This window comes from Streptomyces sp. NBC_01525 (genome assembly GCF_045040405.1).
In the GTDB taxonomy this organism is placed as follows: domain Bacteria; phylum Actinomycetota; class Actinomycetes; order Streptomycetales; family Streptomycetaceae; genus Streptomyces; species Streptomyces benahoarensis.
The window spans coordinates 452,655-567,997 of sequence record NZ_CP109397.1 but is presented as its reverse complement, the minus strand read 5'-3'; the positions used below and the strand labels follow the sequence as shown (position 1 = coordinate 567,997).

At 68.5% G+C, this 115,343-nt stretch carries 79 protein-coding genes and 12 pseudogenes (2 of these 91 cut by a window edge); 56 read left to right on the top strand and 35 right to left on the bottom strand.

Annotated features, from left to right (window positions below; genetic code table 11):
• Positions 1 to 9, top strand: partial view of a hypothetical protein gene (locus OG422_RS02540; protein WP_405747607.1) — the 3' end only. The gene continues 516 nt to the left of window position 1, outside the view; the window shows 9 of its 525 coding nt (coding positions 517-525); its start codon lies off the left edge, out of view; the stop codon is at positions 7 to 9.
• Positions 10 to 406: 397 nt separating this feature from the next.
• On the opposite strand, the gene OG422_RS02535 is transcribed toward OG422_RS02540, so the two are convergent.
• Positions 407 to 1,522: an ISAs1 family transposase gene (locus OG422_RS02535; RefSeq protein WP_405739163.1), complete on the bottom strand. Its 1,116-nt coding sequence runs from the start codon at positions 1,520 to 1,522 to the stop codon at positions 407 to 409.
• Positions 1,523 to 1,813: 291 nt separating this feature from the next.
• On the opposite strand from OG422_RS02535, the gene OG422_RS02530 reads away from it, so the two are divergent.
• On the top strand, positions 1,814 to 2,974 hold the full coding sequence (locus OG422_RS02530) for an IS701 family transposase (RefSeq protein ID WP_405739160.1): 1,161 nt from the start codon (positions 1,814 to 1,816) through the stop codon (positions 2,972 to 2,974).
• 247 nt (positions 2,975 to 3,221) lie between these two features.
• Positions 3,222 to 3,797, top strand: a pseudogene (locus OG422_RS02525) (isochorismatase family protein); the annotation flags it as partial.
• Between the two features lie 75 nt (positions 3,798 to 3,872).
• Here OG422_RS02525 and OG422_RS02520 read toward each other — a convergent pair.
• From OG422_RS02520 to OG422_RS02510, 3 genes and pseudogenes are all read right to left on the bottom strand, one after another.
• Positions 3,873 to 4,202 (bottom strand): annotated as a pseudogene (locus OG422_RS02520) (DUF2236 domain-containing protein); the annotation flags it as partial.
• Positions 4,203 to 4,500: 298 nt separating this feature from the next.
• Positions 4,501 to 4,851: a VOC family protein gene (locus tag OG422_RS02515; RefSeq protein ID WP_143940567.1), complete on the bottom strand. Its 351-nt coding sequence runs from the start codon at positions 4,849 to 4,851 to the stop codon at positions 4,501 to 4,503.
• A gap of 105 nt (positions 4,852 to 4,956) precedes the next feature.
• A complete protein-coding gene (locus OG422_RS02510) occupies positions 4,957 to 5,313 on the bottom strand; it encodes a transposase (RefSeq protein WP_405739157.1) in 357 nt (118 codons plus the stop codon).
• A gap of 274 nt (positions 5,314 to 5,587) precedes the next feature.
• Between OG422_RS02510 and OG422_RS02505 the strand changes: the two genes are divergently transcribed.
• Positions 5,588 to 5,773 (top strand): hypothetical protein, encoded by a 186-nt coding sequence (locus tag OG422_RS02505; protein WP_185994014.1) that lies wholly within the window; start codon positions 5,588 to 5,590, stop codon positions 5,771 to 5,773.
• A gap of 750 nt (positions 5,774 to 6,523) precedes the next feature.
• Positions 6,524 to 8,722 (top strand): SdrD B-like domain-containing protein, encoded by a 2,199-nt coding sequence (locus OG422_RS02500; protein WP_186000419.1) that lies wholly within the window; start codon positions 6,524 to 6,526, stop codon positions 8,720 to 8,722.
• Between the two features lie 59 nt (positions 8,723 to 8,781).
• Here the strand turns inward: OG422_RS02500 and OG422_RS02495 are convergent, their stop codons facing one another.
• Positions 8,782 to 9,942: a Dyp-type peroxidase gene (locus OG422_RS02495; protein ID WP_143940563.1), complete on the bottom strand. Its 1,161-nt coding sequence runs from the start codon at positions 9,940 to 9,942 to the stop codon at positions 8,782 to 8,784.
• Positions 9,943 to 10,022: 80 nt separating this feature from the next.
• Between OG422_RS02495 and OG422_RS02490 the strand changes: the two genes are divergently transcribed.
• The 8 genes and pseudogenes from OG422_RS02490 to OG422_RS02455 form a co-directional block, all read left to right on the top strand.
• Positions 10,023 to 11,366, top strand: a complete 1,344-nt coding sequence (locus tag OG422_RS02490) for a nitrous oxide reductase family maturation protein NosD (RefSeq protein WP_405739152.1) — start codon at positions 10,023 to 10,025, stop codon at positions 11,364 to 11,366.
• A complete protein-coding gene (locus OG422_RS02485; protein ID WP_143940562.1) occupies positions 11,366 to 12,106 on the top strand; it encodes a hypothetical protein in 741 nt (246 codons plus the stop codon). The genes OG422_RS02490 and OG422_RS02485 overlap by 1 nt, the downstream gene beginning before the upstream one ends.
• A gap of 395 nt (positions 12,107 to 12,501) precedes the next feature.
• Positions 12,502 to 13,347, top strand: a pseudogene (locus tag OG422_RS02480) (integrase core domain-containing protein).
• Positions 13,348 to 13,843: 496 nt separating this feature from the next.
• Positions 13,844 to 15,499, top strand: coding sequence for an Eco57I restriction-modification methylase domain-containing protein (locus OG422_RS02475; protein ID WP_405739148.1), 1,656 nt, complete (start codon positions 13,844 to 13,846; stop codon positions 15,497 to 15,499).
• A gap of 18 nt (positions 15,500 to 15,517) precedes the next feature.
• Positions 15,518 to 16,225 (top strand): PaeR7I family type II restriction endonuclease, encoded by a 708-nt coding sequence (locus tag OG422_RS02470; protein ID WP_143940560.1) that lies wholly within the window; start codon positions 15,518 to 15,520, stop codon positions 16,223 to 16,225.
• Positions 16,226 to 16,386: 161 nt separating this feature from the next.
• The gene (locus OG422_RS02465; RefSeq protein WP_405739144.1) at positions 16,387 to 17,097 is read left to right on the top strand and encodes a PaeR7I family type II restriction endonuclease; all 711 of its coding nucleotides are present in this window, start codon (positions 16,387 to 16,389) and stop codon (positions 17,095 to 17,097) included.
• A 658-nt stretch (positions 17,098 to 17,755) separates the two neighbouring features.
• Positions 17,756 to 19,021 (top strand): group II intron reverse transcriptase/maturase, encoded by a 1,266-nt coding sequence (ltrA, locus tag OG422_RS02460; protein ID WP_405739141.1) that lies wholly within the window; start codon positions 17,756 to 17,758, stop codon positions 19,019 to 19,021.
• An 89-nt stretch (positions 19,022 to 19,110) separates the two neighbouring features.
• Positions 19,111 to 20,019, top strand: a pseudogene (locus tag OG422_RS02455) (IS3 family transposase); the annotation flags it as partial.
• 29 nt (positions 20,020 to 20,048) lie between these two features.
• On the opposite strand, the pseudogene OG422_RS02450 reads toward OG422_RS02455, so the two are convergent.
• Positions 20,049 to 20,366 (bottom strand): annotated as a pseudogene (locus OG422_RS02450) (ATP-binding protein); the annotation flags it as partial.
• A gap of 845 nt (positions 20,367 to 21,211) precedes the next feature.
• Here OG422_RS02450 and OG422_RS02445 point away from each other — a divergent pair.
• The 3 genes and pseudogenes from OG422_RS02445 to OG422_RS02435 all read left to right on the top strand — a co-directional run.
• Positions 21,212 to 21,544: a MerR family transcriptional regulator gene (locus OG422_RS02445; protein ID WP_405739139.1), complete on the top strand. Its 333-nt coding sequence runs from the start codon at positions 21,212 to 21,214 to the stop codon at positions 21,542 to 21,544.
• Between the two features lie 61 nt (positions 21,545 to 21,605).
• Entirely contained in the window at positions 21,606 to 22,409 is an 804-nt protein-coding gene (locus OG422_RS02440; RefSeq protein ID WP_405739136.1) for a hemolysin III family protein, read from the top strand.
• Positions 22,410 to 22,567: 158 nt separating this feature from the next.
• A pseudogene (locus OG422_RS02435) lies at positions 22,568 to 23,501 on the top strand (IS1380 family transposase); the annotation flags it as partial.
• Between the two features lie 428 nt (positions 23,502 to 23,929).
• Here the strand turns inward: OG422_RS02435 and OG422_RS02430 are convergent.
• From OG422_RS02430 to OG422_RS02420, 3 genes are all read right to left on the bottom strand, one after another.
• Positions 23,930 to 24,133, bottom strand: a complete 204-nt coding sequence (locus OG422_RS02430; protein ID WP_019072426.1) for a cold-shock protein — start codon at positions 24,131 to 24,133, stop codon at positions 23,930 to 23,932.
• A 240-nt stretch (positions 24,134 to 24,373) separates the two neighbouring features.
• A complete protein-coding gene (locus tag OG422_RS02425; RefSeq protein ID WP_405739132.1) occupies positions 24,374 to 24,712 on the bottom strand; it encodes a MerR family transcriptional regulator in 339 nt (112 codons plus the stop codon).
• Positions 24,713 to 25,912: 1,200 nt separating this feature from the next.
• Positions 25,913 to 26,721, bottom strand: a protein-coding gene (locus tag OG422_RS02420; RefSeq protein ID WP_405739129.1) for an IS5 family transposase whose coding sequence is annotated in 2 segments (ribosomal slippage) — positions 25,913 to 26,401 and positions 26,404 to 26,721 — 807 coding nt in all. Because the reading frame shifts where the segments join, the coding sequence is not laid out codon by codon here.
• A 144-nt stretch (positions 26,722 to 26,865) separates the two neighbouring features.
• Between OG422_RS02420 and OG422_RS02415 the strand changes: the two genes are divergently transcribed.
• Positions 26,866 to 27,222: a hypothetical protein gene (locus tag OG422_RS02415; protein WP_405739126.1), complete on the top strand. Its 357-nt coding sequence runs from the start codon at positions 26,866 to 26,868 to the stop codon at positions 27,220 to 27,222.
• Positions 27,223 to 27,281: 59 nt separating this feature from the next.
• Here OG422_RS02415 and OG422_RS02410 read toward each other — a convergent pair whose 3' ends face one another.
• The 12 genes and pseudogenes from OG422_RS02410 to OG422_RS02355 form a co-directional block, all read right to left on the bottom strand.
• The gene (locus tag OG422_RS02410; RefSeq protein WP_405739123.1) at positions 27,282 to 27,590 is read right to left on the bottom strand and encodes an SCO5918 family protein; all 309 of its coding nucleotides are present in this window, start codon (positions 27,588 to 27,590) and stop codon (positions 27,282 to 27,284) included.
• A gap of 49 nt (positions 27,591 to 27,639) precedes the next feature.
• The gene (locus OG422_RS02405; protein ID WP_405739120.1) at positions 27,640 to 28,044 is read right to left on the bottom strand and encodes a CBS domain-containing protein; all 405 of its coding nucleotides are present in this window, start codon (positions 28,042 to 28,044) and stop codon (positions 27,640 to 27,642) included.
• A 46-nt stretch (positions 28,045 to 28,090) separates the two neighbouring features.
• Positions 28,091 to 29,584, bottom strand: a complete 1,494-nt coding sequence (locus OG422_RS02400; RefSeq protein ID WP_405739117.1) for a DEAD/DEAH box helicase — start codon at positions 29,582 to 29,584, stop codon at positions 28,091 to 28,093.
• Positions 29,585 to 29,929: 345 nt separating this feature from the next.
• Positions 29,930 to 30,133 (bottom strand): cold-shock protein, encoded by a 204-nt coding sequence (locus tag OG422_RS02395; RefSeq protein WP_003973099.1) that lies wholly within the window; start codon positions 30,131 to 30,133, stop codon positions 29,930 to 29,932.
• A 769-nt stretch (positions 30,134 to 30,902) separates the two neighbouring features.
• Positions 30,903 to 31,895 carry a diacylglycerol/lipid kinase family protein gene (locus OG422_RS02390; RefSeq protein ID WP_405739114.1) on the bottom strand — a complete coding sequence of 331 codons (993 nt, stop codon included), beginning with the start codon at positions 31,893 to 31,895 and terminating at the stop codon, positions 30,903 to 30,905.
• A gap of 202 nt (positions 31,896 to 32,097) precedes the next feature.
• A complete protein-coding gene (locus OG422_RS02385; RefSeq protein ID WP_405739111.1) occupies positions 32,098 to 33,144 on the bottom strand; it encodes an NAD(P)-dependent alcohol dehydrogenase in 1,047 nt (348 codons plus the stop codon).
• Positions 33,145 to 33,167: 23 nt separating this feature from the next.
• A complete protein-coding gene (locus OG422_RS02380) occupies positions 33,168 to 34,433 on the bottom strand; it encodes a cytochrome P450 (RefSeq protein ID WP_405739109.1) in 1,266 nt (421 codons plus the stop codon).
• A gap of 60 nt (positions 34,434 to 34,493) precedes the next feature.
• The gene (locus OG422_RS02375) at positions 34,494 to 35,897 is read right to left on the bottom strand and encodes an NAD(P)/FAD-dependent oxidoreductase (protein WP_405739107.1); all 1,404 of its coding nucleotides are present in this window, start codon (positions 35,895 to 35,897) and stop codon (positions 34,494 to 34,496) included.
• A complete protein-coding gene (locus OG422_RS02370; protein WP_266735821.1) occupies positions 35,894 to 36,112 on the bottom strand; it encodes a ferredoxin in 219 nt (72 codons plus the stop codon). Before OG422_RS02370 ends, OG422_RS02375 begins: the two co-directional genes overlap by 4 nt.
• 446 nt (positions 36,113 to 36,558) lie before the next feature.
• Positions 36,559 to 36,769 (bottom strand): annotated as a pseudogene (locus OG422_RS02365) (site-specific integrase); the annotation flags it as partial.
• Between the two features lies 1 nt (position 36,770).
• A pseudogene (locus OG422_RS02360) lies at positions 36,771 to 37,076 on the bottom strand (glycoside hydrolase family 15 protein); the annotation flags it as partial.
• 976 nt (positions 37,077 to 38,052) lie between these two features.
• A complete protein-coding gene (locus tag OG422_RS02355) occupies positions 38,053 to 38,403 on the bottom strand; it encodes a hypothetical protein (RefSeq protein WP_405739104.1) in 351 nt (116 codons plus the stop codon).
• A gap of 3 nt (positions 38,404 to 38,406) precedes the next feature.
• Between OG422_RS02355 and OG422_RS02350 the strand changes: the two genes are divergently transcribed.
• Entirely contained in the window at positions 38,407 to 38,646 is a 240-nt protein-coding gene (locus OG422_RS02350; protein ID WP_248001352.1) for a tyrosine-type recombinase/integrase, read from the top strand.
• A gap of 417 nt (positions 38,647 to 39,063) precedes the next feature.
• Here OG422_RS02350 and OG422_RS02345 read toward each other — a convergent pair whose 3' ends face one another.
• Positions 39,064 to 40,491, bottom strand: coding sequence for a hypothetical protein (locus OG422_RS02345; RefSeq protein WP_168481750.1), 1,428 nt, complete (start codon positions 40,489 to 40,491; stop codon positions 39,064 to 39,066).
• Positions 40,492 to 40,645: 154 nt separating this feature from the next.
• On the opposite strand from OG422_RS02345, the pseudogene OG422_RS02340 reads away from it, so the two are divergent.
• The 9 genes and pseudogenes from OG422_RS02340 to OG422_RS02300 form a co-directional block, all read left to right on the top strand.
• A pseudogene (locus OG422_RS02340) lies at positions 40,646 to 41,771 on the top strand (IS3 family transposase); the annotation flags it as partial.
• Positions 41,772 to 42,390: 619 nt separating this feature from the next.
• A complete protein-coding gene (locus OG422_RS02335; protein ID WP_168481751.1) occupies positions 42,391 to 43,965 on the top strand; it encodes a TIGR02677 family protein in 1,575 nt (524 codons plus the stop codon).
• Positions 43,962 to 45,197 (top strand): TIGR02678 family protein, encoded by a 1,236-nt coding sequence (locus OG422_RS02330; protein ID WP_405739100.1) that lies wholly within the window; start codon positions 43,962 to 43,964, stop codon positions 45,195 to 45,197. The genes OG422_RS02335 and OG422_RS02330 overlap by 4 nt, the downstream gene beginning before the upstream one ends.
• Positions 45,194 to 49,348 carry a TIGR02680 family protein gene (locus OG422_RS02325; RefSeq protein ID WP_405739097.1) on the top strand — a complete coding sequence of 1,385 codons (4,155 nt, stop codon included), beginning with the start codon at positions 45,194 to 45,196 and terminating at the stop codon, positions 49,346 to 49,348. Before OG422_RS02330 ends, OG422_RS02325 begins: the two co-directional genes overlap by 4 nt.
• Positions 49,339 to 50,583, top strand: coding sequence for a TIGR02679 family protein (locus OG422_RS02320; RefSeq protein ID WP_405739094.1), 1,245 nt, complete (start codon positions 49,339 to 49,341; stop codon positions 50,581 to 50,583). The genes OG422_RS02325 and OG422_RS02320 overlap by 10 nt, the downstream gene beginning before the upstream one ends.
• A gap of 81 nt (positions 50,584 to 50,664) precedes the next feature.
• Entirely contained in the window at positions 50,665 to 53,253 is a 2,589-nt protein-coding gene (locus OG422_RS02315) for a DUF262 domain-containing protein (protein WP_168481755.1), read from the top strand.
• Between the two features lie 120 nt (positions 53,254 to 53,373).
• Complete coding sequence (locus OG422_RS02310; RefSeq protein WP_405739091.1) at positions 53,374 to 54,549, top strand: serine/threonine-protein kinase; 1,176 nt, start codon at positions 53,374 to 53,376, stop codon at positions 54,547 to 54,549.
• 133 nt (positions 54,550 to 54,682) lie between these two features.
• Positions 54,683 to 57,679 (top strand): SNF2-related protein, encoded by a 2,997-nt coding sequence (locus OG422_RS02305; protein WP_405739088.1) that lies wholly within the window; start codon positions 54,683 to 54,685, stop codon positions 57,677 to 57,679.
• A 1-nt stretch (position 57,680) separates the two neighbouring features.
• Entirely contained in the window at positions 57,681 to 63,203 is a 5,523-nt protein-coding gene (locus tag OG422_RS02300; protein ID WP_405739085.1) for a hypothetical protein, read from the top strand.
• A 58-nt stretch (positions 63,204 to 63,261) separates the two neighbouring features.
• Here the strand turns inward: OG422_RS02300 and OG422_RS02295 are convergent, their stop codons facing one another.
• Both OG422_RS02295 and OG422_RS02290 read right to left on the bottom strand, forming a co-directional pair.
• Positions 63,262 to 63,507, bottom strand: a complete 246-nt coding sequence (locus tag OG422_RS02295) for a DUF397 domain-containing protein (RefSeq protein ID WP_405739082.1) — start codon at positions 63,505 to 63,507, stop codon at positions 63,262 to 63,264.
• Positions 63,504 to 64,346 (bottom strand): helix-turn-helix domain-containing protein, encoded by an 843-nt coding sequence (locus OG422_RS02290; protein ID WP_405739080.1) that lies wholly within the window; start codon positions 64,344 to 64,346, stop codon positions 63,504 to 63,506. The genes OG422_RS02295 and OG422_RS02290 overlap by 4 nt, the downstream gene beginning before the upstream one ends.
• 198 nt (positions 64,347 to 64,544) lie before the next feature.
• Between OG422_RS02290 and OG422_RS02285 the strand changes: the two genes are divergently transcribed.
• The 9 genes from OG422_RS02285 (at position 64,545) to OG422_RS02245 (ending at position 79,964) form a co-directional block, all read left to right on the top strand.
• On the top strand, positions 64,545 to 64,991 hold the full coding sequence (locus OG422_RS02285) for an ATP-binding protein (protein WP_405739077.1): 447 nt from the start codon (positions 64,545 to 64,547) through the stop codon (positions 64,989 to 64,991).
• A gap of 83 nt (positions 64,992 to 65,074) precedes the next feature.
• On the top strand, positions 65,075 to 66,376 hold the full coding sequence (locus OG422_RS02280) for a DUF262 domain-containing protein (RefSeq protein ID WP_405739074.1): 1,302 nt from the start codon (positions 65,075 to 65,077) through the stop codon (positions 66,374 to 66,376).
• A complete protein-coding gene (locus OG422_RS02275) occupies positions 66,373 to 67,551 on the top strand; it encodes a DUF3696 domain-containing protein (RefSeq protein ID WP_405739071.1) in 1,179 nt (392 codons plus the stop codon). The genes OG422_RS02280 and OG422_RS02275 overlap by 4 nt, the downstream gene beginning before the upstream one ends.
• Before the next feature lie 54 nt (positions 67,552 to 67,605).
• Entirely contained in the window at positions 67,606 to 68,562 is a 957-nt protein-coding gene (locus OG422_RS02270; RefSeq protein ID WP_405739068.1) for a hypothetical protein, read from the top strand.
• 131 nt (positions 68,563 to 68,693) lie between these two features.
• Positions 68,694 to 75,506: a DEAD/DEAH box helicase gene (locus tag OG422_RS02265; RefSeq protein ID WP_405739065.1), complete on the top strand. Its 6,813-nt coding sequence runs from the start codon at positions 68,694 to 68,696 to the stop codon at positions 75,504 to 75,506.
• Positions 75,503 to 77,773: a UvrD-helicase domain-containing protein gene (locus OG422_RS02260; protein WP_405739062.1), complete on the top strand. Its 2,271-nt coding sequence runs from the start codon at positions 75,503 to 75,505 to the stop codon at positions 77,771 to 77,773. Before OG422_RS02265 ends, OG422_RS02260 begins: the two co-directional genes overlap by 4 nt.
• Positions 77,774 to 78,443: 670 nt before the next feature.
• Complete coding sequence (locus OG422_RS02255; protein ID WP_327688173.1) at positions 78,444 to 78,596, top strand: hypothetical protein; 153 nt, start codon at positions 78,444 to 78,446, stop codon at positions 78,594 to 78,596.
• A 101-nt stretch (positions 78,597 to 78,697) separates the two neighbouring features.
• Positions 78,698 to 78,934: a hypothetical protein gene (locus OG422_RS02250; protein WP_189908711.1), complete on the top strand. Its 237-nt coding sequence runs from the start codon at positions 78,698 to 78,700 to the stop codon at positions 78,932 to 78,934.
• A gap of 346 nt (positions 78,935 to 79,280) precedes the next feature.
• Entirely contained in the window at positions 79,281 to 79,964 is a 684-nt protein-coding gene (locus tag OG422_RS02245) for a DUF6308 family protein (protein ID WP_168481756.1), read from the top strand.
• A 537-nt stretch (positions 79,965 to 80,501) separates the two neighbouring features.
• On the opposite strand, the pseudogene OG422_RS02240 reads toward OG422_RS02245, so the two are convergent.
• Positions 80,502 to 80,843, bottom strand: a pseudogene (locus OG422_RS02240) (transposase); the annotation flags it as partial.
• A gap of 643 nt (positions 80,844 to 81,486) precedes the next feature.
• On the opposite strand from OG422_RS02240, the gene OG422_RS02235 reads away from it, so the two are divergent.
• The 3 genes and pseudogenes from OG422_RS02235 to OG422_RS02225 form a co-directional block, all read left to right on the top strand.
• Complete coding sequence (locus OG422_RS02235) at positions 81,487 to 82,224, top strand: hypothetical protein (protein WP_248001355.1); 738 nt, start codon at positions 81,487 to 81,489, stop codon at positions 82,222 to 82,224.
• Complete coding sequence (locus tag OG422_RS02230) at positions 82,221 to 83,714, top strand: hypothetical protein (RefSeq protein WP_405739056.1); 1,494 nt, start codon at positions 82,221 to 82,223, stop codon at positions 83,712 to 83,714. The genes OG422_RS02235 and OG422_RS02230 overlap by 4 nt, the downstream gene beginning before the upstream one ends.
• A gap of 168 nt (positions 83,715 to 83,882) precedes the next feature.
• Positions 83,883 to 84,005, top strand: a pseudogene (locus OG422_RS02225) (Uma2 family endonuclease); the annotation flags it as partial.
• 104 nt (positions 84,006 to 84,109) lie between these two features.
• On the opposite strand, the pseudogene OG422_RS02220 reads toward OG422_RS02225, so the two are convergent.
• A pseudogene (locus OG422_RS02220) lies at positions 84,110 to 84,954 on the bottom strand (IS5 family transposase).
• 404 nt (positions 84,955 to 85,358) lie between these two features.
• On the opposite strand from OG422_RS02220, the gene OG422_RS02215 reads away from it, so the two are divergent.
• The 3 genes from OG422_RS02215 to OG422_RS02205 all read left to right on the top strand — a co-directional run bounded on the left by OG422_RS02215 (position 85,359) and on the right by OG422_RS02205 (position 87,545).
• Positions 85,359 to 85,988: a tyrosine-type recombinase/integrase gene (locus OG422_RS02215; protein WP_168481758.1), complete on the top strand. Its 630-nt coding sequence runs from the start codon at positions 85,359 to 85,361 to the stop codon at positions 85,986 to 85,988.
• Positions 85,989 to 86,188: 200 nt separating this feature from the next.
• Positions 86,189 to 86,395 (top strand): helix-turn-helix domain-containing protein, encoded by a 207-nt coding sequence (locus OG422_RS02210; protein WP_168481759.1) that lies wholly within the window; start codon positions 86,189 to 86,191, stop codon positions 86,393 to 86,395.
• A 61-nt stretch (positions 86,396 to 86,456) separates the two neighbouring features.
• A complete protein-coding gene (locus OG422_RS02205) occupies positions 86,457 to 87,545 on the top strand; it encodes a tyrosine-type recombinase/integrase (RefSeq protein ID WP_405739052.1) in 1,089 nt (362 codons plus the stop codon).
• Positions 87,546 to 87,595: 50 nt separating this feature from the next.
• Here OG422_RS02205 and OG422_RS02200 read toward each other — a convergent pair whose 3' ends face one another.
• Complete coding sequence (locus OG422_RS02200; protein ID WP_405739049.1) at positions 87,596 to 89,041, bottom strand: hypothetical protein; 1,446 nt, start codon at positions 89,039 to 89,041, stop codon at positions 87,596 to 87,598.
• A 358-nt stretch (positions 89,042 to 89,399) separates the two neighbouring features.
• Here OG422_RS02200 and OG422_RS02195 point away from each other — a divergent pair, with 358 nt between their 5' ends.
• From OG422_RS02195 to OG422_RS02165, 7 genes are all read left to right on the top strand, one after another.
• The gene (locus tag OG422_RS02195; RefSeq protein WP_405739046.1) at positions 89,400 to 91,349 is read left to right on the top strand and encodes a hypothetical protein; all 1,950 of its coding nucleotides are present in this window, start codon (positions 89,400 to 89,402) and stop codon (positions 91,347 to 91,349) included.
• Positions 91,350 to 91,441: 92 nt separating this feature from the next.
• Entirely contained in the window at positions 91,442 to 92,035 is a 594-nt protein-coding gene (locus OG422_RS02190; protein ID WP_405739043.1) for a restriction endonuclease, read from the top strand.
• A gap of 73 nt (positions 92,036 to 92,108) precedes the next feature.
• The gene (locus OG422_RS02185; RefSeq protein WP_285503059.1) at positions 92,109 to 92,507 is read left to right on the top strand and encodes an effector-associated constant component EACC1; all 399 of its coding nucleotides are present in this window, start codon (positions 92,109 to 92,111) and stop codon (positions 92,505 to 92,507) included.
• Positions 92,504 to 96,193: an AAA domain-containing protein gene (locus OG422_RS02180; RefSeq protein WP_405739040.1), complete on the top strand. Its 3,690-nt coding sequence runs from the start codon at positions 92,504 to 92,506 to the stop codon at positions 96,191 to 96,193. The genes OG422_RS02185 and OG422_RS02180 overlap by 4 nt, the downstream gene beginning before the upstream one ends.
• A gap of 202 nt (positions 96,194 to 96,395) precedes the next feature.
• Entirely contained in the window at positions 96,396 to 97,232 is an 837-nt protein-coding gene (locus tag OG422_RS02175; RefSeq protein WP_168481764.1) for a vWA domain-containing protein, read from the top strand.
• Positions 97,229 to 98,077, top strand: coding sequence for a hypothetical protein (locus OG422_RS02170; protein WP_405739037.1), 849 nt, complete (start codon positions 97,229 to 97,231; stop codon positions 98,075 to 98,077). The genes OG422_RS02175 and OG422_RS02170 overlap by 4 nt, the downstream gene beginning before the upstream one ends.
• Before the next feature lie 2 nt (positions 98,078 to 98,079).
• Positions 98,080 to 100,254: a hypothetical protein gene (locus OG422_RS02165; RefSeq protein ID WP_327688146.1), complete on the top strand. Its 2,175-nt coding sequence runs from the start codon at positions 98,080 to 98,082 to the stop codon at positions 100,252 to 100,254.
• Positions 100,255 to 101,460: 1,206 nt separating this feature from the next.
• Here the strand turns inward: OG422_RS02165 and OG422_RS02160 are convergent.
• Complete coding sequence (locus tag OG422_RS02160; RefSeq protein ID WP_405739034.1) at positions 101,461 to 101,625, bottom strand: hypothetical protein; 165 nt, start codon at positions 101,623 to 101,625, stop codon at positions 101,461 to 101,463.
• A gap of 736 nt (positions 101,626 to 102,361) precedes the next feature.
• Here OG422_RS02160 and OG422_RS02155 point away from each other — a divergent pair.
• Complete coding sequence (locus OG422_RS02155; protein WP_405747605.1) at positions 102,362 to 102,691, top strand: tyrosine-type recombinase/integrase; 330 nt, start codon at positions 102,362 to 102,364, stop codon at positions 102,689 to 102,691.
• Here OG422_RS02155 and OG422_RS02150 read toward each other — a convergent pair.
• Together OG422_RS02150 and OG422_RS02145 are read right to left on the bottom strand one after the other, a co-directional pair.
• On the bottom strand, positions 102,586 to 103,239 hold the full coding sequence (locus OG422_RS02150) for an FMN-binding negative transcriptional regulator (RefSeq protein ID WP_405739031.1): 654 nt from the start codon (positions 103,237 to 103,239) through the stop codon (positions 102,586 to 102,588). The genes OG422_RS02155 and OG422_RS02150 overlap by 106 nt on opposite strands.
• A gap of 10 nt (positions 103,240 to 103,249) precedes the next feature.
• Complete coding sequence (locus OG422_RS02145; RefSeq protein WP_405739028.1) at positions 103,250 to 103,978, bottom strand: pyridoxamine 5'-phosphate oxidase family protein; 729 nt, start codon at positions 103,976 to 103,978, stop codon at positions 103,250 to 103,252.
• A gap of 35 nt (positions 103,979 to 104,013) precedes the next feature.
• On the opposite strand from OG422_RS02145, the gene OG422_RS02140 reads away from it, so the two are divergent.
• Positions 104,014 to 105,345 carry an aminotransferase class I/II-fold pyridoxal phosphate-dependent enzyme gene (locus tag OG422_RS02140; protein WP_405739025.1) on the top strand — a complete coding sequence of 444 codons (1,332 nt, stop codon included), beginning with the start codon at positions 104,014 to 104,016 and terminating at the stop codon, positions 105,343 to 105,345.
• 84 nt (positions 105,346 to 105,429) lie between these two features.
• On the opposite strand, the gene OG422_RS02135 is transcribed toward OG422_RS02140, so the two are convergent.
• Positions 105,430 to 106,551 carry an EamA family transporter gene (locus tag OG422_RS02135; RefSeq protein WP_405739022.1) on the bottom strand — a complete coding sequence of 374 codons (1,122 nt, stop codon included), beginning with the start codon at positions 106,549 to 106,551 and terminating at the stop codon, positions 105,430 to 105,432.
• A 74-nt stretch (positions 106,552 to 106,625) separates the two neighbouring features.
• Here OG422_RS02135 and OG422_RS02130 point away from each other — a divergent pair, with 74 nt between their 5' ends.
• Positions 106,626 to 107,576, top strand: coding sequence for a LysR family transcriptional regulator (locus OG422_RS02130; RefSeq protein ID WP_405739019.1), 951 nt, complete (start codon positions 106,626 to 106,628; stop codon positions 107,574 to 107,576).
• A 70-nt stretch (positions 107,577 to 107,646) separates the two neighbouring features.
• Here OG422_RS02130 and OG422_RS02125 read toward each other — a convergent pair whose 3' ends face one another.
• Complete coding sequence (locus OG422_RS02125) at positions 107,647 to 109,188, bottom strand: acyl-CoA synthetase (RefSeq protein WP_405739016.1); 1,542 nt, start codon at positions 109,186 to 109,188, stop codon at positions 107,647 to 107,649.
• A gap of 399 nt (positions 109,189 to 109,587) precedes the next feature.
• A complete protein-coding gene (locus OG422_RS02120; protein ID WP_405739013.1) occupies positions 109,588 to 110,082 on the bottom strand; it encodes a pyridoxamine 5'-phosphate oxidase family protein in 495 nt (164 codons plus the stop codon).
• Positions 110,083 to 110,529: 447 nt separating this feature from the next.
• On the opposite strand from OG422_RS02120, the gene OG422_RS02115 reads away from it, so the two are divergent.
• Complete coding sequence (locus OG422_RS02115) at positions 110,530 to 111,210, top strand: isochorismatase family protein (protein ID WP_405739010.1); 681 nt, start codon at positions 110,530 to 110,532, stop codon at positions 111,208 to 111,210.
• A gap of 263 nt (positions 111,211 to 111,473) precedes the next feature.
• Here OG422_RS02115 and OG422_RS02110 read toward each other — a convergent pair whose 3' ends face one another.
• Entirely contained in the window at positions 111,474 to 111,623 is a 150-nt protein-coding gene (locus tag OG422_RS02110) for a hypothetical protein (RefSeq protein ID WP_405739007.1), read from the bottom strand.
• Between the two features lie 293 nt (positions 111,624 to 111,916).
• Between OG422_RS02110 and OG422_RS02105 the strand changes: the two genes are divergently transcribed.
• A complete protein-coding gene (locus OG422_RS02105) occupies positions 111,917 to 112,486 on the top strand; it encodes a restriction endonuclease (protein ID WP_405739004.1) in 570 nt (189 codons plus the stop codon).
• A gap of 171 nt (positions 112,487 to 112,657) precedes the next feature.
• Here OG422_RS02105 and bla read toward each other — a convergent pair whose 3' ends face one another.
• Entirely contained in the window at positions 112,658 to 113,581 is a 924-nt protein-coding gene (bla, locus tag OG422_RS02100) for a class A beta-lactamase (protein WP_405739001.1), read from the bottom strand.
• A 158-nt stretch (positions 113,582 to 113,739) separates the two neighbouring features.
• Here bla and OG422_RS02095 point away from each other — a divergent pair, with 158 nt between their 5' ends.
• Entirely contained in the window at positions 113,740 to 114,633 is an 894-nt protein-coding gene (locus OG422_RS02095) for a LysR family transcriptional regulator (protein WP_143941545.1), read from the top strand.
• 188 nt (positions 114,634 to 114,821) lie between these two features.
• Positions 114,822 to 115,343, top strand: the 5' portion of a protein-coding gene (locus OG422_RS02090; RefSeq protein ID WP_405738998.1) for a serine hydrolase. It continues 381 nt past the right edge of the window; 522 of the gene's 903 nt are visible here — the first part of the coding sequence; the start codon lies at positions 114,822 to 114,824; its stop codon lies off the right edge, out of view.

Here is a 115,343-nt window from a genome sequence, read left to right as displayed (position 1 = left end):
AGGGACTGAGGAACTCATGGCACGCCGTGGACCGGGGGATGGAGAGCGAACTCTGTTCGCCGTCGCGCTGGTCGTGGTCAGTTTGCTGTGGATGACACAGGAATTGGCCGCATGGGCGACCGTGTTGTGCGTCGTCGGCGCAGTCGCCGGAGCAGCAGGAATACTCCACTTCGGTCGGCGCTACATGCGCTCACGCGAAAATCCGTGACAGCTTCTGCCTTCTGGCCGAATTGACACCCTCAAGGGCTGCCCACACCGTTCCCGGTGGGGCGGTCCTTTCCTGGTGGGGCTGGCTGTCCGCAGAGCAGGGCTTCGGCGTAGTTGAGCCTCGTCCTTTTTGATCACGTGAGGTCGAGAAGGGGAAGGGTGCGGGTCTGGTCCCGGGCTGCCCGGCAGAGGCCGGCGGCTATGTTGCGGGTGCCGGCCAGGCGGAGGGCTCCGATCGCGAGGTTCCTGCAAGGTTGCCGTCACTTGGGGTGCGTTCCCGGTCCGCGGTTGCGAGGTGTCCTCGGTGAAGGTGACGTCCCGGACGTGGTGCAGGGCCTCGACCGTCCAGTGCCCGCGAATCAAGTGCCAGGCGGGCGGGGCCGGCCTGTTCAGCGGTGAGGCTGGTGACCGCGTAGACGGTCTTGAGGCTGGTCTTTCCGGTCTTGCGGCTGACTCTGCGGCGGACGATCTGGACGGCCTGCCGGGCGCCGGGGAGGAAGCGGGTGTTAACCGCGCAAACCTTCAGGCGGCGGATCTCATGGCGTCCGTGACCGGTTGCGCGGGTCCTGTTCTGGAGCGGGATTCGGTGCCAGAGAAGGGGCTTGAGCTGCTTGGGGAGATTCTTCCTGTTGCTCTTCGCGATCACGATGTAGTGGGCCTTCCGCCTCAACAGGTAAGCGGCGTGGTCGTCCTGAGTGTGCATCGCATCGCTGGTCGCAACGGTGCCGGCCAGGCCATCGAGCGTGTTCAGCAGGGGTTGGAAACAGGTGATCTCGTTCGTCTTCTCGCCGACGTCGAGTTGCGCGAGGACCAGGCCGCCGGCGTGGTCACAGGCGGCCGGGAGGTGGATCTTCCGGTCCCTGGCGCGGGCGGCTCTCCGCAGCGACTTCCCGTCGACGGCCAGTGCCCGCAACCTGCCATTCGTGGTCTGCCGGTCGGCTAGCCAGGCTCCGACCGCCCGGTCCAGAGCGTTCGCGTCGACCCTGGCCAGCAGCCTGCGGATTGTCGACTCCGCAGGCCAGGAATGTTTCGGGAACAGCGGATCGACGCGGATGCCCAGCCGCTCGAGGAGTTCGGGTGTGCTGTCGGCCGCCCACTCGCCGACGGCCAGCAGCGACCTCGCGCCGGCAAGGACCGCGCAGGCGGTCTGGGCCAGGATCGTGACGAGTGGATGCCGCACGCCGCGGGGATCACGCGGGTCGGGGATCTGCGCGAGACGTTCCAGTAGGTCGGGGATCTCGCTGCGGGCGGCTTTCGGACGGGGGTCGAGCTGGTCAAAGGCAGGAGAGATCAGAGATGATACGTCGGCAGGCACGGGCTTCCCAGGACCACAGAGCGTAGAGAGCCCCATGATCACGGACGTCCGTGCCTGTTGTACGTAGGACCCCGCCCAACCTGGCCACCCGTCAGGAATCGGGTGTCAGTCGACTACGCCGAGGCCCTGAGCCCCGGCGGCAGCAAGGGCGCCGACCAGGGCGACGAGATCGGCCCATCCCCCTCGCCGCCATACTCATCTGGACCCGCCGACGGCTGACCAAAGAGACACACGCCCTAGTACTGCAACGACACTCCGTGACGTGGTGCGCGTGATCTCGTTGATCGCCGTGTGCGGGAAGAGATAACTGACGGTTGGTCAGGCGCGTTCGAAGACTTCGTGGCGCGGTTCGCAGGCCGATTCGGGCGGGTGGAGTCCCGGCGTCGGATGGTGTCCTACCTGCGGGGACTGCTCAGCGAGACGGAACGGAAGAACGGCTGGACCCTGGCCGAGGCCACTGGTGACGATGGCCCCCAGGGGATGCAACGTCTGCTGAACCACTACCTGTGGGACGTCGACGCGCTGCGTGACGATGTCCGCGACGCGGTCGTGGAACATATCGGAGATCCCGAGCGGGGAGTTCTCATTCTCGACGAGACGGGATTCCTGAAGAAGGGCGTCCGGTCGGCGGGCGTGGCCCGGCAGTATTCCGGGACGGCCGGCCGGATCGAGAATTCCCAGGTCGCGGTCTTCCTGGCCTACGGCTCTGACCAGGGCCGTGCCTTGATCGACCGCGAGCTGTATCTCCCGAAGGACTGGACTTCGGACCGTGAGCGCTGCCGGGCAGCTGGCGTCGGGAACGATGTCGAGTTCGCCACCAAACCGGACCTGGGCCTGCGCATGCTGAAACGCGCCCTGGACTCCGGGATCCCGTTCGGCTGGGTGACCGCCGACGAACTCTACGGCCAGACGGGGCGAATCCGGCTGTGGCTGGAAGAACACGACATCCCTCATGTCCTCGCGGTCCCGAAATCGCAGATGGTCATCACCATGGAATTCTTTGGCCAGGCGCGCGCCCACGAGCTGGTCAGCCAGCTTCCCGACGATGCGTGGAAGCCTCTGAGCTGCGGCGACGGTGCTCATGGGCCGAGGATCTACGACTGGGCCGCGGCGGCGATCCGGCCCTGGAGGCGCCAGGGCTGGGATCACTGGCTGCTGGCACGACGCAGCCTCACCGATTCCACGGACATCGCCTACTACATCTGCTTCTGCCCCGCCGGGACCTCCCTGGAGGACCTGGTGCGGATCGCGGGATCGCGGTGGATGGTCGAGGAATGTTTCCAGACCTCGAAGAACGAGACGGGACTTGACCACTACCAGGTCCGCGGCTACACCGCGTGGTACCGCCACATAACCCTCTCCACGGCCGCCCTTGCCTTCCTCGCCATCCTGCGGGCAGAGGCAAAAAAGGGGATCCGGACACCGCCATCGGCCAATCCCTCATACCCGTGACCATGAACGAAGCCCGACGGCTCTTCAACCGCGTCTCCTCTCCCATCCATTATGGGATCCAGCACGTAATCGCCTGGTCCCTATGGCGAAGAAGAAGCCAGGCCCGCGCCCGCACCAGTCACTACAGACGCAGACAACATCACGGAGTGTCGTTGCAGTACTAGGGCGAGCGGTGCCCGCATCTTGGGCCGGTTCAGGTTTCCGAAGTGGACCCTTCCGTGTTCCACAGTTCTGAAAGGTGTTCGTGATGAGCCGTGGCTTGATCGTCGTGGATGTGCAGAACGACTTCTGCGAAGGAGGCAGCGTTCCCGTCGCGGGAGGCGCGCGGATCGCCTCGGCGATCGCGGAACTGATCGAGCAGAGTGCGGGGCGTGACTACCGGTTCGTTGTGGCCACCCGGGATCATCACGTCAATCCGGGCAGCCATTTCTCCGAGACTCCGGACTTCCAGGACAGCTTCCCCGTCCACTGCGTGGCAGGGAATGAAGGCGCTGAATTCCATCCCCATTTCGCGCCTGTCGTCACGGACGGCAAGGTGCACGCCGTTTTCTTCAAGGGCGCTCACAGTGCCTCCAAGAGCGGCTTCGAAGGCGCGGACGCGGAGGGAACCTCCCTCGCGGACTGGCTGCGCATCCGTGGGGTCGAGGACGTCGATGTGGTGGGCGTCGCGACGGACCACTGTGTGCGTGCGACCGCCCTGGATGCCGTCGCGGCAGGGTTTCGCGCACGTGTACGCCTCGACTACTCGGTCGGGGTTGCCCCGCACACAACAGTGGCTGCCCTGGACGACTTCCGCCAGGCAGGTGTCGCGGTATCCGGCGAGGACCGGTCCCGGAATAGTCCTGGCACCGGTTCTAGGCGCGGCCGGCCCGCCTCCGGAGGTGACGCGCGGTGGGTCTTACCTGGTGACGCTCGGGGCGGGCGGTGTCCAGCGGTTGGTGCGGGGGGTGGCGGAGGTGACGCCGAAGTCCTTCTTGAGATGTTCGGGGATGGCGTAGTGCATGATCCGGCCGCGGGTGAGAGAGCTGAGTTCGAGCAGGGTGGTGAAGTGGCCGAGGCGGTCCAGGGCCCATGCCCCCGGGAGTGAGTGGTCCTCGGTCTTTTCGAGCATGCCGAGCAGTGCAGGTGCGTCTTTGATGGCGGTGTCCCAGGCGGTGCGGGGTACGTCGAGCCAGTCGGCGCAGGTGTCTCCGACGAGGTAGCGGATCAGCGCTCCGACGACGGGGTCGCTGACATCGCGCACGCAGTCCTCGCTGACCTGCATCAACGAGACGATGTCCCGCACTGCCTGGCCCTGAGCGGACATCATCCCCACGATTGCCCGCCACTGCCTGACCGGGACCTTCGCAGTGCGGCTGATGCGCTGCAGCCGCCGCCCTTCGTCCATGCTCACCGGCCGGACGAACACTCCCGGACGACGCCCCACGAGCACCTCCAAGCGCAGATCTTGGAGACAGCCTGCCGGGCAACAGGCGGAGGATCAGCTACCGGGGCAAGCATCCAGAAATCCCCGGTGCCGGGATGTCTCAGAGGTCGGTGGCCCGCTCATGGCGGGGCTCGTACAAGCCCACCTCGCCGCCACCCGGCAGACGGAACCTGGTCAGCCGTCCCCAGCGCACATCAGTGACTGGTTGCGTGAACTCGACGCCCTTTGCAGCCAGGTTCGTCACGGTTGCGTCCACGTCGTCGCACATCAGATAGAGTTCCTGTGTCTCCGGGCCGTTCGTGGGATGCACGGCGACCTCGGCCGGCGGAAGCTTGAAGATTAGCCAGCCGCCTCCCACGTCAACATGCGGATACTCCAGCACATCCCTGAAGAAGGCCCGGTCCGCTTCCGCATCACGGCTGTAGATGATGACGTGCCCACCATTGATCACGCGGTCAGGGTAAGTCCTCACAGGGGCAACGCGGTGCTGTCACGTCATGCAGAGTGTTGCGGATCAATTACCGGTCAACCATCTGAGTAGAGCCACTAGTTACGCTCACGCACATCTCGGGCAGGTGCAGGAGGACGAGGAGCGTCGAGGGGCGACGGGGCTCTTGGGTAAGTTCGTCCTGTGCCATGAACCATAGGTCGGCTGACGAGGTTCGGCGCTTTCGGGGTGAGTCGTCATCTCGGCCTTGGCCGGCAAGGCGTAGGCAAGACCGCGGTCGTGAAGGCTACCTCGCAAGTCCGCGTTCGCGCCGTAACCGGCATCTGCCACCACGACAGCCAGCTGCGGGCCGACGGCGGCGAGTTCGTCGAGCATCTCCAGCGCGAGCTTGTGGTGCGAGGCGGACAAATGCCTCTGTGGCCCAGGGCGCCAGAAGTCGTCAACGTCGTCGGTACCACGGCGCACTGTCCAGCCGGGGCATGGGAAGGGGAGGGCTTCCCGTCGATGGAGCCTGCAGGGTGCTGGGCACCTCGGCGAAGGTCGAGGAATCCATCATGGCCGTGAGGTCGGCATCCCGGGTTTTCCCAAGTGACCTGCACGGCTGAGGCGTCGGCCTGTTTCGTTCCCACTCGGAACCCAAGACGGCGTCGCGTGCACCGTGAGGCCCCAGGATTCCTGGGTGATTCCTGCCGGGTCCTGCGAACGCAGGCCCCGACCCCGGCAACCGCAGCAGATCGAGTTGTCAGAAAGGCGACGTGCGGAAGGGCTGGCGCTGCTGGAGCGGTTCATCCAGGCAGCGGCCGAGGCGGAACGCCTGGCGTTCACCCGGCATTCCGAGTGGGACGACACCCACGCCTGGTGCCTCACGTTGTCTGGAGAGGCAGGGGATGCGTCCTGGAACGGCTGCAAGGGCGCGTTGGTGTAGTGAGCGTGCTTGGTAGGGAATTGAGCCACTTGGAGGAAGGAGTGCCTCGGCTGGTTACGGTCGGAATTCTGATGGTAACCCGAAGTGAGTCCATGGCTGGATCGGGAGGGGCGCGCACGGGCACCTCGGGAGGCCCGTGCGGCGCGTTCCGGCGTGGTAGAGGCATCGCCGCGTGTGCCAGGGGCCGCCGTGCTGCCGGCGTCGATGGTGTCAAGGTCACACTTCAGGCCACGAAGCAGGTTTCCGGGAACGTCGTTCTGCTCGTCGAGGTGGTTCGAGTTCGCACGGCCGGGCCTTCGCCGGGGCGATCTGAAATGGCCGGATACGCAACGGCGGGCTGCGCTGCTCCGGCGCCCCCGCCAATCTGTTGCCATGCCAGGAACAGGGCGTAATCACGGGGTTACCGGCGAAGCCTATTTCGCTGCGGTCAACATACCGTAAGAGCCTCGTCCGTTGATTTATGGACGGCGCGGGGCTCGTGCGTATCACGGTCACGGCCATGCTGAGCAGGTCGATCGGCCGTTGCGCAGAATACGGCGCCCTGGCTTTTTCTGACCGGTCGGAGTCTTCCCTGCGTGCAGTTCCCGCGCGACGGGGCGCTTCCGCTCGAATTCATGAGCGGCCGCTTGTCCCGGGAAATGGGAAGACTTCGTGCTCGGGCCACTCGTCACATACCGCCATATGTACATGGCGGCGTGTGGAATTCCGCAGCGAAGTCGCCCCATCCACCATTCGCGACAGGGGATTCTTTTGAGAAGAACGACGAAAGGCGCGTTGCGGGCCGGATTCGGCCTGGGAGCCGCGCTGACCCTGCTGACCTCGATGATGCCGACGCCAGCGTTCGCCGCGCCCGGCACGCTGACGGTCAGCGTCATCCGCGACGTGGACGCCGACGGCAGGTACACGGCGGCCCGTGAACTAGGGGTGGCCGGGATCCAGGTCCGGGTCACCGATGCCGATGACAACAGCTTCATCGTCACCACCAACCCGGACGGCACCGTCGATGTGCCCACCGCGGGGACCGACGGAGAGTTCCGGCTGGAGCTGGTGACCAGCAGCCTTCCGGACTATCTGCAGCCTGCCTTCGGCGGCAGGGACCTCTCCTCCGCGGTCACCTACGTCAACGTGGCCGAGCAGTCGCACACGGTGCGGTTCGGGGTGTGGAACACGGCGGACTACTGCCAGGTCAATGCGGACCTGACGACCTCTTGCCAGCAGGACATGCTCAAGCCCGATACCTCGCGCGGCCTGGTGACCTTCAAGAACAACTGGCGGGGCAACAGCAACGCCGGTGCGCCCCAGCCCACCGCCCTCAACACTAAGGGCGACACCGGCGCGACCTACGGCCTGGCGTACGACAAGAAGCAACGGCGCATCTTCCAGGGCGCCTATGCCAAGCGCGCCACCACCTATGGGCAGGGGCCGAACGAGCAGGGTGCGATCTATGTAACGCCGCGCGGTGGCGGTGCCACCACCACCTTCGCCGCCCTGAATGCCGGCAGCACCCCGCACAACACCAGCACCGCCCGCTATGACGGCGACTTCATCAAGGCCGTCGGCAAGGAGGGGCTCGGAGACATCGATCTCTCCGAGAAGGGTGACGAGCTGTACGTCGTCAACATGTACGACCGCAAGCTCTACACCTTCGATGCGACCCAGTCGGCCCCGCCCCCGAACGCGCCGCAGTCGAGCATCGCCATCCCCAACCCGGGCTGCAACGGCCCCGCCGACTGGCGGCCGATGGGCCTCGGGGTGCGCGACGGTGTGGTGTACGTCGGCGGGGTGTGCTCCGCGCAGTCCACCCAGAACGCCGGTGACCTGCGGGCTGTGGTGTGGACGTACGACCCCGGCAGTCAGACGTTCTCCACCGCGCCGGTGCTGGACGAGCAGCTGGACAAGGCGCGTGGTGACCTGACCCCGGGCATCTCCGCCAAGTGGACGCCCTGGACGTTGGACGACCCGAACCAGTACCCGGCGTCCGTCAACGGCACCCCCGCCCGCCCGCAGCCGATGCTCAGCGACATCGCCGTCGAGGCCAACGGCGACCTGGCACTGGGCTTCCGCGACCGTCAGGGCGACCTGGGCGGCTACCAGATGATCAACCCCAACCCGGCGCACCCCACCCTGGACACCACTGCTTCGGCGGGTGACATCACCAAGGTGTGCCGCACCGCCGCGGGCACGTTCGTCTGGGAGGGCACCGGCGGCTGCCCGACCAACCAGGGCGACGGCGCCGACGAGTTCTACCACGGCGACAACTGGTCCGGCCACGGCGAACGGGCACAGGGTGCGCTGGCCCTCTCCCTCCACGACGGCAAGATCGCCAGTACGTACATGGACCCCGCGCACGCGATCAATTCCGGAGGGGTGAACTGGCACGACCGCACCAGCGGCGCCGCCGACCAACAGGGCTATGGCATCCAGTACCTCACTGCTCTGGACAGCGGCAACTTCGCCAAGGCCAACGGCTTGGGCGACCTGGAGTACCTGTGCGACGAGCCGCCGATCCAGATCGGCAACCGCGTCTGGTACGACCCGCAGCCCGGCACCCAGAACCCCGACGAATGGGCCGGGTTCCCCGGCGTCACCGTCACCCTCCTGGACGAGAACGGCAACACACTCGCCACGACCACTACCAACGCCAAGGGCGAGTACTACTTCAGCTCGCTCAACGTGCCCGCGCTGACCGAGCACGGCACGTACAAGCTGCGGTTCGACAAGAGCACCGCGGACCTGACCAATGTGCCCATCGGACGGCCCAACCCGCAGATCAGCAGGCTGCGTTGGACCAACCCGTACGAGGACGACCCCGGCGGGAACTCGACGATCGACTCCAAGGTGGAGTTCAACAGGAACTCCGACACCACCGCGGAGACCCAGGTGTTCCAGGTCGGTGACTGGGGTTCGGTCAAGCACAACCTCGACGCGGGTATGTACTACGCCCGCTGAGCAAGAGCACCCGTTCCGCAGCGGTGCGCCCTCCCTCCAGGGGGCGCACCGCCGACGTCTCACCCGGCCAACAGGCCCGCCCCCAAGGTGCGTTCGGTATCGAAACCTGGCAGGACCAGGAAGGTGCCAGAGGCCGTGGCCGTGGTGAACGCCATCAAGTCATCGCCCTCGTCGAGCCGCTGCAGGGTGGCGACGAACGTACGGAGTTCGCGTTGGAAGCTGATGAAGACCAGACCTGCGTCGTCCGGCCCGTTGCGGTAGCTGTAGCCGCGGCGCAGCATCAGTCCGCTGCCGGAGGTGAGCGGGTTGGCGCGGCGGGCGTGTGCCATGGGCGGTACCCGATAGCGGCCGTCGGGAGTCTTGGCGCCCAGGTCCACCTCGGCCTCGGGGCCGCCTCCGCTCAGCGGCGCCCCGTCGGAGCGCCGCCGGCCGATGATCTCCTCCTGACGGTGCACGGGCTGGGCCAGGAAGCGGTCGGTGGCGATGCGCAGCCGGCGCACCACGGCGATCGTGCCACCGGCCACCGGCCCCGGGCCGTCGAGCCACACCTCACGCCGCATCTGCTCCGGCCCCTTGGGCACGATGATGCCGTCGGGAAAGCCGAGGAGGTTGCGCCCGGCGTGCGGTCCCGCCGGGGGCCTAAATCCCTGCTGCGACCAGCGCACGTGCGCCCCCGCGTCGGTCAGCGCCGCGGTGCAGGCCGCCTCCGCGCAGCTGACCACCAGGGGGTCGGAGCCGCAGATCTGCAGCAGAACGTCGCCGTCGCGGGCCGCCTCGGGGATCTTCTCGCGGGCGAAGGCAGGCAGCCGGGCGGCGCCGGGCAGTTCGCGCCCCGCGCCGGAGACGAGGCGGGGCCCGATGCCGACCGTCACGGTCGTATCGCCCGGGGCCAGCCCGGCCATACGGGGATGACTGCCCCTGGCCACCCGCTGCACGGACCGGCCCAGGTCTGCGATCACCTTGGCCACTTCGTCGCCCTCTTGTGCCGGGGCGAGGTCGAGCACCACGAGACCGAGGTGTTCCTGTGGCGCGCCGGGTCTGTCAACTCCCGCTTGTGTGCGTCCTGTTGAACTCACAGACGACAGTGGGTGAGGGGCGTCGTCGGCGGACTTCCGTTCAGGGTGCGGGCCCTGGGCCCGGCAGGCCGCCAGGGAGGATGCCACGGCCAGCGCACCCCCCACGAGCAGCCCCCTACGCGGTACGCCACGTAACTGATCCATTACTCCATCTTGTCAGTGTTGAGGAGTAGTTGTCAGCAAACCTCCCTCACTGCCATCTCAGAAACCGTTGAAGGTGAACCGTGTTCCGAGGCCGTATCGCCCTGTTCATCTGCCTGATCGGCATGCTTCTCGCGGCGGTGGGCTGTGCACCGTCCGACGAGGAGGACGACGCAGCCAAGGCCCGTACGCCGCAGACCATCCGGGTGCCGCAGGACGCCCCCACGATCAGCACGGCCGTCGGACGCGCCCGGCCCGGCGACCTGGTCCTGGTCTCGCCCGGCGTCTACCACGAGACCGCACGGATCCCCGTCGACCGCGTCGTGCTGCGCGGCACCGACCGCAACCGCGTGATCATCGACGGGCAGGGCAGGCGGCACAACGGCGTCGTCGTGACCGGCTCCGGCGTGGCGGTGGAGAACCTCACCGTCCGCGACCACCTGCTCAACGGCGTGCTGGTGACCGGCATGGCGTCCCAGGACGGGCAGGGCCTGGCCCGCGGCAGCAACGGCTATGAGCACCTGGACCTGGAGAAGTTCCCGCCGCTGCAAGGCTTCCGGGTCAGCTATGTGACCTCCGCCCGCAACGGCCTCTACGGCATCTACGCCTTCAACGCTCAGAGTGGACGGCTGGACCACAACCACACCTCCGGCGGCGCCGATTCGGGCCTGTACGTCGGCCAGTGCAAGCCGTGCAACGTCGTGGTGAGCGACAACGTCGCCGAGTACAACGCCGTCGGCTACGAGGGCACCAACGCCAGCGAGAAGATGTGGGTACTGCGCAACCGCCTCACACACAACCGTGTCGGAATGACGGTCAACTCCGACTATCTGGAGGCATACGTCCCCCAGCACAGTGCCGTTGTGGCGGGCAATCTCGTCGCCGACAACGCCGAGCCGAAGTCACCCCAGCAGGCCGACGGGGGCTTCGGCATCGGCATCGGACTCGCGGGCGGCCAGCGCAACACCGTGCACAACAACCGGATCGAGGGGAACCCGCGCGCCGGACTCGTCCTCATGTCCGCCGAAGACGTCCCGCCCACCGGCAACGCGATCAGCTCGAACACCTTCAGCCGCAACGGAGTCGACGCCGTGTACGCGGCCAGCGACCGCGCCCCCGGCAAGGGCAACTGCCTCACGGACAACGCCCTGTCCACCACGGCCCCCAAGACCCTGGCCGCCCAGCCGCAGTGCTCCGCCGACACCGACGGCCCGGTGATGACGTCCGCTCCACCGCCCACGCAGCCTGCCGCACCTGCTGGGATCCCCTTCCGTACGGTGCCCGAGCCCCCGGACCAGCCGCAGATGCCCGGCGGCGCCACCGCCCCCGTACGCCCTGCCACCGGCCTGCCCGGCTCCGTCGACGCGGACCGCGTCCCGCTGCCGGGCCGCGATCTGCTCGCCGCCCACAGCCGGAGCGGCTCGTGATGCGCCGCCGTGCCCTGCTCGCCGCGGGCGCGGCCGGACTCGCTCTGGTCCTGACCGGATGCGGCGGAGACGACGGCCGGGGCAAGCGGGCGGCAGCGGGGCCTCGCCCGCTCACCACATCCGAGGCCGAGCTGATGTCCACCGTACGATTCCTCAACTACCAGCGCGTACGCGGCCAGATCCACGCCACCGTCCCCGCCGCCGGACGCACCCTGAGACTCACCGGCCGCGTCGACTGGACCACACACACCGGCTACGCCCAGGTACTTGTCCCCGGACAGCCGCAGAACATCCTCGTGCGGTGGGACCTCCGCACCGCCTCCGTCCACCCCAACAGCAACGCCCAACTGCCCGCCACGCCACCACGCTCCGGCTGGCAGCACCGCCCCCTGGATCCCCGCGCCAACCCCATCGACGCCGTGCTGCTGCTAGCCCTCTCCCTGGGCACGGACCGCCCCGAGAACGCCCAACTGCTGCGCCAGGGAGGGGCAAGCTGGCTGCGCAGCGAACGACTGAACAGCACCCCCGTCACCGTCATCGCCGGCCCCAAGCCCCCCGACTCCGGCGACACCGCCCCGCCCGCACCGGGCACCGCCACCGGATCCGCCGAACGCCGCACCCGCTACTGGATCGATGCCGACGGGCGCTTGCACCGCTTCGCCGCCCTGGTCGCCGGCGGCAAGTGGGCCACCCTCGACTTTCCGCATGGTGAGGCCGCGCCGATCCCCACCGTCCGCTGAGGCGGCCCTTCCGCACATACAACAGCCCGTCCGTGTTCGTTGCTGTCGCGGCTCCACCTGTGCTGAAGAGCCTTCGGAGAATGCGGGTGGGGCCTGGACGCCCCTGAACGCAACCAGGAAGAACCCGGCCGCTTACTCCCCTACTTATCGGCGATCACGGCGTCTGACACTTCGGTGCTGGACGCCATCCGCCTCGGAGAGCTCGTTGCTGCCGTACAAGGGGAAGGGCGGTGGCCGGGGCCGGTGCGGTGGCGTTCACGGGCCAGGCGGAGGTTCCAGCCGGTCAAGCCAGGTTCGTTGTGGTTTACGAAGGAGGGGCTGTAGGTCTCTGGGGCCGGGCGGTCGGCGTCCTCCCTGCTCTGCTGAACCGGCTGCCACGGGACGTGCTGCGGGGGATGCGCCTGGTGGTCCGTCCCGACACGGTATTGCGCTGGCACCGCAGCCTGGTCGCACGCCGCCACGCGGCTGTCTCCCGGCCCAAGCGTCGGGGAAGGCCGCGCACGGTGCGCTCTGTCCGGGACCTGGTGTTGCGTTTGGTGAGGGGGAATCCCAGTTGGGGCTACAGGAGGGTGCACGGTGAACTTCTCGTCCTGGGCGTGAAGGTCGCCGCGTCCACCGTCTGGGAGATTTTGAGAGAGGCCGGGATTGACCCGGCACCCGAGTGGGCCTGCACGCTGATGCCCTGCTGGCCTGTGACTTCCTGGAAACGGTCACCTTGTCCGGGGCCCGACTGTACGTGTTGGCGGTGATCGAGTGCTCCAGCCGACGCGTTCGGATCCTGGGGGCGACCGCGCACCCGACCGCCTCATGGTGTCGCAGGCCGCCAAGAACCTGGTCATGGACCTTGAGACGCAGGCTGCCGGGCGCGGTTCCTGATCCGGGACCGGGACGGAAAGTTCCCCGCCCTGTTCGATGCCATCCTTGCCGATGTGGGGATCGAGGTCGTACTCAGCGGTGTTCGGATGCCGAGAATGAACTCGCTCATGGAGCGGTGGGTGCAGACCTGCCGGCGTGAACTGCTGGACCGTACCTTGATCTGGAACCAGCGGCACCTGCTCCACGCGCTGCGCGAGTTCGAGCAGTTCTACAACGCTCATCGGCCGCACCAGGGCATCGCGAATGCCCGTCCGCTGAATCCATTACCCACGCCGATCGCCGCTCCGGACCAGATCGCCAGCCTCAACATACGAAGACGCGAACGCCTCGGTGGCATCCTCCACGAGTACCGACATGCCGCATGACCTGCACGGATGAGGATTCCGGCAAGGGCAAGGTCGGGGTACGCACCGCGCGGTCGGACTCCGCATGGCGGCGTTGCGCTTGACCCTGTTCAGGGACAGGTCAATTCTGCGGGGCATTCCAGCAGGATTGCCCCGGTGGCGAGGAATCCGTGGACTTGCCGTCAGCGCGTCCACATCACCGTTCGAGGCCCGAGTTATTTGCTCTCTATAGAGCCCAATGTCATATATTTCGAAGTCGGAGTTGTGGCGAAATTCAAGTTCGCTGGAGGCAGACGCGTAAGACTGGAAACATCCTCGCGAGGCATGTCACAGTTTCCTCATCGTGAAAACCGCATGCCCCCAGAAAAGGATCTCGTTTATGGCGCATGTTGCCTCTACTGCAGTTCATATTCCTCAAGCTGCGTGTTCGAAGGACGGAGTGGACTTTCCGGCAGGCGTGCTTGGTGATGCCCACCTCGCAGCGGGCTCGGCCGACGTAGGCGATAGCCTCAGGGGTGTGTCTCTCACCAGCTCACCTAGCGCCACTGTCCACGCCGAGGCCATCCCTGCCGAGGCCGTGGCCAACGGCGAGGTCTACACTCGCCGTTGGGTCGTCGACATGATCCTCGACCTGGTCGGTTACACCACCGATCGAGATCTTGATCGAATGACCATCGTCGATCCCGCCTGTGGTTCTGGCGCGTTCCTTCTTGGCATCGTTGAGCGCCTGAGCACGGTGTGTCGAAAGCTTGAACGGGACCTCCCCGTTGAGGGGGTCCGTGCTCTCGACCTTCTGAGTCGCAACGTGAAGGAAAGCCGCGAGGCGGTGGCGGACGTCCTTATTGCGGATGGCTGGGATCGCGAGACGGTTCACACCATCGTCAGTCAGTGGATTCGGCATGGGGACTACCTTCTTGACGACACGGGGAAGGCCGACTTCGTTGTCGGAAATCCTCCCTATATTCGTTTGGAAGATGTTCCAGACCAGCGGATGCGGCTTTACCGGGAGGATCATCCTTCCATGGTTGGCCGCTCCGATATCTACGTCGGATTCTTCGAAAGAGGACTCGGGTCCCTCACGTCCGGTGGGGTACTCGGATTCATCTGTGCGGATCGCTGGATGCGCAACCAGTATGGCCGTGAGCTGCGCAAGTTGGTCGCCGACCGCTTCAGCATGGATTTCGTTGCAACCATGCACGACGTCGATGCTTTCGAAGAGCAGGTGTCGGCCTACCCGGCGATCACGATCCTGCGTAATCGTCCACAGGGCGAGTCGGTTGCGGTTGATACCACGAAGTCCTTCGGAGCGGACGAAGCCCGTCGGCTGATGAGCTGGATCGGCGACGAGGATCGCACTGCTGCGAATACAAGCAGCTTCAAGGCGGCCCGACTGCCTCACTGGTTCTCGGCAGCAGACTCGTGGCCGGCTGGAAGCCCCGCACGCCTTGCCTTGCTTGAGGACCTGAACGACCGGTTCCCTGTGCTTGAAGAGACCTTGACGAAGGTCGGGATCGGCGTTGCCACAGGATCTGATGCTGTCTTCCTCACCGAGGACGAGACCCTCGTGGAGAGGGACCGACTCCTCCCCATGGCGATGGTGAAGGATGCCAAGAGCGGGCACCTGGAGTGGCACGGCACCCACATGGTCAACCCGTGGGATGAGGATGGTGAACTGGTAGACCTCGGCAAGTACCCCAGACTGAAGGCTTACTTCGAGACGCATCGGACAGCTCTCGAAGGCCGTTACGTCGCGAAGAAGCAGCCTGACCGTTGGTACAAGACGATCGACAAGATCGATGCGAGCCTGACCGGTCGGCCGAAGCTGCTGCTGCCGGACATGAAGCTGACTATTCATCCTGTACTGGATGAAGGTGGCTACTATCCCCATCACAACCTCTATTACGTTGTGTCCGACACATGGGACATCAAGGTTCTAGGGGGACTCCTCTTGTCTCGCGTGGCCCAGACCTTCGTTGAGGCGTACGCCGTGAGGATGCGGGGCGGCACACTCCGCTTCCAGGCCCAGTACCTGAGGCGCATCCGGGTTCCTCACCCCGAGGTCATTTGTCAGACCGATGCTCTAGCGTTGGCACACGCGTTTGATCACCGTGATGTGCAAGCTGCCACGGAGGCGGCCCTCCGCGTCTACGGGATCGAGCGCATCCCGGACTGACGCCTACATGGGGGACCGATGAGCGCCCAACCGAACTGGGACAACGACGCCTTGAACCGGGCCGTCCACACGATGTGGGCGGCCCGTTCGCAAGGCACTCAAAGCGGGAAGCACATGGCTGCGGTCGAAGACCTCGTGATCAAATCCGCGATCGAGGCTTGCAAGGGCACTCCCATTACCTTCTTGAGAGGCGAGGCCGCCACACTTCCTGGAGTCTACCGGCCACGCAAGAACTGGGACCTCGTTGCATTGGATGACGACCGCCTTGTTTTTGCCATTGAGATGAAATCTCAGTCTGTGGAGAAGATCAGCAATAACGCGAATAATCGAAACGAAGAGGCCATCGGGAGTGCTACCGACTTGCGCCTCGCCCACAAGAAAGGGCTGCTCGGGAGGGATAGGGGCGATGCCCATAGGCCCTGGATCGGGTATTTTTTCATCCTGGAAGAGGCGCTTCAGTCGACGCGGCCCGCTCGGCAGCAAGTGAGCGCTGCTCTCCCGACGGATCCCGCTTATGGGACTCACCCGTCCTATGAGGACCGATATCGCCTGCTTTGTGAACGCTTGTTGGAGAATAAGCTCTACGATGGAGCGTGTTTCCTCCTCTCGGGTACCGATCCTGGCGCCGTGGTCAAGCAGCCTGACCCGAGTGCTGGTATTGATTTTGGTAGCTTTATGGCATCCCTTGATGGCTATCTCGCAAAGTACTGTGCCAACAGGACCTGAACTGAGGCGGGCCTGGGGTTGTGTTACAGCCATTTCATGCGCCGAAACGGCATGGTCCACTAGCCTGATCGCTGGCTTCGGTGTTCGAGGCCCGCAGCGTCGAGAGCTGTGCCGGTTTCGTGCGGCCTACCCGCTGGCTGCACGCCGATCGTGGTGGGGCCATGGACGGAAAGTTCGAACTCGCAGTCCGGAAGTACTGGGAGACGCGAGAGCAGCAGACGGCGAGGCAGATCGCCGAGGGGAAGCAGGATGCAGGGCTCCGGGGCGCCGTCACAGGTGGTGCCCACCTCGATGCCCTGACGCAATTGATCGTGGAACACTTCGTGGACGTCCTTGGCTACCCGGCCAGCTCGATTTCTCTGGGCAAGAAGGCTGAGTTGCCGGGCTATTACCGGCCAACCAAGCAATGGGATCTCATCGTCAAGAATGGAACCCAGCTGGTTGCGGCTATCGAGTTCAAGTCGCAGTCTGGGCCATCGTTCGGGAACAACTTCAATAACCGAACTGAAGAAGCAATCGGTAGCGCTGTAGATACTCAGCGCGCCATCTCCCAGGGCCTTCTGGGTGATGCCCGGCCCTGGCTTGGATATGTCTTCCTGTTGGAGGACGCAGAAGGATCCACGCAGAGCGCGAAGCGAGACTTCAAGCCGAGCTTCAAAGTAGATGAGGCGTTTGAGAGGCGACCTTCCTACGCTGACCGCTATCAAGTGCTCTGCCGCAGGCTCGTCGAGGATGAACTCTACGATGCCGCCTGTTTTGTGTTGGCCCCCAAAGATCCCGAACGCCCCATCGGCCAGCCCGACCCGCAGCTAACTTTCGCGGGATTCATTGAGTCGCTCACGAAACATGTACGAAAGGAGCCAGGGCTCTAATCGAGAGTGCTTCGAATGTGAGTGTGAGATCGCCAGTCGTTCAGGAGGGTCCCCACTGCAAAGCAGTGGGGACCCTCTGTGCCGACCAGTTGGCCGTGCTGGAGAGACGCGTCTCACCCAACATGCATTCCAAATATTTGGCTGTGGGTTCTGGGGTGTGCGTGAGTGTACCGACCTGCCGTGCGCGATGCTGAGGAATTATTGTAGCCGAAGACTGTCGTGGTGAGCGATGAGGAAAAGGCGCCGAAAGAGGCGTCAGGTGGGGACCGGGAAGACGAACGCAAGTGAATCGCTGCTGACGTGTCGAAACGAAAACAGACGACATCAAAACCGGGGTGTTCCCTGAACTCCGGGATGAGCCTGGCGGGAGCCCGTCTATTGGCCAGGTGGTGTCCGGCATGCAGGCGACGTGAGCCCGGTCTGCGGCTTCCGCATGGAACAGGAGAAGGCAAGCCCCGATACTGCCCGCCGTGCAGCGGCGGCGAGAGGGAGCGCCTCAAGCAGCGGACACTGCGAGGGGCTGAGTACCGATGCGGGGCGTGCCGGCGGACCGGCTCGTAGTAGTGGTGAAGCCCCTGTAATGGGGGTGGAGCGAAGGGGCCGGGTCGTTCGTGACTGTGTTGATCGCATCAACCGGACGGTGTCCGGGAGGAGTTCGGTGGACCAGTTGAAATCGCAGACCAAGCCGTTTGAGATCTCAAAGTGGGAAGTCAAGGAGGCATGGGAGGAAGTCAGAGCGAATAGGGGAGCGCCGGGAGTGGACGGGCAGAGCGTCGACGACTTCGAGAAGGATCTGAGGAACAACCTCTACAAGATCTGGAACAGAATGTCGTCAGGCTCGTACTTCCCGCCTCCGGTGCGCGCGGTGGCGATTCCCAAGCCACAGGGAGGCGGTGAAAGAATGCTCGGCATTCCCGCCGTCGCCGATCGCGTGGCCCAGACCGTCGTGGCCCGGCATCTCATGCGGAGGGTGGAGCCAATTTTCCATCCAGACAGCTTCGGATACCGGCCCGGACGGTCCGCCTTGGATGCGGTGGAGAAGTGCCGGGAACGCTGTTGGAAACGGGACTGGGTGGTGGAGTTCGACATCGCCAAGTTCTTCGACAGCGTTCCCTGGGACCTGCTGGTCAAGGCAGTGGAATCGCATACCGACGCCGTTTGGGTGAACTTGTATGTGCGGAGGTGGCTCGCTGCCCCGCTCCAGATGCCCGACGGCTCTCTGCTGGAACGGGAGCGCGGAACCCCACAAGGGGCTCCCGTGTCTCCCGTCATGGCGAACCTGTTCCTGCACTACGCGTTCGACACCTGGATGGCCCGGGAGTTCCCGTCCGTCTGGTTCGAACGCTACGCGGATGATGCGGTGCTGCACTGCGTCACCGAGCGCCAGGCTCGCCATGTGCTGGCCGCGCTCACGGACAGGATGGCCGAGGTCGGGCTGCGTCTGCACCCGGCCAAGACCCGGATCGTGTACTGCCGGGATGGGAATCGCCAAGGCTCCTACGAGCACACGGCGTTCACGTTCCTGGGATACACCTTCCGCGCCAGGAGAAACCGGAGTCGGCACGGGAACCAGTTCCTGGCGTTTGACCCGGCGGTGAGCAAGGACGCTCTCAAGAAGATGGGCCGGGAAGTGCGGAGCTGGCATCTGCACACCCGCACCGATCTGACCTTCCAAGAGCTCGCCCGAAGGATCAACCCTGTCGTGGCGGGCTGGATCAACTACTACGGCCGTTTCAGGCCCTGGGAGTTGACCTCTTTCGTGACACGCATCAACTCCTACCTGGTGCGCTGGATCCGCAAGAAGTACAAACGGCTCGCGGCCAAGCGGAAGGCGCTGGCGAAAATGCAGGAGATCGCCCGGCGATACCCCCGCATGTTCGCACACTGGCGCGTCACTCCGACCGTGAGTGCCGTACTGGTCTGACGATCAGGACGACAAGAGCGGAGTGACGAGAGATCGTCACGCTCCGTTCTGTGAGGGCCGGAGGGTGAAATCCCCTCCGGCTACTCGGCGACGCGCCGGTGAACCGCTTCCAGTTCGTCGCCGACCACCAGCGCCGCTACGGCGTGAAGCGGCTGTGCACCATCCTCGGCGTCGCCCGATCCAGCTTCTACTACTGGCGTGCGACGGCCACCGACCGGGCCGCCCGGCAGGCGGCCGACGCCCGCCTCGCCGCCCGGATACGGGTCGCGCACCGCAAGTCTGACGGGACCTACGGCGTCCCCAGGATCACGGCCGAGCTCCGCGAGGCGGGCGAGCGCGTCAACCACAAGCGGATCGCGCGGGTGATGCGGGGTGCCGGCCTGGCGGGAGTGCGCCTGCGCCGCAGACATCGCACCACTGTTGCGGACCCGGCCGAGGCGAAGGCCCCGGACCTCATCGGCCGCGACTTCACGGCAAGCGAGTCGAACACGAAGTACGTCGGCGACATCACCTATCTCCCGCTGGACGGCGGGAAGTTCCTGTACCTGGCCACCGTCATCGACCTCGCCTCGCGCCGCCTGGCCGGCTGAGCGATCGCGGACCATATGCGCACCGACCTCGTCACCAACGCCCTGTCCGCCGCCGAACGGACCCGCGGCAGCCTCGCCGGGGCGGTTCTGCACACCGATCACGGAGCCCAGTACACCAGCCGGGCCTTCGCCGACGCCTGCCGCGAGGCCGGCGTCCGCCAGTCCATGAGCGCGATCGGCTCCAGCGCGGACAACGCGCTCGCGGAGTCCTTCAACGCGACGTTCAAACGCGAGACGCTTCAGGGCCGAAAACACTGGCCCAGCGAACGCGAGGCCCGACTCGACGCGTTCCGCTGGCTCAACCGCTACAACACGCGACGCCGTCATTCCCGTCTCGGACAACGCAGTCCCATCGCCTACGAGACAGCACTCGACACAACATCAACTACCCTGACCCAAGCCGCATAGCCCGTGTCCAAGATCCCGGGTCAAGGCCCGTTGACCATGGGCCAGCCGAAGCCTCCGGTGCCGTCGTTCAGGTCGGGGGTTCGCATGCGTGGCGCCTGCGAGCTGGGGTCGTCGACGGCCACCTCGATGGTGTCGGGGTGGGCGGCCAGGCAGAGGGTGTAGGTGCCGCCGCCGTGTCGTAGGGCGTTGGTGACGAGTTCGGAGACGACCAGGACAGCGGTGTCTGCTGCTTCTGAGTCGATGGCCGGCTGTCGGAGGGCTTCGAGGAAGGCTCGGGTGGTGTCGCGCGCATCGGCGACGGCGGTCGCGGAGCGGATGGTCGTGGCGTGGACGCACATCGTGTCCATCAGGTTCACCCTGGCCTCTGGCTCGTCAATGCCCGGTCCTGCCTATCCGTCCCTCGTGCCCGCCCAGGGCCCCCTTAACCCGGCTGGGCCCGATTACCTCACCGTCGAACACGCGGAAATCTATGTCGGCTGGAGTAGACATTGGTCGGTGGCGTGGTTATGGTTTCTCTCGTAGCCGAGATCAACAGGGCCCGGCAGAGACGAACTGCCGGGCAGCAGTACCGCAGTTGCAGTTCGCAGGACGGTTCGGTGGTGGAGTTCCGAAGCCAGGGTTGTTGCAGGACGGCGACGGGACTGACGACCGGACTGGGTGGCCCGCAGTGATCAGGGGCTGCCGTGAGCAGTACCGCAGTTCGGTAGGTGCAGTTCGCAGTACCCAGCAGTGAAGTCAGTGAGCAGCACCTCGGTGAAGGCGTCGGCTGCGGACGCGCGCACCGGGAAGTTCGGCAGTGGGGTTCTAAGCCAGAGCAGGTGCAGGACGGGCGACGGGGCTGGCTGCCGACGAGTGGCGCTTAATCAGGTCACCAGCAGTTCGCATCACCAGTAGTACAAGCAGTACGCAGTCCCCGTTGGTAAGTAGTTGATCAAGAGGGAAGAACGGAGGAGTTGAGCGCCATCAGGATCGCCCGGGCGGAAGGCTTGAGCCCGGGTACCGCAGGACATCGATAGGTAGGTGGTCTCCGGTCACGCATCCGCGATCCCCGCATTGCCCGCCCTCTCCCGGATGGGCCTGCGGAACAAGTAGGCCGGCGCAGGACCAGGGTCGGCAGATGGTGTAGCAGTTCCTTCGGGGCCCTGGTGCCAATGGCACCAGGGCCCCTCCACGCGTTCCACAGAGAGGTGCAATGACAGCAGACGATTCCTTCGGCCGTCTCGACGACGACGATTACCCCGCCTACACCATGGGCCGAGCTGCCGAGATGCTCGGCACCGCCCCCGCCTTCCTGCGGGCCCTCGGTGAGGCCAAGCTGATCACACCGTTGCGTTCCGAGGGCGGCCACCGCCGCTACTCCCGCTACCAGCTGCGCATCGCGGCCCGCGCCCGGGAACTCGTCGACCAAGGCACCCCCATCGAGGCCGCCTGCCGCATCGTCATCCTCGAAGACCAACTCGAAGAAGCCCAGCGCATCAACGCCGAACACCTCCGCACCGCGTCCCAGCACACAGCAGGCATCTGACCCGCAGTCCGCGGCGACGCGCCGATACCGCACTCTTCCGCTGATTTCATAATATGAGGACATGATCGCTGAAGACGCCCAGCCGTCGGCACACGAACGGGAGCCCCAGCACCGCTCCGGCACCACGCCCGACACCCTCCGCACCCCCGCGGTTGACCCGCCTGCTGGCACAACGAGCCGGCTGACTTCCGGACAGACAACCGTCAGCTTGGAAGGCGGCGTGGAGCAGGCGGCAGCTGCGCTGAAGCCGAGGATGCGCGGCTGGCTGCACGCCGGCATGTTCCCGCTCTCGCTGGCCGGCGGCATCGTCCTGATCGCCCTCTCGCGCTCGGCTGCGGCAGTGGCGGCATGTTCGGTGTTCGCGGTGTCGGCGTTGTTGCTGTTCGGGACGAGTGGGGTCTACCACCGCGGGACGTGGGGTCCGCGAGGTGAGGCAGTTCTGCGGCGGTTGGACCACGCGAACATCTTCTTGATAATCGCCGGCACGTACACGCCTTTGGCAATGCTGTTGCTGTCCGCGGGACAGCAGCTGGGGCTGCTGTCCCTGGTGTGGGCAGGGGCCGCGGCCGGCATCGCCTTCCGCGTCTGGTGGATCAGGGCACCGCGCTGGCTCTACACCTTGTGCTACATCGCACTGGGCTGGGCGGCCGTCTTCTACCTGCCCGACTTCGCGCGCACCGGCGGTACCCCGGTCGTCGTACTCATCATCACCGGCGGCCTGCTCTACACCGCGGGCGCCGTCGTCTACGGACTCAAGCGCCCCGACCCCTCACCGCGCTGGTTCGGCTTCCACGAGGTCTTCCACACTCTCACCATCGCCGCCTTCACCGCGCACTACACAGCGGTCTTCCTTGTAGTCACATGACCAGGCGGGCCACCGGTCTACCGTAGGTCAAAGCCGGTGAAGTCCTCCGGGCCATGAGCCAGCTCGGCTTCACCTGCCACGACCTTCCCCGCCGCGCCCACGCGCTTCCTCAACTCGTTCCAACAGGCCTCCGCCATGCTCGGCGCCCCTGCGGCCGTCTGACCCACGAGCAGGCGCGAGCGCTGGTCGAGACCGTCCGCAAGACCGGCCTGGGCGGGGCGATATCGGCAGGTCTCGCACCGTGGCGGCGTCCTCGGGCGGTGCATGATCCGGGGAAGATCCTGCTGGATGTGGTGCTCGCGGTCGCGCTGGGCGCTGCTGCCTGGCGGATGTGGGCATGCTGCGGGCCGAGCCGGTCCTGTTCGGTCCGGTGGCCTCTGACCCGACCGTCTCCCGGCTCATCGACACCCTCGCCAAGGCCGGGCCGAAGGCTCTGACCGTGATCTGCACCGCCCGTTCCGAAGTCCGCGAACACGTCTGGAAATTGGCCGCAGATACCGCTCCGGACACGGAGGGGCAGGTGGTCGTGGACCTGGACGGGGTGCTTGTGTTTGCGCACTCCGACCAGCAGGACGCGGCTGCGACCTGGAACAAGAGCTTCGGCCATCACCCGCTGATGGGCTTCGTCGACCATGGCCGCAGCGGGCCCGGGGAGCCGGTGGCCGGGCTGCTGCGGCCGGGCAACGCCGGGTCCAACACCGCCGCCGATCACATCGAAGCCGCGAAACTCGCCCTGGCCCAGCTGCCCAAAAGGTACGGCGTGGGCGGCAGACGCTGATCCGCACGGATTTCGGCGGAGGCACCCACGCATTCGTCGAATGGCTCGCGAAGCAGGGCCGGTGGCTGTCGTACTCGCTCGGCATGACCATCACCGAGCAGCTTCACCAGGACGTGCTGACGGTCCCGCCCTCCGCCTGGACGCCCGCCATCGAACCCGGCAGTGAGATTCGCGACGGCGCCTGGGTCGCCGAGCTCGACGAAGACTGCCTGACGGGCTGGCCGAAGGGGATGCGGCTGATCGTCCGCAAGGAACGGCCGCACCTCGGCGCCCAGTCGTGCTTCACCGAGGCCGACGGCCTGCGGCTCACCTGCTGTCGTAGTGCTCGCTCACCGAACTGTGCGGGAGGACTCGTCGTGGTGGTCTTTCAGTATTCAGTTGCCACCAGTCGCCTCCCCCGGGCGGGGAGGCGGATGAGTCCGGCGGGGGATGTGGCCGGGCGGGTTGCGCTGCCAGGTGCGCGACAGCAGGAAGCGGCAAGAGGGCCCCACCGCCGTCGTCCTGGATTCCCAGACCGTGCGGCCCCTAGACCCACGACAGCGCCCGCCTCGCCTGACTCGCCTGCATCCGAGCCGCGTGCGGGCCCGTACTCTCACCACACCCGGCAAACTCGGCCTCGTCTCTTAAGCCGCCGGAGAAAGGCCGAGGGTCGCACGGTGTGCGCTGCGCGGCCCTGGATGTGTGTTGCGTGTCTGTCTTCCGTGTCTGCTCCGTCGCGTCGCCGCAGGCACGGCTGATGAGGTCAGGCGGGGTTGATGTTCTCCGCCTGAGGGCCCTTCTGGCCCTGGGTGACGTCGAACGTCACGGCCTGGCCCTCTTGGAGCTCACGGAAGCCCGAGGAGTTGATTGCGGAGTAGTGCGCGAAGACATCCGGGCCGCCGCCGTCCTGGGCGATGAAGCCGAAGCCCTTCTCCGCGTTGAACCACTTCACGGTTCCCGTAGCCATAGTCATGCCTTCCAGTCGATGAACGCCTCCCACTCCATGTGGAAGGCAGAGGTGATCGCCCTGGTTCCTGCGGCAGAGCACAGCAAAACGCCCACACCAAGGCGTGGGCAAAGGGGAACTCCGAACCACGACAGCTACGCAGACGCTACACGCCCGCACACCACGTCACCACAGGAACGATCATGCCGCACACCGGGACTGTGCGTGCGGTGCCCGCCGATACCGGCGGGCACGCTCGTCTCATGCCGCAGTCGGGGGGTTGGGTGGTCCGACGGTGCGGAGGTGTTCGGCGTTGATGCGCTGGGCTTCTTCGAGTTGGTCTTCGAGGATGACGATGCGGCAGGCGGCCTCGATGGGGGTGCCTTGGTCGACGAGTTCCCGGGCGCGGGCCGCGATGCGCAGCTGGTAGCGGGAGTAGCGGCGGTGGCCGCCCTCGGAACGCAACGGTGTGATCAGCTTGGCCTCACCGAGGGCCCGCAGGAAGGCGGGGGCGGTGCCGAGCATCTCGGCAGCTCGGCCCATGGTGTAGGCGGGGTAATCGTCGTCGTCGAGACGGCCGAAGGAATCGTCTGCTGTCATTGCACCTCTCTGTGGAACGCGTGGAGGGGCCCTGGTGCCATTGGCACCAGGGCCCCGAAGGAACTGCTACACCATCTGCCGACCCTGGTCCTGCGCCGGCCTACTTGTTCCGCAGGCCCATCCGGGAGAGGGCGGGCAATGCGGGGATCGCGGATGCGTGACCGGAGACCACCTACCTATCGATGTCCTGCGGTACCCGGGCTCAAGCCTTCCGCCCGGGCGATCCTGATGGCGCTCAACTCCTCCGTTCTTCCCTCTGAACCAATCACTTACCAAACGGGTACTGCGTACTGCTGGTACTGCGAACTACTGGTGGCCTCGCGTAGCGCCACTCTTCGGCAGCCAGCCCCGTCGCCCGTCCTGCATCTGCTCTGGCTTGGAACCCCACTGCCGAACTTCCCGGTGCGCGCGCCCGCAGCCGACGCCTTTACCGAGGAACCACTGACTACTGCGCTGCTGGTACCGACAACCGCAACTGCTGAACTGGCACTGCCTCAGCTGCGGTACTGCTCACGGCGGCCCCTGATCACTGCGGGCCACCCGGTCCGGTCGTCAGCCCCGTCACCGTCCTGCGACAACCCTGGCTTCGGAACTCCACCACCGCACCGTCCTGCGAACTACGTGTACTGCTGTCCGGCAGTTCATCTCTGCCGGGCCTTGCTCGATCTCGGCTACGTGAGAAACCATAACCAGACCACCACTCAATGTCTACTCCAGCGGGTATAGATTTCTAGACGCTCGAAGATGAGGTAACTCGCCTCGACTGGTCCATGGATGGTCGCGGCAGCCTCGAAGCTCAGGTCCGGCGCCCGGAGTGACCCACAGCCGCGCAGCCCGTCGGGATTCCCGGGGCGCCGCCGACGGCGCCACGGCTACTGTCGGCAGGTACCGGCCACCACTGGGCATTCATGCTTCCGGCCGTATCACCCCGACGGGCCGGCCGGTGACGGGCGTGGCACCAGGGCCTGCGCCGGCCTTGACGATCCTGGCCCGATGGCGAGCAGCTCGTGAAAGCGGTGCACGCCGGCGCTGGTGCCGCGATTCGCGGACTGGCGCTCCTGCTGCCGCATCAGTGCCTCGACGAGGATCCGCTTCTTCGGCCCGCTGCCTCTCTCTGGCCCATGGTCAACCGCCTCACCCGCGCCACCGCGGTCACCCGCCGGGCCTCCGGCGGCAAGACCATAAGAGCTCGTAACACGATCATGAGCGGGCTTTCTTGAGACGTCTCCAGCAGATGAGGCTGCAGGCGAGGGAGACGAAGGCGTAGTGGAGTTCAGTGCGACGCTCCCATCGGACAGTGAGGCGTTTGAAGTGGTGGAGCAGGGCGAAGGTCTGCTCGACGACGTAGCGGAGCTCGCTCATGCCCTTGATGTTCGGTGATCCCTTGCGGGAGATGATGGGCAGGATCCGCCGGTGACGCAGTTCGTCACGATGGACGTTGGAGTCGTAGCCCTTGTCGCCGAGCAGGGCTTCGGGCCTGCGGCGGGGCCGGCCGGGGCGGCCCGCGACGGGCGGGATGCCGTCGACCAGGGCGAGGATCTGGGTGACGTCATTGACGTTGGCCGCAGTAGTGATGACTTTGAGCGGGGTGCCGCGCCCGTCGCAGATCAGGTGATGTTTGCTGCCTGTCTTGCGCCGGTCGACCGGCGACGGACCGGTGTCGGCACCCCCTTTTTCGCCCGGATGTGTGAACCATCCACACACGCCCGGGACCAGTCGAGTTCGCCGGCCGCGTTTAGCTCCGCGAGCAGGATCCGGTGCAGCCGGTCGAAGACGCCGGCCTTCTGCCACCGGTCCAGACGCCGCCAGCACGTCTGACCCGAGCCGAACCCCAGCTCCAACGGCAGGAGTTGCCAGGCTATGTCGTTGTAGAGGACGAACAGGATGCCCTGGAGGCAGAGTCGGTCCGACACCGGCCTCGGCCCCGGCGACCGCTCCGGCCAGGGCGGCAGCAGCGGCTCGATCAGCGCCCACAAGTCGTCATCCACGATCCACGGCCGAGTAGTCACACCATCACGAACGGCCGAATCCTCACACCGGTCACGGCCAACCAGGGCGATTCAGCAAGATCGTGTTACGAGCTCTAAGCGCCCGTCTTGCCCGGTAGCTCCACCGCTCAAGCAGCCGGAGGGCCGGTAAATATAATCTGCCTCATGTCGAAGCCTGACGAGCTGCTGGTTGACGTCGCCGCCCTGGTGGAGTCCCGGCAGAGCAATCAGATGTCCCTGACCGTGGTCACCGGTGGTGCTGTCCTCACCGGTCGGCTGGCTCCCGAAGCAGTGTGGCGGCAGAGGGTGTCGGAGGTACTGACGGATTCGGACCGCTTGGGCGAGTTCTCCGCCGTCTTCGACACCCCCGCGACGAACGGGCCGCCTACGCACCTGCACTTCCATGTCGCCCGGATCCTGCAGGGCACGGTCGGGATCCCGGAGACGGGCGGGATGTACCGCGTCGCGATCGAGGACGTCAGCGCCTGGACCGTGGGCGACTTCAGCTATTCCGACCGCTGAGCAACCACTGCGAGGAGAACCCGCTGTACGCGGTGTGGGCTCGTGCCTTGTTCCCTCGGTCAGACGGAGACGGGGGTGCCGAGCATCGCGGAGGCTTGCTGGAGCGGGCTGAGGATGCGTACGGGTGCGGCCTTGGGGAGGGGGCGGCAGGCGAAGCCGAGCCGAGTCATGGCCCGGAGGACTTCGGCGGCGCTGAAGTCACGGCGGTCCTGGCGGGTGATGACCTGGCCGACTTGCTTGACGGGGTAGTGGCGGCGGCCGATGGCCACCGTTTCGCCGGTGCCCGGTTCGGGCTTGACGCCCTTCATCGATTCCAGCACGCCGCTCTTGGTGAGCTCGAAGGGGAAGCGGGCGATGATGCAGCGCATGTGACCTCACAGCGAGAAGGGGAGAACAGCCCGACCAGGGGGAGACGGTTCAGCGGGAGGGGGCGAGGATGCCCAGGACGCTGCCTTGCTCGCCGACCACCGGCGGGGCACCGAGCCGACGGGAGCGCATCACGGGCTCGGCTTCGGCCGCAGTGGTCACGGGTGAGGTGAACGATCCGTGGTCGCCGAGGATGTCGCGCAGCCGGACGCGGTCCGTGTAAGCGGAGCTGCCGCGGACGGCGGTGAGGTCAGTTCGGGTGACCAGGCCGGTGCACTGGCCGTCCTGGTCGCAGACGACCAGTCGACCCGTGCGGGCGGCGGCCATGACGGCCAGCGCCACCTCGACGCTCATGTCGTCACAGACCTGCGGTCCGGCCGCGTCCATGACCTCAACCACCGTCCTGTGCACGGGGTTGGCGCTTGCCGGGCGGGGCTGCATCTGAACCAGCGACAAAAGGTGCCTCCTGCAGAGATGGGTCAGCTTCCTGATCACGAAGGTTCTAGGCCACCGCATCGAAGACGGACTGGCGTACGGGCTCGCGCCGGGTCGCCGAAGAGGGGCGGCGCCGGCCTCGGGAGGAGGCACTGCGCTTGGGACGTTCGACCACCGGAGCGGTAATGACGACCGGGATGCCGGACGGGGCCTGGGCGCCGGTGATCCGGCTCAGGGCCTCTTCGCCCGAGCGGATCTGGGTGGTCTGCGGCCGGATACCGGCGTCCGACATGAGGCGGACCATGCCTCGGCGCTGGTTCGGTGTGACGAGCGTGACGACGCTGCCGGACTCGCCGGCGCGGGCGGTACGGCCGCCGCGGTGGAGGTAGTCCTTGTGGTCGGTGGGCGGGTCGACGTTGACGACGAGGTCGAGGTTGTCGACGTGGATGCCGCGGGCGGCGACGTTGGTGGCCACCAGCACCGTCACATGACCGGACTTGAACTGCGTCAGGGTGCGGGTGCGCTGCGGCTGCGACTTGCCGCCGTGCAGCGCGGCGGCCCGGACCCCGCTGTTGAGCAGGTCCTGGGTCAGCCGGTCGACGGCGTGCTTGGTGTCCAGGAACATGATCACGCGGCCGTCGCGGGCGGCGATCTCGGTCGTGGCGGCGTGCTTGTCGGCGCCGTGGACGTGCAGGACGTGGTGCTCCATCGTCGTGACCGCACCGGCCGACGGGTCGACCGAATGCACGACGGGGTCGGTCAGATAACGCCGCACCAGCAGGTCGACGTTACGGTCCAAGGTGGCGGAGAACAGCATCCGCTGCCCCTCCGGACGCACCTGGTCGAGCAACGCAGTGACCTGCGGCATGAAACCCATGTCAGCCATCTGGTCAGCCTCGTCCAGCACCGTGATGCCCACCTGGTTCAGCCGGCAGTCGCCACGGTCGATGAGGTCCTTGAGCCGGCCCGGGGTCGCGACGGCGACCTCGGCCCCGCCTCGCAGCGCGCCGGCCTGCTTGCCGATCGACATCCCGCCCACCACCGTGGCCATCCGCAGCTTGACTGAGCGGGCGTACGGAGTGAGCGCGTCGGACACCTGCTGCGCCAGCTCACGCGTCGGTACGAGGATCAGCCCCAGCGGCTGGCGGGACTCAGCACGCTGTCCGGCGGTGCGGGCGAGCAGGGCGAGGCCGAAGGCAAGGGTCTTGCCGGAACCGGTGCGCCCGCGGCCCAGGACGTCACGGCCCGCCAGAGAGTTCGGCAGCGTCGCGCCCTGGATCGGGAACGGCGCGGTCACGCCCTGCTTGCCGAGTTCGGCCAGTAGTTGCTCAGGCATGCCGAGACCGGCAAAGCCCTCCACGGCAGGCAGCGCAGGGGTGATCGTCTTGGGGAGCGCGAACTCACCCTGCACTGCGGCGGGCCGGCGGCCGTAACCGCCGGAACGGGCCGTCCCGCCGGAACGGCGCGGTGCCGGCGAGCCGAAGCGGCTGCCGCCCTTTCCGGCGTCGGCACTGCCATTACGGGTGCGGGCGGAGCGGTCGATTGTGCGTGTGCGGTTCATGCGGAACCTTCCTCGATGCGGCGCATATCAAGGAATTCCCGCCAGCAATGAGCGGCACGGGGAATTACAAGTATGGACCGATGGTAAAAGAAAGCAGGTCCGGCCGGCGGAAATCTGCGCGGGCGCGGGTGCTGAAATGGGAGACGCGGCGGGGGCGTAAAATCCGGGCGTCGACTGCGGTGTAGCTCTTCAGGATGCGCCTGCATCCCTGAAGGAGGGTCCGCGCGTGGTGAGACTGCGGATTCCTCCGAGTCGTCCCGCAGGTGAAACCGCTGCGGGAAATGCGTGCAGCTGGGGCCCGCACCCCGAAGGATGCGGGCCCCAGCTACAAAGTGTGCGTCAGCGTCAGGCCGGAACGATGTTCTCGGCCGTCGGGCCCTTCTGGCCCTGCGCGATGTCGAAGTTCACCTTCTGGCCTTCGAGCAGCTCACGGAAGCCCTGGGCGGCGATGTTCGAGTAGTGGGCGAACACGTCAGCGCCGCCACCGTCCTGCTCGATGAAGCCGAAGCCCTTTTCCGCGTTGAACCACTTCACGGTACCAGCAGCCATGTCATATCTCCTTTGGGGCAGTACAGCGGAATCCGCACTGCGCGGACGCCGTGTCGCCGCGATGATTACCCCGCCCGGAAAATGACCGGAAATACAAAAGCGCTCTCACCGGCAGGAGCCGAATGGGGGCACTTGAAGTTTTGGGAACCACAACTGCAACTGACACCGACAGTAGCACGCTGGAACGGCCGGTGTGCGCTGCAAAATTCCATGCTGTTCGTTGCAGGAAAAACTCTGCCCGTATGGCCCGCTAAACTCTCACGTCGCCGGAATAGATATTGATTCCCCGGAGTGCAACGTTTCCGGAAGGGCGCTGGGGTGTACTCAGCGTAGGCAGGCACGGGCGGCCGCGATCGTTTTGCGAGCCCCGTGAGTGCTCCGCGAGGCAGGCGAGCACGGTCTGCCGGTGCGCCTGCCGGTCCCTGAACGCCTCGTTCGCAGAGACGCTCCGGTCCTTCGAGTTGAGGAGGGTTCGAGGATCCTGCCTGCCACGTCTCGCCCCCTGGCGATCAATGGGAGTCGATCTGTGCTCCCTTGAGCGCAGCCTGCAAGCCTTCCGGACGTTGATGGGCAGGCCGGAGCAGACCGCAGGCGATCGGAAGTACCCGGCGCCGACGCAGTGCGCCGGGATCACCCGGGGCGGTGACACGGGAGACATCTCACGCGTTCGGTGGTGTGGCTCGCAGGCCACCGAGCAGTGTGGCCAGATAGCGGTGTGCGGTTTCGATCCGGTCGGCGGAAGTCCGCGCTCTGCCCGGTTCGGCTTCCGTCAGCCGGCATGATGGCCGTGAACAGCTCGCCCGACAGCCGAGGCCAACCGGCGGATGGCGCCCCTGCCCGGCGGCCGCCCGGTGGGCGCGACGCCCGGACGATGGCGGGGAACCCGTACCCGTAGCGTCCCGGGAATGATCTGGCACCGCACGGGAGTTGGCAGGGTGACGGCTTCACCGTCCAGCCCGACGGGGATGAAGGGGATGCCGGCATCGACGACGACCTCTTCAGAGGTGGCCAGATTGGTCAGGCCGTGCGTCTGCCCATCTCGCAGCCGGGCGCCGGTCTCGGCGGGCGTCTCCGCCCTGGCGGCCAGTACCCCCAGGAGCCCGGAGTCCAATTGCGCACGCCTGCCAAGCCCGGCCGGGTCATCGGCCCGGTAGGGGTTGTTGCTCACCAGCACGGCATCAGGCCGGTCGACAGTGAGCAGCCCGGCGCGTACCACCAGCTCCGGGCCCTCGTGGCGGGCCAGGAATTCCGGGAGGATCCGCACCGTCGTGCCGATCTTGTCGTCCCGATAGGCCGGGTCCTGTACCAGGGCGGCATAGGCACCGAACGACACGTTGTTGACGAACACCCGCTCGCCTGCGAACCCGAGATCCACGCACAGTTCGACGCCGTCGGTGAGGGCCTCCAGCGCGGCCGACGGGTCGTCACGGTCCAGGCCGAGGTCCATCGCGAAGTGGTTGCGGGTGCCGGCCGGAATGACCACGAAAGGAAGACCGCTCTTCGCAGCCACGCCGGCGACAAGTGCCTGCGTGCCGTCTCCGGCGGCCACCCCCAGCAGATCCGCACCGTCATCCACCGCACGTCGGGCGACAGTTGCGAGGTCCTGGGGTTGGGAAGGATCGAGCAGGAGAACCTGAGCCCCCAACGCACGGGCCTTTTCCGCGATGTGGAACCGGCTCGCCTTCCCTCCTCCCGAGCGGGGATTCACGATCAGATACGGCCGCAGCGCGGCAGCCACCGGTCGGAACGCGTTCTCGGTCATGGCAAGCGCCGACAGGCCGCGTTCATCAGCCCCGCGCCCGTCACAGTCACAGGCGCCGGCACGGCCGCCGTTACCACGCCCGCTGCTGACTGCGCCGTCCGCCACCGGCCCGGTCCGGCGATCGCACCGGCCACAGCCTCCATGGCGTTTCCTCCGGCAGCTACGGCTTCCGGCACCAGCCCGGTCGCCTTGGTGACAGTACTCATGGGTGGGGGGTGATGACGGCGCGTCCTTGGATCTTGCCGTCGTGCAGGAGCTGGTATGCCTCGTTGGCGCGTTCCAAGGGGAAGTGCTCGAGCAGCATCTTGATCTTTTGCTGCTGGGCGAGGGTGATCGCTTCCATCAGTTCGGGAAGGGAGCCCCAGTAGGGCGAGGCGACCGAGCACTCGTGCGGCGGGCTCGCGAAGTTGACGGGCAGGGCTCCGCCGCCGAGACCGACGATGGTCAGGTGGCCAAGTGCCCTTGCCACCTGAGCAGCCATCCGCAGAGTCGGGTCTATGCCGACCATGTCCAGCACGAGCTGAGCGCCCTGCTGCCCCGTCACGTCCTTGATGCGCGTGACCGCCTCCCCGCCCGAGAGCAGCACCTCGTCCGCGCCCATGCGCTTGGCGGTTTCGAGCTTTCCGGCATCGGTGTCCACGGCGACGACGGTGGTCGCCGCGCTGAGCGCTCGCACTATCTGGATGGCCATCTGGCCCAGACCGCCCGCCCCGATCACCACAGCGGTCGAGCCCGGCCCCAGCAGGTGCACCGATCGCTTGACGGCGTGATAGCTGGTCAGCCCCGCGTCGCTGAGCGGGGCGGCCTGGCGGGGGTCGAGGGTGCCCAGCGGGATCAGGAATCGCGCCGCCGGGACCAGCAGGTACTCAGCCATTCCGCCGTCGTGACCGCCTCCCAGGCCCCCGCCCTGACCACTGGCCTTCTGGCAGTAGTTCTCCCGGCCCTCCCGGCAGTTGGCGCACGTCCCACAGCCCCAGGGGCCATAGACCATGACAGGGTCTCCGGGCGCGAACCCGGTGACACCCGGTCCCGGCCTTTCCACCCATCCCGCATTCTCATGGCCGAGTGTGAAGGGCAGTTCCGTGGCGAACCCGGGTGATGGTCCGGGTGCCTCCATGATGTGCAGATCTGAGTGGCATGCACCGGCACCCGCGACCTTCACCAGGACTTGGCCCGGCCCTGGCTCGGGCACCGGCACCTCGCGCAGCTCGGGCGGTTGCTGCCATCCGACCAGTTGAAAAGCCCGCATAGCGATCCTTTACGCATGCCGAGTCAGTCGCGGATCCCGTCGATGTCGACCAGGACGTGGCGCGGGCCGCGGAATATCTGGTTGTGGCGGTACGGCGGTGGGTCTTCTACGAGCCGGGGGTTTTCCACCCGGCGGATGAACTCGCCGACCGCGACCTGGACCTCGAGCCGCGCGAGCGGAGCGCCGAAGCAGAAGTGGATGCCCTGGCTGAACCCGAGGTGCTGGTTGTCCCGGCGTTCGAGGTCAAGCTCGTCGGGGTTGGCGAACCGCTTCGGGTCGCGGTTCGCCGAGCCGTAGGCCAGGAAGATCGGCGCGCCCTTCGGGATGGTGGTGCCTGCGATGTCGATGTCTTCCACGGCGGAGCGGGTGTGCCAGAACTGGACCGACGACTCGAAGCGCAGCAACTCCTCGACCCCGGGCACGATCAGCTCGGGCCGGCGGCGCAGCTTCTCGAGCGCGTCGGGGTGCCGCAGCAAGGTGAGCACGCTGTGGGCGATGAGATTGACCGTGGTTTCGTGCCCGGCGAAGATCAGGAGCAAGGCATTGCTCACGAGCACGCCCTTGGACATCCGTCCCTCCGGGCCGTCCTCGTTCACCATCGCCGAGAGCATGCCCGGGCCCGGCTGCTGGGCGTACCGGTCGAGCAGCTCAGCTGCGAACTCCCCGAACTCCTTCACGGCCTGGCGCCCCCCTGCCAGTCGGCTCTGTATCTCCTCGGAGGCAGCCTCGGGGCCGAAATCCAAAGCGTCCAGGGCCGTCTCGATCCAGCCGTGGAAGCGTGGCTCGTCTTCCAGTGGCACGCCCAGGACCTTGCAGATCACGGTCACCGGCAGGGGGTAGGCGAACTCGTCGACGGCATCGATCCGGGTCTTGCCCTGCATGGTGTCCAGGAGGCCGTCCACGATGCGGCGGATCTCGGGTTCCAGGTCGGAGATCAGGTGAGGGGAATGGGGTGGGCCGACGAAATGCGGCATCATCATCCGGCGATCTCGATCGTGCTCGGGTGGATCCTGGGTGATGATGTTCGGCTCCAAGATGACCGTCTCCGTGATCGGCTCGGCCTCCGCCGAGCCCTCGGCCGGGGCCGAGGCCGGGCCGGGGAGCTTCCTGACATCCGAACTGACCCGGGGGTCGTGCAGCAGCGCGACGATCTCTTGGTAGGTGCTGACGACGTAGGTGCCGTCCGGCTGCCGCGCCACCGGTGTCCTGCGGAGTTCCTCGTAGAACGGGTACGGATTGGCGCGGTTGGCATAGCGGAGGGCCTGCTGCCAGGGCGTTTCCTCGACCACGAGGCTCCCCTCCTTCTTTCTGTCGGTGCTGTCCGCTTGCACGCCCATCCGGCGGGCGCGTCAACGAGGGCGAGACCGGAACTCGGCCCCCCGCTCGCTCGGGTCGTGGCCGGTCAGGACGACGTCGGGGATCGCCGTCGGGACGCCGGGTTGCGGGAACTCGGCCGGGATCGGCTTCATGCCGGTGGGCTGGTCCCAGCCCGGCGGCGGAGGCGGGAACGGACCCGATTGCTCGATCAGCTTCCCGTAGTACTCCAGCCACTTACCGTGATCGAACGTGACGGCGGCGACGATGCGGCCCCGGCGACCGTAGGCGGCAGCGAAGTGGCGCTCCTTGACGGACCCCTGCGTGAAGACGATCTCGTCGCCGAACGGCGGCACGCCGACGGACTTGATGTTGACGCCGAACTGACCGGACCAGAAGCCGGGCAGCAACAGATGCGGGCGATAGTGGGGCTCGAGGTTCACCATGTTGTGGGCCGCGGCCTCGGCGCCAAGAACGGCATTGTCCCAGTGCTCCATCGCGAGGAACTGGTACTCGTACAGCACGTGGGGCGAGCGCGCCACGTCCCCAGCCACGTAAATGCTGTCGGTGACCACGCCGTTGATGTCGAAGGCGCGACCGCCGGCGTCGCAACCGACACCCCAGAAACCGGACGCCAGCCCGGCGCCCTCCAGCCATTCCACGTTGCGGATCGACCCCAGCGAAGCCACCACCACGTCGGCGTCGACGGTGGTTCCGTCCGAGAGATGAGCACGCCGCACATGTCCGCCGGAGTCGCCCTCCAGTGACGACACGCCCAGCCCGCAGCGCAGGTCCACGCCGTGGTCGCGCTGGATCTCCGCGGCGATCTCACCGATCACCCCGCCGAGCGCGCCGACCAGCGGCGCCGAGCCCCGTTCCACGACGGTCACCGGGAGATCGAGTTCCCGGCAGACGGAGGTCACCTCGGAGCCGATGAACCCGGCGCCGATGACCACGACCCGCGACGGCGGCGCGGCCAGCGCCTTTTGCAGCTGTGCGGCATCATCACGCGAGCGCAGCGAGTAGACCCCGTCCAGGGCGGCCTCTTCCGGGTTCGGCCACTGTCGCGCCCGGGTGCCCGTGGCGATCAGCAACCGGTCGTACGGGATCTGCTCGCCGTTGCCCAGGTGGACCTGCTTGGCGATCCGGTCCAACCCGGTGGCCGTCACCCCGAGCCGCCACTGCGCATTCACTTCTCGCAGGCGGGGCAGCTTGGTGTGGTCGGCCGGCACCCAGCCTTTGAGCACCTGCTTGGACAGCGGGGGACGGTCGTAGGGCTCGTACGGCTCGTCCCCGATAATGGTCAAAGACCCGGTGAAGCCCTCCTCACGCAGGGCCTCGGCGGCCCGCAGTCCGGCCAGGGACGCACCGACGATGACAATCCGGCCGTTGGCTCTGAACTGGCGCACCAGCTCTGCGACCGTTGCCGGCACGGTCATGACGTCGCGCTCCCCTTCGCGCCGTCCAAGCGGTCGATCACGATCGCCTGCACCGGACACGCCGCAGCGGCTCGCTCAACCTGCAGGCGCCGCTCGTCATCGGGATTCGGCTCGTAGGTGAGCGCCTCCTGGCCAGTCAATCTGAAGACCTCGTGTGCCAAATACACGCATTGTGCATATCCCTGACATCGATTTAGGTCCACGGCGATTCGCATGGGCAGACTCCTTCCGATCGCCGCCCAGCTGGACAAACCCACCCGTCGCCCCGCCGACGCCACCGGCTGAGCACCCGCATGTTCGATCTTCTTCGCCACGGCGGTGGATTCGCGGTGACGCTTACTCCCGATGAGCGTCACGGCCCGAAGGCCGCGGTACACATGCCGATGGCATCAAGCTTTGCCGGCCGTTACCCCTAAAAAAATGGTCACCCCGTCTTCCGACGACCGCAAATGCGCTGTTACGGAAACCATCTCTCAGGGCGGCTGTAGTTCTTGATCACTGACCGGTTCGTGCAGGTCCGGGGGCTTCCGGAGTGCCTGCCCACATGGAAGCGGCAACCGTGATCACGTGCGTTTGTGGAGGCAATACGGCCCCGGCAGACCGAGCCGGCTGAAGCCGCTGAGACTCGGCGCACCCGCCGACCAGGACAGTACCGCCACCCGGCTGTCCAGGTGTTGACCGCCGCGGTGCCCCAGAGCCTCGCCGATCTCGTCTTCCGCGACCGACGCCAGCGGGCGACCTTCGCCGATCCGCTCCGCGGCCTTGCCGACCCCGATCCCGTAGCTGCGGACCGCGTTCGGGGTGCCGAACGAGTCGAGGAAGGCGGGGGTTCGTTGAGCTGAACGTAATGGAAAAGATGCGGAGCGTGGCAGATCACCCCAAGGCGCGGTCGCGATTGAAGGCGGCGCTGATCAGGGCAAGGTGGGTGAAAGCCTGGGGGAAATTGCCCTGTTGCTCTCCGGTGTGGCTGATCTCTTCCGCGTACAGGCCGAGGTGGTTGGCGTAGGTGAGCATCTTCTCGAAGGCCAGGCGGGCTTCGTTCAGGCGCCCGGCACGTGTGAGGGCCTCGACGTACCAGAAGGAACAGATGGAGAAGGTGCCCTCCTCGCCTTCCAGGCCGTCCGGGCTGGCCTTGGGGTCGTAGCGCCAGACCAGGGAGTCGGAGACCAGTTCGTTGCCATTGGCAGCGGGTTTTGGGCAAGGTTGCGGGAGGGGCGGGTTGACCAGCAGCTATGCAGGTCAGAGGTGGTGCGGAGCGGAATGAGGTATGTGCATGTGTCGCCGCCTGTCGCCACCTCTGGCAGGGTGCATGCTGACTCGACGCTGAGTTCGATGATGCAGCGTCAGTTGCTACTGATGGGGCGTCATATCACTCCGTTGCGTGGCGTGGATCAGGAGCGGATCGCCTGGGGTAGAGGCTGTGTGAGGTCGAATTTCGGAGTCGACCTCCGTCAATGTCTGTCTTGAGGATCATCTGGTGTCCTGGACGTGTTTGAAAGCGGGACGCCAAAGCAGGTGTGCTGGAGTCGCGTCACAAAGGCGCATGCAGTGAACGGCTTGCAGTCTGAGTGCGTTCAATGCGTCCGTGCTCTGCATGAGAGGCGGCGGCGCCGATTCGGGTGTATCGGAATCCCCGCGGTGAGGCCGGAGGTCACTGTGTTCGCAGCGCGTGATCTGCGGGTCTCCAAAGGTGGAAGGGGTGGCCGACTCCTGCCTGTGCCGGAAATTACGGGTGTGGACCTTATCGACCTTCCTCGACCGCGTTGCCTGCGTGGGTTGAGACTCGCCGCTTGAGCTTCGATCCAAATGCCCCGGCGAGGTGCAGTATGTGTCGTTGTCGGAATTGGGTCTACCTCTTCTCGATGACGCATCATGTGGAGTGCGTCGTGGTGCTGGAGAAGGCGGCCAAGGGCTTCGGGCAGCTCGGGCCCCATCAAGGTGGCGAGCGTCGATGAGGGGCGAGAACAGGCAACGCTCTGCGTGGAGCTGCTAGAGGCCAGCGGGGCCTTGACCTGTAGTGATAGGTGGTCGTGGGTCGCTGACCTGCCCGTATGTTCTTTCGGCTGTTGGTGCCCGTGCTGCTCACAGGCTGGGCGTAGTCACCCTGGTCGTGGCAACGCTGCCGGAGGCCAAGGTCGCATCGTTCGCTTGGCTTCTACACCGGCCTGCGCTGGGGCAAACTCTCTTGCCTGCGCCGCCACCGCACCGACCAGCGCCGCTCGCGCCTGTTCGTGGTGGAGGTCAGCCCCAAGAGCGGCATCAAGGAGTACCCGAAGAGTTCCAGAGCCGCCGGGAGATCCCGCTCCCGTCCCACGTCCTGGAGGTCCTCGAACGCCACATCTACCGGCTCGACCGCGATGTCGTGGTGTTCACCACCCTCGCCAAGCGCCGCGCCGGCCGCCTCCTCGATGACGGCATCTGGTGACGGCAGACCTGGTGGCCAGTTGTCAACGGTGCCTACTACGGCGACGGCGAGCAGCAGCTCGTCGCGCACTCCCCGCCGCACTTCGTGCGCCACACCTGTGCCCCGTGGCTGGTCCAGAAGGGAGTTTCGCTCTACGAGGTCCAGCGCCTCCTGGGCCACGAGAGCATCCAGACCACCCAGCGCTACGCGCACCTGCAAGGGACGCGTACAAGGCCGACCTCGGAGCCTGGGAGTGAATGGAAGCCCCGCTCACCATCGCGGCATGAACGCCCCTTCGCCTCTGTCCTGCACGGACAGGGGCGAAGGCGTTTGCGAGCGAGCTGAAGCCCGGATCACGGCTCTGGTTGGTCGGCTGGTCCTGATGGAGTACCAAGCGGCGTCAGCGTCGAATGGCCACGCGGAGGCGCGGGCATCGACCGTCGCGAGCTCACGGAGTACCTCCCGCATGGCTGGGGGATTCGGCGTAGTAACCAGGGGATGCTGCGGCGGAAGATCCAGCACATCTGTTGACGGATGTCCCGTGAGGGGGGCAACCCTGGCGCGCCATCATGCGGCTGGTGCCTCACGTTGAGCTCCACCTGATCGCGGCTGGCGCAGTCAACTGCGGAGAAACTGGCAAAGCCGCTCGGGCGCATCCCATCAACCGATCAAGACCGCAGAGTTCCGCACGCAGCCTGCACGAGCACGCCTATGGAGTGTCGACGTACCCCCTCGGCTGGCACGCTCGTAGATCGCGATCGTTCACTTCTGCTGTGAGGTGGGTGGGGAGTAGGAGTTCACCTTCGGCCTCTTCTTCGCGCTGCGACTGCGGGTGCGTACGGCACGTTCGCGAGGCGTCTCGTCGCTCGTTTCAAACCCCAGCATGACGCTGTACCCCTCGCGGGCGCGTTGCAGCCCGAAGTCCCTCAACTGCTCGACGCTGGTGCCCACGGTTCCGACTCGGCCGAGCTTCACCAGCTCCGCGAACTCCGCACCGACGAGGTAGTTGACTGCCCTCTCGTAGCTGAAGATGCGTCCACCCCTGGGGCCGAGCGTGCAGTCGTCCTCTAGGAGGACTCGGGCGTAAGAGAGGGGGATGTACATGCCGTGGGCCAGCTCGGTGCTGGAAGCTGCCCCGTTCCGCCAGTGTGCGAACTTCAGGAAGCACGCGTCTGGGGAGAGGCGCCACTCGTGGGATCGGGCAGGCTTTGAACTGAGCTGTGAAACCTGCTCCAAGCGGTCCATCTGGTCCAAGAGCTGCTTGTCTACCCGGTATTCCTTATGCCGACTTTTCAGGCGCTTGTACTGGACGAGGACGAAGCTGTGCGTGGGGTGGTGGTAGTAGATCATGTCCGTTCCCAGTCGCGTTTCGACCAGGGTGGCATTGACGTTGACGACTTCGAGACGGCGTCCTGTGGAGTCTTCCAGTACGTGGATGTCGCATCGCACGTCACTGCGTTGCCGCCAGTCATCGAATCGGGGCGCTTCGCTGCCACCCAGCCCGGCCCGCACGTCATGGTCGATCAGGCTGTTCTCCACCGGGTCCGGAATCAGTCCGGCCAGATATGGCTCGTCCCGCGACGCGGGGCGGCCCCAGGCTGACAGCGCGGAGTGCGGGAAGTCGGCCACGCGAGTGAGGGATTGAGCCGCGTCCCTTTGTTCCTGCCACGCACAGTCCGCCGCGTCATCGGTGTTGAAGACGATCGGGTTGAGAAGGGCGAGTATCCAGTCGATGTACCGGGCCAACTCGGGGTGGCGTCTCAGTAGTGCTTCCCGTAAAGCCTGCCAGGTCGTCATGCCGCAGTGGCCCGCGCTTCCGGAGAGAGCCCGCTCCACGTGATCCCGGTGTGTCGAGGGCAGGGAGGCGAGGATCCCGTCGGGACCGTCTAGGGGCACCGGCTTCGGACATCTGCGCATGGGTTCGATGGTGATGCTTCTGTCGACCGGGCCCACGATGTTGACACGCTGGACCGACCCCATCCAGATGATGAAGCGGCCGTGTTCGGCGAGCCCATTGCGGCCGTTGTTCGCGGAACGCGCCCGGTTATCGCAGACCAGGAACGCCAACCGGGTACCGGTGTCTGACGTGTCGAGCCCTGTGGGCAGTCCTTTCGTGAAGCGCTCCGAGACGAGCCAGTCGTCTTCGTTCTCGGCGACCTGGCCCGGGGTGAGGGTCACTATGTACGTCACGAGAGGACCCTACCGACGCTGACGGCGCCACATGCGTACGGACGCCATGGCTTGGCCGCCGACTTCGAGCTGGAGCGGAAACGCTGCGAACCTGATGCATGATCAGGTGACATCTGAACTGGCTCGCCCTGTAGGGCGGGTGGAGGTTATCGCTGTGCCCAAGCCATATCCGGAAGAGTTCCGCCAGGGCGTCATGTGGGTCGCGAGGAACCGCGGCCCTGGGTGTGACGGTGGAGCAGGTGGCCACCGACTTCGGGGTCCATCCGATGACGTTGTGGAAATGGATGCGCCGGGCGGATATCGACGACGGGACCAAGCCCGGGGTGCCCAGCCAGGAGAGCGCGGAACTGCGGGAAACACGTCGGCGGATCAAGCTGCTGGAGCAGGAGAACGAGGTCCTACGCCGGGCCGCCCTATCTGTCGCAGGCGCATCTGCCGGGAAAAGGATCTACCTGCTCGTGAAAGAGCTGGCCGTGGACGGGGTGCCCGTCACGGTGACGTGCCGGGTGCTCAAGCTCGTCAGACAGCCCTACTACCGCTGGCTGGGCAAGCCGGTTGCCGACGCCGTGCTGGCGGAGGCATATCGCGCGAACGCACTGTTCGACGCCCACCGCGACGCCCCAGAGTTCGGCTACCGTTTCCTGGCCGATGAAGCGTGTGGTGCCCGGGGTCGGCATGGCCGAGCACACCGCGTGGCGGATCTGCCGGGAAAACCGCTGGTGGAGTGTCTTCGGGAAGAAGCGTGGCCGGGGCAAGAAGGCCGGCTCGCCGGTGCACGACGATCTCGTGAGCCGTAACTTCACCGCGACCGGCCCGAACCGGCTGTGGTTCGCCGACATCACCGAACACGCCACCGGCCAAGGCAAGCTGTACCTCTGCGCGATCAGAGATGTCTTCAGCAAAAGGGTCGTGGGCTACTCCATCGATGCGCGGATGAAGTCTTGCCTCGCCGTAGCCGCCCTGGACAACGCCGTGGCCCGGCGTGAACACGTCGACGGGTGCATCCTGCACAGCGATCGCGGATCACAGTTCCGGTCCGGGAAGTTCGTCTGAGTCCTCGACCACCACCGGATGGCCGGATCGATTGGGAGAGTCGGGGGGCCGGCGACAACGCGGCCATGGAGTCTTTCTTCAGCCTGCTGCAGAAGAACGTCCTCGACCGCCGGACCTGGGCCACCCGTGAAGAACTGCGGATCGCGATCGTGTCCTGGATCGAGAGGACCTACAACCGGCGCCGCAGACAAGCTGCACTCGGCCGGCTCACACCCGTCGGATTCGAGACCGTCATGATCACATCGGCCCTCCAATCTGCGTGGCCGAACCTGTCACCCGATGCTGCATCAGACCCGATAAATCCCTGCAGGCTGCTGATGCGTCAGTTGTCGGCGAGCGAGTCGTCGGCGAGGCGAGTCAGGCACCACCACACACCGAAGCACGCCTCATGGCTGAACCAGGTCGAGATCTTCTTCTCGATCCTGACCCGCCGCCGGCTCCGGCGCGCCGAGTTCACGTCCCGCCAGGACCTGATCGACCAGATCACCGACTTCACCCTTGGCTATGACGACGAAGCCCGCCCGTTCCGCTGGACCTACGACTGCACTCCGCTCAAAGCCGTGTAACCCTCGCAAGATCAATGCGCCGCGCCACCAGCGATCAACTGACGCACGTTCTGCAGCCCCAACAGACCGGTCCGATCGCATCCACAGGTGCGATTGGGCCAGTGGACGCTGACGTCCACCCGCAGTGGGGCGCGGTAGGTATGAGACGATCCGCCCGTGGCGCTGCTCGCCGCACATATACGGCACGGTGGGGTTCGGGTGCCGCACCTACCGGCGTTAATCAGCCAAGTACCGTGGTCCCTGCCCAGGAGTGTTCCCCGCCACGACAAAATGGCTGCCGATGACTGCCACCACCGCCGCTCTGGCCGGTGAACCGGACAGGTTCAGCCCCTTCGCCCACCTCACCGTGCAGAACACCGCCCTCTACCGCCAGGTGATGCGGGCGTTCGTCGTGGCCAAGGAACACTTCGCCGTGCACCTGCGTCCCGAGGATGTGCATGCCGCGCTGCCCGGGGAGGTCCGGCCCGGTGAGCTCGACGGGGTCGTCAAGGCGCTGGACAAGCTGGTCGAGTGGGGGAATCTACGGGCCGACCCCGACACGGGCCGGGTCACCGCCGTCGAGGACTTCTACCGCAAACGGTTCATCTACCAGCTCACGCAGGCCGGGGAAGCAGCCGAGGAGGCCCTCGCCGGCTACGACGAGGCGCTCGGACGGCGCGGCGCCCTCCAGGCCATCGCCCTGCACGACATCGTCACGCAGCTGCGGGCGCTCCTCGTGCTCACCGCCGACGATCAGCCGGATCCCGGCAAGACGCATCTCGCACTCGACGCGCTCGCGAGCAGGTTCGCCGCTCTCGCCGACAACGCGCGTGCGTTCATGGGCTCGTTGCAGCGCACCATCGACCTGCACGAGGTGGAGGAAGCGGTCTTCCTCGCCTACAAAGACCGCCTCATCCAGTATCTGGAGCGCTTCATCCAGGACCTGATCACTCTGGGCGGGCGCATCGCTCAGCTGATCCTGGAGCTGGAGGAATCGGGCCGGATCGAGGTCCTGCTCAGGGCTGCGGCCGGGCGGGAAGCAGCCGACGCCGCGCCCGAGGAGGCGGAACATGCCACGCAGGAGGCGTACGCGCACTGGGCCGGACGCTGGGACGGTCTCGCGGCGTGGTTCCTCACCCGGAACGGGCGGGAGTCGCAGGCCAGACTGCTGCGTGGCCGGGCTCTGGGGGCGATCCCGCAGATGCTGGCCGTCGTCCGGGTGCTGGGGGAGCGCCGGGCCGGGCGGTCCGACCGGTCCGCCGACTTCCGTGCGCTCGCGCGCTGGTTCGCCGAGACCTCCGACGACGCGTCGCGGCACCGGCTGTGGCGGGCGGCGTTCGGGCTCTACCCTGCCCGGCATCTCACGATCGACGCGGACTCCCTGGCCGCGCGGGTGGCCGCGCCCGTACCCCCCACCACCTCCTGGGCCGCGGCACCTCCGCTGCGGATCAGCCCTCAGCTGCGGCGCACCGGACGTTACGAGCGGCGGGGCAAACCCCGCAAGGTCGAGGACCGTCAGGAGCGGCGTCGCCACCTCGCCGAAGTGGCGGCCAAGCAGGCTGCCGAGACCGCGGCGGCCCGGGCCCGACTCGTCACGGACGGGACGGTCCGACTGTCCGAGCTCGGCGAGCTCGACCCGGCGTCCTTCGGGCTTTTCCTCCAACTGCTCGGCGACGCACTGGCCACGTGGCGGCCCGGCATGCGGCACACCGTGGCCACCAGCAACGACGGCTCCATGGAGATCCGGCTCAGCGCACTGACCGAGGGACCGGCGGCGGAGATCCGTACGCCGTCCGGCACCTTCCGCGGGCCCGACCACCTCATCGAGATTGTCGACCTGACCGACGGCCCGACGCACGGAGCGAGCGACCGATGACCACGCCACTGGCCGAGGTGCTCGACGGTCAGCACGCCGCCGAGTTCCGCAAGGCCGCCCGCGCCCTCCTGAAACAGCCTCTCCTCCTCTCCTACGGCCGGCACGCGGAGGAATTCCGGCTCGTGCGACGGCATGCCTCGGAACTCCGTGAGTGGTTCGACCGCAACACCGGGTGGACCCTCCACGTGGACGCCGGGACAGCCAGGTTGGGCAAGATCCCCGGTGTCCTCGGCGACGCCACGCGCCCCGCCCGCGAGGCGACCCGTGCTGCCGCTCCCTTCACCCGCCGCCGCTACGTCCTGCTCTGCCTGGCCCTGGCTGCCCTGGAGCGCGGCGAGTCGCAGATCGCTCTCGGCCGTCTCGCGGACCAGGTCGTCCTCGACGCCACCGATCCCCGGCTCGTCGCGGCAGGTATCCAGTTCACCCTGGACCGCCGGGACGAGCGCCTCGACCTCGCCGCAGTCGTACGGCTCCTGCTCGGTCTCGGCGTCCTGCGCCGGGTCGCCGGGGACGAGGAGGCGTATGTGAACGGAGCCGGCGACGTGCTGTACGACGTCGAACGGCGGGTGCTGGCAGGGCTGCTCGCCACGCGTCGCGGGCCCTCCACCGTGCAGGGCGAAACCACCGCCGACCGGCTGGCGCAGCTCGTTGCGGAAACCGCCCTCGACAGCGATGAGCTGCGGTTTCGCGCCGTGCGGCAGACGCTCACCCGCAGACTCCTGGACGATCCGGTGCTCTACTACGACGAGCTGAGTGACGCCGAACTCAGCTATCTCACCCGGCAGCGAGGCTTCCTCACCGCCCGCGTGGCCGACCTGACCGGTCTGGTTCCCGAGATCCGGGCCGAGGGCATCGCCATGGTCGACCCCGAGGACGACCTCACCGACGTCCGGATGCCCGAGCAGGGCACCCACGGTCACATCACCCTGCTGCTTGCCGAGTACCTGGCCAGGGCGGGCGGACCGGTCACCGCTGACCAGCTTGCCCAGCGGGTACGGGAACTCGCCGCCGAGCACGGCGGATTCTGGGCCAAGTCGGCGCGGGAACCGGGCCTGGAGGCTGAGCTCGTCGAGCAGGCCGTCGCCCGGCTCGCCGCCCTCGGTCTGGTCTCCCGTACCGCCGACGGGGCCGAGCCCCGCCCCGCTCTGGCCCGCTATGCGGTCGGCGAACCAGTCGTACGCGAACCCGGCTCCGTACGCATGCCGGCACAACGAAAGGCCGCTCAGGCGTGACCCCCGCACTCCCCGACCCGCTCCGCACCCGCTGGCAGCCTCTGCGGATCGGGCTCGTCGACCTCTTCCACTACGACGTGGAGGAATTCCACTTCCGTGACGGACGTCTGCTGCTGCGCGGCAACAACGGCACCGGCAAGTCCAAGGTGCTCGCGCTCACGTTGCCCTTCCTGCTCGACGGCGACCTGAGCCCGCGACGGGTCGAACCCGACGGCGACCCCGGAAAGCGGATGGAGTGGAACCTCCTGCTCGGCGGTGAGCACCCGCACTCCGAGCGGCTCGGCTACACCTGGATCGAGTTCGGCAGACTCGACCCGACCAGCGGACAGGCTCATTTCCGTACGCTGCTGTGCGGACTGAAGGCGGTGAGCGGACGCGGTATCGTCCGGCACTGGTACGCGGTCACCGGACAGCGCGTCCACCACGGCCCCGCCACCCCCGCAGAGGGGTTCCTCAGCCTGGTCGACGCCACGGGCACGGCTCTCTCGCGGGACCGTCTGGTCGAAGCCGTCGGCGGTCACGGCATGGTGTACGACCAGGCCAGGACCTACCGCAGGGCTGTGGACGAGGCGCTCTTCGGGCTCGGTGAGCAGCGCTATGGCGCGCTGGTCGACCTGCTCGTCCAACTGCGCCAGCCCCAGTTGTCCAAGCGCCCCAACGAGGCAGCCCTCTCCCGCGCGCTCACCGAGGCCCTGCCGCCGGTGGACCAGGCCGTCATCGCCGACGTGGCGGAGGCGTTCCGCTCGCTGGACGAGGAGAAGGCCGAACTGGCAGCCGCCTCGGCCGCCGAGCGCGCCGCCGCCGACTTCCTGGATCACTACCGGCGCTACGCGCGCATCGCCACCCGCCGTCGTGCCCGCCTGCCCCGCGTCGAGCACTCCCGATACGAGCACCGTCAACGGGACCTCGCCGAGGCGCAGGCCCAGCAGGCCAGGGCCGAGGAGGAGCGGCGGACCGCGGCGGAGTTGACCGGCACGCTGGAGGAACAGCACCACCGGCTGCGGGCCCAGGACGCCGCCCTGCGCGAAGGCCCCGAGATGCGCAGCGCCAAGGATCTCGACCAGGCGCACCACGATGCGGACCGTACGGCGCACGCCGCGGAGCGTGCGCGCAGCGACCGGGACCAGGCGGTACGACTGCATCACAAGGCCCTGGAGCGGCTCGGCGGTGCCGAGAACCGTCTGCGTGCGGCCGAGCGGCACGCCGAGGACACCTATCGGCAGGCAGGCGAGGCGGCCGCCGCCGCACGGGTCGCGCTGCCCGGGGACGACGGGCTCACCGCGAGCGAACTGCGCGGCAGTGCCGAACAGTCCGTGGAGCGGGGTCGACGTGCTCTCACGCATGTGGAAGGCCTTGCTCAGGTCGCTGCCCGTGCCTCGGAGGAACGGCGCAAGCAGGACGTCCGGCTGGACGAGGCCGATGCCGACCGGGCCGCGGCCGCAGCCGAGCTGGGCCGTGCCGAGGAGGACGTGGCGCACGCCGGCCGGGCACTGCTTGAAGAGGTCCGCAGCCGTACCCGGGGCTGGACCGAACTCGCCTATCCGGATGAGGCCGGACTGCTGGACGAACTCCAGGAGTGGGTGGGCTGTCTCGACGGCCCCTACCCGGCGCGGACCGAGGCCGCGCGCGCCCAGCGGGCCGCGGCCGCGCGCCTTGCCGAGCAGGCCGCCGAGGCCGCCCGGCGCCGGGCCGAACTCACCGAGCACACCGCCCGGCTGAACGAGGAGTTGGCCGCCCTGGAGGCCGGCGGGCGGCGTCCGCCGCAGCCGCCGCGCACGCGTACCCCCGGTCTGCGGGAGCGCCTGACGGGTGCCCCCCTGTGGCGGCTGGTGGACTTCCAGGACGAGCTCCCCGAGGGGGAACGAGCAGGTCTTGAGGCGGCCTTGGAAGCGTCCGGGTTGCTGGACGCCTGGGTACTCCCCGACGGCGCAGTTCTCGCCGCCGACAGCCATGAGGCGCTGCTCGCCCCCGCCACGGGTCCGGTGCGGGGAGCCTCACTCGCGGGACTGCTGCGCCCCGCCGTGGACCACGGGGACGCCGGGGCCGCGGCCGTGGGCGAGGGCACGGTGGCCCGCCTGCTCGCCGCCATCGGCGTCGGCCGGGGAGGTGCGGTGGCCGGCGAGCCGGACGGTGACGCCGGAACCTGGGCAGCGGTGGACGGGCGCTTCCGGGTCGGTGCGCTGACCGGCCGGTGGGCCAAGACGGCCGCCGAGTACATCGGTGAGGGCGCGCGGGAGGCCGCCCGGCGGTCCCGCATCGAAGCCCTCCGTGCCGAACTCGCCCTGCTTCAGGCGGAGTTGGTGACCGTCGCCGAGCTGGCTACCGCCGTGGCCGCCCGCCACCGCGTCCTGGACGACGAGGTGGCGGACGTACCCGACGAAGGCGCCCTCACCAGGGCACACGCGCGGGTGACGACCGCCGCCGAGTCTCTGCACCGCATCAGCGCACGGCGCGAGGAGCGGGCCGCCGCCCTGAGGGAGGCGGCGGAGCGGAGCGAGTCGGCCGCGGCCGACCTGGCCCGGACCGCCGAGGACCTGGGCCTGCCCGCCGATCAGGACGGGCTCGCCCTCGTGCGTGACGCGCTCGGTTCCCTTACCGCGGTGCTGGCCGCCTTCTGGCCCGCCTTGCGTGAACGAGGCGAGGCCGCCCGTCAGGTCGAGGACGACCGTGCCGAGGCCGGTCAGTCCGCCGAGCGAGCCGCGGAGCTCACGGAACGCGCGAAGGAGGCGGAGAGTGAGGCGGCAGCCGCCGACGAACGCTTCACCACCCTGCGCTCGACGGTCGGCGCCGCCGTCGCCGAACTCCAGCGCATGCTGGCACAGACCGCGCAGGCGTTGCTCACCTGTGAGAGCGAGCAACAGGCCTGCCGCACACGCCATGCCGAGGCCGACCGGGCGGTCGCCAGGGCCGAAGGCCGTATCGAGCAGTTGCGCGAAGGGCTCAAGGAGGCTGCTGAGGCGCGTACGGAGGCCATCGCCGGGCTCCACCGGTTCACGGAGACCGGGTTGATGGCCGTGGCTCTTCCTGACCTCCAGGTGCCCGCCGTGGAGGGCGGCGTGTGGGCGGCCACCCCCGCCATCGCGCTGGCCCGCGCCATCGACTCGGGCCTGTCCGCCACCGACGACTCCGACGGTGCGTGGGAGCGGGTGCAGCGCAGGCTGAGCGAGGAACTCAAGACCCTCCAGGACACGCTGTCCCGGCACGGGCACAGCGCCTCCGCCCGGATGGTGGAGGACGGCATGGTCGTCGACATCGTCTACCAGGGTCGCGAACGGGCCGTACCGGAACTGGCCGAGGCGCTGGCGGTCGAGGTCGGTGAACTCGCCCGCATTCTGTCCGCACGGGAACGGGAGATCCTGGAGACCCATCTGGTCACCGAGGTCGCGGGGACTCTCCAGGACCTGATCGCTGTGGCCGAACGGCAGGTACGGGACATGAACGTCGAGCTGGAGGAACGCCCGACCTCCACCGGCATGCGGCTGAGGCTGGTGTGGCGCGCATCCCGCAAGGCTCCCCCGGGGCTCGCTCAGGCCAGGGACCGGTTGCGCCGGTCGGCCGACATCTGGAGCGCCGAGGACCGTGCGGCCGTGGGCGAATTTCTTCAGGAGCAGATCGCACGTCAGCACACCGATGACGCCGCCGGCAGTTGGCTGGACCATCTCACCGCCGCACTCGACTACCGCACCTGGCACGAGTTCGGGGTCGAGCGGCACCAGCAGGGCCGTTGGACCCCGGCCACGGGGCCTGCGTCGGGCGGCGAGCGGGTGCTTGCCGTCTCCGTTCCGCTGTGCGCCGCAGCGTCCTCCCACTACGCGAGCGCGGGCAGCCCGTATGCGCCGCGCCTGGTCACCCTCGACGAGGCGTTCGCGGGGGTGGACGACGACTCGCGCGCCAAGTGCCTGGGACTGCTGCACGCCTTCGATCTCGACGTCGTGATGACCAGCGAACGGGAGTGGGCCTGCTACCCCCAGGTGCCCGGCATCGCCATCGCCCAGCTGTCGCGGATCGACGAGGTCGCGGCGGTGCTCGTCACCCGGTGGGAATGGGACGGCTCGCGGCGGGCGCGTGGTCCGGAACCGGTGCGTCGCGACCATCCGCTTCCCGCCCCCAGAGCCGAAGCGGCCGGGGAGACGGAGCCGCTGTGGAACTGACTCCCGCAGCGGCCGCGACGGTCGACGGAGTACGACTACGCAGGCTGCTGGGCGATCCCGGCCTCGACTGGCTGGTCGACCGTGCACGCCGACGCCTGGAGCGTGGGCAGCCGCTCACCGGCCCGGTCTCGCTGAGCGCGCCGGACGCGGATCAACGAGCGGCTGCTGAGAGGCTGTTGGGACGTGTCCCGGGCACGGGACGGTCCGTGTCCGTGCGGCTCGACGCGGTGGACGGCCTCCTGCGCCGCTCCGGTATCAGCCCCGAGGGGCTGGCCGCCGCTGTGGTCGCGCTCACCGGACCGGTCGAGCTCCTCGGGCCGGCCCGCGCCGAGGAACAGCGGGCCTGGCAGCAGGCGTACGCCCCCCTCGACGCTCTGGCGGACGAGGTCCCCGCGCTCCAGAGCTGGGCCGGGCGGCTCCGGAGCGACGGGCTGGTAAGACGCCTCGCCGGCACCCCCACCGCGGCGGCCGACCTGCTCGGCCGCGCCGCCACCGCCCTGCGTGCCCTGCCGGCGCAGCCGCCGGTGTCGCTGCCGGCTTTCTCCTCCCAACTCCTCGGCAGCGCACATGCGCTGGATGACGGAACCCCGCTCTCCACCCTCACCCTCTCCGGTGTCCGTGCGCTGACCGGCTTTCCGGACGGAAGCGGCGCGCAGTGGCGACGCGAGGCGTGGGCTTCGGCGGGACTGCTGCGTGACGCGCTCTCCTCGACCGTGCTCACCCTGAATCTGCCGGGCACTCCCGCTTTGGACTGGATGGCCGACGCGGGCGAGCCCGCCGTACTGACCCTGCGGCAGCTGACCCGGTACCCGCCTCGCTCGGCACCGCCGACGGTCCGGATCTGCGAGAACCCGGCCGTGCTCGCGGCGGCCGCCGACTCGTACGGCGCGGATTGCGCACCCTTGGTCTGCCTTCAAGGGCAGCCGTCCGCCGCCGCCGTCGCGCTCCTGCGCCATCTCCACACCCACGGCTCCAGCCTGCGCTACCACGGGGACTTCGACTGGGGAGGCCTGCGCATCGCCGCCGCCCTGCTGAGTCGCGTCCCCTGGAGCTCCTGGCGGTACACCACCGCCGACTACCGCGCCGCGGTGCGCACGCTGCCCTCCGGCCCCCTCCTCACCGGGGCGCGGTCCGACGCCCCGTGGGACCCGGATCTCCCGGGCGCGCTGGCGGACGCAGGTGTGCGGGTGGAGGAGGAAGCGGTACTGAACGATCTGCTGTCCGACCTCAGATGAAGCGGAACTGGCTCCTCCTCCCGTACCGACCCGTCATATCCGGTCCCTCCCGGACCGCCCTACCTCCTAGGGAGAGCTTGCGTGCAGGCCAAAGAGACCGTCTTCGCCGACCTGATGCAGGGCCGGACCCAGCAGTTCCAGGTGCCGCTCTACCAGCGCACGTACTCCTGGTCGGAGAAACAGCTCGCTCAGCTGTGGAGCGACATCCTCGAACAGGCCGAGCTCCTGGATTCCGGTGCGTCGGCGAGCACGCACTTCCTTGGCTCCGTCGTGCTCGCGCCCTCCCCGCAGAACGAGGCGACGTTCCCCCGCTGGCTCGTCGTCGACGGCCAGCAGCGGTTGACCACACTGTCCCTCGCGCTGGTGGCGATCCGCGACCACATCGCCGAAGGGAAGCCGGACGAGGCCGAGCGCATCGATGAGGACTACCTCATCAACAAGCGCAAGCACGGCGACGAGTACTTCCGGCTGCTGCCCACGCAGGCGGACCGGCCCCAGTTCGCCGCCCATCTCCGCAGCCTCCCCGCCGAACAGACCGCGGGAGACCGGGTCGCCTCCGCCTACCGGTTCTTCCGCCGCAAACTGGTCGAGGCCCAGGACGCGGCGAGCGCCTGGGACATCCTGCGCATCGAGCAGGCGATCACCTCGCGCCTCACGCTGGTCGTGGTGAGCGCCGAGCGCGGTGACAACGTGCATCGCATCTTCGAGTCCCTCAACAACACCGGACTGAAGCTCAGCCAGGCGGATCTGCTGCGCAACTACTTGTTCATGCGCCTGCCGACCCACGGTGAGCGGATCTACGAGACGTACTGGCTGCCTTTGCAGGCGAGCCTCACCAATGACGAGCTCGAACAGCTGATGTGGCTGCAGTTGGTGCTCGACGGAGACGACCGGGTCCGCCGTCAGGACCTGTACGCCGCCCAGCAGAAGCACTTCGAGAACGGGGAGACGGGAGCGCCGCGGACCGAGGCGGAGATCGAGGACTACATCAAGGAGCTGCACCGCCGCAGCGCACACTTCCGGAAGATCATCCACCCGGAGGAGGAGAGCGCTCCGGCGGTCCGCGGCCACCTGCGCAGGCTGCACGACTGGCAGGCCGTGGTGACCTACCCTGCGCTGATGCTGCTGCTCGACCGGCGGGCACGCGGCGAGCTGGACGACGACGAGACCGCGCGCGCACTGTCGTACGTCGAGAGTTTCCTGGTACGCAGGACCGTTTGCCGAGTGGCCACGAACAATCTGAACCGGATCTTTCAGGCCGTGCCCGCCCAGCTCCCGCGCGATGTGCCGGTGGCCGACGGCCTGCGTCAGCTGTTCTCCGCCGACAACCGCCAGTGGCCGGGTGACGAGGAGCTGCGCGAGAAGATCCGGTCCGCGCCCTTCTATCAGTACGGCCGTCCGAACCAGCGCAAGATCGTCCTCCAGCGGCTGGAGGAGAGCTATGAGCATCCCGAGCCGGTGGACTTCGACGCGGCGCAGCTGACCATCGAGCACGTGATGCCGCAGTCGCCCGGCGACGAGTGGATGGAGATGCTGAAGGCGGACACGGTCGGGGAAGAAAGCCCGGAGGACCTGCACTCCCGCCTGCAGCACACCCTCGGGAACCTGACGCTGACCGGAGTGAACGCGGAACTCTCGAACCATCCCTTCGCGCGCAAGCAGGGGTTGCTGCACGGCAGCCACCTGGAGATGAACCGGCGCATCGCCGTCACCGAGCGCTGGGGCCCCGCGGAGATCCTGGCCCGCGCCGACGATCTCGCCGACCGGGCGACCCGGCTGTGGCCCGCCCCGCTGCGCGGTGTGGGGCGCGCGGAGCGCAGCCGTGACTGGAGCCTTGCCCATCAGGTGCTCGCCGCGCTTCCGCACGGCACCTGGACGTCGTACGGAGATCTGGCCGCGTATGCCGGGTCCGGTGCCCAAGCCGTGGGCAATTACCTTGCCAAGACCGACGGAGTGGTCAACGCCTACCGGGTGCTCAACGCCGACGGCAAGGTGGCGGACGGGTTCCAGTGGACCGGGCAGGACCGCGGGGACGTACGCGCCCTGCTGCGCGCCGATGGCATCCACTTCACCCCCACGGGAGCCGCCGATCCGGCCCAGCGCCTCACCAGCGGCGACCTCGCCCTCCTCGTCGCCGGTGCGGAAGAGGAGGACGAGGATGCCGGCGTGGGGGAGACGGCACGGGAGGGCACGGAGCAGCCGGGTGTGGAGACGCGCGCCGCGCGGTTCTTCCGCCAGCTCGCGGCGGACGACGCCCCTGCCACCGTGGCAGCCGTGCGCGAGCTGATCGCCGGTTGGGAGCGGCTCGGGGGCTGGACAGGACATGGTGCAGGCAAGACCATGACCAGCGCGTTCCTGATGCTGGGGAGTGCGGGCGCCCCGGGCCGGGGCATCTGGCCCCTGGTCCTTTACCCGGGCTGCGGGCGAGGGGGCACCGCTGAGGTCGTCTTCCAGCATCTGGCGAAGCGCGAGCCTTTCACGGAGCTCTCGCTGCGCGCCGAACTGCTGCACAGGATGAACGCATTGGAGGGTGTCTCCCTACCGCAGGGCAAGCTGGAACTGCGCCCCGGCTTCCGGCTCTCGGTACTGGAGGACGAGCAGAACCGGGAGATCCTCCGGCAGACGCTGGGCTGGTTCAGGGACCGCTGGGACGAGAGCGGAGCGGTCTGACACACGAGGGGCCGTCGATACACTCCGGATGCGCGCCCGGGATGGCCAGGCCCCCACCGGGCACCGGGACCGATGCGCAGGCGACCGACACCACCACCGAACAGGGAAGGCCCGCACACCGTGGAGCCATTGAGGGACGACGACCCGCGGACCATCGGCGTGTACACGCTCGTGTGCCGTCTCGGTGCCGGCGGTATGGGGCAGGTCTACCTCGGCGAGTCACCGGCAGGCCAGCTGGTCGCGGTGAAGGTGATCAAGCCGTCGGTGCTCGACGAGGACAGCAGGGCCCGGTTCCTGCTCGAAGTGGACAGCCTCAGGACGGTGTACGGGCCGTTCATCGCGTCCTTCGTCGCTGCGGACGCCCGTGCGGAACGCCCCTGGCTCGCCGTGGAGTTCGTGCACGGGCCGGACCTCATGGCCCACGTCACCGGGCACGGGCCGCTGCCGCTCGTGGAGGTGGCCAGTCTCGGGGCGCTTCTGGCCGAGGGGCTCGGGACCGTGCACGAGGCGGGGCTGCTGCACCGTGACCTCAAGCCGCAGAACATTCTTCTCGCTGCGACCGGCCCCAAGGTGATCGACTTCGGCCTCGCGGTGCTGGCCGAACGGCGCTCCACGCTGACGGCCACCGGCGTGGTGGTGGGTTCCGTGCTGTGCATGCCGCCGGAGCAGACCCAGGGTGAGCGCCGTCTCGACCGGCCCGCGGACGTCTACGCTCTCGGCGCGGTCCTGCTGTACGCGGCCACCGGCCACTACCCCTACACCGGCGCCGGCTGGCAGGCGATCGCGCGCCGGATCGAAGACCCGACCGTCCCGCCGGACCTGAGCGGTCTGCCACCCCAGCTGGAACCGCTGATCTCGGCGATGCTCGCCCTCGACCCTGCCGACCGGCCGACGCTGCCCCGGGCCACCGAGCAGCTCGTTCACGTCATGGCAGGCCAGGGGCTCACCGCCGCACAGGCCAAGCGCCGGCTCGCGGCGCTGACCCCTGAGGCCGCCCTGCCCGAGATCGTGCTTCCGCCCGAGCCCGCGGAGCTCCCCGGGAGCCGGCCCGGTTACACCCCGACGGTGCTGGACGTCGCCGTACGCGAGGACGACGAGGCTCCGCCGCGGTGGGGAGACGTGCCGTCGCACGAGGAGGGCGCGCCCGATGCCGACGCCCCCTCCGACGACGCCGCTCCGCCCGCCCCTGAGAAGCCCGGGGCGAGCGATCCCGCCCGGCAGAGCGTCCGGCTCTCCGCGCCGCTGCGGATCGCCGAGGCGCTGCGGGCCGCGTACGCGAGCGACGCGCGTTTCTGAGGAGCCGCCCGCCCCGCACTGCGGCGTGCCCCCGGCTTCCGGGATTCCGGCTCGGCCTCCGCACACCCCGTGAAAGACTTGGAACGGTACTGAACACGCCGCATTTCCGGCACGAACAACGGAGTGACCACGGGTGGCAGAGCAGGGGCAGACGAGGTTTCCGCCCGGAGCCCAGATCCTCGTCCGCGACGAGGAGTGGCTGGTCAGGACCGCGCGCAGGACCGATCACGACGGCGACCGGATCGAAGCCATCGGTGTCTCGGAGTTCGTCCGGGACGAGGAGGCCGTGTTCTTCACCGGCATCGACACGGTCGAGCTCCTGGAGCCGGAGAAGACGCTTCTGGTGCCCGACACCTCCTCCTACTTCCGGCGCGGCCGGCTCTTCCTCGAAGCGGTCCTGCGCAAGACGCCGCTGCCGCAGACCGAGCGCGGCCTCGCCCTGGCCGACCGCTTTCTCCTCGACCCGCTCCCTTATCAGCAGCGTCCCGCGGAGCTCGCGCTCTCGATGCGCAACCTCCGCCCGCGCATCCTGATCGCCGATGTCGTCGGCCTCGGCAAGACCCTCGAAATCGGCCTCACCCTCGCCGAGTTGATCCGCCGGGGCAGAGGTGAGCGGATTCTCGTCGTGACGCCGCAGAGCGTCCTGGAGCAGTTCCAGCACGAGCTGTGGACGCGGTTCTCGATTCCGCTGGTGCGGCTCGACTCGCTGGGCATTCAGCGCATTCAGCGCGAGATCCCCGCGGGCCGCAATCCGTTCACCCACTACAAGCGCGTCATCATCTCCGTCGACACGCTCAAGAACATCGGCCAGTACCGGCACCACCTGGAGCGCATCCAGTGGGACGCGGTCGTCATCGACGAGTCCCACAACCTCATCAACCAGGGCAGCCAGCGCCGCGCCCTCGCCGAGACGCTCACCCCGCAGACCGACGCGCTGCTCCTGGCCAGCGCCACCCCGCACAACGGCGACAAGCGCTCCTTCGCCGACCTGGTGTCGCTGCTCGACCCCGCCGCCATCGTGGACCGTGATCATTACGACCCGGCCGGCGACCTCGGGCACCTCTTCATCAGGCGTACCAAAATCAGCCCGGAGGTCCGCAACGGCATCGGCGCCGAATGGGCGGACCGCGGCCCCACCCGGTCGCTGCACTGCCCGGCCAACGAGGCCGAGGAGCGGATCTTCGCGGAGATCGGCGAGCACTGGCTGCCCACGCCGTCCGGCAGCACCGAGTTCGGCACGGCGGACCAGGAGCGGGTCTCGGTGAGCACCGACCCGCTCTTCTCCTACAACGTCCTCAAGACGTTCCTCTCCTCCCATGTGGCTCTCAAGAAGCTGGTCGACAGCCGCGTCAAGGCCCTCGCCAAACGGGTGCAGGATGCGGTGGACGAGGGAAAGCGGCCGGACCCGGCGATCGACGGTGAGCAGGCCGCCCTGGCCCGGCTGCGCACCCTCGTCGACTCGATGGGGGACGGCAGTGCACCGGGCGACTCCACCAAACTGGACTCCCTCGTCGAGCAGTTGGCGCAGATCGGCGTCGGCCCGCACAGCGACACCCGCGCAGTGATCTTCTCCGAGCGGGTCGAGACCCTCAAATGGCTGGCCGCAAAGGTTCCCGAACGCCTCGGCTTCACCACGGACAAGAACGGCGCTCACAAGGCCGTACGGATCATGCACGGCGGGATCGTCGAGGAGCAACAGCGCATCATCCGCGAGGAGTTCAGCCTCGCCGGCGCTCCGGTGCGCCTGCTGTTCGCCGGTGACGTCGCCTCCGAAGGCGTCAACCTGCACCGCCAGTGCCACCATCTGATCCACTACGACATCCCGTGGTCCCTGATCCGCATCGAGCAGCGCAACGGACGCATCGACCGGTACGGGCAGCGTCGGGAGCCGCAGTTCCGGGCACTGATCCTCACCTCCGGCCGGCCGGGCGCCAAGGATGACCGGACCGTCGCCGAGAAACTCCTGGTCCGCGAGGAGGAGGCCCACAAGCTGAGCGGCACGGCGGAGGCGGAGACCGGCTACTACCGTGCGGACGAGGAAGAACGGCGCCTCATCAGGGAGTTGGTGGAGGGCGGCACGGTCGAGGAGTTCCTCGCGTCCGCGTCCGCAGCCGACGACGCCGACCTGGCGGGTCTCTTCGGTCAGGTCGACACCATCACCGAGGAGGAGCTGCCGGACCGCGCGGACGTGCCCTCGCTCTTCGACGGCGACACGGCGGCCTTCGTCGACACGGCACTCGCCGAGCTCTACGAGGACCGTGCCGACGACGTCATCGGCCTGTCCCGCAGCAAGGACGCCAAGCAGCGCCCGTATCTCTCCCTCTCCCCGGAGAAGGCTCCCGACCTGCTGCGCCGCCTCAAGGCCCTGCCGCCCTCCTACCTGAAGGAGCAGGGCGTGGCCGAGCGCATGATCCTCTCCTTCGACCGGGGTCTCGCCCAGGACAAGCTGACCGAGGCCCGCGAGGCCACGGACACCATCTGGCCCACCGTCTCGTACCTGAGCGACATCCATCCGGTGGTGGAGTGGCTCACCGACAAGGTGCTGGTGCAGTTCGGTCGGCAGGAGGCGCCGGTGATCACCTCCCCGCATGTGGAGCACCCCACTTTCCTGATCCAGGGCATCTGCTCCAACGCGCTCGGCCGCCCCACGGTCGTACGGTGGATGGCCGTCAGCGCCGACCCGGGCGCCCCGGTGGGGGAGATGACCGACGCCCTGCGCGCGGCGAAGGTCGGGCCGGATCTCGCCCGTACCGGCGAGCCGCGCGACCTCGGACACCTCCAGTCGCTGGTGCCCGCCGCGGTGGCGCGGGCCCGCGAGCACCTGGAGAAGTCCAAGGACGACTGGGCGCACCAGATCAGCGGCCCGCTCGGCGAATACCGCAAGCGTCTGTCCGACTGGCGTCAGGGGTCCCTCGACTCGCTGTCCGGCGAGAGTGCCCGGCGCAAGCGGCAGGTCGAGAAGACCGCCGGCGATCAGGCCGCCCTCCTCGACCAGTTGCACACCACCGGCCTTCCCCTGCTGCGCGTGCTCGCCGTCCTGGACCGGCCCGCCCCGGACGGAGCCGAGGACGAGACCCCGGACAACGACTGCGGCACCCCCGACCACGCCTTCGACCCGGCGGAGAACTGACGTGACGTACGACTCGCTGGTCAACCACGGCGACTACCTCTCGGCGCACTACCTCGCCGAAGTCCTGCCCAAGGACCTCAAGGCCAAGGACGGCCTACTCGCCCGGTGGGCCGAGACCGAGGAGCGGGAGCGGCGCGCCCACTCCGCCGCCGTCGCCGAGGCCAAGCGCGAAGGGCGGGACCCGGCGACCGTCGAGCCGCGCGCCCGCACTCCCCGCGAGGGTCTGCGGGCCCTCCACGGCCCCTACTTCTCCTGGCGCCCCGACTTCGCCCGGGACGCCGAGGCCCTCGCCGTACCGGACGCGCCGGTCCCCGCCGACTGGGCCAAGCGCCTCACCGAGCTGCACCTGACCACCCTGCGCGCGCTCGGCTTCGACGACGCCCACGAGCAGACCGTCACCGTCCACCGCTCGGGCCACGACCACCCGGTTCAGGCCCTGCACACCGAGCCCGGCCTGATCGCGGTCGCCTGCGGCTGGACCGACGAGCCGGACGCGGCCCTCGACCCGGACGGCGCGGGCCGCCTGCTGCACCCGGTGACCCTGGAGGCATCGGCCCGTCTGACCGACGCGAAGGCCCTGGCCGACTTCCTCTTCGAGTGCGACGAGCCTTACCGCTACGTCCTGATGCTGGCCGGCGGCGTCGTCGTCCTCGCGGACCGCCTCGCCTGGCACGAGGGCCGCTACCTCGCCGTCGGCCTGGACGCCGCACTCAACCGGCGCGACGTCCGCAACGGCGGTGAACTCGACACGGTCGCCGCGCTGTTCGGTGCGGACTCGCTGCGCATCCCCGAGGAGGGCGGCACCGCACCGCTGGCCGGCTTCGTCGACAAGTCCGGCAAGCACGCCGTCGGCGTCTCCACCGAACTGCGGGAGGGCCTGCGGCTGTCCGTCGAGTGGATCTCCAACGAGGTCCTGGCCCGCCTGCGGGACCAGGGCGTCCCCCCGGAGCAGATCGACGAACCGGCCCGCCTCGCCAAGGAACTCGGCCGCGAGTCGCTGCGCTACCTCTACCGCATCCTGTTCCTGCTGTACGCCGAGGCCCAGCCGTCGCTCGGCATCCTGCCGGCCGACGATCCCGAGTACGCCCGGGGGTACGGCCTCCAGCGCCTCGGCGACCTCGTCGTCCGCGACCTGGTGGGCGAGCGGTCCCGGCGCGGTTTCCATCTGTACGAGTCCCTCGACCTGCTCTTCCAGCAGGTGCAGCAGGGCCACCGGGAGTTCGGCAGCGAGCCCGAGGACCTGGCGGCCCAGGCCGCCGACCGCGCGGCCACCGAGGCCGAGCGGGAGGCCGCCGAGCTCTTCGCCTCCGGGGCGCTCACCCGGGACGCGTACACGGAGCGGATCCGCGAGGCCGACCGTGCCCGCAAGGCCGCCGCCCGCAGCGCCGACGTCGGCCTGCGCTTCGAGCCGTTGCGCTCCGAGCTGTTCGAGGGCGACGCGGTGCGCCTCATCTCGGCCGACCGGATAGAGCACCCGGCCTACGAGGACGGCTCGGACGGGCCCGAGTTCCTGGACACCCGCCTGCGCAACGAGACCCTGCACAAGGTGCTGCGCCGCCTGATGCTCACCAAGGGCAAGGGCCGCGAACGCGGCGGCTTCATCTCGTACGCACAGCTCGGCATCAACCAACTCGGCGCGGTCTACGAGGGGTTGATGTCCTACACCGGCTTCATCGCCCACGAGGACCTCTACGAGGTCGCCAAGGGCGGCGACGCGTCCGGCGGCAGCTGGATGATCCCCGCCACCCGCGTCCAGGACTACCCGGACGAGGTGTTCGTCGAGCGCCCCCACGAGGAGACCGGCCGCCCGCTGCGCGTCGTCCACCCCAGGGGCTCCTTCGTCTACCGCCTGGCGGGCCGCGACCGCCAGACCTCGGCCTCGTACTACACCCCGAAATCCCTCACCGAGGTCACCGTCGAGCTGGCGCTGAAGCACCGCCTCGACCAGGACGGCACCCAGACGTCCGCCGAGGAGCTCCTCGGCTGGAAGATCTGCGAGCCCGCGCTCGGCTCGGGCGCGTTCCTCAACGAGGCCATCGACCAGGTGGCGGCCGAGTATCTGCGGCGCAGGGAAAGGGAGCTGGACCGCCGCATCGATCCTGAGCTGCGGCCCGTCGAACTCCAGAAGGCCAAGGCGTACATCGCCCTGCACAACGCGTACGGCGTGGACCTGAACGCCACCGCCGTGGAGCTGGCCGAGGTCTCCCTCTGGCTGAACTCCATGCACCCCGGCATGCGCGCACCCTGGTTCGGCCTGCACCTGCGGCGCGGCAACTCCCTCATCGGCGCGGGCCGCAAGGTGTACGGGGCGGACGCCCTGCCGCACGGCCAGTGGTTGTCGAAGAAGTCCCCGCTGCCGCCCACCGAACTCCCCTTCCGGGACGGCGGATTGCCGCAAGGCGCCGTCCACCACTTCCTCCTCCCCGCGCTCGGCTGGGGTGCGGTCGCCGGGGAGCCCGAGGCGAAGAAGCTGGCGGAGGAGCAGGCGAAGGCGCTCGGCCAGTGGCGTAGGGGGGTGCAGAAGACGCCCAAGGGGCCCAAGCCGTTCGAGGAGAAGGGCGACGAGCCGAAGGAGAAGCGGCAGAAGCGCTACGAGAAGTGGGCCAGGGCGGCGGCCAAGACCGAGCTGGGCCGGCTCCAGGCGGTGGCCCGCCGGGCCGAGTTCTTGTGGAGCCTGGTCGCCAAGCGTCTGGAACTGTCCGAGCGGAAGGTCTCGCGCCGGATCGACGTCTGGGGCGCGGACTGGCTGGAGCCGGCGCCGGAGGCCACCGACAAGCAGCGCGTCCTGGACGACCTGACGGCGGCCGGCACGCCGTACTGGCGGCTGAAGACGGTCATGGACGCGTGGTGCGCGCTGTGGTTCTGGCCGCTGGACAGGGTGGGGCTGCTGGACGGCACGGAGGCGAAGTACGCGGCGGACGGCGGGGTGTTCGAGGCGGGCCCCGCCCCGGTGGCACCGGAACCGGAGGCCGCCGCTGCGAGCGGACCCGCGCCGGGTGATGTCGTCTGGCGGGCCGCCGGGCTCTTCGACGACCCCGACGGCGAACAGGGCGAGTTGGATGCCGACGCCGAGAGCGACAAGGGCCTGGAGATCAAGCGCCTCAAGATCAAGGGGCGCAGGGCGACGGGTCGGCAGGCCGAGATCGCCGAGGACACGCGGCGCTCGGTCATCCCGCTGAAGACGCTGGCCGACTGGCTGGACTTCCTGGAGCTGACGCTCGGCACGAAGGACGCGGACGCCGGCTCTTTCCTGGACGGCCTGGACGACCTGCCGGTGGACGAGGCACTACCGCTCCTGGAGACGTACGAGCGCAGCCTGGACGGCGTGCTGGGCATGGACAGCCCGTTCAAGCTGAACGAGCGCTTCCCGTGGCTGCACACGGTCGAGGAGATCGCGGGCACGACGGAGCGCGACATCAAGACGGAGGACGGGCACGGGTTCTTCCACTGGGAGCTGCATTTTGCGCATGTGTTCCGGGGGGCGGGGGGTGGGTTCGACCTTCAGGTGGGGAATCCGCCTTGGGTCAGGCCGCGGTGGGAGGAGAACCCGCTGCTCGCTGAGCACGAGCCGTGGTTCATGCTCACCGAGAAGCCGACAAAGACCGAACGAACGCGGCGTCTTGACGAGTTGATGACGGCGGAGCCCGTGCGCCGCTACCTGCTGAACGAGCTGGCGGCACACAGCGGCACGGGAGCGATGCTCGGCTCCGGCCTGCTGTACCCGTTGCTGCGGGGGACGCAGCCGGACCTGTACCGGGCGTTCATGTGCCGGACGTGGGAGCACATGGCGGGGGAGGGGGCGGTGGGGCTCGTCCATCCCGGATCGCATTTCAGCGGTGACAGCGAAGGGCCATTGCGTGAAGCCGCATACACCCGCCTTCGCATCCATGGCGACTTCGTGAACCAGGGCAACAGATTCTTCCCGCCGCCTGTGGGACATGCCAGTCACTTCGGGGTGCACATCTATGGCCAAGAAGGTGAAATCGGTTTCGACCACCTGTCGTGGCTGGTTTCCGTGGACGCGCTACGCCTGTCGGCACACGATGACGGCACTGCGTCTGACCCGGGCATTCGGTACGCAGGTAGTTGGGACGAGCGCCCGCACCGCAAGCGGATTGTCCGGGTGGACGAGGAGACGCTGGAGCGATGGCAGCGTCTGACCGGCGACGAGGGGCAGCCCGTGCGGCAAGGCCGGTTGCTCTCTCTGGTGAGTACGGCCGAGGCGCAGGCGATCGAGGCGCTGGCGGACTACTCGCTGCGGCTCGCGGACTATGAGCCGCAGATCAGCAGTGGCTACCACGAGAGCGGCGCCAAAGCCGCCGACCTCATCGACTACAACGTGGCTGATGTGACCCGCACCGTTCACCAGCCGGCCGACTGGTCCGAGGTGATCCTCAAGGGTCCCCAACTCGGCTTGGCCAACCCGATGTTCAAGCAGCCGAGCCAGGGCGGTGGTGAGGTCCTTGGACTCAACCCCCTGACGCTCGCGGATGACGCGGTGCCCGAGTCCGAGTACGTGTACGTGGCTAAGCCCGCTGTCTATCGCGCTGCCCAGGACGTGTGGAGTGATCACCGGACGCTGGACCAGCTGCGGGCGTCGGAGCGCGAGGTCGCACGGGCGCGGGCTGCTGTGGCCGAGGCCCGGGAAGTTGCGCCGGACGAGGTTACGGCGGAGGGGGTGGACGGGGAGTTGGTGCGGCGGTTGCGGCGGCCGTATACGGAGTTCTACCGGGTGGCGTGGCGAGAGTTCATCGCTCCCGATACCGAGCGCAGCTTCTATGCGGCACTCGTGCCGTTGGGTACCGCACACATCCACGCCGTCCGCAGTGCTCATGTCGTCGACAACCGGAGCACGGCGCTCGCTGCTGGCTTTTGGTCGGGCATTCCCCTCGACTATCTGTTGCGTACCACGCGTATCCGGCACTTGGACGTGGCTCCTGCCAAGCGCCTGCCGGTTCCGGAGATGGCCAAGCACCCGCTTGCATCGGCCTTGCTCCTGCGCACTCTGCGCCTCAACTGTTTGACAAGCGCCTACGCAGAACTCTGGGAAGAGTTGTACGACCCGACTTGGCCTGGCTATGAGTCATGGGCCCACGACTGGATCGGGCTTTCCCCTCTGCACGCTGTCACTCCCCACTGGAGCCGCGAGACTCCGCTGCGCACCGAACGAGCCCGCCGGGCCGCACTCGTGGAGATCGACGCCCTCGTGGCGGTATGGCTGGGAGTCAGCGCCGACGCATTGGCAGCCATGTACAAGTCGCGCTTTCCGATCATGCAGGACTTCGATGAAGTCACCTGGTTCGACGGGCGAGAACGGAGGATCGCTGGGGTCCGCCACACCTACGGCTTTGGCCAGACCAAGGAGCACTACGAGCAGCTCCTCGCCTACAACAAGGGCGAGCGCCCCGACCCCCCGGAGGGCTACACAGCCCCCTTCTACAAGGCCAACCGGGAGCAGGAAATGCGTGCCGCGCACGCCGTCTTCGCGGAGCGGCTGCGGAAGGCGCAGGAAGCTCAGGTGTAAGTGGAGCGCCCCGGCACGGGATTGGGGTCCGTGCGGGGCGCTCAGGCAAGCAGCGGCGTCAGCCTTGGGCCGCGTACGAGACGAAGCGCTGCCATATTTCGGGGGCCACGGCCAACTGGGGGCTCTGCCGCAGCTTCGAGTCCCGTACATGAACGGTGGTGGGGCAGGTCGCCACCTCGACACAGTCCCCTTCGCTGCCGCTGCTGTAGGTGGACTTCCGCCAGGACAGGGCCACCTCGACGCAGTCGTCGCCGTCGGAGCCGCTGTAGCTGCTCTTGAACCAGGCCAGTTCGGACGTGTTCATAGCGCTCCTCGCATTCGCTTCAGCAGGCCCTTGGAGTCCTCAGGGGTGAGGGCCTGTGAGCGCAGTCTCGCATAGCGCTGGAGCATGATGCTGACCTCCTTGGAGTCGGAGATCAGTAGGCCGCCGCGCTGGCCTTCGGCGTAGGCGAGCCACTTGTTTTCCGGTGTCTCCAGCAGACGCAACGGCCCATCGAACCCCGCATGATCCGGCTGCCGTAGCGGCATGATCTGTAGCTCCACGTTGAACTGTCCCGCACGCTCCAGAAGATGGTCGATCAGCTCCCGTGTCGTGTCCGGTCCGCCGGTACAACGCTCGATCAGCGCCTGCTCAATGATGAAGCTGAAGGTGATCGGCGGCCGTCGCTGAAAGAGCCTCTGACGTTCCAGGCGGGCCAGTACCTGCTGGTCGACCTGTTCCTCATCCTTGACCGGAGGCACGCTGACAGTCACCGCCCGCGCATACGCCTCCGTCTGCAACAGGCCCGGGATGACACGGCACTCGTAGGTCCACAGAGTGACCGCCTCCGCCTCAAGCCTCGCCCACTGCCGGAACCAACTCGCCAGCCCCGGCTGCCGCGACAGATGCCGTGCCGCACCCCGCAGCGCCCCGAACGCGTCCAGGATCTCTTCCGCCCGCTCGACGAAGTCCGGCTGCGGAAAGCGGCGGCCCTGCTCGATCTTGGCGACGGTCTGGACCGAGTACGGGACCAGTTCGGCGAACTCCTCCTGGGTCAGGCCCGCCCGTTTGCGGAAGGCCTTGAAGACCTCGCCGAAGGTCTTGAGGCTGTCCGACACCTCCGGCTCGCCGCTGCCCGGTGACCCGCCCGTACCGTCCGTCATGCGAGGACTTCCCCTTTCCTCAAGCTCTTAGCTCCGTTCGAGCAGGGGAAACCCCACTCCTCCCCGGCATACCGCTGCCAACCCGGCCATGGTTACGGCCAGTTGCCATCCCTTTCCACCCTCCGCACTCGTACTCTCACGCAGAGTGCGAGTCCCTGACCTGGTGTGCGGGGTTCGCCGGCGGCCAGTTTTGGGGCCATGACGCCAAGTTCCGTCCACCAAGACCCGGTGACCGTACGTGTGTTCACCCAGCGTTTCAGTTCCACCCCGCGCGGCGCTCGCCTCGCCCGCCACCTCGCCCAGCACCGGCTGAATGACTGGGGGATCCCGTACGGGTCCGATGCCTCGGACATCGCCGCGCTGCTCGTGGCCGAGCTCGCCGCCAACGCCGTCACCCACGGGCGCGTTCCCGGCCGGGACTTCGAGGTGCGGCTCAGCTGTGACGCGGGCACCCTCCGGATCGACGTGTCGGACCCGCGCGGCGAGCGCCGGCCCGACGGGCCGGACGGCATCACCGCCCCGGCCGCCACGGCGGACGGCGGCCGGGGGCTGCTGATCGTCGAGGCGCTGGCCGACCGGTGGGCGGTCCTCGGCCGCCCGGCCGTCGGCAAGACGGTCCGGGCCGAACTGGACCTGCCGCGCTGACGGGCCCGCTCGCCGTCTATAGGCTGGCTGCCGACCATGGACCAAAGGTCATCAGCGGCGGCCGGCGGAGGCGACGGGGAGTCATGGCAGGGCTTGAGGACAGTGGCAGCGGACAGGCGACCGGGCGCGGGCGGGACGTCGGATTCCGGCGCTACCAGTTCCCGTCGGAGGACACCGAGCTGCTGCAGCCCGGACTCTTCCCCTCCTTGCACGGCCCGGTCGAGGTCGGGGGGGACGGGCTCCCGACCGGGGTGGAACTGGAGCAGCCCGCCGACGAGGAGGGTGCGGAGGCCGGTGCGCGCACGAGCGAGTCCGACGAGATCTCCGCACCGTTCCGGCCCGAGAGCATCAAGATCGAGACCCAGACGACCACCGTCGACCTGCTCCTGTCGCGCCTGCGGGAGGGCATGATCGACCTCGCGCCCGACTTCCAGCGCCGGGCCGGCATCTGGACCGACGTACAGCAGAGCCGCCTCATCGAATCGCTGCTGCTGCGCATCCCCATCTCGTCCTTCCACATGGCGCAGGACGAGAACGACGACTGGGCCGTGGTCGACGGCATCCAGCGGCTCACGGCCATCGCCCGGTTCATGGCACCGGAAGCGGTGGACATGCCGCCGCTGACGCTGCGCGGGCTCGACTATCTGCGCGACTTCCACGGCAAGGGCTACGAGGGACTGACCGGGCGGCTGCGGATCAGGCTGCGCGAGACCCAGCTGGTGGTGCACATCATTCAGCAGGGCACGCCGGAGGCCGTGAAGTTCAACGTCTTCTCGCGGATCAACACCGGAGGACTGCCGCTCACGCCGCAGGAGATCCGGCACGCCCTGGTCGAGGGGCCGGTGCGCGGCTACCTCGCCGACCTCGCCGAGGACCCGGCCTTCGGGGAGGCCACGGGGCACAGCGTGTCCAATGAGCGGATGGCCGACCGGGAGATGGTGCTGCGCTTCCTGGCGTTCCGGCTGAGCGACCCGTCGCAGCACGCGCAGCGGGACTTCGACCAGTTCCTCATCACCTCCATGCACTACGTCAACCGGCTGAGCGCAGCGCAACGGGAGGTGCTGGCGCTGGAGTTCCGCAAGGCGATGCGGTGCGCGTCGGGTGTCTTCGGTGCTCACGCGTTCCGGAAATGGCGGGGGGGAAAGGGCAAGTCGCCCATCAACAAAGCCCTGTTCGAGGCCGTCGCGGTCAATCTTGCCGCTCTGGGTGATCGCGAGCGTGAGACGCTGGTAGCGTCGCGTGACAGGGTGCTCGAAGGGTTCTTCGGGTTGATGAAGGACTGGGACTTCGACCGTGCCATCTCCGTCGCCACCGGCGACACGAAGAAGGTGCGCAAGAGGTTCGGCGCGATGGCGGAGCTCTTCCAGGGGGTAGCGGGGCAGTGATCGACCGGCTGACGTTAACGAACTTCAAGGCGTTCCAGCACGTGGACCTGGAGCTCGGGCCCCTCACCCTGCTGACCGGTCTCAACTCCTCCGGCAAGAGCAGTGTCCTCCAGGCGCTCGGGCTGCTCCAGCAGTCGTACACGGCCGGTGACCTGGACGACGTACGGGAGCTGGTGCACGAGGCGGGTTCCGGCGCCGTCGCCGCCACCGACAGCGGCTTCCTCCTCAACGGTGAGCTGGTCTCCCTCGGCACCGGCCGCGACGTCCTGCACGAGGACTTCACCGGTGACGAGCCGGAGATCACGCTCGCGGTGAGCGAAAGCGCGTACCGCTACTCCTGGACCGTGGCCTACGAGGCCGAACAGAACCTGCTGCCGCTGACCGGTGTCGACATCCCGCTGACCAGCGAAGGGGCGACGCCCCCGGCCGGCGCCGCCGCCGTCGTCCCCGGATACTTCACCGCCGGTTTCCAGTACCTGCACGCCGACCGCATCTCACCCGCCGAGTTCTACCCGCGCGACCACCACGCGGCCATCGGGCGCGGCTTCCTCGGCGTGCGCGGCGAACACACCGTCAACTTCCTGCGCCACCACGCCAGGGAGGAGGTCCCCGAGGGGCCGCTGCGTCACTCGCGCGCCGCGTCGGCGCGGCTGCTGGATCAGGCAGCGGCGTGGATGGGGGAGCTGTGCCCGGGCGTGGACCTCCAGGCCGCCGCCATCGAAGGCACCGACTCGGTGCGCCTGTCGTACGGCTTCGACGGCCCGCGCGGCACCCGGCGACGCCCCACGAACGTCGGCTTCGGCCTCACCTACGCCCTGCCGATCGTCGTGGCCTGTCTGACGGCGCGCCCCGGATCGCTGGCCCTCCTGGAGAACCCCGAGGCGCATCTGCACCCGCGCGGCCAGTCCCGGATGGCGGCCCTCGTCTCGGCGGCGGCCGCGCACGGGGCGCAGCTCGTGATCGAGACGCACAGCGACCACGTCCTCAACGGGGTGCGGCTCGCCGTCAAGCGGGGCGTGCTGCCCCCGGACCGTGCCGTACTCCACTACTTCCGGGGCGGTGTCACGGGCAGCGAGGTGGCCAGTCCCCGTATCGACGGTGACGGCATGCTCGACCAGTGGCCGGAGGGCTTCTTCGACGAGGTGGAGAACACGCTCGACGAGCTGCTGACCTGAGCACCGGCCGGGGGCCGGTCGACGGGCGCGTACGACATCACGGAGGGGGGAAACGTGCCGCTGCTGTTCCTGAATGAGATCTCCTGCAACACGACTTGCGATCCGGCGCGCGCGGAGCGGGCCATGACGGAGCTGGCCCGGGCCGTGCTCGCGGTGCTCAGGGCCGACCGGGCGGGCACCGTCCTGGTGAGCAAGGACCCGATCACCGGGCTCCAGATAGCGGACGGGCACCCGATCGGCAAGTGGCACGGCAATCCCCGGCACCGCGACATGTGGCGGCGGCTCCTCCAGATGCAGAGCAAGTGGCCGCATCGCGTCGTCTTCCCCGAGGGCCAGGATTTCTACGACGTCGATTACCGGCACCGGGACAGGCCGGCGGAAGGGCTGGGCGCGGCCCACCTCATGGACGGGCTGGGAGTCTCCTTAGCGGTCGAGTCCTGTTGGGGCGACGGTCAAGTGACCCTGGAGCGCGCGCAGTTGGTGGAGGGCGCGGAGGCCGCCGAGGGGACGTACCACTCGGAGACCGATGAGGTCCAGGTGCGGCACATGTCCGGGATCGGGCACTGTGAGGTGCACGGCGCCTGGCTGCGGGAGTCGGTCGAAGCGGTCCGCAGGGGCGGCCTTGAGGCCGTGCGCCGAGGCGGCGACCTGTGGGAGCGACGGGCGGAATTCTTCCCCCGTCTCGAATTCCTGCCCCGGGTGGAACAGGACCTGCGGGAGCTGCCCGAGGTCTGGGTGCGGCCCGTGCGCGACCGCCTCGTGGAACTGCAGGAGGCAGTGGCCGGGTGGGACCCGCGGGCCCGGCCGATCGGGCCCCAATGGAGGTCCGACGTGCGCACCGAGTTCGAGTCACGCAGACGGCTGTGCTGGTTCACCGACGAAGACGGCAGCCGGCAGCTGTTCGACTGGCACTGCGAGTTCCTTCCGACGCCGGGGCGGATGCACTTCCGGCTCCTGCACGACCGGAGCACCCTGCGCATCGCTTACGTAGGACGCAAACTCGGCGTCTGAGCCGGGGTGGGCCACGGCGTCGCCCCAGCGTGAAGACGTCCGGCCGGGCCGGATGCGGGCGCGGCGCGATTACGGTAGGGACGTGCCCGCGACCGGGCACCTAGCAGTACGGAGAACCAGGAGGACCGCGCGTGCGACCGACCCTCGCCGCCGAGCAGGTGCGCGACAGCCTGAGCCAGTACCTGTCGACGACGTACGCACTGGCGGACGAGAGCACCCGCAGCGCCCTGGAACAGTTCCTCGGCGATGCCGACGACGGCATCTTCCGCGGCCCGTACCTGCGCATCCGCACCCCCTTCCGCCCGGCCGAGAACGACGACTGGCAGCGGCACCTCACCTGGTGGCCGCGAGGGTTCCATCCCCACCGCCACCAGGAGCGGGCCTGGGAACGTCTCTCGACGCTGCACGGCCCGGCCCGGCCCACGCTGGTGACCACCGGCACCGGATCCGGCAAGACCGAGTCGTTCCTCGTGCCGCTCCTCGACCACTGCCGACGGGAGCGCGAGGCCGGACGGGAGGGCGTCAAGGCCGTCCTCCTCTATCCGATGAACGCGCTCGCCACCGATCAGGCGCACCGCATCAACACCTACCTCGACAACCCCCGGGACGCCCGGCTCAGGGACGCGGGCGTACGGGCCGCGCTCTACATCGGCGACAAGGCGTCCAAGGAGTTCAAGCAGGCCAATCCGCGTGTCGCGGTCGACCGGGACGAGATCCGCCGGACCCGGCCCGACATCCTCATCACCAACTACAAGATGCTGGACCTGATGCTCCAGCGGCCCGAGGACCAGCGGCTGTGGCAGGAGCCGGGCGGCTCCGCGCTCGCCTACGTCGTCCTGGACGAGTTCCACACGTACGACGGCGCCCAGGGCACCGACGTGGCCATGCTGCTGCGCCGGCTCGGCGCCGTCGCGGACCTGAACGAGCCGGGACGGCCGCTCGGCCCGGTCTGCCCCGTCGCCACCTCGGCCACCCTGGGCGAGGGCGCACCGGGCACCGCGGGCGGGTCGATGCTGGAGGTGGCCGAGCAGGTGTTCGGCGTGCCCTTCCCGCCGGACGCCGTCGTGGGGGAGGACCGGCGCAGCGCCCAGGAGTTCGCGGGCGAAAGCGACTTCAGGATGCCCTTCCCCGCCCCCCACGAGGTGGCGGGCGTCGGTGACCCCACCCGTGACCCGGGAGCGCTGGACCAGCTTGCCGCCGCCTTCACCGGCCGGAGCGGCCTGGACGCCGTACAGCTCGGCAGGCAGCTGCGCCGGCACCGGATGACCGCCGCCGTGCTGGAGATCCTCGACGGCCGCCCGCGCACGGTGAACGAGATCATGGACGTCCTGCCGCGCTACGCCTACCACTGGGGCATGGCCGTCCAGCAGCACCCGGCCGTCGCCGCCCAGGCCCTCGCCCGCTACGTCGCCCTGCTCTCGACGGCCCGCGACCCCGAGCACCCCACCCGCCCGCTGCTGTCCATCGAGGTGCACCACTGGGTGCGCTCCGTCTCCCGGGTGCTGCGCGGCATCAGCGCGGCGCGGGCCGAGTTCCGCTGGGACGATGAACGGGTCGCCACGGGCGGCAGGCTGGCCACCCGTACGACAGGGCGCAGTGCGGCCAACTCCCCTGCCCCGGAAGGTGATCCGGGCCCGGCCGCCCCCGCGGGAGACAGCGCGCCGCCGCCCGCGCAGGTGTTCCTGCCGGCCGTCTTCTGCCGTGAGTGCGGCCGCTCCGGCTGGGCGGCGCTCTCCCCGGAGGCGGACCCGGCGGAGCTCGACATGAACGCCACGAAGATCCGCCGGGCGTCCGTCGGCCGCGACAAGAGCCGCGTCCGCAACATGATCGCGGCGACCCCGCAGCAGGCGTACGAAGCGGCCTTCGTGGCCGAGAAGCAGCGCAGCGGGCCGACCGTGATGGTGCTCGACGGGCTGACCGGGCGGGTGCGGCCGCTGTCCGGCGAGAGTGACTTCGACCCGCCGCACGACGGTCAAGGCCCCCACGTGGCGAAGCCGTTGCACGACGCCGCATTCGTCTGGGCCGACCTCGGCGACGACCGGGCGGCACGCGGCGACCAGTGCCCGGCCTGCCGCACCTTCAACGCCATCCGCTACCTCGGTACCGGCCTCGCCGCGCTCGCCGCCGCCTCCATCACCCAGCTGTTCACGGGCGGTGAGCTCGACAAGAACCTGAAAGAGGACAAGACCCTCCTCTTCAACGACTCCGTGCAGGACGCCGCCCACCGCGCCGGATACGTCGCCAACCGCTCGTACACCTTCTCGCTGCGCTCCCTGCTCGCCAGCCGCATCGACGAGGACGAGCCGGTCGCGCTCAGCGACCTGGCGGCCGACCTCATCGCGGATGTCGTGGACAGCAAGGCCGTGCAGGCCGCGGTGATCCCGCCCGACCTGCATGTCGTACGCGGCGTCGACACCCTGCTGTCCGGGCGCAGCCACGGCTCTCGCGCCACCTGGGAACTCATCGCCCAGCGCCTCGCCTTCGCGGCGGTCCTGGAGTTCGGGCTGAGGTCCCGGCAGGGCCGCACCCTGGAACTGACCCGCACCGTCGCCGCGGACGTCCCGCTCCAGGACCCGGACGCGGTCGCCGAGATCGTCCGTGAACTCCTGCACACCACCCCCGGGGACATCGCGCTGCCGGATGGCTCCCTGCCCGGACCGGACCGCTGGACCGGGTACGTGCGCGGCCTCCTCGAACGGCTGCGCACGCGCGGCGCCGTCCGGCACGCCTGGCTCGATGCCTGGCTGGACCAGGCGGGGGTGCGGCGCTGGCTCGTCTGGGGCGGGCGCAAGACCGGGATGCCCGCGTTCCCGCCCGGCGTGTCCGCCCCGGCGTTCCTGCTCGGCAGCCCCAAGCAGGGCAGCGACGACTTCGACGTGGTCACCGGACGCCTCGGCTGGTATCAGGACTGGACCCGGCGGAGCCTGGGACTGCGCCCCGACGCCGCCAACGCCTTCCTGGTGCGGCTGCTGCCCGCGCTCGTCGACGCGGGCGTGCTCTCCGCCCGCACCGCCAAGGACGGGGTGACCCGCGTCTACGGCCTCCAGCCCGGCCACGTACAGGTGCGCAAGCTGGCCGACGACCAGGTGGCCGACGCCTCCGCGCACTGCCCGGTCTGCTCCTGGGAACAGACCGTCCACCCCGCCCTCGCCGACCAGTGGCACGGACAGCCGTGCCCCCGCTACCGCTGCGGCGGCCTGCTGCGCACCGGCCAGGACCTGGAGAGCGGGGTGCGGCGCAGGGACTTCACCCAGGACTTCTACCGGCGGATGTACCGCGAGGCCGGCGTCTTCACCATCAACACCGCGGAGCACACCGGCACCCTCAGCCGCCCCAAGCGCGAAGCCGTGGAGAAGGCGTTCCGTGCGGGCGTCCAGGCCCACTACGCCAACCCGCAGGTCCTGTCCTGCACCCCCACGCTGGAACTCGGCATCGACATCGGTGACCTGTCGGCCGTGGTCCTCGCCTCGCTGCCCAAGGGACCCGCCAACTACGTGCAGCGGGTGGGCCGGGCGGGCCGTGCCACCGGCAACGCCTATCTGCTGACCATGGTCGACCGTGGCCCCCGGGACCGCTACTACCTGGACGACCCCCGGCAGATGATCGCCGGAGACATCCAGCCGCCCGGCTGCTTCCTCTCCGCGAGCGAGATCCTGCGCCGCCAGTACCTCGCGCACCTCCTCGACCTGGCCGGCGCCGGACGCCTGCCCGCACTGGACAGTGGCGGGGATGCGCTCGGCCCGATGCCCCGCCTGGCCACCGACCTGTTCGGCCCTTCGGCGTGGCTGTCCGAGTTCCAGGAGGCCGCGCTTGCCGCGGGCCCCCGCCTCGTCGATGCTTTCCTGCTGCTGTTTCCGCCGTACGACGAGGCGAAGGGCACGGGCGTCAGCCCGCGGACGGCCGAGGAGCTGCGGACGTACGCGACCGGGGATCTGGCCGATGCCCTGGGCGGGGCCCGCGCCCAGTGGGAGGACCGGCGCGGCGAGATGCAGCACCGGATCACGTCGATCGACGACGCGCTGAAGGCGCTGGTGGCCGGCGACCCGGAACACGAGCGGCAGGGCAGAGAGCTGCGGGCCGAGCGGCGAGCCGTGTCCCGGCACGCGGGCGAGATCAGCCGGACCACCGCGCACGCCGCGCTCGTCGACCTCGGACTGCTGCCCAACTACAGCCTCGTCGACTCGATGACCGAACTCGAAGCCACCCTCACCTGGCGGGAGGAGGGCAAGGACGGGCAGCCCGAGCACCACAGCAAGGTCCTGCGGTACGAGCGGTCGGCGCGTCTGGCCCTGGTCGACTTCGCACCCGGCAACCACTACTACGTACAGGGGTACAAGCACCGCATCACCGGGCTCGACATCGGCAGTCCGAACCGCCCGGCGTGGCTGTGGTGGCGCGTCTGCCCCGACTGCGGGCACGTCCGCACCCAGCAGGCACGGCAGGACTCCACCGCCTGCCCGCGCTGCCTGTCCCCGGCCATCGGCGATGTCGGCTGCCTGCACAAAGTGCTGGTGCCCCACCGCGTGATGGCCCGCGACCAGCGGGACGACATCCGCGTACGCGACGACACCGACGAGCGGGAGCGGCGCCACTACACCGTCGTCCCGGCCGTGGACTTTCCGCAGGAGCACATCGAGGCGGGCTGGAAGCACACAAAGGCCACGTTCGGCTGGGAGTTCACCCGCCAGGCCGTCATCCGGCACCTCAACGTCGGTGCCTCCCGCGTGGACACGGGGGCGGAAGGCGCCTTCGCGGGCCGCCAGGTGCGGCTCAACCCCTTCTGGGTCTGCGACTCCTGCGGATTCGCCGACCCCGACGGCGGTCCCGCCGCCGCGCCCGCCGGACAGCAGGCCGCCTTCGGCGCTTCCCGGGCGACGAAGTACCACCGCCCGTGGTGCCCCCGGCTACGTGACGGGCTCGGCGAGACGAAGGCGGCTCAGCAGGGCGTGAAACTGCTGCTCGCCCACGAGCTGCGCAGCGAGGCGCTGCGCATCCTCATCCCCGCGGTCACCGCGCACACCGAGGAGCGCCTCGCCTCCTTCAAAGCGCTGCTCCTCGCGGGCATCGCCCAGAGCTACGGAGGGGACCCCGACCACCTGGCCGTGGTCACCGACTCCATGCCCGAGCCCGGCAGCGACATCCGCAGGCACTTCCTCGTGCTGTACGACTCCCTGCCCGGCGGCACCGGCTATCTCCACCGGCTCGCGGGGCCCGACGGCCTGCACGACGTGCTGACCCGGGCCCGCCACGTCATCGAGCGGTGCCCGTGCGTCGGCGAGAAGCGCCCCGCCTGCCACCGCTGCCTGCTGCGGCACGTCGGCGACAGCGAGTACGAACTGGTCTCGCGGGAACACGCCCTCGACATGCTCGGTGAACTCCTCGGCCGTACCGGCGATGCCTGGAGCATCGAGGAAGCCGGGACGACCGCGGACATCAGCCTCGTCCAGCAGGTCGAGAGCGAGCTGGAAGCACTGTTCCGACGGGGGCTCCTCGCCTGGGCCGAAGGCGTCGACGAGGTGAGCGTGCGCAGCGCGCAGACGCCCGACGGCGAGCGCGATACGACGCTGCGGTTCACCGCGCCCGACGGCACGGTCACCGGCTGGCGCATGGAGACGCAGGCCGACCTCGGCTTCACCGTGCCCGACGTGGTCTTCCGCAGCCTGGACGACGACCGCAAGCGCGTCGCCGTCTACCTCGACGGCTACCGCTACCACGCGAGTCCCGACCACAACCGCATCGCGTCCGACGCCGGCAAACGCACCCGGCTGCGCGCCGGGCACGGCTGGCAGGTTTTCCAGCTGACCTGGGACGATGTGCGCGCCTGGACCGGCGATGCGAAGCCTCCCGCCGATCCCGTATGGGTGCCGTACCAGAACACGGCCCAGAAGACCGCCTCCGACATCCACCGGCGACTGCACGGCGACGACCCGCGTGACCTGCATCGCTTCGTGTGGACGAATCCGGTCGACACCCTGATCGGCTACCTGACCACCCCGAACGACGCGGTGTGGCGGCGGCGCACCCAGAGCGCACTGGCGGGATTCGCCGCGGTCTCCGCCACCAGCCGGGCCCTCGCGGACGGGCCCGAGACCGGCCACCGTATCGCCGAGGCACTGGCAGGCAAGCGCCTCTCGGGCGGTCAGGGTGCCGTCCAGGTCATGGCCACCCATGACCGCAGTGGATGCCCCCTGACGGTAGCCCTCGATCTCCGCAAGGGGCAGGCGGGCGCGGTGTGGACCGCGCTGACCGTGCTCGACGACAGCCCCGAAGCCGTGGGCCGCGATGAGAACGCCCACCGCAGGCGGTGGCAGGCCTGGCTGTACTGGACCAACCTGCTCCAGTTCCTCAACGAGGGCGAGGGCGACGGCGTTCAGCTGGCGGCCGGCCAACTGCCGGGTTTCGACCCGCTGGAGCTGGCCGTGACGGGCGGGGCCGGCTGGCTGGAGTCCCGGCGACAGCCGCAGCAGCCCGATGCGGGAGCGCCGGCCACCGAAGCTGCCGAGCCGGTGGAACCGGCGGCGGATGCGCCGTCGTCCGCTGACTCGGCACCGCCCTCGGCCGCCGCGACGGCCGCCGTGCGTGACCCTGCCTGGGACGAGGTCGTCGGCTACCTCGTGGAGGAGCCCGGCCTCGCCGAACTCGTCGACGCGCTCGTGAGGTTCGCAGTGCCCGCTCCCGAAGCCGGATTCGAGCTCGGCGACGCCGCATGGCCCGCCGAACTGGCGTGGCCCACCCACCGCATCGGTGTCGTTCTCGCCCCTGCGCAAGAGGACGAAGCCGCGGTAGCCGAAGCGCAGGACCGCGACCGCGCCTACGCGGCAGCAGGGTGGACCGTACGGACCGCCGTGGAGTGGGACGCCCGCGAACTGGCGGCCGCTTTGACCCGGCCCGCCGCAGCAGACGGCCACCCGGCCGCGAACCACGACGAGGAGCAGGACCGATGACCAGCACCGGCGCGCCGACCGCGGGCGCGACCCTCCGCCTACTCGACAAGGCGGACAAGGAAATCGTCAAGCTGGACCGGGCGATCGTCGGGGCGGTCTACAAATTCCAGCACGAGTTCCGCAAGAATCCCGAATTGCCGAGTTTTGACCTCAAGCCGCTCAAGGGACACGAGCGGCTGTGGTCGGCGCGGGTCAACCGCGAGTACCGGGCCCTGCTGCTGCGGCTGGATGGCAACGACTGGCTGCTGGTCTCGGTCAAACACCGCGGACACGTCCACCGCAACCTCGACCGGCTCGCGTACGGCATCAACCACATCACCGGCGCGATCGAATACGTGGATCTCCAGGTGGTGGAGGACGGCGTTCTGGGCCCGGAAGCAGGCACTGTGCCGGATGCCGGAACCTCCGTTCCGGAAGCCGCCCCCGACGTCCCGCTGTTCGCCGAATACACCGCGAAGCAACTGGCCGCCCTGGGCGTGGCCGAACCTCTGATCCCGATCGTCCTCAAGCTCACCACGGACGACGAGCTGCTCGGCCTCGCCGAGTACGCCCCTCGGCACACCGGGGAGGTGCTGCTGCGCCTGCGCGACGGAGTTCCGTACCAGCAGGTCATGGAGGAGGTCACCGCACCGGTCGCAGTCACGGCCGAGGAAGCACCCGAGAGCGCCCGTGGCGAGGACTGGCAAGCGGCGGCCGACCGCTCGCAGGCCGTGGTGATCACCGATGACGAGTCACTGCGGAGCATCATTGAGGAGGGCGACTTCGGCCGGTGGAAGGTCTTCCTCCACCCCACCCAGGAAAGGCTGGTGGGACGCACGTATTCCGGGCCGGCCCGCGTGGGTGGCGGCCCCGGAACGGGGAAGACGATCGTCGCCCTGCACCGGGTGAAACACCTTGTGGACCAGCTGCCCCCCGGCCACAACAAGCCGGTTCTCTTCACCACCTTCAACAAGAATCTCGCCGCCGACCTGCGCTCCCGCCTCCTCTCGCTCGGCGGACCACAGACGCTCGCCCGCGTCGACATCCTGCATGTCGACCAGCTGGCGACCCGTGTGGTCAGCGAGGCCGACCCGGGGAACGCCAAACGCAGGATCGATGACACCCAGGCGCTGCGCGAATGGCGCCAACTTCTCGTGGAGTCCGGCGAAAGCCGCTGGGACGCCGAATTCCTCAGCGATGAGTGGAACCAGGTCATCCTCGGCCAGGCCGTGGCCTCGCGTGCCGACTACTTCCGGGCCCGGCGTGCGGGGCGGGGCCGCAGCGTGACCCGTCCCGACCGGGCCGAGATCTGGCAGCTCGCCGAGCGCTTCACACAACGACTCGACGTCAAAGGCCTGGAGACGCACCGGCAAGTCGCCGAACGCGCTGCCCAGCTGGAGATGGCCCGCCGGCACAAGATCGAGGAACGCCGCCGTCAGGAGGAGGAGCGTGGCGGGCCGGGCAACATCCATGCGGAGTCGGGGACCGGCGCCTGGCTGCGCTACCGATACCGGCACATCGTCGTGGACGAAGCCCAGGATCTCGGTGCCGCGCACTGGAAGATGTTGCGGGCCATGGTGCCCCGGGAGGCCAACGACCTCTTCCTCGTCGGTGACACGCATCAGAGGATCTATGACAACCAGGTGACCCTGGGCAGTCTGGGCATCAACATCCGGGGCCGGTCGGCGAAACTGACACTCAGCTATCGCACCACACGCGAGATCCTGGGGACCGCCATCGGCATCCTTGAGGGCACCGACTACGACGACCTCGACGGCAGCACCGATGATCTCGTCGGATACCGCTCGGTGTTGCACGGCGGACGCCCGTCCCTGCGGAGCGCGGACAGCTGGGACAAGGAACTCGACCTTGTGTCGGAGCAAGTGCAGGCGTGGTGCGACGTCCCGCGCGAATCCGTCGCGGTATGTGTGCCGACGAACGAGAAGGCCGACGAGGTGGTGGCGCGGCTCGGCCGCCGCGGAATCATGGCCACGAAGATCACTGCTGACGGGGCGCGAGGAGCCGAGGGGGTGCACGTGGGCACCATGTACCGCTTCAAGGGCCTTGAGTATCGCTGCATGATCATCGCCGGCATTTCGGAGGGCTTGGTTCCGCGCTCGGCGGTGGACACCTGGGAACGGACCGACCGACTGCGCCACCGGCGCGAACTGCAGCGGGCTCGCTCCCTGCTGTTCGTTGCTGCAACCAGAGCGCGGGACGCACTCACCATTTCGTGGAACGGTGAGCCCAGCCGGTTCCTTCGCCCTCTGGGAGCAAAGGGCCACTGAGTTGGCTCTTGCATGCCCGGGTACGTGTTCGGCATTCTCGTCGTCGATGCCGCGGGCAGTGAGGCTGTCTGGGAGACGGGGTGCCGTCGTACTAGGGTCGTTGTGACGCATCTGTGACGCACGGAGCCCTCCGGAAAGCGCGAAGAACTCCCTCAAATGCACTTTGGTCTGCATGTTTGCGAGTAGGGGCAACCGTCATGTCTTCTCGATGACGCATCATGTGGAGTGCGTTGTGGTGCTGGAGAAGGCGGGGAAGGGCGCCTGACCTGCGGTTTTCCCCGTGCGCATTATGTGCGGTGTGGGCGTTACGGGCGATATCTTGACGCTGAAATGGCGCCCGTGGCGCTCATTTGACGCTCGTTCTGATGGGGTGTCAGGTGTGTTGCGTTGCTGGTCAGCTGGCCTAATGGGGAAGTCCGCGAGGCAGGGGCGCCGGAGATCTCTGGTGTCAAACAGCATGCTCAGCCACATCGGCAGAGCGCCCAGCAGGTTCTTCGTCTGCTGGTGGTACACGGCTCAGATGGGAGTTTGACCAGCGAAAACAGCTCTGATCGCCACAAGCTGCGGACGGCTGGTCCGGGCATGGTTCAGACCTTTCTTCGAAGGTTCGTAGTGATGGCACCGCTTTGAGAGGCGGCGATGGGCCGCAGAAGACTTCGAGAGACACGCGGTGGCTCTGCATGGTCACACGGTGCGGCGCGTGGAGGCGGAAGCGGAGTCCGCGCAGGAGGCCAATCGCCTGGCGGTCGTGAAGGCGCCGAAGGTGGAGTATGTGCAGAGCTGGACGCCGGTGACGACGAGCAAGCGGGAGGGGTCGAAGTGAGCGAGATCAGGCGCGATGAGTGGGTTGGTATGACCAAGTCCGCCAGGAGGTACGAGTTGTTTTGGCAGAGCGTCCGGGTGGCGGAGGCGCAGAGTAGTCCGGTGATGCACGTCGTTAAGGTTGGCAAGTTCATCATGCAGGCGTCCACGGACATCGAGCTCGCCAAGCTGTTCGCGGAGCACCAGATCTTCGACCAGGACGAGGTCGGCGAGTTCGACTGGGTGCCGGACGAGTTCGAGGTGCTGCATCTTCGGTTCAAGAACACGCGGACCGGAGAGTGGGAGTCCACCATCCAGTCCATCTCGACGGTGCCGGCGCTGCCGGAGGTGCCGAAGTGAGTGAGTCGCAGGGGCCCGGCCCTTCGTGGTCTGCTTGCTGGCCGTCAGGCGACTCTCTCACCGGTGGAAAGCACACCGTCGATGACGCCGAGGATGCGGTCATAGGTATCCAAACCCCGCTGCTCACACTGCACTTGGCCGGCAAGGGCCATCCGCATGCGAGCCTACTCGTGGCTGGCTATCGCCGCCGCGTGGGTAGGGTCGGTGCAAGAAGCCATCCCACACCTCAAAACGGTGTAGCGCAGGCACGCGTGTCGGGGGCGCATTCCTCCCAGGCCACCGTCTGATCTCACTGCTGTACAGTCCGCCGACGTATCACTGTGCGCTAGGGAGTTGGGGGCCTCTAGTGATCGGATTGCAGATCCCGGAGATCTACTGGGACGACGAGAACGCCGTGAGTCTGCTGGTCGAGTACTTCACCCGACGACGGTCAAGCGGTGACCTGTTCTATTCCGGCGCGCACTTCGAGCGCCTGGGCGGGGGTGGCGACGCCGAGCATGTCGCAGACCGCTTCGACAGCTACGACCTGTTAGCCATCACCATGCTCAACGTCTCCCTGGAGCCGCACGGGGCGATCAACTTGCTGACCGACCCCGACGGGCTCTGGGCGCGCCTGCTGTCGCTAATCCCTCGTGACGCGCGCCTGGAGAATTGTGGAAGCGATGTGCTCATGGAGGAGGGCGGACCTGTGTGGGAGTTGTGGGAACGCCTAGCCGGCACCAAGCACTACCCAGGGAAACCCGACGGTAGCGGCCCGGTTGTGGCAGGCAAATTGCTGGCCCGCAAGCGGCCGCACCTCATCCCCATCTACGACATCCGCATCAAGCAACTATTCAAGCGACCGAAGGTGGACCACTCGTTCTGGGCGGCGCTGTCTGCGGCCCTGCGGGTGGACAACGGTGCCTTCCATGATCAGTTGATCCATCTCCGCGGCAAAGCGGGCATCGGTGAGGACATCGGCGTCCTGCGTGTGTTCGACGTCATCGCCTGGATGCTCCAAGGTCGGCAGGGTCAGGTCGCGACGAGTTGAGCCCTGAGGCGGAGTGGTGGGAAGGCACATGTGGAGGTCGATGGGGCACCGAGGGCGAGCGAGGCTAAGCACAGACATTTTGAGCCCTACCGGGCAGATGTCCCGGAAGAGACCAGTCATGCGGTGACCTGCCACGATGAGGGGCTTTCGGTCGTTGACCTGCGCGAATGGTCTTTCAGTTGTTTCATGCTCGTGCCAGTTGATGAAGTCGGATGTCCCAGAAAAGTCCCAGAGGACTCCCACGGGTGACGGACTCCCTTTCGGTTCTACTCGACGAAGGGCAAGCGGGGCTGGGTGCTGGAGGTCGATCCTTGTGGGGTATGCCTGTTAGGCAAGGGTCAGATGGTCGCGCCGTAGGCGGGCGCCTCTTCGGCGGGGGCTGGAGCGTGTCACCGTCCCGGCCGGCGGCTCACTTCCGCTCGGGCGGAGGTGCATGTAGGCGACCATCACCCCGTGGCCGGTGCGGAGTGCCTGCAGCCGAGGCCCGTCGTTCAAGCCGTACGGCACCTTCCGAACGGCCCGGGGGCCTCGTGCGCAGTTGGTCAGTCTGCGGTGGTATATGAGGGTTGCGGTGAAGGCGAGGAAGTGCTCTGGCTTTCGCTCGTAGCGGCGGTGAAGGCGGCGGCAACCGGACAGCCAGGACATGGTCCGCTCCACGACCCAGCGATGTCGGCCCAGATGCCGGGATGACTCGATGCCCCTGCGGGCGAGGCGGTGCCGGATACCGCGGGAAGCAAGCCACCGCCGCAGGTAGAGGTAGTCGTAACCCTTGTCGCCGTGCAGCTTGCCGGGTCGCCGACGTCGTGGACCGCGGCGGGAGCGGATGGGCGGGATGCCGCGGACCAGCGGGATCAGGGCCTGGCTGTCATGGAGATTCGCGAGCGGCGCAACCCGGCCCACACGACCACCCAAGGTCCAGGTATCTGTGCTGGCCAAATCCATGGAGCCCGCCCAAGCGCCATCGCTTCCCAAGCTGAGAGCGCGAGTTCGATTCTCGTCACCCGCTCCACTTTGAGCCCCCAGGCCCTCGGCCCGGGGGTTGTTTGTCTTCCGGGTGACCTCGGCGACGGGTCCGCACCGGACAGGCCCCCATGACGCCGACACCGCGGCGCGAGAGATCGGCGACCGGGAGGATGAAACCCCTCGTAGCGCTGCCGTGCGCGTGTCAAAATCAGGGAACTCCACACCGTACGGCTCGATCTTCCCGTGATCGCGGACGGAGAACCGTGTGCCTGCCATCCCTGACAGAGAAGCCATGAGCCCGGGTGACTTTCCGGCGCCCGACAGCACCCCGGACACCGAGCCGACGACCACTGAGCCCACGGCCACCGTTCCCGCCCCCGCCCCGTCGGCTGATCCTGATCCCGCGGCAACGACTGATCCCGCTGCTCCCACACCTCCGACCGATCCCACACCTCCGGCTGCACCCACCGACGAACCCCCCTCCAGCGGCAACAGCTCAACCACCAGCACCGCCTCCGCCCCCGCCCCCGATGAACCGGCTCCCACCACCCGGAGCCGCGTGAAGACGGTCTTCGCCGCCGCGCTCGGCATCGTCCTGAGCACCGTGCTCGCCGGTTTCGTCACGACGTACTTCGACGTGTGGAGCAGCAGCCGTTCGCCGGTGCCCGCCGGCAGGGGGGTGCACGCCGAGTCGGAGGTCTGGTGGGATCTGACCCGGGACTACAAGGCGGTCAGGCTGAAGGGCCCCGTCGACACCGAGAAGCTGGAACGGAACTACCCGGACGGCGACGCGGCCCTCGACGGGCTGGTCGAAGGCGGCGGGGTCTACGCCGGCATGGAGCGGATCCGGCTGACCCTGATGAACTTCACGAAGGTGCCCGTCTCCATCACCGGCGTACGGGCCCGCGTCACCGCCGAAGAGCCGGTGTCGGAAGGCTCGTTGCTCTCCTGCGGCGGACCGCAGGGAGGGATCGACATCACGCGCGTACGCATCGACCTCGGCAGCCCGACCGGAGCCGCCCAGGAGTACGACGGGAAGGCCCTCGTCGGCCAGTACCCGACGCAGCAGGTGCAGTTGGCGAAGCAGGACGAGCCCGCGATCTTCGACATCCTGGTCGTGGCTGGCAAGACCACCGCGTCCTACGTGCTCGACGTCGACTACCAGCAAGGCACGGACAAGGGCCGCATCGTCGTCGACCAATCCGGCAAGCCCTTCGTGCTGGCACCAGCCGAGGGCGACGCCCGGGCCAAGTACCACTGCGACAGCGCGGCGACCGGCTGGAAGAAGAACCGATGACGACCCGTCGGACCTTTCTGCTCGCATTCCTTCTCACCACCGCCCTGCTGGCGGGAGCGGTGACCGTCCTGGCGACGCAGGACTCGCGCGACACGACATCTCGGAGCCCCGCGCCGGATTCCGTCGCCCCCTCCGCCGTCGCCCCTTCCGCCCAGTCCCGCACCACGAGGGCGCGCAGCAAGGCGGCAGGCAAGGCGATCATGGGGAACGCGTGGTCCAGTACGTGGTCCGCCACCGTCCCCTCGAGCACGGCCGCACCCGCGCGGGCGCTCGGCACAGGGCGCTGCGCTGCCCTGTACGGCTGGGCCACCGCCCGGTCCGCCGTCCCGCGGGGCACGGCCAGCGCGGCGTTCACCTTGTCCGCGCCCGACGACTCCCCCGTAGTGGTGCGTTCACTGCGCATCGTCAAGGGACGGACCGTCCCCGCGCCTCAGGGGCAGGACGTGGAGTGTGTGGGGGCCGTCGACCGGACGGTCGGCCAGAACCTGGACGAATGGGGGGAGTTGAGCCTCGACGCCCCACGGGACGTGCGGCTGAGCCGCTATGTGCGTCCGGGCGGCACCACCGGGGGAATCGTGGACGCCCGGACCCTGGGCTGCTCCTGCGAGTGGTGGATCCAACTGGAGGTGCTGGAGGGCGGCGCGGCACGCACCGTACGGATCGACGACGCCGGGCGGCCTTTCACCATCGCCTCCCCCGTGGCCAGGATCGGGACGCCCGCCGACGACGACGCGCAGAGATACGGAGCGCCGGACCTCGCCCTCGCGCGCGGCGACGGTGGCGCAGGCGCTGACGCCCGTGTCACGAACGGTCTCTCTGTGAGCGGGACACGACTGTTCTCCGGCAGCGATCAGGAAATGTGGGCGGTGACGAACCGGAAGGTTCGTGGCCTCGCGCGGATCACCGCCGACCTGGACGTCCCGGGGGCCGTCTGTGAACGCCTGGAACGTTCCCTCATGGCCGTCGGCGCCCGTCCGGCAGCCCACGCCACGTACGCCGTGCTATTCGCCGACAAGTCCCCGGACATGGACGCCGAAACCGTCACGGACATCTCGCTCCACGTGGAGAGGCCGAGACGCCTCGACGCCGAGCCGATGGGCTACGGCTGTTATCCCGACGACTGGAACCTGCAGATGAACACGTCGAGGGAAGGAGCAACCGTCCTGATCGACCGGGCCGCCCAGGGCGACTCCGATCCCTCCGCTTCCTCCGATCTGCCGGTCTTCACCGGAGAGCCCGTGACGTACTACCAGGAATCCGCCCGTGGCCCGGCCACGGACGCACTCTTCTTCGGCGTCTCCGCGACAGGCCCCGCCGACGTCGAGTACCGCTTCACCATCGAAGTGACCCTCAAGAGCCGCTCGGGAAAGGTCACCCACCACACGCTGGACGACGCCGGCCGCTCGTTTGTCATCGCCGCGCGGCCCGTCGGCGATTTCCCCGGACAGGGGCAACATCTCTACCGTGAGGTCGGCAAGAAGGTTGGTTGAGAAACTGTTTCAACTCCCGGTGCCAAAGGCAATTTCGGTGCACTGTCAGTGTCGTGAGACAGAATGCGCCTATGGCGGTAAGCACTGGGGCCGGCGGCCCATGGGGCTCCGGAGTAATCCTTCTGCCGCCTGATGGAGTACGGCGCCGACGAACTCGGCTGCATCCGCGGCGGCCAGACCACCGATCGCATCGTGAAGGTCGACCAGTACGCCAAGGCGGGTATCGGCTTCTGCCTGCGTATCGCGCAGGCCGCGACGGGCGTGCCCATGGTCTACACGTATGTACTCGACCGTCGAGCAGGCCCGGCAGCGGACCACCGCCAGCGAGCTGTGTCTGGGCGGGCTGATCAAGCACGTCACGGAGGTCGAGGTGCTCGCCGAATATGAGGACGTGCTTAGACAGCATTTCGCTTGGTCAGTCTGCGGTGGCATATGAGGGTTGCGGCGATGGCGGTGAAGGCGAGGAAGTGTTCCGGCTTGCGTTCGTAGCGGCGGTGCAGGCGTCGGCAGCCGGACAGCCAGGACATGGTCCGTTCTACGACCCAGCGGTGTCGGCCCAGGTGCCGGGATGACTCGATGCCTTTGCGGGCGAGGCGATGCCGGATGCCTCGGGAGGCGAGCCATCGGCGCAGGTGGCGGTAGTCATAGCCCTTTGTCAGCGTGCAGCTTCCCGGGGCGCCTGCGCCGTGGGCCGCGACGGGAGTGGATGGGCGGGATGCCGCGGACCAGGGGAATGAGGGCCTGGCTGTCGTGGAGGTTGGCGGCGGAGATGCCGATCGACAGGGGCAGGCCCTGGCGGTCGACGAGGAGGTGGATTTTCGATCCCTTCTTGCCGCGGTCGGTCGGATTCGGTCCCGTCAGCTGCCCCCTTTGAGGGCCCGGACGCTGGCGGAGTCGATCGCGCACCGGGACCAGTCCAGCTCGCCCCGGGCACCAAGTTCGTCCAGGACCAGGCGGTGGAGCTTGGCCCACACCGGGCCTGGCTCCACTCGGTGAACCGCCGGAAGGCGGTGACCCCGGACAGGCCGAAGCCTGGCGGGAGTTGGTTCCAGGTGCAGCCCGAGGTGGCGACGAAGATGATCGCGGCCAGCACCTCGCGGTCCCCTCGCCGGCGATGCCCTCCGCCCTGCGGGCGAACCGGAGCCAGCGGCACCACCCGCTGGAACAAGGCCCACAGGTCGTCCGGTGCCATCCGCTCGACAAGCGCAGCAGTCACCACCCCAAACTGCCGCAAGATCATGCCAACTGAAATGGCGTCTTGAGCCCGGTGCAGTACGGAACCAAGGTAAGAATCGAGCAGGTGCTTAGAAGGCACCTGCTCTGTTCTCGGCTCCTCACCGCTTGGCGACGGCGCCGGTGACAGCGCCCCAACGTGATGCTTGATTGTTTGATTCGCCGACGGCAGACACATTGAGGGCGCAACGGACTGGAATGACACGGCGAAGCAAGTAAACCTAGAACGGTCCGCAGCAGCGCGACTACGCCTTGCTTTCGTGTGTGTGCGCCAATACGCCGCGAGCGTCGCGCTGGGCGAAACATAGCCGACGATCGCCGGTTGGCCAAACCGGCGCTTCTCCAGACCATTGAACCTACCCGCTGATCTGCGGGGCGTGGTCCTTATTTCCCCCTAAGGAGTTCAAAGCTATGTCCGTTGAAGTCATGGAAGAAGAGTGGCTGTATTCCGAGGAGCAGGTTCGAGCGTTGCTCGAGTGGGTGCGTGGACAGGAGGGTGTTGAACGTTCGGTGTATCCCTTCGTGTGCCTCGTGGCCGAACAGGCCCTGCGACCGGGCGAAGCCAGGGGGCTGCGCGTCAGTGACGTGGATGTTCCGGTGCACGGCTGGGGGAAGTTGACCGTTGGTTCCAGCAGGACAGCGAGGGAAGTTCCCCTCAAGCCGCGGTTGGTCGAGCTCCTGCGGGAGTGGATCAGCGAGGCCGGTCTGCGAGAGAAAGACCTGCTGTTTCCCGGCAGGGGCGGACATTCGCTTTCGGCTTCCCACTACCAGCGGGTGTGGGAGCGGGCCCAGGAGGCTGTCCTGCCACGGGACGAGCGGTACTCGTGGCGCTTGGGGGAGCCCATTTCCATCCTCCGCGAGACCTGCCTGGTGAATTGGCTCCAGGCAGGAGTCTCATGTATTGCGGTTGCTGAGCTTGCCGGCGTGACCCCCAGCTGGCTGGCGATGCGCTATCCGTACTGCTTCCGCGTGGGGGAGGCCGTAATCGACTGGGACCAGCTTGCCGAATTGATGGCCCTTCCGGAGTCGCCCAAGTCGTGATTCGTGCCCCGCGCTCTGGCCGCGACGTCCAGAGCGCGGTGGGCGCGACTACCCCTCTTCGTATCGGTCCTCTTTCCGGGGATCTCTGCAAGGCATTCCCACACCTCGACCGGTTGACCGCCATTGGTCGGCTCATGTTCCGATCGCCAACTGGCTGAACGCCCAGCTCATCAATCTCCTTTCACCCCAAGGTCTCCGCCATGCCTGCACGCCTGCTGTCGATTCCTGCTGTCGCCGCCACCCTGGATGTCGACCGGCGCACCGTCTACCGCTTCATCGCCGCCGGCGATCTTCCTGTGGTCGACCTCCGTACCGGAACGGGCCGGTCCCGAGTACGGGTCCCCGCGGCTGGCCTCGATGAATTCATCAGCCGCCGCGCCGTCGTACCGCCGGCGGCCCGCCGCTGACCCTGGCCCATTCCAGCCCCGTCACCGTTGAACAAGGAGCAGAGCCTCGTACCTCCGCAAGTTGAAGTCAGGCAAGTGGCAGGCGACGGTACGCAACCGGACAGGAGACCGGTTCAGCGAGTCGTTCCCTCTCAAGGCACAAGCCCGCGCCTGGGGCATCGAGACGGAGACCCAGTTCGCCCGGGGAAGCATGCGCGATCCACGTGCCGGCGAAATGCGGTTTCGCGAGTGGCACGACCGGTGGTGGAACGCCCGCATTGTCGAACCCCACACGCTGCGCGGCGACGCCTCCAGCATCAAGAACCACGTCATGCCCGACTGGGCGGACTGGGAGATGCGGGCGATCACCCGCATGGACATCCAGAGCTGGATCCGAGCCTTGGTCGAGAAGGGCGCGGGGGCCGCCGCGATCAAGCGGGCCTACAACCTGACGTCCTCCATCATGCGCGCGGCCGTCGACGACGATGTCCTGGCCGTGTCGCCGTGCCGCAGCATCGACTTGCCGCAGATCCCGGTCAAGCCGCCGCAGTGGTTCACCCTTGACCAGGCACAGAGCATTCTCGATGAACTCCCTACCGTGTGGCGGACAATGTGCCTGCTCGGCTTCTACACCGGGCTGCGGTGGGGAGAGCTATCCGGCCTGCATCGCCATCGCGTCGACCAGCGCCGCTCACGCCTCTTCGTCGTGGAGGTCAACACCAAGAGTGGAATCAAGGAGTATCCGAAGAGCTCCAGGAGCCGTCGGGAGGTGCCTCTCCCGCCACACGTGCTGGAGGCGCTCGAACGTCACATGCGCCGGCTTGACCGGAATGCGGTGGTATTCACCACCATCACAAAGGGGCGGACCGGCCGTCTCCTTGACGATGGGAACTGGCGACGGCAGACCTGGTGGCCGGCCGTCGACTGCGCCTACTACTTCGACGATGACGGAGAACAGCAGCGCGTCCCGCACTACCCTCCGCACTCCATGCGGCACACCTGCGCCTCGTGGCTCGTCCAGAAGGGAGTCTCCCTCTACGAGGTCCAGCACCTCCTCGGCCACGAGAGCTTCCAGACCACCCAGCGCTACGCCCACCTGCAACCGGACGCACACAAGGCCGTCCTCGGAGCCTGGGAGCGCCTCGACGCTCCGCTCACCATCGCCGCATGAATGATCCTCTGCCCTGTCCTCTCACGGACAGGGCAGAGGCGTTTACCTGATCAGAGGCGCTGTGGGGCCTCCTCTTCGGGCGGTGTCCAGTGTCCCCTGCTGTCGAATGGCCAGGGATGGGCGTAAAGATCGCCCTGAAGAAGTTCGCGCAGAGCCTCACGGCTCGCCGGCGGATCCGCTGGAGTCGCCAGCGGCGCGCACAGTGGATCAATCTGGTCTGCGTACGCCTCGGCCCATCGCAGCCACTCCAGTTTGTCCGCTGCAGCGGACGAACCGTCGGCCTTGGTACGGGCCGTGCGGCAGAAGGCGCGGATCTCCTCGGCCCGATGCCGTGCATCCACCTGCTCGAACAGGACTTTCGCTCGATGCCGCTCAACTTGCCGCTCCCGTGCCTGTGCCACAGCCGCGTACCACCGGCGCCGCTGCTCGGCTTCGCGGAGTTCCTGCTCCCGCTCTCGGCGTTCGGCTTCCGCCGCGAGGTGTTCGAGATCTTGCAGCAGGTGTCCCAGCCGGGACTCCAGCGTCCACCGGGCACCGTCACTGTACGAGTACGAGCGCTGGTACCGGCTCTTCGCAGGCGCGCCGAGGGCGAGGCGTCCGTTGAACTCCTCGTCGTACTTGGGCAGCGGCGTCCAGGGGCTGCGCTCCTTGCGGCGGAGCTCCTGCGGGGTCGGCTCGTACGGGACCTTGGCCGTCCGCTCCGTCAGGGCGAGGGGGAAGGACCGGCCCCGGATCACGATCGCCAGTGTGTGTACGGCTTCGCGGTGCTGGAGGTCGGTCTGGGTCTCCACCGTGTAGCCACGGTTCTCGGCCTCGGTCAGAAGGGCGTGCATGATCCGCAGGGCCCGGTCGGCGAGCGGGCGGGACACGTACAGAGGAATGACCTCGGCTCTGCCCCGCGTGTCGACCGCGCCCTGAGACCGGCCGAGGGCCTTGCGCGTTGCGCGGACGAGACGATGAGGGCGAGCCAGGCTCTCCGGGACGTCGACGGTCGGCACCGGGAGAGGCTGGGCCTCCTTCTCGGCTTCCTCGTCGACCAGCGTGAAGACACAGTCGCCTCGCTGCCGACCGTTCCAACGCAGCTTGTGCCCTGCTGGCACGTGCCCGTGATGGAGCGCGCTGTAATAGGCAGCCCGCCACCGGCCCCGGGTCTGAGGGGCGGGATCAGGGACCGCGACCTTCCCCGAGACCGACTGCAGAAGGGAGACCAACTCGCCGCCATCGGCAGGGGCACGCGCGGCTTGAGCGGCATCGCCTTCCAGCCGCTCCTTCTCGGCCTGCACCTCCCGAGGATGCCTGCCGTGCTTGAGGTAATAGCGGCCGTCCGCAGTGACCACTGCGACGTGCCCACTGCCGCGCCAGGTTCTCTTGATCAGTCCGCGCTGCTCCAGTGCCCAGGCTGTATGGGTCTTGACGGGCGGGAGAGACACGGCGTTAGAAGCAGCCGCGATCTCTCGGAGCAAGACGACCTGCGGCTCCGTCAACGTGTACTTCACGACTCCGGCTCCACTCGATGGGATGCGGGCTGACGGCCAAGAGGCGGCGGGCGTGCCCTGCTCGCGCGTCCCGTCCCCCATACAGGTGCCAAAGTTGACGCCGGACGCGGCGGTCACGGCAGCAGAATCGCCGCACTGGATCAGTTGCCGAGCCCATTCGCAGGGCACCCGCGACGGCATTCACGATGTCGGTGGTGTGTGAGCGCAGGCGTTGTGCTGCCGGTGCCGAAGTGTACGCCGCAAGCCGCTGTCAGCCATCGCAAAGTGGTGAAAGTGCCGTAGGAAACCCAAGCGCGGGCATACTCTGCGGGAATTACCGCAGGCGGGCCGGGATGACCTGTAGTGCGGCGGAGGTGTCATGGGTGGGGACCCGTATGTGTCAGCGACGGTCGGCGAGCGCGAGGGGACGGGGGTGCCCGATCCGTACGGTGACCGTGCCCTGCTGACCTCCGCCATGACAAAGGGCTACGACGCCGTACCCGACCAAGAACGGGAACGGCTGCGCCGCTATCTCGAAGCCGTCGTCGCGGCCCGGTCGACGCCGGTGCACACCGCCATCGCCTTCAACGCCGTGTACTTCGGGTACGACCTCGGAGGCGACGGCTACGGCGGCAGCCCGCTGTGCCTTGACGACTTCCCCGTGATCACGTTCGGCGAGTGTGCTCCGGTGCTCCCGGTCGGTGCCATGGTGTGCGTCGCCACCGGATCGGAGCCGCTGTACGCCGAGATCGTCCATCGGGAAGGTGCCCACTCGGAGGTGGATGCCCTCGGTGACGTACCGGCCTGGGTGTCGGGGGCGCCGGCGGGCGCCGAGGGGCCAGGCAGGCCGGGGGACGGCGCCGCGCCACGGCGAAGGGAACTCCTGGTCCCGGATCTCCACGCCTTCGGCCCGGCTCTGAGCCTGTCATCGGCCCAGCTCCACCGATTACGTACGCGCCGACGCTGGATCAATGATGAGGGGCACGTTGTCGTCGACGTGTGCTACCCGTCCAGGGAGGCAGCTCGGCGCGATGACCTGACGGCCTATGCGCACCATCTCATGACGACGGCACGGGAGCAGCTTCTCAGCCCCTTCGTCCCCGTGTCCCTCGCCGCACTGGTGGGCGGCACACACGACGACGACCTGCGGGCGGGACTGCTCGGTCTCCTCGACACGGTGCAGGGCGTCCTCAACTCCAGTGCCGTGGTGCGGATATGGGGCCACTATGCCTTGACCAGGGCCTCCCTCGCGGACTGCTGGCAGGACACAGGGCCGCTGGGCGGTGACGACCTCAGATCTCTCGCGGCAGCTGTGGAACGCGCGGCCACCCCGGCGAGGCGGCGCTACGGACTCACCGCTCCGGTCGCCGTGTACACAGCGGTCGGACCGAGGCTTCGCGGGTTCCCGGGTGCGACGGAACTGCTCAGGGGGGTGGGGTACGCCGCCGCGGTGTGCCGGGCGAACGTGGCGCTTGCCGGCGTCGTCCAAGGGGAAAGCGACCAGGGCCTGTTCAAGAACGGATCCCGAATCACTCTCGACGACGCCTTTGAGGGCGGAGGGGTGTGGCGGTGCCATCATCCCGGTGAGACAGAGACGCCCGGAGACCCCTTTGCCCCGGCCGGACGCGGCTGGACGTCCACACTGCCTGCGCAGTCGGAGCCGGAGGCGGAGGTGGACCCGGTCGATTCTTCCCTCGCCGACGGCGCCTCCCTCGGCGTCGGTGAACTCCTACGGAACGACGGGAAGGAAACCGTCTGGCGGGCGCCCCTGAGGCTGGCCCATCTCATCGAGGGCTGGTTCCCCCTGCATCCGTACGTCGTGGAGGAACTTGGCCGGTCTCGTGGCGCGTGCCCCAGGCTGTGCCTCGAACTCGATCACGTCGGCGAGGCGTCGGGCACCAAAGAGGTGACGCAGGATGTCACCGCCGAACTTGGTGATGAATCAGGCCGGTTGACTGGCATTGCCTGGCCTCACAATTTGGGTGTGGGTGAGGGGCGTGGGCGAGTGACCGGAACGAGGGCCCTGCGGTTCGTCCGAAGACGTACTGGTCGGAACGCACGACTCTCCGATACATATGAAGGGTTGAGCGGGGGATCGGGGGGTTCAGTGCTGCTTATTGTGGGATTACTAGGCATAGGCGGATGTGTGCTGGTGTCCCGTTGCGGTGGACCGACGCAGTACCACCGCCCGTGCCGCCGCAGGCGCATAGGGCTGTTCGCCCGTTGCCAGGATCACGGCTTCACCCTTGTCACGGTCACCGACCTGGCGGGACTCGCGCTGTTCGGTCTCGCCTTCGGAGTGTGGACGCTCTTCGGGGCGGCCGGCTGATGCGGCGCAGCCACAGTCAAGGAGGGTGGGCCGCGATTCCCTGGTGGGCGTGGGGGCTGGGAGGCCTGGCAGGGCTCATCGGGTTGTGGCAGGTGGCCCAGCAGTGGCCGGTGTGGACCGGGTTCGGGCTGGTTTCCGCAGCTGCCGGGCTGGCGCTGAAGCCGGGACGATCGGCCTTGATGGCGCGGGCCGGCCGCTCGGCGCTTGCCGCAGGGCCCGTGCGCTATTCGCTGGCACATCTCGATTCCCTGGACCCCACGGCGTTCGAACTGGCGGTCTGCTCTCTGCTGTGCAGGGACGGACTGGCTGCGCAGCATGTCGGCCGAGCCGGGGACAAGGGAGCCGACGTACTGGTCGTCGACGGGTCCCGACGGCGGGTGGTCGTGCAGTGCAAGCGGCTGCGACCGGACCGAAGGGTCGGAGACCAGGACGTCCAGCGGGTCAACGGAACCTACCGCCACGACCACGGTGCCGAATTCGCTGTGATCGTCACCACCGGAGGGTTCACGGCAGCCGCGAGAGTCAGTGGCCCGCGCTACGGGATCCATCTGGTCGACCGAGACGCGCTGGAGCGGTGGGCCGACCTGGGGGAGCCGTTGTACCGGATTCTCTGGATTCCCGATAAGTGGGCACGGAGCGGGAAACGAGGCCCCGGATCTTGGCGTGCAAAAAAGTCACTAGGGTGACATCACGTCAGAGACGTCAGCGCACATCACAACACACCTTATGTATAAGCAAGTTGACGACCCGAGGGGGAGTATGGCCGGCCAGATCGAGTCCGTACGGATTCAGGTGTCCGGGGCGGACCCGCGTCACGCGGAACTGGAGGCGCGCGAACTCCGCGACGTTCTGCGCCGGTTGGACGACACCGAGGTGCGCTTCGCCCCACCGGAACCAGCACACGACGCGGAGGGATCGAAGGGGCCCGCGCTGCTGACCCCGGAGGTCGTGCTCGTTCTCACGGGAGGATCCTTCACGCTGGCCGGGACTGCCATCAAGGCGTGGGTCGCCGTCCGCAAGAGCCGCAAGGTGCGCGTCCTGCACCCGGACGGCACGGTCACGGAGTTCCAGGGCGGCGTCTCCGGGCGTGAGATCAGGAAGCTGCGGGACGGTGGCAGCAACGGCAGTTCGGGCCCCGGTCCCGGAGCCGGGCGGTGAGCCGAAAGCATGCCCTGCTCGTGGGCACCGCCACCCACCAGGACGTGAGCTACCCCGCCCTGCCTTCGGTGCGCGCGGACATCCACTTCCTGGGCCAGGTGCTGGAGATGCCCGCCGTCGGAGGGTACGAGAAGTGCTCCCGGGTCGAGGACTCGCCCAAAGCGGCGGTCAAGCAGGCCATCGAGGGATTCCTGAGCGCGCGGGAACCCGATGAACTGGTGGTGGTCTACCTCAGCGGCCACGGGGCGTACGACCGCGAGGACGGTCAGCTGTACTTCGTCACCACGGACACCGAGGCCGGGCGGGAGCGGCAGACAGCCCTCGAAGCAGCCTTTGTCATCGACCAGTTGGAGAGGTGCGCGGCCCGCCGCAAGGTGCTGCTGCTCGACTGCTGTTTCAGCGGCAGCGCAGTGCAGGGCTTCCGCAGCAAAGGGGCACCCGCGAAGGCTGCCATGCCAGTGGTCGAAGCCGGAGGAGTACACGTCATCACCGCCTCCCAGCACTGGGAGAAGGCGTTCACCACGGATGCGGACCAGCCGTCGCAGTTCACCCGGGCGATCGTCGACGGTCTGCACTCGGGGCGAGCCGATCTGGACGGCGACGGGCAGATCTCCGCGAACGACCTGTTCCGTCACATCAGCCGCGACCTGCAGAAGGCACCGGACGGCCGTCGGCAGACGCCGACCCAGTCCACCCTGTCCGTGACTGGCGACATCTATCTCGCCCGCGCCGCCGCCGGCCGCCAGATCCCCGCGCTCAAGCCACTGCCCGCCGGGCTCACCGCAGTGACCGACGCCGCGGGGGACAAGTCGCCGGCACCGGTCGAGCCCACCGAGGCGGCACACGACGACTCCGCCTTCACCGAGGCCGAATGGGCCCGGCTGCTGGCCTACTACCAGCAATGCCTGGAGGTGGAGGGCCGCACCGGCGAACTGCTGCCGCTGGCGGGAAGCGACCCGCCGCGAACGGTCTGGCCGGCCGGGGAGGAAGTCCTCCTCTCCGGCACGGAATCCAGTGTGCAGGCACCACAGCGCGTCGTGGACCTCGCCGAGCAGGCGCAGAAAGACGGCGCCGACCTTTGGTACGGGTACCCCGTCGCCGTGCTGTACGACCGCACCCGACAGGTGTGCGCACCGCTCGCCATGCGCCGGATCGAAGTCGAACGCGGACCACAGGGGCGCAGCGTCGTCACGCCTTCCGGACCGATCGTCCTGCACCCCGAACTCGTCCTGAACCGGCTGGGCAAGGACGAAGGCCGGGAACTGCTCGCCGCCTACCAGCCCAACTGGCGGCCGGGATTCCGCGAGGACATGATCCGCGACCTGCGCAGCCTGCTGCAGGAACTCGGGCTGCCCGACACCGAACACCTCGATCCTGGGGCCCTCGGCGACGGCAGCTCGCTGCGCGCGGCACACGAGGGCGCCCGCAACGTGGCGGTCGTCTACGCGACCCGGTCGGACAGCGCGGCCACAGCGCAGCTGATGAAGGACTACACGACGCTGCAGCGGAGCATCGGGCAGTTCCCGGACACGGCACTCGGAGCGTTCACCGCACAGGGCGAAATGGATCCGAGCGCCGAACAGGACGTACAGATCGTCGCGCCACTGGAACTCAACGAAGGGCAGGAAGCCGTCATCCGGGCCGCCATGGTCCACAGGCTCACGGTCGCCACCGGACCACCCGGCACAGGCAAGAGCCAGCTCATCGTCAACACGGTCGCCACCGCCAGGGCGGCCGGACAGACCGTGCTCGTCGCCTCCACCAACAACAAGGCGGTGGACGAGGTCTGGCAGCGGTGCGAGGAACTCGCCCCGGGGCTTCTCGTGCGGACAGGCGCGCAGTCGGTCGTCGACAAGGAGGTGAGCACACTGGAGGAACTCACCCGCAGCGTCCGGCCCCGGCAGTCCTCCCAGACGTACCGGGGCGAACTGCGGAACGATCTCCGGGCGCAGGAGTCGCTGCGGCACCGGCTCGCAGAGATCGCCCGCCGGGAGCGGGACCTCGCCGACCTCGGCCGGCTGCGTTCCGCCTACGCGGAGAAGCACCACCAGGACCCCCTGACACTCGCCACCGCGCTGGGCGACGATATCGCCCTGCAACGGTGGCTGCGCCGGGCCCGTACGGCCGCCCGTCTCGGAATCTTCGGGGGATGGCTGCGCGGCCGGTGCGTGCGCCGGCTCGACGCTGTGCCGGTCCAGGTCGCGGACCGCCAGGACTTCGCCGAACTGCTGATGTTCGCCGAAGCGGAAGCCGACTGGCGGCGGATGCGCACCGCAGCCGAAGCGGCGCCCGACGACGCCCAGCTCCACGCCGCGCTCCAGGATGCCGACCGGCGAGTCCGTGAGGCCGCGACAGCATTGCTGCAGTCGTCGGTGGCGGAGCAGGCGATGACCGCCCGCGCCGCCATCCACGAGCGTATCGAGGCGGTGCGGGCACGATCACCGAGGCAGTGGTCGACCCTGGACCGCATCCTGCCGCAGGTCTCGGGGTGGGCCGTCACCGCGCGGTCCGCACGGCGGTTCCGGGACCGGGCCGCCCTCTTCGACCTGGTCATCGTGGACGAAGCCAGTCAGTGCTCCGCACCGGATGTGCTGCCGCTGCTCTTCCGCGCCCGGCGTGCCCTGGTGATCGGTGACCCCATGCAGCTGCAGCACATCACCACACTGCAGCCGCCCCAGGAGGCGGAGGCGCACCGGGGAGCAGGACTGCGGGCGAGCTGGCTCGACGAGCACCGGCTCGAGCACCGCCGCTACTCCTCCTTCCATGCGGCTGCCCATGCGGCAGGGGAGACGCTGCTGCTCGACGAGCACTTCCGTTGCCACCCGGACATCGTCGGCATCGCGAACCGGCACTGCTACGGCGGCCGGCTGACCGTCCTCACCGACCCCCGGTCGCTGCGGCGCATCGATGGAGTCGACGCCGTGCAGTGGCTCGACGTGACGGGAACGGCGCGCAGGGGCCACAACGGGTCGTGGCTGAATCAGGAGGAGGCCGACCGCATTCATCTCTCGGTGGAGCGCCTGCTCAAGCGGCTTCCGCACGGCTCGACCGTAGGCGTCGTCACTCCCTTCCGGGCCCAGAAGGAACTGATCGCCGGCCGCTGGCAGCACGAACCACGGGTCAGGGTCGGGACGGTGCACACCTTCCAGGGAGGACAGCAGGATGTGATCCTCCTGTCCCTCGTCGCGTCCGACCGGATGCGTCCGAGCGCGGTCAACTGGCTCTCCCGCGAGGTCAACCTCTGGAACGTGGCCATCACACGGGCCCGTTCGCATCTCATCGTGTTCGGCGACCGCGACTTCTGGTCGGTCCGCCCCGGCATGCCGCACGCACTCCTCGACGCGGCAGAGGCCAAGGACGGCCTCCCTTCGCTCGGTGTTCACCCCGAACATTCCGACGAAGATGTCGGCGACCGGCTGCAGTATCTGCTGACGGACGAGATTCCGGGAGTCCTGATCGACCGAAATGCCACGGTGGACGGCTATCCCTACGACTTCGACGTCCGCCGCAGCTCAGAGAGCGTTCGGATCCGACTCGACCACGGTGCGTCCACCGGCGGAGAGGCCGCGCGTCACTTGAGGCTCGCACTCGGCCGAACGGCCCTGCTGCCCAACGGTGTGCGGATCCCTGCCTGGCAGGTGTGGGACGGGCGGACGGAACGGGTGGTGGGCCGGCTCGACAACTGAAATGCGCAGGGAGGGGTGGGCAGCGCTGCAGAACGCACCGGGACGAGCGCGAAGCGCGATACGACTGCGACAGCCGAAGTCTGTCCCTATCATCGGACCGGGGGATCTCGGTGTCCCGGCCCGCACGCCGGAGACCGCTGCGTCGGCATGCCGTACGAGCTTCTCCGACGATCGGTTTCTTCGCTTCCGCCAGGAGTTCGCCGTGCCGTACACAGCAGAGATCAGCCGCTCCAACCCGACAAGCATCATCTTCCTCGTCGACCAGTCGACCTCCATGAGCGATCCCATCGGTGGTGAAGTACCGCAGCAGAAGGCCGATGTCGTCGCTGACGCCATCAACCGCCTGCTCACCGAACTCTCCGTCAAGTGTGCGAAGGAAGAGGGCGTACGCGACTACTTCCACGTCGCTGTCATCGGTTACGGAGCCACCGTGGGCTCGGCGCTCGCGGGGTCTCTCGAAGGACGGGACCTCGTCCCCCTGAGCGAGGTGGCGGACAACCCGGCCCGCATCGACGAGCGGAGCAAGAAGGTCCCCGATGGTGCCGGCGGCCTGGTGGAGACCGCCGTCAACTTCCCGCTGTGGATGGATCCGGTCGCCCACGGTGGGACCCCGATGAACCGTGCGTTGCAGTACGCGGAGGGACTCGTCGCCGGCTGGACCGAGCGGTATCCGGCCGGATTCCCGCCCATCGTCATCAACCTGACGGATGGCGAGTCGACCGACGGCGACCCCACCGCGGCTGCCGAGGCCGTCACCTCCCACGCCACAGCGGACGGAGCGGCGCTGCTGTTCAACCTGCATGTGTCCGCGGCAGGCGGCACACCGACCGCGTTCCCCGACTCGGCGGACACCCTTCCGGACGGCTATGCCAGGACCCTGTTCGGCATGTCCAGCCCGCTGCCGAGCCACATGCGCTCGTACGCGGCCTCGCAGGGGCAGCGGGTCAGCGAGACCACTCGCGGTTTCGTGTACAACGCCGACATCACCACGGTCGTCCAGTTCCTCGACATCGGTACCCGGGCCACCGAACTGCGGTGACGACCTCCACTTCCTGCGTGTACGTCACGCACCTGGTGGCCCCCAAGCAAGGAAGCACGGCAGCGGAATGTGAGGACGCCGTCGCCGTGCTTCCCGGGCATCCGCACGATCACATGCTGCGGGAGCCATTCGCGGCAGGTGTCTGCGACGGAGCCACGGAAAGCGCACTGGCCAAGGACTGGGCCAGGCTGCTGTCCCACGCCGCGGCCGGACACGCCATGGCGCTGCCGGACGTGCTGGCGGGCGGAACCGCCTTCGAGCAGTTCGCAGCGTCCGTGGTGGCCCGGTGGGATCCCTGGTTGGCCGACTACACACTGGCTCGCCAAACGGAAGGGCGTCCACTGAAGTGGTACGAGCACACCAAGCTCGCGGAGGGCGCCTACGCGACGCTGCTCACGGTGCGCGTCGACCCGGAGAGCGGTGCCCACGACGGCAAAGCGGCACCGTCCTGGCGGTGGCGTGCCGCTGCGCTGGGGGACAGCTGCCTGTTCCACCTGCGCGACAACCAGCTGATCCATACGTTCCCGGTGTCGGCCGTCGAGGAATTCGGCACCACTCCCGATCTCTTCGGCAGCCGCAACCGTGACGCCGCGCTCCTTGCCGACCGCACGAGATTCACCGGAGGGAACTGTCGCCCGGGAGACCGCCTGCTCCTGATGACGGATGCCCTGGCCGCTTGGCTCATGTCGGCTCCGGACCAGGCCGACGCCGTCGGCCAGCTCCTCGAGTACGCCGGGCCCGACGACCTGGACGATTTCAACAACTGGCTGAACGGGCTACGGGACAGCCGACAGTTGCGCAACGACGACGTGGCATTCGTACGGATCGACTTCGAGGGACGGTGAACATGGGCCTGGCGACCGGTTCGCAGCGCCGGTTCCCCAGCGGCGCCGAGTACGCGGAAGCCCTGCAGCACACCCAGCTGTGCTTCCATCATCCGGAACTCAAGGGCGCCCGGCCCGAGCTGACCGGACTCGGCCTGCCGCGCCCCATCTCCGGCGCCTTCGCTAGTGTCTTCTCCCTGACCTCGCCCTCATCGGGTCGCCGGTACGCGGTCAAGTGCTTCACCCGTCACGTCCCGGACCAGGAACGCCGGTACGAGGCCATCAGCTCACGACTCGCCTTGCTCGATCCGGCGGAGCTCTCCCAGCCGTGGAACCTCGGCTTCGAGTACCTTCCCGACGCCATCAGCGTCGGGCGGGAACGCTACCCGGTCCTCAAGATGGAGTGGGCCGAGGCCGTCACCCTGTCCTCCTGGCTCGACGACAACCATGCGGACCGGTTCGCCGTCGATCGCCTGGCCGACCGGTTCGAGGAACTGACCCGGGACCTGGCGGACCACCAGATCGCCCATGGCGATCTGCAGCACGGCAACCTGCTCGTGGCGAGCGACGACACCTTGCGGCTGGTCGACTACGACGGCATGTACGTCCCGGCACTGGCCGGCCTGGGCGGGACCGAGCGAGGGCACCGGAACTATCAGTCGCCCATGCGGGGGAACGACGACTTCGGAGTGGATCTTGACCGGTTCTCCGCCTGGGTCATCTTCCTCTCGTTGAAGGCGATCGCCTCCGAACCGGCCCTGTGGTCCCGGTTGCACGAACCCAGCGGCGAGTTCCTCCTGCTCACCGAGGACGATTTCACGAGCCCGGCCGGGTCCGCACGACTGCAGACACTGCTCACTCATCCCGACCGTATGGTGAGCGGACTCGCCGACCAGGTGCGGACCCTGGCCTGCCAGCCCCTGGACATGCTGCCGCCGCTGGCTGTGGCCAGGCAGCGCCCAGCCGCAACGGTGATCACGGACACCACTGCTCACAGCGGGGCCGCCGCCCCGGGTACGGGCGGTCTGCCCGGCTGGATGGCTGGACACGTCGCCTCTGCGGCGTCGCCGACGCAGCCCGCGCCCTCGGTCGCCTCACCGGACAGATTCCAGGTCAGGACGCCACTGGATGTCGCCGTAGCCGTCGTCTGGCCCCTGATGCTGGCAGTGACCGTACTGGCTCTTGTCGTGGGCCTCTCGACAGCCCTGTTCGGTCCGGCAGTCCCGGTGCTCGCCGCCGCCGTGTTCTCGGTGTTCGGGCGGGCCCGCCGCACGGAGCGGGCTCAGATACGGGCCGTTCTCTCCGGGCTCACAGCAGAATTGGACCAGCTCGACGACCCGGTCAAGGCCGAGGGGAAGCTACGCAAGGACCGGGCGAAGTTCGACGCCGCAGAGACGAAGCGCACCGCAGACCACCCACGAGCACAGAGCAAGCTCACTGCGAGCCACCAGGTCGAGCTCCAGCAGATCGAGAAGCGCAGGATCCGTAAGCGGCACGAGCTGGACAAGAAGATCGCCGGGCTTTCGGCGGAGCGAGGGAGAGCATTACGAACGGCGCTTGCCACCCGGCAGTCCGCCTACGTGCGGGACCGTCTCGGACGACAGCTGATCGCCCGGAATCCGCCGTACGGCATCGGACCGAAACTGGCCGCGCGACTTGCGGCAGCGGGAGTCCGTACCGCAGCCGACTTCACCGGATACCGAACCGTGCACAATGCGCACTACAACAGCGTCGGTGCCGAACTGGTGCTCAGCAACGGCCGCCGTATCGACGTCCAGGGCATCGGTGAGGCCAAGGCCATCGCGCTCGATGCCTGGCGCAGGCAACTGGTCGCCGCTGCCGAAGCCGGTCAGCCCACCGCGCTCACCGCACAGGAACGACAGTCGATCGACCAGGGCATCGAGGTCCGGCGCGCCCGCCTCACCGCTGAGCTCCGCTCCGTGGACGCGGCAGCTGAAGCTTCACGGACGAAGGCACAGAAGGAGATGGAGGACGGCCAGGCGCGGCTCACCCGGGAGAATACCCTGGCCGACGACCGGGCCCGCCGACAGCGGCAGGAGTTCAGCCGGCGCGCGGTCACGCTCCAGCAGAACAGTGCGCGCCATGCGGCGCTGAGCTCTGCTGCCGAGACTGCTGAGGCACACCGGCGCAGGCTGTCCCTCGTGCGATACCTGCGATTCCTCTACACCGGTCGCTGAACCGCGCCCGTGGAATGCGCGATGTCGCATCCACGGTCGACCTCGTGCTCCATACGGTCGAAGGTGCGCATCGCTCCGGACGCGGTATCGCGGTGGCTCAGACCGTGGAGGCGCGCACAGTGATGACCGCCAGGTCGGCCGGGTGGGGTAGTGGCGAAGTCGAGTTCCTGGCTCGGGCGATGGGCGATGCCGTGGGCCCGGACCGCGTAGCTGCCCCAGGAGCGCCAGCCCGCAGGCTCTGCCGAGTCACGCAGCGGCCTCGGTGGAGTTGGTGTACAGGCCGGGGACGGTTTCCTCGTACAGGCCGGTGTTCAGGGCGATGCGGCACATGCCGAGGCGCAGGGGGAGGCTCACGGCGCCGCTGGCGGGGCCGGTCAGCTCGGACAGGGCGCCGGCAGCTGATTGGGGTCGGGACCCCGCCGGGAAGTCGGCCCTTCGGCCTGCCGGAGTCCGCTCTGCCCTCCCGCATGGAGTCGTCCTGGACCGTGCGTGTTCATCGGACCGCGATAGGACGGTGCAGGACTGGGGCGCAGGGTTGCGACGGACGGAGCCTGGACCCGCGACGCTCGTTTGACGCTCGCACCCCTTCGAGGCGTGTCAGGGGATGGTGTAAATGTCGCCTGACCTGCAGTTTCTCAAGGTGTCCTCTGATCGGACGTCTTTCCGATGACCCACCATGTGGAGTGCGTGGCGATCCTCGAAAAGGCGGGGAAGGGCATCTGACCTGCGGTTTTGCCCGTGTGTATTATGTGCGATGTGGGCGTTACGGGCGATATCTTGACGCTGAAATGACGCTCGTGACGCTCATTTGACGCTCGTTCTGATGGAGCGTCAGGCATCTGTTTGTGCAGGCGGCGGTGCATCGGGTCAGCGGTCCAGAGGTGCCGCCTTTACCTCTTGCTGCGGTCGGTGCGCCTTCGGCGGGACGCCAGAAGCCCTGACACGGTGCCGTTGCGAAGGCGATCACGACTCCGTCTTGGCTGCGTCGCCGGCGGCGCGCTTGCCCCGGCGATCTGCCGCATCAGCTGTTCGAGCCCAGGTCTGGCCACGGCCATCAGTCCCATCTCGCTCACCGCCGTCATCAGCAGGATGCCCACGCCGACGTCCGTGTTGTCGCCGTCCAGCGGGATGTTGAAGTGGAGCGTCGCCCGATCGCCCGTAGACCGCGCCGTCGGATGTCCGTCCCCTGATGAGGGGCTGGAACCGTCACCGGTCGCCCGTGGGCACGTACTCGTCCACGGGCGACCGGGTGTTGCCGTCGGCGCCGTCGGCGTCAATCCGCTCCAGGAAGTGGTTCGGGTTTTCGCCTTTGGGGCGGTGGAGTTCCACGATGACCGGGACGGGGCCCAGCTTCAGGAACGTCCCGCCCACTGCTTCTGCGGTGAGCGCAAACTCCGTCGCGTCTGCGTAGGTAGGCGGCGGGTCCGTCGGTGTAGGCGCATACACAGGGGCAGGCGAATTCGTGCTCGCGGATGGCGATGGCGGAGTGCGGGACGAGCTGGGTTCGGCTGCGGATTTGCCGCAGCCTCCCATGGCACCGTCGGGACGAAGCCGACTTGCACAGGACGCTGGTACGGGTGTGGTCATTTGTAGGCGGAGACGCTGGCGAAGTAGATGCCCAAGCCGGTGGCTGAGGCGTTCGCGCCGGTGAGGATCGCCTGGGGGCGCCGGCGCCGGAGCGGTGCGCCAGACCAACACGGCCGGTAACACCGCCTCGGCCAGATCCCTCCCATCGACTTCTGGACCGCCGCTGCCACCCACGCCCACCCAACCGACCTCACGACACTCGGAAACGCCGCCTGGGCCCGCGGCCTGTACCGCGACGCCGCTCAACTCCACAAAAACGCCACCACCCACGGCAGAACCCGTGCTGCGGTCGCTCTCGTGAACCACCTCCACACCCTGCACCCCACCGACCACCGCCCCGGCCACCACGCCGCCGCCCACGTCTCCCTCGACGTGGCCGTGTTGCTGGACAGTCTGAGGAAGGCCGGGGCGCACGCGCAGGCCATGGCGCTGAGCGAGCGACTTTCTGCTGCAGAGCACTTCGACCCGTCCAGCATGACTGGTGACCAACGAGAGCGCTTCAGGTTCGGGCGGGAACCCGATGGGACCGCCACCGCCCCCTGGACGTGGGAAGACCTGGATTTATCCGGGAACCGGCGTTCGAGGCACGCGAGGCAAAAGGATGACCCTCTACGGCTTCCGCCACTACTTCGCGTCCAACTGCCTGAGCCACGGCATGTCCATCACAGACGTTGCAGAGTGGATGGGCCACGAGAACATCCAGATCACCTCTCGCACCTCCCGGCATCTGATGCGGGGCGTCCGTCACACCGGCCGCCAAGTTCTTGGACCACGCCTTGGCCGCGTAGACCGAGCCGTGACCAGGTCAGCGAAGTGGGCGGCAACGCGTCCGATGCTGGCGATTTGCTGACCTCCTGCATACCTCCTGCGCCGTGACCTGCAGAAACCCCGACACGGTACCGTTGGTACCTGCAGAAGCAGCCCCCGGATTCCCGCGAGCTGTCGGCCGTACGGTGCCTGGTCGGCGGCGACCGGCGCGGAGCCGCCCTCCGGCTGGAAGTGATCCATCTGCCGTTGCAGCAGCACGGCTTTGGCCTCCGGGTCGTCCACGATGCGGGCGTGACAGCTGAGTTGCGCGGCCGCGTAGAAGCTCGTGGGGACGCCGTGCTCGGGCGGCTCATCCTCGGTGGCCTGCCAGGGACCGGGAATGAAGGCGTAGTCGTCCACCACGCTCAGCAGCACCGTCGGCGCCGCTTCCAGCGCGGGCCAGACCGGATTCGGCCGGGCGAGATGGGTCACGACCTCACCGCTCCCGGGCGTGTACGCGAAGTGCATCGGCTGTACGAGCGGCGGCGCGCCCGGCGGGCCGTTGACCGCCAGCTGGCCGAAGTCGTTTCCGGCGAGCCAGTGCTGCCATTCGCCGTCGTGGGTCGGGGCGTCCCAGGGGTGGATCAGCATGGAAGGCTCCTCATCGTGTGGTGAGATACGCCGGCTCGGAAATGCCGGGAGCCTGGGATTCCGACGGTATGGGCGTGCCGTACACGGGGGCCACGGGTAGTACGCCCGCCCAGTGGGGGAGCGCCAGGTCCTCGGGCTCGTCGTTCGGGCCGCCGGTGCGGATCTTCGCCGAGACCTCACGCAGATCGAGCCGGATGACGGCGGTGGCGGCCAGCTCCTTGGCGTTGCCCGGCCGGGAATCGGCGGACCTGCCGGGGAGTACGTGGTCGATGAGGGCGTCGAGGGCCGCGGTCTTCTCCCGCGGGTCGGTGACCTGGTGGGCGGTGCCGTGCACAACCACGCTGCGGTAGTTGATGGAGTGGTGGAACGCCGACTTCGCCAGCACCAGGCCGTCCACATGCGTCACCGTGACGCAGACCGCGAGGCCGGGGTCCGGCTCTCCGGCCGCCCGCAGCGGTCGCGAACCTGTCGAACCGTGCAGGTAGAGGCGGTCGCCGACCCTGCCGTAGAGCGTGGGCAGGACGACCGGCGCGCCGTCCCGCAAGAATCCCAGATGGCAGACGTATCCCTCGTCGAGGATCGCGTGGACGGTCTCCTGATCGTAGGCGGCACGGTCGGCGGACCGGGTGGGAACGGTCCGCTCGGTCCGCGCGTACTCCTGGGAGGCATCGTCGGTGGGGGAAGAGTCCGTACCCGGCGAGGGGATGTGCAGCCGGTGGCGCGACGGGGTCTGGGACATTGCCAACTCCATTGCACTAGTGCATAATCGATTTTGTGCTAGAAGAGTATCGGATCGAAGGTCGGCGCGCATCGGAAATTGCCGCCAGCGTCGAGCGAGCCGTCGGTGCCGGTGAGCTCCAACCGGGCGAAGTCCTTCCCCCACTCCGGGAGTTGGCCGTCTATCTGGAGGTGAATGCGAATACGGTTGCCGCCGCGTACCGCACGCTGCGGGACCGCGGGGTGATCGAGACGGCCGGGCGACGCGGCAGCCGTGTCCGTCCGCGGCCCGCGAGCACGGCGCGCGACGCGATCCGGGTCGAGGCGCCGCCGGGCGTCCGGGACGCCTCTGCCGGAAACCCTGATACGGCGCTTCTCCCCTCATGGGAGGAGGCGGTGACGGCCGCCGCGGCGCGCAGTGCCGGGCGGCCGGTGCTCTACGGTGCGCCGCCGGTCGACGGTGCCCTTGAGTCGATGGCGCTCGCCGCGCTGGCCGAGGACGGCGTCCCTGCCGGGCCGATGGCGCTGACCAGCGGTTCGCTCGACGCCATCGAGCGAACGCTCGCCGTGCATCTGCGACCGGGGGACACGGTGGCGGTGGAGGACCCGGGCTGGGGCAGCCTGCTGGACCTCATTCCGGCACTCGGCCTCCGCCCCGCCCCGGTGGCCGTCGACGACGAGGGGCCGCTGGCGGCGGAGTTGGCGCGGGCGCTCGACCGGGGGGCGCGGGCCGTCGTCGTCACGGACCGGGCGCAGAACCCCACCGGAGCGGCCGTGAGCCGGGCGCGCGCCACCGAGTTGCGGAGCCTGTTGGGGGCACACCCCGGAGTTCTGTTGATCGAGGACGACCACGGTCACGGCATCGTCGACCTTCCCCTCCACCCGCTCGCGGGCGTCACCGACCACTGGATGCTGGTGCGCTCGACGGCAAAGGCGTACGGCCCGGACCTGCGGCTGGCGGTGATGACCGGCGACCCGGCGACCGTGGACCGGGTCCGTGGCAGACAGCGTCTCGGTCCGGGGTGGGTGAGCCATCTCCTCCAGGACACCGTCGCCCATCTGTGGCGCAGCTCCGCCGTCGACCCGGCGGTGGTGGCCGCCGCGTATGCCGAGCGACGGAATGCCCTCATACGCGCACTGGCCGCGCGCGGGGTGCCTGCCCGAGGACGGAGCGGCATGAACGTCTGGGTGCCGGTCCCCGACGAGACGGGAGCAGTCGCCCGTCTGCTGCACGCCGGTTGGGCGGTGGCGCCAGGTGCACGATTTCGAATGCAGTCACCGCCCGCGATCCGCATCACGATCTCCGGCCTGACCTCCGCCGACACCGAGCCGCTGGCCGAGGCCGTCGCGGCCGCCATCGGCTCCGGCGAGGCGCGACGCTACGAATGAACGGAGGGGGGCCGCGCCGAGGAGGCCCCCATCAGGAGCGGACGAGGTGTCCGGACGAACACTGACCGGCCACCGCGTCGCCGGTCAGTCCTCGTCGGGCGTTCCGCCTGCCAGGGCCGCATGGGGTACGGGCGCGGGTGCGCCGGTGCCTGGGGCGGCGGATGGACCGGTGGGGGAGGTATTGGTGCATGCGACGGAGCCGGACCGTTCCGCGGAGTGCGGAGGTGTTGCGGAGCGGCCCGGACCCGAGGCCACGATGGGCGAAGGGGTGGAGCGGCGTGGCTTGCTCTGCGTGAGGGCGGCGCCGGCGAGCACGATCAGGGCGCCGACCGGCGTGTTCCAGCTGAGCTGCTCACCCAGCAGCGCCACCCCGGCGGCCGTGGCGATCACGGGAATGAAATAGGTGACCATCTGTGCCGTGGTGGGGCCGATTTCAGCGACCAATCCGTACTGCAGCAGGAACGCGATGCCGGTACCCAGTGTGCCAAGGGCGATGACGGAGAGCACGGGCCAGACGGGGAAGGCGGTTGGCGCGCTGGTGAACAGTGGTGTGACCACGGCGAGTTGCGCGGTCGCCAGCAGCAGCTGTGCGCTGGAGACGGAGAGATGGGAATCCTGGGAGCCGCCCAGCGTACGGCGCACATAGATCCAGCCGATCGGGTAGCAGAGGGAGGCGCCGAGGGCCATGGCGGTGCCCGTCAGGTCCGTGCCCGTGAAGCCCTGCCATGCGCCCAGCACGGTCAGGACGCCCAGGAATCCCACCCCCAGACCGGCCACTCGGCGGCGCGTGGGACGGTCCTCGGACAGGGCGACCACCGACAGAGCCATGCCCCACAGCGGCGAGGTGGCGTTGCAGATACCGGCAAGCGTGGAGGGGATGGTCAGCTCGGCGAAGGCGAAGAGCGAGAAGGGGAGCGCGTTCAGGAAGAGCGCCGCCACCGCCAGGTGTGCCCAGGTACGCGCCGAACGCGGTAGCCGCTGCCGCTTCACGGCGAGCACGACCAGCAGCACCGCGGCGCCGCACGCCACCCTGCCGAGCGTCACCTGCAGGGGCGCGAAGCCCTCGGTGCCGACCTTGATGAAAAGAAAGCTGAAGCCCCAGATCAGGGCCAGTACGGCGAAGTGCAGCCGCCAACCGGTGGGCGAGGAGGCGGCTGGGGAGGGAGGGGCGGCGACGCGCGTCGCGCGAGAGGCGGTGGTGCTCATGCGCACCACGATGAGCCGTGCAACGTCGTAGCACAAGCGAGAATACGTGGGAGGTATCGCTTAGTATTGCTTACATGTTGAACCTTGATCGCCTCCGGACGCTGAACGCGGTGGCGCGGCACGGTTCGGTGAGCGCGGCAGCCGACGGGCTGCACGTGACGACATCGGCCGTCTCCCAGCAGATCGCCAAGCTGGAACGGGAGACCGGGCAGCAGCTGCTGGCGAAGAATGGCCGGGGCGTCCGCCTCACCGACGCGGGCCGGCTCCTCGCCGACCACGCCGCCCGCATCCTGTCCCAGGTCGAGCTGGCGGAGGCAGAGCTGGAGGCGCGTCGGGGCCAAGCCGTCGGGGAGCTCCGGCTCGGTGCCTTTCCGACCGCTGCCCGGGGGCTCTTCCCGTCCGCACTGGTGAGGCTGAACCGAGCCCATCCGCAGCTCCGCCCCCATCTGACGGAGTTGGAGCCGGACGAGTCGGTACGGAAAGTGGTACGCGGAGACATCGACCTCGCGGTCGTACTGGATTGGTACAACCGCCCGCTCTCCCTGCCCGACGGTCTCGCCAAGGCTCCGCTGCTGGACGATCCGGCGGATGTGGCCATGCCCTCGAACCACGCGCTGGCCCGCCGCCGTACCGTCGAACTGGAGGATTTCTCCGACGATGCCTGGATCTCCTGGCCACAGGGGGAGTTCTGCCAGGAGTGGCTGATGTTCACCCTGCGCAGCAAGGGTATCGAGCCGCGCATCGCACACATGGCAGAGGAGCATCACACCCAACTCGCCCTGATCGCCGCCGGCCTGGGGGTGGCGGTCGCGCCGCGGCTGGGGCGCGGTCCGGTACCGGAAGGGGTGAGCGTGGTTCCGGTGGGTCACCAAATGCGACGCCACGTCTACGCGATCTGGCGCGCGGACGCGGACCGCCGCCCCTCCATCCGTGCCGCCGTCAACGCCCTGCAGGCAGCGGGCAAGGAGGTGGAAGGCGCGGCGGATACGTCCTCGAAATCCCGCCCGGGCGGCGGCATCGGGTGAACGGCGGGGCATCGCGGGCACCGCGCTCCCCGGGCAGATGCCGCACCGGGGGGCCTTTTGGGCGGAGCTGTCACGTACCCAGTTGGCGTTTGAGGACCTTTCCCATGTCGTTGCGTGGCAGGGCGTTCAGGAAATGCACGGTACGCGGGCGTTTGTGCGGGGCCAACTGGCGGGCGACGTGGTCGGACAGCTCATCGGCGGAGGGCCGCGCGGCATCGGGTGCCATGACCACCCAGGCGACGATCCGTTCGCCGAGGTCGTCGTCCGGCTCACCGGTGACGGCTGCCTCGGCCACTGCCGGATGCGCCAGCAGAGCATTCTCGATCTCACCGGCGCCGATCTTGTATCCGCCGCTCTTGATGAGATCGGTCGCCTTCCGGCCGACGATGCGGTAATTGCCCTCGGCGTCCCGCACCGCCACGTCGCCGGTGCGGAACCACCCGCCGTCGAACGCCTCGGCGGTAGCGTCCGGGCGGTTGAGGTACTCGACGAAGAGGTTCGGGCCGCGCACCTGGATTTCGCCGACGGTCTCGCCGTCGGACCCCGCGACGTCCTGACCCGCCTCGTCGACCAGGCGAAGATAGACGCCGGGCAGCGGCACACCGACCGAGCCGGTGGCCGGGGGGCCGTCCGCCCGCACGCTGGTGTTCATCAGCGTCTCCGACATGCCGTACCGCTCGATCACGCGGCGCCCGCACGCCGCGGTGATGCGTTCGTGGTCGGTCAGCGGCAGCGCCGCCGACCCGGAGACCAACAGCCGGGCGGCGCCCAGGGCCGCGGCGAGCGCCGGATCGTCATCGACCTCCATGGCGAGACGGTGATACATCGTCGGAACACCGAACAGCATCGTCCCGCCGTCGGACAGGCCGCGGGTCACGCCTTCCGCGGTGAACCGGCCCAGATGGTGGAGGCTGCCGCCGCGCCGCAGCGGCCCCAGGACGCCGAGGATGAGGCCGTGGACGTGGAACAGCGGAAGAGCATGGACGAGTACGTCGTCAGCCGTCCACTGCCAGGCGTCCTCCAGCGCGTCGAGGGTGTGCGTGACGGCCCGGCGGGGGAGCACCACACCCTTGGGCGGCCCTGTGGTGCCGGAGGTGTAGACGATCAGCGCCGGGGCCTCGTCCCCTGGTTCGTGCGGGAGCACCGGCACCTTTGGCGGCGCCGAGGCGCCCGACTCCGGCGTCCGTTCCGGTCCGTCCGTCAGCCCGCTTTCCGCGATGCCCCGGCCATCCGCCTCTTGCAGGGACGCCTGCTCGACGGTGGCGGTCCTGACGTCGAGGCGGGGGAGTGCGGCGAGCGTGTCGGGCAGTACGGCGCCCGGTTCGGTGAGGACGAGATCGGGGGAGCTGTCGGCCACGATGTGCGCCAACTCGCTCGCCCCGATCTTGGGGTTCACAGGAATCGCGGGCACCCCGGCCAGCAGTGCCGCGACCACGGCCACCGACGTCTCCAGAGTCGGGGTCGCCCACACCGCGACGCGCGTTCGGCCGCCGAGACGTTCGGCGAGCGGTACGGCGACTGCGGCGAGTTGGCGATAACTCAGCGTGCGGTCGCCGAAGCGCAGCGCGGGCGCGGAAGAACCGTCACGCAGCGCGGGGAAGAACACGTTCACCGCAACTCCTCCATCCTTGTCGGCGCCCGGCCGCACAGGGCCGCAGCTGCCCGCCGACCCGCGGCCGACACGGCGCGGACCGGTCCTGTTGAGCTGACCCGTCCACTCTCGCAGAGACCACTGACATCGCATGCACGGGCCGACGCCCGCGCTTTTCCGGCATGGCTCGTCGCCCACGTCGGCTCGGGGGTGAGTCAGGGAGATCCCCGAGCCGGATAAGGGATTTCCCCGATTACGGACAGCAGCGACGAAACCTAACGTGAAGGCATGACAACAGCCGAGATGAAACCAGCAACACGCTTGGACGGGACGGAAGCAGGGGGAGAAGTGGGCGCGACGCAGCGCAAGTTCGTCACGGCCGGTCCGCCGGTCGCACCGGCCGGAGCAGGTCCGGTGCGATCAGCCCCTCGGCATCTTCCGGAAGTCCCACGAGACGGCGGAGTCCGGTACGAGACGCAGCCAGGCATGCCGGCCGTCGTGCGGCATGCTCTCCGTGTCGAAGTACTTGGACGCGAACAACCGCTCCGGGACGTCGAGTTCCGGGCACGGCTGGCCGGTGCGCGGTGCCTCCCCGACGAAGAGGGCCCGGCCGGACAGTTCGACGCCACGCAGCTCTCCGTATGCCTCGCCGTCGTCGATCACCACCGAGAGCCGGGGGTCGTTCCGCAGTTGCCTCCAGCGCTTGCTGCGGGTGAGCGAATACAGCCAGAGCGCCGTGTCGTCCCAGACGAACCACAGTGCGCCGATGTGGGGAGCGCCGTTCTCGCTCACGGTGGCGACGCGGCAGGTCCGCTGCACGGTGAGAAAGGCATCGCGTTCGTCGGCCGTCATCATGATCCGACGCCCGTGCCGCTGCGTGTCAGCCGTGCCGCCGTCTTTCGTGGTCTCCGTCATGTGAGTTGCCTCCGTCGTCGCCGTCGGCTTGAGGTGCACCGTGCCGTGATTGGGGGTGGTCGGGGAGTCCGTGACATCCGTGCTTGATCTCGCCCGAAAGGAATCGGGGGTGCGCCAGGGCGGCCGAAGCTTGGCCGGGTGGTCGCAGTGGAGCGTGGTACATCCGTGGGCCAGGGTGGACCGATTGCCAGGCCGGGCTGTGCCGACCGGCAGGTGGCTGGTGTCCCTTTACCGAATCGAGTTCCCTTTGGTAACGATGCGGCGTTCCTTGTGCCGTTGATCCTTGGATCCTTGTCAATTGAAAACTGATGAGTCGTCAGGAATGATTGCTGCGCGCGAGGCCGGATGCAAGGGCATGCGGTAGGTCTCCGGTGGGGCCGGTCGGCGGGCGCGGCCGGTCGGGAGCTCCGGTCCGGAGGTCGCTGAACGCGCAGAGGGTGGGGCGGGATGGCGGCGGACGCGAGGCTCCTGGCGCAGGTGGACCCGGCGACGACGGTGTTGCTCACGGTGGAGTGCCAGCAGGGCGTTGTGGGGACGGACAGTGCACTGCCGGAACTAGCCATGGCCGCACAGGAGTCGGGAGCGCTGAGCAATGTGGCGCGGTTGGTTGCCGCGGCGCACGGATCCGGGGTGCAGGTGATGCATGCGCTCGCGGTACGGCGCCCGGACGGCCGGGGCGCCAGCCGCAACGCCAGGCTGTTCCGGGCCGCCGAGCGGTTGCCCGTACAGCAGGTCGTCGGCACGGCCGCGGCTCGGATCGCCGCGCCGATAGCGGTTTCGGAGGGCGACCTCGTGGTGCGGCGGCTGCATGGTCTGTCGCCGCTGGCCGGTACGGATGTCGATGCCCTGTTGCGCAACCTCGGCTGCCGCACGGTGGTGATCACGGGAGTGTCGGCGAACGTGGCGATCCCGAATGCTGTGTTCGACGCGGTCAACGCCGGATATGTGGTGGTGGTACCCGAGGACGCGATCGCGGGTGTGCCGGCCGCGTACGTACCGGCGTTGGTCCGTCACTCCCTGGCCCTGGTGGCCACGGTGACTCGGACCGATGACGTGATGGCGTGCTGGGAAGGCCCGCAGAGGCCGACTGAGAGCGGAGGGGTAAGTCCTGTGCGGGGTGGAAAATAGGCCGTATGCCCAGCGCGTCAGGCTGCCCTGGAACAGCACGGCGGTCTGAAGGCAGCAGGCAGCAGGCGGCAGGCGGCGTAGCTCCGGGACTGAGACCTCGATGACAGAACAGTCGTCAGGACGAGAGGGGAGGAGGGCGCTGCGGAAACAGGCGGCCTGCTCCGCCTGGGGCGTCAGATGAATGATCGTGTTGAGGACCAGGTAGACGACGGAGAAGACGGAGAACATGCCGTCCACCGTCGTCGTGGAGAAGCCCCCGATCGTCACGCCGATCGCATGCCGCCCTCCTCGGCGCACATCCGGGCCACCATCGCCCGCGGTATGTCGATCCCGTGGGCGGGCGGCCGGTCGCCGAGTTCATGGTGCACATCCACGACGACTGCGCCGCTCAGCTGGACGCGAGGGGCTGACAAGGGCGACGACCCGCTCGGCCGAGCACGACAACCGGCCAACATGCCGGGCTCTGCACCGGCCGGGCCCGTAGTCCCAGCACACTGCAGGGATTGCCTGGCGGGCGCCGGCCTCGATGCGACCCGCCCCCATCGAACCGGGGAGACCGATGGCTGCACCGGCACGACGACGTTCCTCGACCCGTAGCCATCGGACCGGCGGTGCGCGACGGCCCTCCGCCGTTCGTCGTCGGCCGGTTGCGCGGGCCCGGCGGCGTACTGTGCGGCGGCTGAGGCGTGAGGTCACCCTGGGGCGCTTGGTCGTCGGTGTGGGGGCGCTCATCGTCGTCATCACGACGGTCCGGGCCCATCCCGTCGTCTGTGGCCTTCTGGCGGTTCTGGTACTCGGGGTGGTCGTGACCGTCCACCGGATGCGCGGCGGCTTCGGGGAGTTGAGGGTGCGTGCTGATGCTCGTACGGGTGGCACCCACAGCATCGCCGCATATCAGCACATGAGCGGGAGCCAGTTCGAGCATGCCGTCGCGGATCTCGCGCGTCGCGATCCGGGGGTCCGTGCCGCCACGGTGTCCGGCGGAGCCAACGACCGGGCGCTCGATGTCCTCGTACAGCTCACCGACGGCCGTCGGATCGCGGTCCAGTGCAAGCGGTTCGCGGCGGGTAACCGGGTCGGTGCGCCCGTCGTCTACGCGGTCAACGGGACCTACCGCGCCTACCACCGTTGCGATACCGCGCTCATCGTGACGACCAGCGACTTTACGCAGGATGCGCGGCGGGCCAACGCCGAACTCGACCAGCCGCTGCGTCTCGTCGACGGTCGGACGCTGAGCCGGTGGGTCGCCGGTGGGCGTCCGCCCTGGTACCCGTAGGGCAGGGAGCCGCACCGCCGCTCTCCGGATGGGCCCGGTGATCGTTCCCGGGGTGAGCGCCTCGTGTCCGTGAGCGGTCCGGGACAGTGCCCTGCCGACGGTCCGGCCCTGGGCGGGACTGCGTTCCTCACGGCGCAGCCCCGCCCGGCGTCACCTGCCCGCCGCGTCCGGCTACTTCAACGTGCGGGCGACCACCGATGCTGCTTCGGCGATGAGTTTGTCGTCGGGGGTGGCGTCCTCCGCGCCGTGGCTCGACAGGATCGACACGACGATCGGGGAGGAGTGTGCGGGCCACAGGACGGCGATGTCGTTGCGGGTTCCGTAGTTGCTGCCCATGCCGGTCTTGTCGCCGACCACCCAGCTCTTGGGCACACCGGCCCGGATGAGGGTGTCGCCCGTGGTGTTGGTCCGCAGCCAGGTGGTGAGCTGTGTGCGCTCCGCCGGGCGCAGCACCTTGCCGAGGACGTAGGCGCGCAGATCCTTGGTCAGGGCCCGGGGTGTGGTCGTGTCACGGGTGGACTTCGGATCCCAGGTGCTGAGCAGCGGTTCGGGGCGTTCCATCCGCGTCACCTGGTCGCCCAGCTTCTTCAGCGCCGCGTTGAGGCCCTTGGGGCCGCCGAGCTTGTCGAACAGCAGGTTCGCGGCGGTGTTGTCGCTGTAGCGGACGGCGGCGTCGCACAGTGCCTGCAGCGTCATCCCGGCCCCGACGTGCTTCTCCGTCACGGGGGAGTTGGGGACCAGATCGTCCTGCGAGTACCTGACCACCTCGTTCATCCCGCTCAGCGTGCGCTGCTTCAGGACCTCCCCGGCGGCCAGTGCCTTGAACGTCGAGTTGAACGGGAAGCGTTCGCCGTCACGGTAGGCGACCTCACGGCCGGTGCCGGTGTCGATGGCGTAGACGCCCAGCCGAGCGGAGAACTTCTGCTCCAGTTGCCGCAGGTCGTGGGCGAACGGCCGGGTGTGGGACGGTGCGACCCTCGCGGACGGCGCCGATGCCTCCGCCTCGGCGCTGCCGGTGCCGCAGGCGACGAGCGGGATGAGGAGAAGCGTGGCGAGCGCGCCGCGAACGGCATCCCGGGCACGGAACGGTTGCATGGTCTGACCTCCTGGCGCCTTGCGGGCAGGGCGCATCGGGGACGGGCAGGCCCGTCCCGGTGGGTGATCGGGATTGCACGACCACTGTTGCCCCCGCCCGTCATGCGGTCCAATACGCCGACGCGCGGTTCCATGCCGATCTGGCATAGAGTCCCGGCGTGGATCTCGTGGGGGCGTGCAGTGCGTTTGTCAGCGTCAGCGAGCGCGGCAGTTTCACCGTGGGGGCGGCCGCCGCGCGGATGTCCCAGTCGGTGGCGAGCCGCCGGGTGGCCGCGTTGGAGGAGCACTTCGGGGAGAAGCTGTTCGAGCGCACCGCGCGGCGGGCCGTGCTGACCGCGTTCGGCCGCGAATTGCTCCCCGTTGCCCGGCAACTCGTCCAGGCCGCCGATGTGTTGCTGCACGAGGCGGAGGCCGCGCGCCGTCGGCCGTGGCGGCTCGCGGTGCCCGCCATCTGCCCGACCGCCGACCGGGCCCGCCTCGTCGCCGAGGCGCGCGGGCACGGCGTCACCCTCGACCTGCGTCCCGAGGCCCCGGCACGGCGGCAGGAACTCCTCCACGCCCACCAGGTGCGTGCCGGAGTGCTCGCCGTGCCGCCGGACGGCGCGACCTGGACGGTGCCGCTCGGCCTCGCCGCCGCCGACGATTCCGGCCCGCGCCGCGTCCACCTCGAAACACTGCGGGTCGGCCGCGCCGCCACCGGCCCGGCCCGGTGCGTCTGGATCCAGCCGGAGGACGACGTACCGCACATCCGCGATCCGCTCACCCGGCTGCGGGACGCGGTGGGGCTGCGCCCCGCCCAGCTCGTCACCGCAGCGGATCTGACGACGGCGGCAGCGGAGGTTTTGACCAGCCGTGACCTGCTGCTCTGCTCCCCGGCGCAGGCCGCGGAGCTGGCACTGCACTGGCGGCCGCTCGGCGGGATCACGCTCGCCCGCGGCTACGCGCTCGCCGCCGCAGAGGGCAGCGGCCGACACATGGAGGCACGCCTGGGCGACGCCCTCGCCCGCTGCCTCGGCGCCGACCGTGCCACCGGCACCGGGACGGACTCATGAGGGCCGGGACCGCAAACGGCCGCGGAGCCCGGACCGTTCGGACGCGCCCCTCGAACCGTCCCGCGCAGACCGGTACCTGACCATCTCCTCGGCGGGCCGTCCGACGCCGCCCCGTCCACCGCAACACCGCCCGGCCCCCACCGACCGGAACGCCCCGCCGTCCCCGCCCCTACCGCCCGGAGCCGCCCATGAGTACCGAAGCGTTGCTGCGCGAACTGCGGCGCGACCTGCACGACGGCGGCCTCCATGGCTGTCTCCTCGTCCGTGATCTGCACACGGGCGAGGAGCTGGGGATCGAGCCGGACGCTCAACTGCCCGTGGCCTCCCTGGTCAAGGTGCCGCTGGCGCTGGCGACGGTCGAGCGCATCCGGCGGGGCGAACTCAACGGCGCGACGATGCTGGACGTGGCGCCGGGCCGGATCACCACGCCTGGCCCCACCGGGCTGAGCCGCTTCCGGCACCCCGTACGGATCGCCCTCGACGATCTGCTCTACCTGAGTACGTGCGTGAGCGACGGGACGGCCGCCGACGCGTTGTTCGGCCTGACCCCGCCCGCCCGGGTCGCCGCGATCCTCCAGGAGTTCGGCCTCGTCGGCATCACCGTCCGGCACGGGATGCGGGAGCTGTCCGAGACGCCGGAGGAGCGGTTCGACGCCGGGCAGGCCCATCTGGCGCACTCCCTCGCCATCGACGCGGGCACCAGCGGCCGC

Bases quoted from the DNA above. Each gene is read 5' to 3' on its own strand.
- OG422_RS02285 (WP_405739077.1), top strand. From the start codon at position 64,545: ATGACGCCAAGTTCCGTCCACCAAGACCCGGTGACCGTACGTGTGTTC.
- OG422_RS02150 (WP_405739031.1), bottom strand. From the start codon at position 103,239: ATGCTGATCCACCCCTGGGACGCCCCGACCCACGACGGCGAATGGCAG.
- OG422_RS02260 (WP_405739062.1), top strand. From the start codon at position 75,503: ATGACCAGCACCGGCGCGCCGACCGCGGGCGCGACCCTCCGCCTACTC.
- OG422_RS02230 (WP_405739056.1), top strand. From the start codon at position 82,221: ATGACGACCCGTCGGACCTTTCTGCTCGCATTCCTTCTCACCACCGCC.
- OG422_RS02295 (WP_405739082.1), bottom strand. From the start codon at position 63,507: ATGAACACGTCCGAACTGGCCTGGTTCAAGAGCAGCTACAGCGGCTCC.
- OG422_RS02485 (WP_143940562.1), top strand. From the start codon at position 11,366: ATGCGCCGCCGTGCCCTGCTCGCCGCGGGCGCGGCCGGACTCGCTCTG.
- OG422_RS02195 (WP_405739046.1), top strand. From the start codon at position 89,400: ATGGGTGGGGACCCGTATGTGTCAGCGACGGTCGGCGAGCGCGAGGGG.
- OG422_RS02395 (WP_003973099.1), bottom strand. From the start codon at position 30,133: ATGGCTGCTGGTACCGTGAAGTGGTTCAACGCGGAAAAGGGCTTCGGC.
- OG422_RS02280 (WP_405739074.1), top strand. From the start codon at position 65,075: ATGGCAGGGCTTGAGGACAGTGGCAGCGGACAGGCGACCGGGCGCGGG.
- OG422_RS02425 (WP_405739132.1), bottom strand. From the start codon at position 24,712: ATGACAGCAGACGATTCCTTCGGCCGTCTCGACGACGACGATTACCCC.
- OG422_RS02495 (WP_143940563.1), bottom strand. From the start codon at position 9,942: ATGGATCAGTTACGTGGCGTACCGCGTAGGGGGCTGCTCGTGGGGGGT.
- bla (WP_405739001.1), bottom strand. From the start codon at position 113,581: ATGCAACCGTTCCGTGCCCGGGATGCCGTTCGCGGCGCGCTCGCCACG.
- OG422_RS02185 (WP_285503059.1), top strand. From the start codon at position 92,109: ATGGCCGGCCAGATCGAGTCCGTACGGATTCAGGTGTCCGGGGCGGAC.
- OG422_RS02330 (WP_405739100.1), top strand. From the start codon at position 43,962: ATGACCACGCCACTGGCCGAGGTGCTCGACGGTCAGCACGCCGCCGAG.
- OG422_RS02135 (WP_405739022.1), bottom strand. From the start codon at position 106,551: ATGAGCACCACCGCCTCTCGCGCGACGCGCGTCGCCGCCCCTCCCTCC.
- OG422_RS02215 (WP_168481758.1), top strand. From the start codon at position 85,359: ATGTCCGTTGAAGTCATGGAAGAAGAGTGGCTGTATTCCGAGGAGCAG.
- OG422_RS02375 (WP_405739107.1), bottom strand. From the start codon at position 35,897: ATGACCGTGCCGGCAACGGTCGCAGAGCTGGTGCGCCAGTTCAGAGCC.
- OG422_RS02335 (WP_168481751.1), top strand. From the start codon at position 42,391: ATGACTGCCACCACCGCCGCTCTGGCCGGTGAACCGGACAGGTTCAGC.
- OG422_RS02370 (WP_266735821.1), bottom strand. From the start codon at position 36,112: ATGCGAATCGCCGTGGACCTAAATCGATGTCAGGGATATGCACAATGC.
- OG422_RS02465 (WP_405739144.1), top strand. From the start codon at position 16,387: ATGGACGGAAAGTTCGAACTCGCAGTCCGGAAGTACTGGGAGACGCGA.
- OG422_RS02440 (WP_405739136.1), top strand. From the start codon at position 21,606: ATGATCGCTGAAGACGCCCAGCCGTCGGCACACGAACGGGAGCCCCAG.
- OG422_RS02130 (WP_405739019.1), top strand. From the start codon at position 106,626: ATGTTGAACCTTGATCGCCTCCGGACGCTGAACGCGGTGGCGCGGCAC.
- OG422_RS02155 (WP_405747605.1), top strand. From the start codon at position 102,362: ATGGGACCGCCACCGCCCCCTGGACGTGGGAAGACCTGGATTTATCCG.
- OG422_RS02290 (WP_405739080.1), bottom strand. From the start codon at position 64,346: ATGACGGACGGTACGGGCGGGTCACCGGGCAGCGGCGAGCCGGAGGTG.
- OG422_RS02210 (WP_168481759.1), top strand. From the start codon at position 86,189: ATGCCTGCACGCCTGCTGTCGATTCCTGCTGTCGCCGCCACCCTGGAT.
- OG422_RS02120 (WP_405739013.1), bottom strand. From the start codon at position 110,082: ATGACGGAGACCACGAAAGACGGCGGCACGGCTGACACGCAGCGGCAC.
- OG422_RS02115 (WP_405739010.1), top strand. From the start codon at position 110,530: ATGGCGGCGGACGCGAGGCTCCTGGCGCAGGTGGACCCGGCGACGACG.
- OG422_RS02385 (WP_405739111.1), bottom strand. From the start codon at position 33,144: ATGCGGGCTTTTCAACTGGTCGGATGGCAGCAACCGCCCGAGCTGCGC.
- OG422_RS02145 (WP_405739028.1), bottom strand. From the start codon at position 103,978: ATGTCCCAGACCCCGTCGCGCCACCGGCTGCACATCCCCTCGCCGGGT.
- OG422_RS02400 (WP_405739117.1), bottom strand. From the start codon at position 29,584: ATGAACCGCACACGCACAATCGACCGCTCCGCCCGCACCCGTAATGGC.
- OG422_RS02415 (WP_405739126.1), top strand. From the start codon at position 26,866: ATGTCGAAGCCTGACGAGCTGCTGGTTGACGTCGCCGCCCTGGTGGAG.
- OG422_RS02470 (WP_143940560.1), top strand. From the start codon at position 15,518: ATGAGCGCCCAACCGAACTGGGACAACGACGCCTTGAACCGGGCCGTC.
- OG422_RS02410 (WP_405739123.1), bottom strand. From the start codon at position 27,590: ATGCGCTGCATCATCGCCCGCTTCCCCTTCGAGCTCACCAAGAGCGGC.
- OG422_RS02165 (WP_327688146.1), top strand. From the start codon at position 98,080: ATGGGCCTGGCGACCGGTTCGCAGCGCCGGTTCCCCAGCGGCGCCGAG.
- OG422_RS02390 (WP_405739114.1), bottom strand. From the start codon at position 31,895: ATGACCGAGAACGCGTTCCGACCGGTGGCTGCCGCGCTGCGGCCGTAT.
- OG422_RS02430 (WP_019072426.1), bottom strand. From the start codon at position 24,133: ATGGCTACGGGAACCGTGAAGTGGTTCAACGCGGAGAAGGGCTTCGGC.
- OG422_RS02445 (WP_405739139.1), top strand. From the start codon at position 21,212: ATGACAGCAGACGATTCCTTCGGCCGTCTCGACGACGACGATTACCCC.